Annotated in this window: 101 protein-coding genes, 5 tRNA genes and 2 pseudogenes (1 of these 108 running past the window's edge); 59 read left to right on the forward strand and 49 right to left on the reverse strand. The window is 65.8% G+C overall.

Annotation, left to right across the window (positions count from 1 at the left end):
* Positions 1-173, forward strand: a pseudogene (locus IB255_RS24895) (FAD-binding protein); the annotation flags it as partial.
* A gap of 215 nt (positions 174-388) precedes the next feature.
* Entirely contained in the window at positions 389-1,585 is a 1,197-nt protein-coding gene (gene fabV / locus IB255_RS24900) for an enoyl-ACP reductase FabV (RefSeq protein WP_081518689.1), read from the forward strand.
* 55 nt (positions 1,586-1,640) lie between these two features.
* Here fabV and IB255_RS24905 read toward each other — a convergent pair whose 3' ends face one another.
* Complete coding sequence (locus IB255_RS24905) at positions 1,641-2,588, reverse strand: alpha/beta fold hydrolase (protein WP_081518688.1); 948 nt, start codon at positions 2,586-2,588, stop codon at positions 1,641-1,643.
* A gap of 97 nt (positions 2,589-2,685) precedes the next feature.
* Here IB255_RS24905 and IB255_RS24910 point away from each other — a divergent pair, with 97 nt between their 5' ends.
* From IB255_RS24910 to IB255_RS24945, 8 genes are all read left to right on the forward strand, one after another.
* Entirely contained in the window at positions 2,686-3,513 is an 828-nt protein-coding gene (locus IB255_RS24910) for a substrate-binding periplasmic protein (protein WP_081518687.1), read from the forward strand.
* Positions 3,514-3,541: 28 nt separating this feature from the next.
* The gene (locus IB255_RS24915; RefSeq protein ID WP_081518686.1) at positions 3,542-3,886 is read left to right on the forward strand and encodes a DUF4398 domain-containing protein; all 345 of its coding nucleotides are present in this window, start codon (positions 3,542-3,544) and stop codon (positions 3,884-3,886) included.
* Positions 3,883-4,710: an OmpA family protein gene (locus tag IB255_RS24920; RefSeq protein ID WP_081518685.1), complete on the forward strand. Its 828-nt coding sequence runs from the start codon at positions 3,883-3,885 to the stop codon at positions 4,708-4,710. The genes IB255_RS24915 and IB255_RS24920 overlap by 4 nt, the downstream gene beginning before the upstream one ends.
* A gap of 152 nt (positions 4,711-4,862) precedes the next feature.
* Entirely contained in the window at positions 4,863-5,498 is a 636-nt protein-coding gene (locus tag IB255_RS24925) for a response regulator transcription factor (RefSeq protein ID WP_081518684.1), read from the forward strand.
* Between the two features lie 106 nt (positions 5,499-5,604).
* Positions 5,605-7,044, forward strand: a complete 1,440-nt coding sequence (locus IB255_RS24930) for a PLP-dependent aminotransferase family protein (protein WP_045212506.1) — start codon at positions 5,605-5,607, stop codon at positions 7,042-7,044.
* 289 nt (positions 7,045-7,333) lie between these two features.
* Positions 7,334-7,927: an RNA polymerase sigma factor gene (locus tag IB255_RS24935; RefSeq protein WP_081518683.1), complete on the forward strand. Its 594-nt coding sequence runs from the start codon at positions 7,334-7,336 to the stop codon at positions 7,925-7,927.
* On the forward strand, positions 7,924-8,643 hold the full coding sequence (locus tag IB255_RS24940) for a hypothetical protein (protein WP_081518682.1): 720 nt from the start codon (positions 7,924-7,926) through the stop codon (positions 8,641-8,643). The genes IB255_RS24935 and IB255_RS24940 overlap by 4 nt, the downstream gene beginning before the upstream one ends.
* A 126-nt stretch (positions 8,644-8,769) precedes the next feature.
* Positions 8,770-9,330, forward strand: a complete 561-nt coding sequence (locus tag IB255_RS24945; RefSeq protein WP_139791586.1) for a hypothetical protein — start codon at positions 8,770-8,772, stop codon at positions 9,328-9,330.
* A 24-nt stretch (positions 9,331-9,354) separates the two neighbouring features.
* Here the strand turns inward: IB255_RS24945 and IB255_RS24950 are convergent, their stop codons facing one another.
* The 8 genes from IB255_RS24950 to IB255_RS24985 all read right to left on the reverse strand — a co-directional run bounded on the left by IB255_RS24950 (position 9,355) and on the right by IB255_RS24985 (position 20,996).
* Positions 9,355-11,172: a long-chain-acyl-CoA synthetase gene (locus tag IB255_RS24950; protein WP_081518680.1), complete on the reverse strand. Its 1,818-nt coding sequence runs from the start codon at positions 11,170-11,172 to the stop codon at positions 9,355-9,357.
* 343 nt (positions 11,173-11,515) lie between these two features.
* Positions 11,516-12,337 (reverse strand): SDR family oxidoreductase, encoded by an 822-nt coding sequence (locus IB255_RS24955; RefSeq protein WP_081518679.1) that lies wholly within the window; start codon positions 12,335-12,337, stop codon positions 11,516-11,518.
* Positions 12,338-12,455: 118 nt separating this feature from the next.
* Positions 12,456-14,444, reverse strand: coding sequence for a geranyl-CoA carboxylase subunit apha (gene atuF / locus IB255_RS24960; RefSeq protein ID WP_081518678.1), 1,989 nt, complete (start codon positions 14,442-14,444; stop codon positions 12,456-12,458).
* A 16-nt stretch (positions 14,445-14,460) separates the two neighbouring features.
* Positions 14,461-15,255: an isohexenylglutaconyl-CoA hydratase gene (atuE, locus tag IB255_RS24965; protein WP_192211007.1), complete on the reverse strand. Its 795-nt coding sequence runs from the start codon at positions 15,253-15,255 to the stop codon at positions 14,461-14,463.
* 4 nt (positions 15,256-15,259) lie between these two features.
* Positions 15,260-16,420, reverse strand: coding sequence for a citronellyl-CoA dehydrogenase (gene atuD, locus IB255_RS24970; RefSeq protein ID WP_081518676.1), 1,161 nt, complete (start codon positions 16,418-16,420; stop codon positions 15,260-15,262).
* A 104-nt stretch (positions 16,421-16,524) separates the two neighbouring features.
* Positions 16,525-18,141: a geranyl-CoA carboxylase subunit beta gene (gene atuC, locus IB255_RS24975; RefSeq protein ID WP_081518675.1), complete on the reverse strand. Its 1,617-nt coding sequence runs from the start codon at positions 18,139-18,141 to the stop codon at positions 16,525-16,527.
* A gap of 3 nt (positions 18,142-18,144) precedes the next feature.
* Entirely contained in the window at positions 18,145-19,020 is an 876-nt protein-coding gene (locus IB255_RS24980; RefSeq protein ID WP_081518674.1) for an SDR family oxidoreductase, read from the reverse strand.
* 185 nt (positions 19,021-19,205) lie between these two features.
* Positions 19,206-20,996, reverse strand: coding sequence for an acyclic terpene utilization AtuA family protein (locus tag IB255_RS24985; protein WP_081518673.1), 1,791 nt, complete (start codon positions 20,994-20,996; stop codon positions 19,206-19,208).
* 219 nt (positions 20,997-21,215) lie between these two features.
* Here IB255_RS24985 and IB255_RS24990 point away from each other — a divergent pair, with 219 nt between their 5' ends.
* Positions 21,216-21,836, forward strand: coding sequence for a TetR/AcrR family transcriptional regulator (locus IB255_RS24990; protein WP_192211008.1), 621 nt, complete (start codon positions 21,216-21,218; stop codon positions 21,834-21,836).
* Between the two features lie 84 nt (positions 21,837-21,920).
* On the opposite strand, the gene IB255_RS24995 is transcribed toward IB255_RS24990, so the two are convergent.
* The 5 genes from IB255_RS24995 to eat all read right to left on the reverse strand — a co-directional run bounded on the left by IB255_RS24995 (position 21,921) and on the right by eat (position 26,585).
* The gene (locus IB255_RS24995; protein WP_081518672.1) at positions 21,921-22,685 is read right to left on the reverse strand and encodes a CPBP family intramembrane glutamic endopeptidase; all 765 of its coding nucleotides are present in this window, start codon (positions 22,683-22,685) and stop codon (positions 21,921-21,923) included.
* 100 nt (positions 22,686-22,785) lie between these two features.
* The gene (locus IB255_RS25000; protein ID WP_081518671.1) at positions 22,786-22,956 is read right to left on the reverse strand and encodes a DUF2897 family protein; all 171 of its coding nucleotides are present in this window, start codon (positions 22,954-22,956) and stop codon (positions 22,786-22,788) included.
* Positions 22,957-23,003: 47 nt separating this feature from the next.
* Entirely contained in the window at positions 23,004-23,780 is a 777-nt protein-coding gene (gene eutC, locus IB255_RS25005; RefSeq protein ID WP_192211009.1) for an ethanolamine ammonia-lyase subunit EutC, read from the reverse strand.
* Positions 23,781-23,792: 12 nt separating this feature from the next.
* Positions 23,793-25,166: an ethanolamine ammonia-lyase subunit EutB gene (locus tag IB255_RS25010; protein WP_081518669.1), complete on the reverse strand. Its 1,374-nt coding sequence runs from the start codon at positions 25,164-25,166 to the stop codon at positions 23,793-23,795.
* A 54-nt stretch (positions 25,167-25,220) separates the two neighbouring features.
* The gene (gene eat, locus IB255_RS25015) at positions 25,221-26,585 is read right to left on the reverse strand and encodes an ethanolamine permease (protein WP_081518668.1); all 1,365 of its coding nucleotides are present in this window, start codon (positions 26,583-26,585) and stop codon (positions 25,221-25,223) included.
* Positions 26,586-26,886: 301 nt separating this feature from the next.
* Between eat and IB255_RS25020 the strand changes: the two genes are divergently transcribed.
* From IB255_RS25020 to pyrF, 3 genes are all read left to right on the forward strand, one after another.
* Entirely contained in the window at positions 26,887-28,188 is a 1,302-nt protein-coding gene (locus IB255_RS25020) for a sensor histidine kinase (protein ID WP_192211010.1), read from the forward strand.
* Positions 28,189-28,190: 2 nt separating this feature from the next.
* Positions 28,191-29,114: a response regulator gene (locus tag IB255_RS25025; RefSeq protein ID WP_081518666.1), complete on the forward strand. Its 924-nt coding sequence runs from the start codon at positions 28,191-28,193 to the stop codon at positions 29,112-29,114.
* A 100-nt stretch (positions 29,115-29,214) separates the two neighbouring features.
* Positions 29,215-29,913, forward strand: a complete 699-nt coding sequence (gene pyrF / locus IB255_RS25030; protein WP_024764511.1) for an orotidine-5'-phosphate decarboxylase — start codon at positions 29,215-29,217, stop codon at positions 29,911-29,913.
* Between the two features lie 61 nt (positions 29,914-29,974).
* Here the strand turns inward: pyrF and IB255_RS25035 are convergent, their stop codons facing one another.
* Complete coding sequence (locus IB255_RS25035; protein ID WP_192211011.1) at positions 29,975-30,424, reverse strand: multidrug/biocide efflux PACE transporter; 450 nt, start codon at positions 30,422-30,424, stop codon at positions 29,975-29,977.
* A gap of 132 nt (positions 30,425-30,556) precedes the next feature.
* Between IB255_RS25035 and IB255_RS25040 the strand changes: the two genes are divergently transcribed.
* From IB255_RS25040 to IB255_RS25065, 6 genes are all read left to right on the forward strand, one after another.
* Entirely contained in the window at positions 30,557-31,417 is an 861-nt protein-coding gene (locus tag IB255_RS25040) for a LysR family transcriptional regulator (RefSeq protein WP_192211012.1), read from the forward strand.
* Positions 31,418-31,529: 112 nt separating this feature from the next.
* Positions 31,530-32,447: an AAA family ATPase gene (locus IB255_RS25045; RefSeq protein WP_081518664.1), complete on the forward strand. Its 918-nt coding sequence runs from the start codon at positions 31,530-31,532 to the stop codon at positions 32,445-32,447.
* 10 nt (positions 32,448-32,457) lie between these two features.
* Positions 32,458-33,411, forward strand: coding sequence for a DUF58 domain-containing protein (locus IB255_RS25050; protein WP_192211013.1), 954 nt, complete (start codon positions 32,458-32,460; stop codon positions 33,409-33,411).
* Positions 33,408-35,423 carry a DUF3488 and DUF4129 domain-containing transglutaminase family protein gene (locus IB255_RS25055; protein ID WP_192211014.1) on the forward strand — a complete coding sequence of 672 codons (2,016 nt, stop codon included), beginning with the start codon at positions 33,408-33,410 and terminating at the stop codon, positions 35,421-35,423. The genes IB255_RS25050 and IB255_RS25055 overlap by 4 nt, the downstream gene beginning before the upstream one ends.
* A gap of 68 nt (positions 35,424-35,491) precedes the next feature.
* Positions 35,492-36,262, forward strand: coding sequence for a CHAD domain-containing protein (locus tag IB255_RS25060; protein WP_081518661.1), 771 nt, complete (start codon positions 35,492-35,494; stop codon positions 36,260-36,262).
* Between the two features lie 112 nt (positions 36,263-36,374).
* Entirely contained in the window at positions 36,375-37,175 is an 801-nt protein-coding gene (locus IB255_RS25065; RefSeq protein ID WP_081518660.1) for an acyl-CoA thioesterase, read from the forward strand.
* 11 nt (positions 37,176-37,186) lie between these two features.
* Here the strand turns inward: IB255_RS25065 and IB255_RS25070 are convergent, their stop codons facing one another.
* From IB255_RS25070 to IB255_RS25090, 5 genes are all read right to left on the reverse strand, one after another.
* Positions 37,187-38,764, reverse strand: a complete 1,578-nt coding sequence (locus IB255_RS25070; RefSeq protein WP_412548136.1) for a diguanylate cyclase — start codon at positions 38,762-38,764, stop codon at positions 37,187-37,189.
* Positions 38,764-39,210, reverse strand: coding sequence for an oxidoreductase (locus tag IB255_RS25075; protein WP_225595016.1), 447 nt, complete (start codon positions 39,208-39,210; stop codon positions 38,764-38,766). The genes IB255_RS25070 and IB255_RS25075 overlap by 1 nt, the downstream gene beginning before the upstream one ends.
* Before the next feature lie 145 nt (positions 39,211-39,355).
* A complete protein-coding gene (locus IB255_RS25080; RefSeq protein ID WP_138214842.1) occupies positions 39,356-39,715 on the reverse strand; it encodes an Mpo1-like protein in 360 nt (119 codons plus the stop codon).
* Positions 39,716-39,830: 115 nt separating this feature from the next.
* Positions 39,831-41,309 (reverse strand): methyl-accepting chemotaxis protein, encoded by a 1,479-nt coding sequence (locus IB255_RS25085; protein WP_081518657.1) that lies wholly within the window; start codon positions 41,307-41,309, stop codon positions 39,831-39,833.
* Positions 41,310-41,446: 137 nt separating this feature from the next.
* Positions 41,447-42,247: a TatD family hydrolase gene (locus IB255_RS25090; protein ID WP_192211016.1), complete on the reverse strand. Its 801-nt coding sequence runs from the start codon at positions 42,245-42,247 to the stop codon at positions 41,447-41,449.
* Positions 42,248-42,471: 224 nt separating this feature from the next.
* Between IB255_RS25090 and IB255_RS25095 the strand changes: the two genes are divergently transcribed.
* Both IB255_RS25095 and IB255_RS25100 read left to right on the forward strand, forming a co-directional pair.
* Positions 42,472-43,896 carry a transglycosylase SLT domain-containing protein gene (locus IB255_RS25095; RefSeq protein ID WP_192211017.1) on the forward strand — a complete coding sequence of 475 codons (1,425 nt, stop codon included), beginning with the start codon at positions 42,472-42,474 and terminating at the stop codon, positions 43,894-43,896.
* A 142-nt stretch (positions 43,897-44,038) separates the two neighbouring features.
* Positions 44,039-44,473 carry a DoxX family protein gene (locus IB255_RS25100; RefSeq protein ID WP_017517576.1) on the forward strand — a complete coding sequence of 145 codons (435 nt, stop codon included), beginning with the start codon at positions 44,039-44,041 and terminating at the stop codon, positions 44,471-44,473.
* Between the two features lie 94 nt (positions 44,474-44,567).
* On the opposite strand, the gene IB255_RS25105 is transcribed toward IB255_RS25100, so the two are convergent.
* Entirely contained in the window at positions 44,568-45,596 is a 1,029-nt protein-coding gene (locus IB255_RS25105) for a YeiH family protein (protein ID WP_081518654.1), read from the reverse strand.
* A gap of 93 nt (positions 45,597-45,689) precedes the next feature.
* Between IB255_RS25105 and IB255_RS25110 the strand changes: the two genes are divergently transcribed.
* Positions 45,690-46,589: a LysR family transcriptional regulator gene (locus IB255_RS25110; RefSeq protein WP_081518653.1), complete on the forward strand. Its 900-nt coding sequence runs from the start codon at positions 45,690-45,692 to the stop codon at positions 46,587-46,589.
* Here the strand turns inward: IB255_RS25110 and thpR are convergent.
* Entirely contained in the window at positions 46,575-47,093 is a 519-nt protein-coding gene (gene thpR / locus IB255_RS25115; RefSeq protein WP_168190517.1) for an RNA 2',3'-cyclic phosphodiesterase, read from the reverse strand. The genes IB255_RS25110 and thpR overlap by 15 nt on opposite strands.
* A 182-nt stretch (positions 47,094-47,275) precedes the next feature.
* Here thpR and IB255_RS25120 point away from each other — a divergent pair, with 182 nt between their 5' ends.
* Positions 47,276-47,596, forward strand: a complete 321-nt coding sequence (locus tag IB255_RS25120; RefSeq protein ID WP_081518651.1) for a hypothetical protein — start codon at positions 47,276-47,278, stop codon at positions 47,594-47,596.
* Positions 47,597-47,685: 89 nt separating this feature from the next.
* On the opposite strand, the gene greB is transcribed toward IB255_RS25120, so the two are convergent.
* Genes greB through IB255_RS25135 form a run of 3 tightly spaced genes read right to left on the reverse strand, consistent with a single transcriptional unit; the run spans position 47,686 to position 51,423 of the window.
* Positions 47,686-48,183 carry a transcription elongation factor GreB gene (greB, locus tag IB255_RS25125; RefSeq protein ID WP_081518650.1) on the reverse strand — a complete coding sequence of 166 codons (498 nt, stop codon included), beginning with the start codon at positions 48,181-48,183 and terminating at the stop codon, positions 47,686-47,688.
* Positions 48,184-48,224: 41 nt separating this feature from the next.
* Positions 48,225-50,726: an ABC transporter permease gene (locus IB255_RS25130; RefSeq protein ID WP_192211018.1), complete on the reverse strand. Its 2,502-nt coding sequence runs from the start codon at positions 50,724-50,726 to the stop codon at positions 48,225-48,227.
* 13 nt (positions 50,727-50,739) lie between these two features.
* The gene (locus tag IB255_RS25135; protein WP_081518648.1) at positions 50,740-51,423 is read right to left on the reverse strand and encodes an ABC transporter ATP-binding protein; all 684 of its coding nucleotides are present in this window, start codon (positions 51,421-51,423) and stop codon (positions 50,740-50,742) included.
* A 10-nt stretch (positions 51,424-51,433) separates the two neighbouring features.
* Here IB255_RS25135 and IB255_RS25140 point away from each other — a divergent pair, with 10 nt between their 5' ends.
* The 3 genes from IB255_RS25140 to IB255_RS25150 all read left to right on the forward strand — a co-directional run bounded on the left by IB255_RS25140 (position 51,434) and on the right by IB255_RS25150 (position 53,462).
* The gene (locus tag IB255_RS25140) at positions 51,434-52,039 is read left to right on the forward strand and encodes an arylesterase (protein ID WP_081518647.1); all 606 of its coding nucleotides are present in this window, start codon (positions 51,434-51,436) and stop codon (positions 52,037-52,039) included.
* 87 nt (positions 52,040-52,126) lie between these two features.
* Entirely contained in the window at positions 52,127-52,405 is a 279-nt protein-coding gene (locus tag IB255_RS25145) for a hypothetical protein (RefSeq protein ID WP_081518646.1), read from the forward strand.
* Positions 52,406-52,478: 73 nt separating this feature from the next.
* Positions 52,479-53,462, forward strand: a complete 984-nt coding sequence (locus IB255_RS25150) for a L,D-transpeptidase family protein (RefSeq protein ID WP_045211466.1) — start codon at positions 52,479-52,481, stop codon at positions 53,460-53,462.
* Positions 53,463-53,608: 146 nt separating this feature from the next.
* Here the strand turns inward: IB255_RS25150 and oprI are convergent, their stop codons facing one another.
* Together oprI and IB255_RS25160 are read right to left on the reverse strand one after the other, a co-directional pair.
* Complete coding sequence (gene oprI, locus IB255_RS25155; RefSeq protein ID WP_017517003.1) at positions 53,609-53,860, reverse strand: outer membrane lipoprotei OprI; 252 nt, start codon at positions 53,858-53,860, stop codon at positions 53,609-53,611.
* Positions 53,861-54,273: 413 nt separating this feature from the next.
* Positions 54,274-54,363: transfer RNA gene (locus IB255_RS25160), tRNA-Ser, on the reverse strand.
* Positions 54,364-54,536: 173 nt separating this feature from the next.
* Here IB255_RS25160 and earP point away from each other — a divergent pair.
* Both earP and efp read left to right on the forward strand, forming a co-directional pair.
* Positions 54,537-55,664, forward strand: a complete 1,128-nt coding sequence (earP, locus tag IB255_RS25165) for an elongation factor P maturation arginine rhamnosyltransferase EarP (RefSeq protein ID WP_081518718.1) — start codon at positions 54,537-54,539, stop codon at positions 55,662-55,664.
* Positions 55,665-55,706: 42 nt separating this feature from the next.
* Positions 55,707-56,273 (forward strand): elongation factor P, encoded by a 567-nt coding sequence (efp, locus tag IB255_RS25170; RefSeq protein ID WP_045211459.1) that lies wholly within the window; start codon positions 55,707-55,709, stop codon positions 56,271-56,273.
* Between the two features lie 65 nt (positions 56,274-56,338).
* On the opposite strand, the gene IB255_RS25175 is transcribed toward efp, so the two are convergent.
* From IB255_RS25175 to IB255_RS25185, 3 genes are all read right to left on the reverse strand, one after another.
* On the reverse strand, positions 56,339-56,767 hold the full coding sequence (locus tag IB255_RS25175) for an organic hydroperoxide resistance protein (RefSeq protein WP_081518645.1): 429 nt from the start codon (positions 56,765-56,767) through the stop codon (positions 56,339-56,341).
* A gap of 172 nt (positions 56,768-56,939) precedes the next feature.
* Complete coding sequence (locus IB255_RS25180; RefSeq protein ID WP_081518644.1) at positions 56,940-57,389, reverse strand: MarR family winged helix-turn-helix transcriptional regulator; 450 nt, start codon at positions 57,387-57,389, stop codon at positions 56,940-56,942.
* Between the two features lie 63 nt (positions 57,390-57,452).
* Positions 57,453-58,409 (reverse strand): LysR family transcriptional regulator, encoded by a 957-nt coding sequence (locus IB255_RS25185; RefSeq protein ID WP_081518643.1) that lies wholly within the window; start codon positions 58,407-58,409, stop codon positions 57,453-57,455.
* Positions 58,410-58,514: 105 nt separating this feature from the next.
* Here IB255_RS25185 and IB255_RS25190 point away from each other — a divergent pair, with 105 nt between their 5' ends.
* Positions 58,515-59,261, forward strand: coding sequence for a sulfite exporter TauE/SafE family protein (locus IB255_RS25190; protein ID WP_081518642.1), 747 nt, complete (start codon positions 58,515-58,517; stop codon positions 59,259-59,261).
* Positions 59,262-59,267: 6 nt separating this feature from the next.
* Here IB255_RS25190 and IB255_RS25195 read toward each other — a convergent pair whose 3' ends face one another.
* Positions 59,268-60,119 carry a LysR family transcriptional regulator gene (locus IB255_RS25195; protein WP_081518641.1) on the reverse strand — a complete coding sequence of 284 codons (852 nt, stop codon included), beginning with the start codon at positions 60,117-60,119 and terminating at the stop codon, positions 59,268-59,270.
* Between the two features lie 94 nt (positions 60,120-60,213).
* On the opposite strand from IB255_RS25195, the gene IB255_RS25200 reads away from it, so the two are divergent.
* From IB255_RS25200 to IB255_RS25210, 3 genes are all read left to right on the forward strand, one after another.
* Positions 60,214-60,447 (forward strand): DUF1127 domain-containing protein, encoded by a 234-nt coding sequence (locus IB255_RS25200; RefSeq protein WP_401089064.1) that lies wholly within the window; start codon positions 60,214-60,216, stop codon positions 60,445-60,447.
* 87 nt (positions 60,448-60,534) lie between these two features.
* Positions 60,535-61,005 carry a DUF3291 domain-containing protein gene (locus IB255_RS25205; RefSeq protein ID WP_081518716.1) on the forward strand — a complete coding sequence of 157 codons (471 nt, stop codon included), beginning with the start codon at positions 60,535-60,537 and terminating at the stop codon, positions 61,003-61,005.
* 60 nt (positions 61,006-61,065) lie between these two features.
* Positions 61,066-62,286 carry a winged helix-turn-helix domain-containing protein gene (locus IB255_RS25210; RefSeq protein WP_081518640.1) on the forward strand — a complete coding sequence of 407 codons (1,221 nt, stop codon included), beginning with the start codon at positions 61,066-61,068 and terminating at the stop codon, positions 62,284-62,286.
* Positions 62,287-62,320: 34 nt separating this feature from the next.
* Here the strand turns inward: IB255_RS25210 and IB255_RS25215 are convergent, their stop codons facing one another.
* Together IB255_RS25215 and IB255_RS25220 are read right to left on the reverse strand one after the other, a co-directional pair.
* Positions 62,321-63,082, reverse strand: coding sequence for a M48 family metalloprotease (locus IB255_RS25215; protein WP_081518639.1), 762 nt, complete (start codon positions 63,080-63,082; stop codon positions 62,321-62,323).
* A 130-nt stretch (positions 63,083-63,212) separates the two neighbouring features.
* Entirely contained in the window at positions 63,213-64,559 is a 1,347-nt protein-coding gene (locus IB255_RS25220; RefSeq protein ID WP_081518638.1) for a class II 3-deoxy-7-phosphoheptulonate synthase, read from the reverse strand.
* Between the two features lie 418 nt (positions 64,560-64,977).
* On the opposite strand from IB255_RS25220, the gene IB255_RS25225 reads away from it, so the two are divergent.
* Positions 64,978-65,739, forward strand: a complete 762-nt coding sequence (locus IB255_RS25225) for a spermidine synthase (RefSeq protein ID WP_081518637.1) — start codon at positions 64,978-64,980, stop codon at positions 65,737-65,739.
* A 13-nt stretch (positions 65,740-65,752) separates the two neighbouring features.
* Here the strand turns inward: IB255_RS25225 and IB255_RS25230 are convergent, their stop codons facing one another.
* The 3 genes from IB255_RS25230 to IB255_RS25240 all read right to left on the reverse strand — a co-directional run bounded on the left by IB255_RS25230 (position 65,753) and on the right by IB255_RS25240 (position 70,196).
* Complete coding sequence (locus IB255_RS25230) at positions 65,753-67,420, reverse strand: ShlB/FhaC/HecB family hemolysin secretion/activation protein (protein WP_081518636.1); 1,668 nt, start codon at positions 67,418-67,420, stop codon at positions 65,753-65,755.
* 84 nt (positions 67,421-67,504) lie between these two features.
* Complete coding sequence (locus tag IB255_RS25235; protein ID WP_081518635.1) at positions 67,505-69,145, reverse strand: collagen-like triple helix repeat-containing protein; 1,641 nt, start codon at positions 69,143-69,145, stop codon at positions 67,505-67,507.
* 259 nt (positions 69,146-69,404) lie between these two features.
* Positions 69,405-70,196, reverse strand: a complete 792-nt coding sequence (locus IB255_RS25240) for a crotonase/enoyl-CoA hydratase family protein (RefSeq protein WP_081518634.1) — start codon at positions 70,194-70,196, stop codon at positions 69,405-69,407.
* Positions 70,197-70,498: 302 nt separating this feature from the next.
* Between IB255_RS25240 and IB255_RS25245 the strand changes: the two are divergent.
* Positions 70,499-72,231 (forward strand): annotated as a pseudogene (locus IB255_RS25245) (DEAD/DEAH box helicase).
* A gap of 91 nt (positions 72,232-72,322) precedes the next feature.
* Here IB255_RS25245 and IB255_RS25250 read toward each other — a convergent pair.
* Positions 72,323-73,093: a DODA-type extradiol aromatic ring-opening family dioxygenase gene (locus IB255_RS25250; protein WP_192211019.1), complete on the reverse strand. Its 771-nt coding sequence runs from the start codon at positions 73,091-73,093 to the stop codon at positions 72,323-72,325.
* A gap of 253 nt (positions 73,094-73,346) precedes the next feature.
* Between IB255_RS25250 and IB255_RS25255 the strand changes: the two genes are divergently transcribed.
* Positions 73,347-73,541, forward strand: a complete 195-nt coding sequence (locus tag IB255_RS25255) for a hypothetical protein (protein ID WP_081518631.1) — start codon at positions 73,347-73,349, stop codon at positions 73,539-73,541.
* An 11-nt stretch (positions 73,542-73,552) separates the two neighbouring features.
* Positions 73,553-74,209, forward strand: coding sequence for a thiopurine S-methyltransferase (locus tag IB255_RS25260; RefSeq protein WP_192211020.1), 657 nt, complete (start codon positions 73,553-73,555; stop codon positions 74,207-74,209).
* A 54-nt stretch (positions 74,210-74,263) separates the two neighbouring features.
* Here IB255_RS25260 and htpX read toward each other — a convergent pair whose 3' ends face one another.
* From htpX to IB255_RS25275, 3 genes are all read right to left on the reverse strand, one after another.
* Positions 74,264-75,139, reverse strand: coding sequence for a protease HtpX (htpX, locus tag IB255_RS25265; RefSeq protein ID WP_081518629.1), 876 nt, complete (start codon positions 75,137-75,139; stop codon positions 74,264-74,266).
* 172 nt (positions 75,140-75,311) lie between these two features.
* Positions 75,312-75,752: a hypothetical protein gene (locus tag IB255_RS25270; RefSeq protein ID WP_081518628.1), complete on the reverse strand. Its 441-nt coding sequence runs from the start codon at positions 75,750-75,752 to the stop codon at positions 75,312-75,314.
* Positions 75,753-75,780: 28 nt separating this feature from the next.
* Positions 75,781-76,992, reverse strand: coding sequence for a pyridoxal phosphate-dependent aminotransferase (locus IB255_RS25275; protein WP_081518627.1), 1,212 nt, complete (start codon positions 76,990-76,992; stop codon positions 75,781-75,783).
* A gap of 291 nt (positions 76,993-77,283) precedes the next feature.
* Here IB255_RS25275 and msrB point away from each other — a divergent pair, with 291 nt between their 5' ends.
* The 3 genes from msrB (at position 77,284) to IB255_RS25290 (ending at position 78,792) form a co-directional block, all read left to right on the forward strand.
* Complete coding sequence (gene msrB, locus IB255_RS25280) at positions 77,284-77,679, forward strand: peptide-methionine (R)-S-oxide reductase MsrB (RefSeq protein WP_081518626.1); 396 nt, start codon at positions 77,284-77,286, stop codon at positions 77,677-77,679.
* A gap of 160 nt (positions 77,680-77,839) precedes the next feature.
* The gene (locus IB255_RS25285; protein ID WP_081518625.1) at positions 77,840-78,322 is read left to right on the forward strand and encodes a glutathione peroxidase; all 483 of its coding nucleotides are present in this window, start codon (positions 77,840-77,842) and stop codon (positions 78,320-78,322) included.
* Positions 78,322-78,792 (forward strand): MarR family winged helix-turn-helix transcriptional regulator, encoded by a 471-nt coding sequence (locus tag IB255_RS25290; RefSeq protein WP_081518624.1) that lies wholly within the window; start codon positions 78,322-78,324, stop codon positions 78,790-78,792. Before IB255_RS25285 ends, IB255_RS25290 begins: the two co-directional genes overlap by 1 nt.
* A 1-nt stretch (position 78,793) precedes the next feature.
* Here the strand turns inward: IB255_RS25290 and IB255_RS25295 are convergent, their stop codons facing one another.
* A complete protein-coding gene (locus tag IB255_RS25295) occupies positions 78,794-81,175 on the reverse strand; it encodes an ATP-binding protein (protein ID WP_412548135.1) in 2,382 nt (793 codons plus the stop codon).
* A 94-nt stretch (positions 81,176-81,269) separates the two neighbouring features.
* Between IB255_RS25295 and IB255_RS25300 the strand changes: the two genes are divergently transcribed.
* Positions 81,270-82,166, forward strand: coding sequence for an ATP-binding protein (locus IB255_RS25300; RefSeq protein ID WP_081518622.1), 897 nt, complete (start codon positions 81,270-81,272; stop codon positions 82,164-82,166).
* Positions 82,163-82,645 carry a GAF domain-containing protein gene (locus IB255_RS25305; RefSeq protein WP_192211022.1) on the forward strand — a complete coding sequence of 161 codons (483 nt, stop codon included), beginning with the start codon at positions 82,163-82,165 and terminating at the stop codon, positions 82,643-82,645. Before IB255_RS25300 ends, IB255_RS25305 begins: the two co-directional genes overlap by 4 nt.
* A 59-nt stretch (positions 82,646-82,704) precedes the next feature.
* Here the strand turns inward: IB255_RS25305 and IB255_RS25310 are convergent, their stop codons facing one another.
* On the reverse strand, positions 82,705-83,367 hold the full coding sequence (locus tag IB255_RS25310) for a glutathione S-transferase family protein (protein WP_151187689.1): 663 nt from the start codon (positions 83,365-83,367) through the stop codon (positions 82,705-82,707).
* A gap of 48 nt (positions 83,368-83,415) precedes the next feature.
* Entirely contained in the window at positions 83,416-84,186 is a 771-nt protein-coding gene (locus IB255_RS25315) for a hypothetical protein (protein WP_192211023.1), read from the reverse strand.
* A gap of 215 nt (positions 84,187-84,401) precedes the next feature.
* On the opposite strand from IB255_RS25315, the gene IB255_RS25320 reads away from it, so the two are divergent.
* From IB255_RS25320 to IB255_RS25365, 10 genes are all read left to right on the forward strand, one after another.
* Positions 84,402-84,477: transfer RNA gene (locus IB255_RS25320), tRNA-Glu, on the forward strand.
* A 2-nt stretch (positions 84,478-84,479) separates the two neighbouring features.
* Positions 84,480-84,555: transfer RNA gene (locus IB255_RS25325), tRNA-Gly, on the forward strand.
* Between the two features lie 84 nt (positions 84,556-84,639).
* Positions 84,640-84,715 (forward strand) — tRNA-Gly (locus tag IB255_RS25330).
* Between the two features lie 74 nt (positions 84,716-84,789).
* Positions 84,790-84,865 (forward strand) — tRNA-Gly (locus IB255_RS25335).
* Between the two features lie 354 nt (positions 84,866-85,219).
* Positions 85,220-85,909, forward strand: coding sequence for an HAD-IB family phosphatase (locus tag IB255_RS25340; RefSeq protein ID WP_192211024.1), 690 nt, complete (start codon positions 85,220-85,222; stop codon positions 85,907-85,909).
* Between the two features lie 34 nt (positions 85,910-85,943).
* Positions 85,944-86,984 carry a TerC/Alx family metal homeostasis membrane protein gene (locus IB255_RS25345; RefSeq protein ID WP_081518617.1) on the forward strand — a complete coding sequence of 347 codons (1,041 nt, stop codon included), beginning with the start codon at positions 85,944-85,946 and terminating at the stop codon, positions 86,982-86,984.
* 299 nt (positions 86,985-87,283) lie between these two features.
* On the forward strand, positions 87,284-89,059 hold the full coding sequence (locus IB255_RS25350; RefSeq protein WP_081518616.1) for a type I secretion system permease/ATPase: 1,776 nt from the start codon (positions 87,284-87,286) through the stop codon (positions 89,057-89,059).
* Positions 89,040-90,353 (forward strand): HlyD family type I secretion periplasmic adaptor subunit, encoded by a 1,314-nt coding sequence (locus tag IB255_RS25355; protein WP_081518615.1) that lies wholly within the window; start codon positions 89,040-89,042, stop codon positions 90,351-90,353. The genes IB255_RS25350 and IB255_RS25355 overlap by 20 nt, the downstream gene beginning before the upstream one ends.
* 2 nt (positions 90,354-90,355) lie before the next feature.
* Positions 90,356-91,735 carry a TolC family protein gene (locus IB255_RS25360; RefSeq protein ID WP_081518614.1) on the forward strand — a complete coding sequence of 460 codons (1,380 nt, stop codon included), beginning with the start codon at positions 90,356-90,358 and terminating at the stop codon, positions 91,733-91,735.
* Between the two features lie 638 nt (positions 91,736-92,373).
* Complete coding sequence (locus IB255_RS25365) at positions 92,374-93,132, forward strand: LuxR C-terminal-related transcriptional regulator (RefSeq protein WP_081518613.1); 759 nt, start codon at positions 92,374-92,376, stop codon at positions 93,130-93,132.
* A 102-nt stretch (positions 93,133-93,234) separates the two neighbouring features.
* On the opposite strand, the gene IB255_RS25370 is transcribed toward IB255_RS25365, so the two are convergent.
* The 4 genes from IB255_RS25370 to IB255_RS25385 form a co-directional block, all read right to left on the reverse strand.
* On the reverse strand, positions 93,235-99,594 hold the full coding sequence (locus tag IB255_RS25370; protein WP_225595018.1) for a DUF5801 repeats-in-toxin domain-containing protein: 6,360 nt from the start codon (positions 99,592-99,594) through the stop codon (positions 93,235-93,237).
* Between the two features lie 296 nt (positions 99,595-99,890).
* Positions 99,891-100,301: a PA2817 family protein gene (locus IB255_RS25375; RefSeq protein ID WP_045208986.1), complete on the reverse strand. Its 411-nt coding sequence runs from the start codon at positions 100,299-100,301 to the stop codon at positions 99,891-99,893.
* A gap of 72 nt (positions 100,302-100,373) precedes the next feature.
* Entirely contained in the window at positions 100,374-100,787 is a 414-nt protein-coding gene (locus IB255_RS25380; protein ID WP_081518612.1) for a PA2816 family glutamine-rich protein, read from the reverse strand.
* Positions 100,788-100,903: 116 nt separating this feature from the next.
* Complete coding sequence (locus IB255_RS25385) at positions 100,904-103,339, reverse strand: acyl-CoA dehydrogenase (protein ID WP_081518611.1); 2,436 nt, start codon at positions 103,337-103,339, stop codon at positions 100,904-100,906.
* A gap of 246 nt (positions 103,340-103,585) precedes the next feature.
* On the opposite strand from IB255_RS25385, the gene IB255_RS25390 reads away from it, so the two are divergent.
* The 4 genes from IB255_RS25390 to IB255_RS25405 all read left to right on the forward strand — a co-directional run bounded on the left by IB255_RS25390 (position 103,586) and on the right by IB255_RS25405 (position 106,838).
* Complete coding sequence (locus IB255_RS25390; RefSeq protein ID WP_081518610.1) at positions 103,586-104,245, forward strand: transglutaminase-like domain-containing protein; 660 nt, start codon at positions 103,586-103,588, stop codon at positions 104,243-104,245.
* Between the two features lie 159 nt (positions 104,246-104,404).
* Positions 104,405-105,022: a glutathione S-transferase gene (locus IB255_RS25395; protein WP_081518609.1), complete on the forward strand. Its 618-nt coding sequence runs from the start codon at positions 104,405-104,407 to the stop codon at positions 105,020-105,022.
* Positions 105,023-105,129: 107 nt separating this feature from the next.
* Complete coding sequence (locus tag IB255_RS25400) at positions 105,130-106,062, forward strand: ABC transporter ATP-binding protein (protein ID WP_045208997.1); 933 nt, start codon at positions 105,130-105,132, stop codon at positions 106,060-106,062.
* Complete coding sequence (locus IB255_RS25405; protein ID WP_081518608.1) at positions 106,059-106,838, forward strand: ABC transporter permease; 780 nt, start codon at positions 106,059-106,061, stop codon at positions 106,836-106,838. Before IB255_RS25400 ends, IB255_RS25405 begins: the two co-directional genes overlap by 4 nt.
* A gap of 122 nt (positions 106,839-106,960) precedes the next feature.
* Here IB255_RS25405 and IB255_RS25410 read toward each other — a convergent pair whose 3' ends face one another.
* Positions 106,961-108,277 carry a heavy metal sensor histidine kinase gene (locus IB255_RS25410; RefSeq protein WP_081518607.1) on the reverse strand — a complete coding sequence of 439 codons (1,317 nt, stop codon included), beginning with the start codon at positions 108,275-108,277 and terminating at the stop codon, positions 106,961-106,963.
* Positions 108,274-108,954 carry a heavy metal response regulator transcription factor gene (locus IB255_RS25415; RefSeq protein ID WP_081518606.1) on the reverse strand — a complete coding sequence of 227 codons (681 nt, stop codon included), beginning with the start codon at positions 108,952-108,954 and terminating at the stop codon, positions 108,274-108,276. The genes IB255_RS25410 and IB255_RS25415 overlap by 4 nt, the downstream gene beginning before the upstream one ends.
* A gap of 126 nt (positions 108,955-109,080) precedes the next feature.
* Between IB255_RS25415 and IB255_RS30960 the strand changes: the two genes are divergently transcribed.
* The 3 genes from IB255_RS30960 to IB255_RS25425 form a co-directional block, all read left to right on the forward strand.
* Positions 109,081-109,212, forward strand: coding sequence for a co-regulatory protein PtrA N-terminal domain-containing protein (locus IB255_RS30960; protein WP_263866059.1), 132 nt, complete (start codon positions 109,081-109,083; stop codon positions 109,210-109,212).
* Positions 109,213-109,383: 171 nt separating this feature from the next.
* Complete coding sequence (locus tag IB255_RS25420) at positions 109,384-109,935, forward strand: plastocyanin/azurin family copper-binding protein (RefSeq protein ID WP_081518605.1); 552 nt, start codon at positions 109,384-109,386, stop codon at positions 109,933-109,935.
* Positions 109,936-109,949: 14 nt separating this feature from the next.
* On the forward strand, positions 109,950-110,750 hold the start of the coding sequence (locus tag IB255_RS25425) for a copper resistance system multicopper oxidase (RefSeq protein WP_081518604.1). 873 nt of this gene lie beyond the right edge of the window; the window shows 801 of its 1,674 coding nt (coding positions 1-801); the start codon lies at positions 109,950-109,952; its stop codon lies off the right edge, out of view.

Raw genomic sequence — 110,750 nt, forward strand, 5'->3', positions numbered from 1 at the left:
TGTACGTGGCCGTCGGTATCTCCGGCGCCATCCAGCACCTGGCGGGCATGAAGGACTCGAAAGTGATCGTTGCGATCAACAAGGACGAAGAGGCGCCGATCTTCCAGGTTGCCGACTACGGCCTGGTCGCCGACCTGTTCGAAGCCGTACCGGAGCTGGAAAAGGCCATCTGAGCCCGATCCGCTTGTTGAAGGAACCCGCCCTCCGTGGCGGGTTCTTTCATTTCAGGTCCCTGATTTTTCTCGGGAAATGAGCGTTCTGCTGCGCCGATGACCCATTGGTCACGAATCTTTGCCGAGAAGTCCACCGGCGAAGGTGTCTCATCTACAATGCGCGACGTCTCCAGTTCCTGAATGTGTTCAATCGACACCTGGCTACCGAGGTTTTCATGATCATCAAACCGCGCGTGCGTGGCTTCATCTGCGTCACTACCCACCCGACCGGCTGTGAAGCCAACGTCAAGGAACAGATCGAGTACGTCGAGGCGCACGGCCCCATCGCCAACGGTCCGAAGAAGGTCCTGGTCATCGGTTCCTCCACCGGCTACGGCCTGGCCGCGCGCATCAGCGCCGCCTTTGGCGCCGGCGCCGACACCCTGGGCGTGTTCTTCGAGCGTCCCGGCAGCGAGACCAAGGCGGGCACTGCCGGCTGGTACAACTCCGCTGCCTTCGAGAAGTTCGCCAAGGCCAAGGGCCAGTATGCGCGCAGCATCAACGGCGACGCCTTCTCCGATGAAGTGAAGAAAGTCACCATCGACACCATCAAGCAGGACCTGGGCAAGGTCGACCTGGTCGTCTACAGCCTGGCCGCTCCGCGCCGTACCCACCCGAAGACCGGCGAGGTCTTCAACTCCGTGCTCAAGCCGGTGGGCAAGGCGGTCAACTTCCGTGGTCTGGACACCGACAAGGAAGTGATCAAGGAAAGCGTGATGGAGCCGGCGACGCCTGAGGAAATCGCCAACACCGTCGCGGTCATGGGCGGTGAAGACTGGCAGATGTGGATCGACGCCCTGCAGGAAGCCGGTGTGCTGGCCGATGGCGCCAAGACCACCGCCTTCACCTACCTGGGCGAAGAAATCACCCACGACCTGTACTGGAACGGCTCCATCGGCGCCGCCAAGAAGGACCTGGACCAGAAGGTCCTGGGGATTCGCGAGAAACTCGCCGCCACCGGTGGTGACGCTCGTGTTTCCGTGCTGAAGGCCGTGGTCACCCAGGCCAGCTCGGCCATCCCGATGATGCCGCTGTACCTGTCGCTGCTGTTCAAGGTGATGAAGGAGAAGGGCACCCACGAAGGTTGCATCGAGCAGGTCGACGGCCTGTTCCGTGAAAGCCTGTACGGAGCCCAGCCGCACCTGGACGCCGATGGTCGTCTGCGCGCCGACTACAAGGAACTGCAGCCGGATGTGCAGGACACCGTGAAGGACCTGTGGAACAAGGTGACCAACGAGAACCTGTACCAGCTGACCGACTTCACCGGCTACAAGTCCGAGTTCCTGCGACTCTTCGGCTTCGAGATCGCTGGCGTGGACTACGAGCAGGACGTCAATCCGGACGTGCAGATTCCGAATCTGATCCAGCTCTGAGTTTGCCCCAGTAGAAACGGCGCCTTCGGGCGCCGTTTCTGTTTTCCAGCCTGCTTCAGTTCGATGCGGTCACGGGCGTGTGATTGCGCTGGAGGAAGTCCAGGTAGAGGCGGGCGGTTTCCTCCGGGCGCTCGGTCATCGGCACGTGGCCGCAATCGCGCAGGATGGCCACGCTGGGTTTCTTCAGCAGCGGCTTCATCACATCGATGCTGGAAACGTCCAGCACGCGGTCGCGGTCGCCCCACAGCAGCAGGGTCGGCGCAGTGATCTTCGGCAACTCGGGTTCCAGCGGGATATAGCGCTCACGTAGCTGCTGGAAGACCATGCCGTTGAACGCGCTGCGCTCCAGCGAGCGTTCCGCCAGATAGTCCTGCAGCCGCGACGGCAGCGGCGGCTTCTGCACGAAGACGAAGTCGAGCAGGGCGGGGAAGTCGTCCACCGAGCGCAGCACCAGCGGGTTTTCGCCGTTCTTGAGGCGCTCGAACAGCTCGCTCGGGTGCGGTGCGATGACGCCGGCATTGTCGAACAGGCCGACCGACAGCACTTCCTGCGGATGCCGCGCGGCCAGCAGTGCGGCGATATGCCCGCCCATGGAGTTGCCGACCACGTGGAAGCGGCCGATGCCCTGTTCGCGCATGAAATCCGCCAGGCGCTCGGCCTGGGTGCCGACGTCGTAGCTGATGTTCGCAGGTTTGCTGCTGTCGCCGAAGCCCGGCAGGTCGACCGCGATGACGTGATAGTCCTTGGTGAGGAAGCGAGCGAAACGCGGCCAGTTGCTCTTGTCGGCGCCGAAGCCGTGGATCAGCAGGATGGTCTGGGCCTTATCCGGGCCGCCCTCGTAGTAGGTGATGTCGAGGTCGTCGACCTGCAGGCTGTTGGTGGACAGCCGGGCGCGGGCGCTTTCGACGTACTGCGCGGTCGCCAGCAGGGTGGAGGGGAAGGCGTAGAGCACGCCAGCGGTGACGGCTATCGCCAGGAGAAGGGCCAGAAGGGCTTTCTTCATGAGAAGTCCTTATTACCAAATCGGGTCGGTGTGCTTTACGCTAGCATTTTGCGGCTCTAAGCATGACCGTTCTTTCTTCTGGCGAGCGAGACTACCGATGCCTGATTGCTCCACGCTGATCCGTGCGGCGCTGTTGCTGGTGACTTTCTCCATTCCCCTGGCCGGTTCCGCGGCTGGCAAGTGCGAACGCCTGGTGGCCACCGGCAATCCGGAATACCCGCCTTACCTGTGGCGCGACCCGGCGCAGCCGGAGCGCCTGATCGGCGCCAACGCCGACCTGCTGGAGCAGATCGGCAAGGCGGTCGGGGTGAATATCCGGGTGATCTACACCGGTTCCTGGGCGCGTGCTCAGGAAGAAGCGCGGCTGGGTCGGGTCGACCTGATTGCCGGTGCCTTCCTCACGCCGCCGCGCCTGGAGACCATGGACTACATCCATCCGGCCTTCCTCACCACCGACAACGTGGTGTGGATGCGCAAGGACGCCACCACGCCCTATACCGGTCGTGATGACCTGCGCGGCCTGAAGGGCGGCACCCTGGTGAACAACAGCTTCGGCCCGGACTTCGACAGCTTCGCCAAGCAGGAGCTGACCCTGGAAGAGGTGCCCAGCCTGACCCAGGCCTTCCAGAAACTGCTGCTCAAGCGCTCGGATTATGTGATCTACGAGCACTACCCCGGCCTGGCAGTCGCCGATACCCTCGGCATGGCCGACGACCTGCAGCCGCTGGAACCGCCGATCTCCAGCGAAGGTCTGTACCTGACCGTAGCGCACAACTCGGCCTGCAATGAGCCGTGGCTGCGCGGACAACTGGCAAAAAAAATGACAGAATTGACGGCCGCCGGAGTCCCGCAGCGCCTGCTGCAGGACAACCTGGCCCGCTGGAAGGCCCAGCAGCTTCAGCCTGCCAGCACTCCCACCGAGTAGGACAATAGATTTCGTGATCAATCGACGGATGATGGTCGCCGGCCTGGCTTTGTTTGCATTGGCCGGCTGTGCGACGAACGACCCGGCACCCAACGAACAGATGCGCCTCACCGAGCAGGCGCTGGAACAGGCCAAGGCCGTGGGTGCGACCGATGCCGTGGCCGAGCTCAAGCTCGCCGAGGACAAGTACCAGGCCGCCAAGGGCGCCCTGGCAGTCGGCTCGAACAAGAAGGCCCGGCAGCTCGCCGAACAGGCCGAGCTCGACGCCCGCCTGGCCGAGGCCAAGGAGCTGACGCGCAAGAGCGCCGAGCAACTGGCCGAGCAGAGCAAGAGCATCAACCGCCTGCGCAAACAGTTGGGAGAAGTGCAATGACTTCCGCACAACTGTTGCGCCGTAGCTCCTCGTGGCTGGGGGCTCTTTCCGCCGTCGCGCTGCTGGCCGGCTGCGCCAACAGCCAGCTCAGCGAGAAGTCCCTGGAGCAGGCCCGCCTGCAGTTCCAGGCCGTGAAGGAAGACTCCTCGGTGTTGCGCAGTGCGCCCAAGGATGTGATCCGCGCCGGCGAGTCGCTGGCCCGTGCCGAGCGTCTGTCCAACTACTGGGGCAGCAGTGACGACGTACTGCAGTACTCCTACCTCAGCCAGCGCTACAGCGAGATCGCTCGCGAGCACAGCAACCTGGCGCTGAACCAGGAGCGCCTGGGCAAGCAGCAGATGGAGCGCGAGCGCCTGCAGCTGGCGATGCGCGAAGCACGCCTGCTCAACGTGCAGGAACAGAGCAAGTGGCTGGAGCAGCAGATGGTCAGCCTCGCCACCAACGAAACCGAGCGAGGCCTGGTGCTGACCCTCGGCGACGTGCTGTTCGACAGCGGCGAAGCGGACCTCAAGCCCGCCGCCAATCGCACCGTGCTCAAGCTGGTGCAGTTCCTCCAGCTCAACCCGCGCCGGGTGATCCGCATCGAGGGCTACACCGACGGCGAAGGCGACCGAGAGCAGAATCTGCAGCTGTCCAAGGATCGCGCGCAGGCCGTGGCTGACGCGCTGACCGACCTGGGTGTGGACGAGAAACGCGTGCAGGTGCAGGGCTATGGCGAGGCCTATCCGATCTCGGACAACGCCTCGTCGCTGGGGCGCGCGCAGAATCGCCGGGTGGAGATCGTCTTCTCCGATGAGAAGGGCCAGCTCGGCGCCGAACGCTGATCCCTTCGCAATATCCCGTCACAGGAAAACCCCGGAAGCCTCGGCTCCGGGGTTTTTTGTCAGGGGGATCTCGAAATCTTTCGAGTGGCAGCTTGGCGAAAATAGCCAAGTGCGACTAATCCCCTCAGGGGAGCTGTAGACGAGAGAACGAGATGTCATCGGAAAAGAAGCTTTTCAATGTAATCGTGGCGGACCCGCAACCGATGATCGGTTGGGGTCTGGAACGCTATCTGCTGGAGCGCGAACTGGCGCAGGTGAAAGCCTTCGTCAGCGACACCGACAGCCTGCTGGATGTGCTCACTGCCCATCCCGAGGTCGACCTGGCCATTGTCGAGCTGGCGCTGCCCGGCGCCCGCGGGCGTGACGGCGTGCACCTGATCGAATGGCTGCAGCGCCACCATCCGGAAGTACCTGTACTGGTCTACTCAGTCATGGGCGCGCCACTGTTGGCGACCGCAGCGGTCAAGTGCGGCGCCGTGGGCTATGTCTGCAAGCGCAACCCGCTGAGCCTGCTGGACGACGCCATCGCCCGCATCCGCAAGGGCGAGACCTACATCGATCCGATGCTGCGACCGCCGCGCCATACCGGCAAGCCGCTGAGCCCGACCGAGATCGATATCATCCGCCGCCTGGCCCATGGCGCCACGGTGGGGGAAATCGCCGAGCGGACCAACCGCAGTGTCTCCACCATCAGCACCCACAAGCGCAACGCCATGCAGAAGCTCGGCCTGACCACCGACGCGCAACTGGTGGTGGCGGGGCTGCTGGACTGGCTCGGGGAGATCTGAGCGGGCAGGGCGGCGTAACTGTATCGGACGGAATGCCTGAGACTGTTCTGGAACAGTTTGCACTTTTTGGCTACTGTTTCGGTTCAATGACCGAGGGATGGCCGTCATGTCCAATCTGCTGCTGTACCAGCGCATCGCCCAGCAACTGGCGGAAGACATCCGTCGTGGTGTCTACCAGCCGGGCGAGCGCGTGCCGTCCGTGCGCAAGCTGAGCACCCAGCTCAACGTCAGCCATGCCACGGTGCTCCAGGCCTACGCCACCCTCGAAGACCAGGGGCTGATCCGCGCGCGCCCGCAGTCCGGTTTCTACGTACACCGCACGCCGGCGCTGACAGCTTCGACCCCGGACATCGCCCGAGTCGAGCGGCCCGGCCTGGTCACGCGCAGCAGCATCATCAACCAGGTGCTCGCCGAAGCGCGCCGCGAAGGCGTGTTTCCGCTGGGGGCTGCCGTGCCGCATGTGGATTACCTCCCGGTTCGCGCGCTGCACCAGCAATTGGCCAAGGTCACGCGATTCTCCAGCCCGCGCGCCTTCAGCTACATGTTCAGCCCCGGCTACGAACCGCTGCGTCGCCAGGTGGCGATCCGCATGCGTGATGCCGGCGTGGTGGTCGATCCGACCCAGGTGACCATCACCCATGGCTGCGTGGACGCCATCCATATGGCCTTGCGCGTGATGACCCGTCCGGGCGACCTGATCGCCACCGAGTCGCCGAGTTACTACGGCTTGCTGCAGTTGGCCGACATCCTCGGCCTCAAGGTCATCGAGATCCCCAGCGACCCGCTGACCGGCATCAGCCTGGAGGCCCTGCAACTGGCCGCCAACCAGTGGCCCATCAAGGCGCTGGTGCTGACCGCGCGCCTGAGCAACCCGCTGGGCGGCACCATTCCTGAGGACCGCCAGAAAGCGCTGCTCAAGCTCACCGCCGAGCACAACATCGGGGTGATCGAGGACGATATCTACGGCGAACTGATGTTCGACCAGGGCCAGACCAAGGCGCTCAAGGCCCACGACCGTGACGGCCGTGTGGTGTATTGCTCGAGTTTCTCCAAGACCATTTCCCCCGGCGTGCGCATCGGCTGGATCATCACCGAGCGCTACCAGGAGGAAATCCGCCGCCTGCAGACCTTCACCACGCATTCGGCGTGCACCGTCACCCAGATGGGCGTGGCGGCGTACCTGGAGAATGGCGGCTACGACCGGCACCTGCGCTACATCCGCCAGGAGTACCGCAAGAACATGACCGCCTACCAGCTGGCAGTGCAGCAGTACTTCCCCGAAGGCACGCAGATGACCCGGCCCAAGGGCGGCTTCATCCTCTGGGTCAGCCTGCCGGCCAAGGTGAACACCAAGGAGCTGCACGTACGCGCGCTGGAGCAGGGCATCAGCATCGCGCCGGGGCTGATCTTCAGTAATACCGAGCAGTTCAACAACTGCCTGCGCCTGACCTGTGGCATCCCCTGGGACCGCGAGGCGGAGCGGGCGATCATGACCCTTGGCATGCTGGCCTGCCAGCTCTGCCAGGAGGAGCTGATCGCCGCGTAAGTGTCCGGCTTGCGCAGTGGCGGGTTCTGTCCGGGACAGGTCCGCAGCGCGCCGGATACCATCGCGGTCGGAGCCCTCTCCTGGGTCAATGCTTGTCGACGGTTAACCCGACTACCGGCGCCGTCTCGTCCAAGGAAGATGATCCTTCGACGAGGCCGCCACCGTGCCGCTTGCCACGCCAATCCTTCTGCCTGATAGCCACGGCGCTATCCCGGCGCCCGCGCCATCGGCACTACTCGGCCGCTGGCGAGAAGCCAGTCGAAACCTGCCCCGTTACGGATCGAGAGAGTTGAAGATATCCCCCAAGGACGACAGCGACGCGGCATTGCTGCGACGCTACCGACAAGGCGATGCCGAGGCCTTCGCTGAGCTCTATGCTCGCCATCGCCTCGGCCTGTTCCGCTTCCTCTGTGGCCTGTGTGGCGACCACGCCCAGGCCGAGGAAGTGTTCCAGGAAACCTGGATGAGCCTGATCCGCAGCGACAGCCAGCCGATGGGGGCGGCCAGCTTCAAGACCTGGCTGTACCAGATCGGCCGCAACCGCCTGATCGACCACTGGCGCAAACTGGGCCGACACCAGAGCCGTCAGGAGAGCTTCGACGAGCAGTTGCATGGCGAGGCCCTGGTTGGCGAAAGCGTCGACCCAGAGCGCGAGCTGAGCCTGAGTCGCGACCAGCAGCGCCTGCAGGGCGCGCTGGAGTCACTGCCGGAAGAGCAGCGCGAAGTGTTCCTGCTGCGCACCCACGGCGACCTGGAGCTGAACGAAATTGCCGAACTGACGAAGACTCCGGCCGAAACGGTGAAGAGCCGGCTTCGCTATGCCATGCAAAAACTGCGTCGGTTGTTGTCCGACCCGTCGGTGACCGAGGAGGTGAATCCATGAATCGCGATCCGCACGAGCAGGACATGCTCGAGCACTACCGCCGGCACAGCGATGAGCAGCCGTCGGCGCAGCTGGACGCACGCATCCTGGCCGCCGCCCGTGCTGCCGTGCAGGAGAAGAAGCCCGGCCTCGCCCAGCGCCTGCACCACTGGCTGCTGGGTTCTGGCAGCCGGCAGCGTTGGGGTGTCGCCGTGGCGGGCCTGGCGACGCTGGGCGTCGGCCTGAGCCTGACCCTGCGCACCTACGAAGAGGCGCCGGATCGCTTCGATGCACCAGTGGCTCCGGCGATGATGCGCGCGCCGGCTCCGGCTCCGGCCATGGCGCCGCCAGCGGCTCCGGCTGCCGCGCCCTATGCGGCGGAGCCAAGCATGGCCGCACCGCAGAGGGATAGCGCGGCTGCCGGCGTCTCTATGGAAGAGCTCGCCAAGCCTGCGCCGATGAGCAAGAAAATGGCCATGGAGAGTGCGAAGGCCAAGGCTCAGGCAGAGACTCGCGAGCTTTCTGATGCCCAGGCGCAGCCAGACAGGCAGGCACAGGGAAAGGTGCAGGCGTTCGCGGCGGAGGCCGACGAGCCGCGCACCAGCCTGTTGCATCTGCGCGACTTGCAGAACAAGGGGCAGAAGGAGGACGCTGAACGGGTGCGCGAGAGCTTGCGGCAGCGCTTCCCGGACCTGGATATCGATCAGGCCCTGAGGGATTTGCCTGACAACCCTTGATCAATGACAGGCCGGGTTCAGTGCGCGCCTGTCAGACTGATCGCCGTAATGGTTTGTCATGGCAAGGCTCTTGCTCTGCCTCGCATCTCGCGCCAGCATTGCGCGGTTTTTCTGACGGTTCGCTCCATGACGAAGTCCCGAATTCTCATTGTCGCCAGTTTGTCCCTGCTGCTCGCCGCCTGTGGTGATGAGCACAAGGACAAGGCTGCCGCTCCGGCTCCAGCGCCCGCTGCAGTGCCGGCGCCAGCGGCCAGCGCGCCCGCGCCCGAGCCGGCCGCCGAACAATCGCGCGAATCGGAAGCCAAGCCCGCTGCGGCCAAGGCCGTGGCCTCGCCAAAGGCGCCGGCGGTCGAAGCGGCCATCAAGCCCGAGGCCAAGGCGCCGTCGAAGACCCCGGCACAGGTGAAGAAGGCGGTCGATCCCGTGGTCAAGCAGCCGCTGCCGCCGGTGAAGCTCGACTTGCGTCTGCCCAAGGACATGCTCCACCAGCTCGACCCTGACAAGCCGCTGGCCGAGCTGGAAGACAAGCCGCTGCTGCCGCAGATGTTCGGTGAAAAGACCGGGCAAAGCCCGTTCCAGGTGGGCGGTCGGTTGATCTCGCGCGAGCCGAATGAGCGCGAAACCAACGACGACAGCTGGCACTCGGATATCCGCGGCGCCGAGCTGCAGTTCCAGTTCCGCAACTGACCTCTTGGTCCTGCGAAGATTCGCTCAGAAGCGATGCACACCGCCGCGAATCGCCTCGAACAGTTCCCCGTCCAGCGCCCGGTAGTCCGCCTCGCCGGGCAGTCGCACGAACAGCGCCTCGGTCACGGCTGAAGGGTCGTAGGCGTTGCGCTTGAGGTCGGTCTTCTTGTACTTGAAGGTCCCGGTGGTCTCTACCTGGACCAGCAGGCGCAGGAACAACGGCACCGCATAAGCCGGCAACTCACGGTCCAGGTGCGCCGCCAGCTGCGCAGCGTCCAGGCTGGCGCCGTCGGCCAGGCGCAGCGCGGCCATGCCGCAGCGGCCGTTGGTGCCGGGAATCTCCACGCCGTAGACCACCGCATCCTCCACGCCGGGGAAGGCGCCCAGGGCGTTTTCCACTTCGGTGGTGGAGACGTTCTCGCCCTTCCAGCGGAAGGTGTCGCCCAGGCGGTCGACGAACTGCGTGTGCTTGAAGCCGATGTCGCGCATCAGGTCGCCGGTGTTGAACCAGGTATCGCCTTCCTTGAACACGTTGCGGTAGATCACCGCCTCGCTCTTGGCCGGGTCGGTGTAGCCGTCGAATGGCCACTTGTCGCTGATCTCGCTGATCAGCAGGCCGGCTTCGCCCTTGTCGACCTTTTCCATGAAGCCCCTGGTGCCGCGCACTGGCTGGTCGTTCTCCAGGTCATAGCGCACGATCGCGTAGGTTGCCGGCGAGAAACCTACCGTATTGTCGAAGTTGAAAACGTTGGTGAAGCCGATGTTGCCTTCGCTGGAGGCGTAGAACTCGGTGATGCGCTCGATGCCGAAGCGTTCCTTGAACTCGTTCCAGATCGACGGACGCAGGCCGTTGCCGATCATGCAGGTCAGGGTGTTGCCGCGCTCTTCTTCGCATTGCGGCTGGTTGAGCAGATACCGGCAGAGCTCGCCGATGTAGCCGAAGCAGGTCGCCTGGTAGGCCTGCACGTCCTTCCAGAACGCGCTGGCGGAGAACTTGCGGCGCAGGGCGATGGCCGCGCCACCGGCGAGCACGGCGCTCCAGCAGACGGTCACGGCGTTGTTGTGGTAGCAGGGCAGGGTCAGGTAGAGCACGTCGCTGTTGGTCAGCCCGAGCCCTGAGTGGCCGAAGCCGCCGTAGGCCTTGATCCACTTGCCGTGGCTCATGATCGAGGCCTTCGGCAGGCCGGTGGTGCCGGAGGTGTAGATGTAGAAGCAGGCGTCCTTCAGACGTACCCGCGCTGTCTCGGCGAGGTTGTTCGAATCCTGTTCCTGCGCCAGGCGCATCAGGCTCTGCCAGCCGGCCGGGGCCTGTGCCGAGTCTTCACCGTCGGCGATCCAGTAGCAGCGCCCGCCGCTGTTTTCCAGGGCCGGGCGGACGTCCTCGAAAGCCTCGCGCAGCTCCTCGCCGACCACGAAGTGGCTGGGCTTGACCAGGTTCAGGCTATGGCTGAGCACCTGGCCGCGCTGGGTGGTGTTGACCAGCGCGCCGATGGCGCCGAGCTTGGCCAGGGCGGCAAGCACCACCATGAGTTCGGCGCGGTTCTCCAGCATCACCGCAACCACGCTGGCGTGGCCTACGCCTTCGGCCTGGAAGGCCCGTGCCAGGCGGTTGGCCCAGCCGTTGAAGAGCGCGTAGGACAGGCGTCGCCGTTCGTCGATCAACGCCGGGCTGTCCGGGTAGAGGCGCGCGGCGCGCTCCAGCGCCCAGCCCAGGGAGAGATTCTTCTCGCGGTTGCGGATGCCGGTGTAGTACAGCCCGCGCAGCATGCGTGGCACGCGACCGAGGGTGGCCGGCAGGTGGGCGAGGAAGCGGGTCGGGGTGATGATATCGGCGTGGCTCATTGACGCGTGCCCTTATTGTCATTGTTGTCCGTGGCGTGCAGACAGGTCTGCGCGACTCTAGGTCGCTCCCTGACGCTCGGCTATGGCCCTGATGCGCCTGGCGCAAGTCAGATCGGCAAACCGGCCGATGAGCATTCATCGCAGTCTAGGAGCGGATGGCCGGGCGGCCAGGGCGGGATTGTGTCGATTGGTTAATGCTGCGGGGCGGGGCATTGGCGGCCTTTCGGCGGATAACGCGTGCCGCGTTATGCGCCCTACGGGGAGCTGGTGCCTGGAAGGGACCTAGGGCGAATAACCGCTCGCGGTTATTCGCCGTTGGCCGTGGTGCGATGGGTGGCAGCGGTCAGTCGAGGAACAGGTCGGGTACCAGGCTGCCGCCGTTCGGGTCGAAGCGGTACTGCTCGAAGTCGTTCTGGCCCTGTTCGCGGAGGATGTCCTCGTCGATCAGCAGGCGGCCGCTGATGGCGCGTTCGCTGCTGGAGAGGATGGCGTAGGCGGCGTCGGCCATGATTGCCGGTGTGCGGGCGCGCTTGAAGGCGTCGCGGCTGCCCAGTTCGAACTCGATGGCGGCAGTGGCGATCATGGTCTTCGGCCACAGGGCGTTGACGCTGATGCCGTACTTCTTGAACTCCTCGTGCATCCCCAGGGTGAGCATGCTCATGCCGTATTTGGTGACGGTGTAGGGGCCGTGCTGGGCGAACCACTTGCCGGCCAGGTTGATCGGCGGCGACAGGCTGAGGATGTGGCCCTTGCTCTGCTTCAGGTAGGGCAGCGCGGCCTGGCTGCAGACCATCACGGCGCGGGTGTTGATCTGGTACATCAGGTCGAAGCGCTTGGGCTCCAGGCGCTCCACGCCGACCAGCTTGATGGCGCCGGCGTTGTTGACCACCGCGTCGATCCCGCCGAAGTGTTCGGCAGCCTTGGCCATGGCATCGCGCACGGCGTTTTCGTCGCGCACGTCCAGTTGCAGGGCCAGCGCCTTGCCACCGGCGGCCTCGACTTCCTCGGCGACGCTGAAGATGGTGCCTTCCAGTTTCGGGTGGGGCTCGGCGCTCTTGGCGGCGATGACGATGTTGGCGCCGTCGCGGGCGGCGCGCAGCGCGATCTCGCGGCCGATGCCACGGCTGGCGCCGGTGATGAAGAGAGTCTTGCCTTTGAGGGACATGGTTGGGGCTCCGTGTTCTTGTGGTCTTGTTCTGACGGAATGGTTTCGGTGTCATTTCTGTAGGAGCGGGCCATGTCCGCGATCGCGCGCATGGCGTGCTCCTACAGGGAGTGCGGGATCAGGCTTCCTCGGCCTCGACCTCCACCAGCAGCTGCCGGGATTTCACCTGCTCGCCCTTGCTCACCTGCACGCGGCGGATCACGCCGTCGACGCCGGCCTTGAGCGGGTGCTCCATCTTCATCGCTTCCAGCACCAGCAGCAGCTGGCCCTTGCTGACCCGCGTGCCCTCGGCCACCAGCACGTCGACGATGGCGCCATCCATCGGCGCCTTTACCGTGCCGGAGCCCGCGCCTGCTGCAGCACCGGCCGGTTCATGGGTGACGTCCTGCAGTTCCAGGTTGCCGTCCGCGCCATACAGCCACAGGCGCGCGCCTTCGCGATGGAAGGGCAGTCTGCGGCGGATGCCGTCGGCTTCGAGGACGGCGTCGCCGTTCTCTTCTCCGAGCAGGCGCAGGTTGATCTCGCTGTCACCGATGTGCGCCAGCAGCGTCGGCTGGGGGCCGTGCTCGCGGACTTGCAGTTCGACGACGAATTTCTCCTCGCCATGCTTGAGCGAGAAGCGCCACGGTGCGCTGCCGGCGCTGCGCCAGCCGGAAAGGCCGGGCTGGTGCGCGCGGTCGCTGGCCGAGGCCTGGTAGAGCAGGGCGGCGGCACAGGCCAGTTCCAGCGCCTGCGGCTGGCGCGGGGCCAGGCTCGGGTCGCCGGCGAACTGCTCACCGATGAACGCGGTGGTGGCCTTGCCGGCGGCGAATTCCGGGTGCTTGAGCAGGTTGGCGAGGAAGCGCTGGTTGCCGGTCACGCCCAGCAGCACGCAGTCCTCGACGGCGCGTATCAGCTTGCGCCGCGCCTCGTCGCGGGTGGCGCCATAGGCGATGACCTTGGCCAGCATCGGGTCGTAGAATGGCGTCACCGGCTGGCCCTCGCGCAGGCCGTGGTCGATGCGGATGCCGTCCAGCTGCGGCGGTGTCCAGCGCAATACCTGGCCGGTCTGCGGGAGGAAGCCGCCACCTGCGTCCTCGGCGTACAGGCGCACTTCGATGGCGTGGCCCTTGAGCTGGATCTGTTCCTGGGTGAGCGGCAGCGGGTGGCCTTCGGCGACGCGGATCTGCCAGGCCACCAGGTCCTGGCCGGTCACCAGCTCGGTGACCGGGTGCTCCACCTGCAGGCGGGTGTTCATTTCCAGGAAGTAGAAGGCGCCGCTGGCGTCCAGCAGGAACTCCACGGTGCCGGCGCCCACATAGTTCACCGAAGCGGCGGCCTTTACCGCGGCCTCGCCCATGGCCGCGCGCAGTTCCTCGCTGAGTACGGGGCAGGGCGCTTCCTCGATGACTTTCTGGTGGCGGCGCTGCACCGAGCAGTCGCGCTCGCCCAGATAAACGATGTGGCCGTGGCTGTCGCCGAACACCTGGATTTCCACGTGGCGCGGCTGCACCACGGCTTTTTCCAGGATCAGCTCGCCGCTGCCGAAGGCGTTCTGCGCTTCCGAGCGTGCGGTGCGCAACTGTTCGGCGAGGTCTTCGCTGCGGGTCACCAGGCGCATGCCGCGTCCGCCACCGCCGGCGCTGGCCTTGATCATCAGCGGGTAGCCGATGCGCTGCGCTTCGCGGGTGAGGGTGGCGTCGTCCTGCTCCGCGCCTTCGTAACCGGGGATGCAGGGCACGCCGGCTTCGAGCATGGCGATCTTCGACAGGCGCTTGCTGCCCATCAGGTGGATGGCTTCCACGCCAGGGCCGATGAAGACGATGCCGGCGGCCTCGCAGGCGCGGGCGAAGTCGGCGTTCTCCGAGAGGAAGCCGTAGCCGGGGTGGACGGCGCCTGCTCCCGTGCGTTTCGCCGCATCGAGGATGGCCTCGGGTTTCAGGTAGGACTGGCCCACCGGTGCCGGGCCGATGCACACCGCCTCGTCGGCCAGTTGTACATGGCGGGCATTGGCGTCGGCCTCGCTGTACACGGCCACGGTGCGGTAGCCCAGGTCGTGGGCGGTGCGGATCACCCGGCAGGCGATCTCGCCACGGTTGGCGATGAGGATCTTGTCGAAACTGGGCATGACGGTTTCCTCGGGGCTACTGCGCCCAGTTCGGTTTGCGTTTCTGCACGAAGGCCAGGGTGCCTTCGGCGCCTTCCGCGCCGGTCACTGCGGCGGCGAACTGACGGGCAGCGTCGTCCAGCAGCGGGCCGAGGGCTTCGCTCTCGGTGGCCAGCAGCAGCGCTTTGGTGGCGGCGTTGGCACCGGGGGCGCAGCGGCGGATCTGCTCGAGCGTCTGGACAAGCTGTTCGCCGAGGTTTTCGGCGCTGTCCGCGCAGGCATGCACCAGGCCCAGGCGCAGCGCCTCGCGGCCGTCGAAACGGGCGGCGGTGAGCGCCAGGCGGCGCGCCTGGGTCAGGCCGATGCGCTTCACCACGAAGGGCGCGATCTGCGCTGGCAGGATGCCGAGGCTGGTTTCCGGCAGGCCGAACTGCGCGTCCACCGCCGCCAGGGCGATGTCCGAGACGCAGGCAAGGCCGAAGCCGCCGCCGAGCACCGCGCCTTCCAGCACGGCGACCAGCACTTGGGGTTGCGCCTGTGCTTCTTCCAGCAGGCCACCGAAAGCACGGTTCAGCGCGGCATAGGCATCGGGACCGGCGGCGCGGGCGCCGGCCATGTCCTTGATGTCGCCACCGGCGCAGAAGTGCCCGCCGGCGCCGCGCAGGACGATGGCGCGCACGCCGCGGTCGTCGCGCACGGCGGCGAGCACCGCGCGCAGTTCACCGACCATCGCCAGGCTCATGGCGTTGCGGCTGTCCGGGCGGTTCAGGGTGACGTGCAGCACGCCGCCGTCACGCTCCAGCAGCAGGGTTTCGCAGTTCGGCAGGGTCATGGCATCAGCCCTTCTTCTTGCCCGGCAGGGTGCCCATCATCTTGCAGATGATGCCCAGCATGATTTCGTCGGCGCCGCCGCCGATGGAAACCAGGCGGGTGTCGCGGTAGGCGCGCGAGACCGGGTTCTCCCACATGAAGCCCTGGCCACCCCAGTACTGCAGGCAGGCGTCGGTGACTTCGCGGGCCAGGCGGCCGACCTTGAGCTTGGCCATGGAGGCCAGGCGGGTCACGTCCTTGCCGCGGATGTACTGCTCGGTGGCCTGGTAGGTGAGGGCGCGCAGGCACTCGATCTCGGTCATCAGCTCGGCCATGCGGAAGTGGATGACCTGGTTGTCGATCAGCGACTGGCCAAAGGTCTTGCGCTCCTTGCAGTACTCGATCGTGGCGTTGACGCAGTATTCCAGCCCCTTGATCCCGCTGGCGGCGCCGAACAGGCGTTCCTCCTGGAACTGCAGCATCTGCATCATGAAGCCCGCGCCCTCGGCGCCGATGCGGTTGCGCTGCGGGACGCGCACGTCGTCGAAGAACACCTGGGCGGTCTCCGAGCTGCGCATGCCGAGCTTGTCCAGGTGCGGGCTGACGCTGATGCCCTTGGACTTCATCGGCACCATGATCAGCGACTTGTTGACGTGGGGCTTGTCGTCGGAGGTGTTGGCCAGCAGGCAGATGAAGTCGGCCGACGGCGAGTTGGTGATCCACATCTTGCTGCCGTTGATGACGTAGTCGTCGCCATCCTTGCGCGCGGTGGTCTTCAGGCCTGCCACATCGGAACCGGCTCCGACTTCCGAGACGCCGATGCAGCCGACCATCTCGCCGGCGATCGCCGGGCGCAGGAACTCCTCGCGCAGCTCGTCGGAGCCGAAGCGCGCCAGGGCCGGGGTGCACATGTCGGTCTGCACGCCCAGGGCCATCGGCACGCCGCCGCAATGGATGGTGCCGAACTCCTCGGCGGCGACCACCGAGTAGCTGTAGTCCAGGCCCATGCCGCCGAATTTCTCCGGCTTGGAGATACCCAGCAGGCCCAGGTCGCCGGCCTTCTTGAAGACTTCATGGATCGGGAAGCGTCCGGCCTTTTCCCACTCGTCGACGTAGGGGTTGATCTCGCGCTCGACGAAGTTGCGGACGGTGCGGCGGAGTTCTTCGTGTTCCTGGGTGAAGATCATTTCTTGTTCTCCGTGGGATCTTTCAAGTCAGGTAGGGCGAATAAAGCGGAACGCTTTATCCGCCGGCTTGGCGGATGACGCCGGCGGCGTCATGCGCCCTACGGTCAAAATCGTGCGACGCCGAAACGGTTGTTCTTCAGCGGCCGTACTGCCGCCTCCGCGCAGATGTCCAGCAGGTAGCCGAGCAGCGCGCGGGTGTCGCGCGGGTCGATCAGCCCGTCGTCCCACAGGCTCGCCGTGCCGTAGAGCGCGGTGGACTGGGCGTCGAGCTTCTGTGCGGTCATCTGTTCGAGCATGTCGAGCATCTTCGGGTCGGGCTCCTTGCCCTCCTTGGCGTGCTTCTCCTCGGTGACGATGCGCAGCACCTTGCCGGCCTGGGCGCCGCCCATCACGGCGGTGCGGCTGTTGGGCCAGGCGAAGATGAAGCGCGGGTCCAGCCCGCGGCCGCACATGGCGTAGTTGCCTGCCCCGTACGAGCCGCCGACGACCAGGGTGAGCTTGGGCACCGTGGCGTTGGCCACCGCCTGGATCATCTTCGAGCCGTGCTTGATCACGCCCAGGCGTTCGGACTCGGTGCCGACCATGAAGCCGGTGGTGTTGTGCAGGAACAGGATCGGCGTGTTGCTCTGCTCGCACAGCTGGATGAACTGCGCCGCCTTGGCCGCGCCCTGCGGGGTGATCGGGCCGTTGTTGCCGATCAGTCCGCAGGCGTGGCCTTCGATGTGCAGGTGGCCGCAGACGGTCTGGCTGTCGAACTCGTTCTTGAAGTCGAGGAAGCGCGAGCCGTCGGCGATGCGCGCAATGATCTCGCGCACGTCATAGGGCTTCTTGGCGTCCGCCGGCACCACGCCGAGCAGTTCCTCGGCGGGGTGCAGCGGGGCATCCCATTCCTGCTGCGGGCGCGCCGGCAGCTGCGCATTCCACGGCAGCGCAGCGAGGATTTCGCGGGCCAGGCGTACGCCGTCGGCGTCGTTCTCTGCCAGGTACTCGGCGGTGCCGGCGACCTGGGCGTGCAGTTCGGCGCCGCCGAGGTCTTCGTCGGTGGCGATTTCACCGGTGGCGGCCTTGAGCAGCGGCGGGCCGGCGAGGAACATCTTGGCCTTGCCGCGCACCACTACCACGTAGTCCGACAGCCCCGGCTGGTAGGCGCCGCCGGCGGTGGACGAGCCGTGCACCACGGTGACCTGCGGAATACCCGCAGCCGACATGCGCGCCTGGTTGGCAAAGCCGCGCGCGCCCTCGACGAAGATGTCCGCCGCGTAGTTCAGGTTGGCGCCGCCGCTCTCGGTCAGTGCCACCACCGGCAGCTTGTTCTCGAAGGCGATCTGCTGCAGGCGCAGGGTCTTCTTCAGCCCGGTGGGGGAGATGGTGCCGCCCTTGATCGCGCTGTTGCTGGCAGTCACCAGACAGCGCACCCCGGCGATGTAGCCGATGCCGGAGATGATGCCGCCGCCGGCCTGGGTGCCGTCCTTGTCGTCATGCAGCTTGTAGCCGGCCAGCGAGGAAATCTCGAGGAACGGCGCGCCGGCGTCCAGCAGCAGGTTCAGGCGTTCGCGCGGCAGCAGCTGGCCACGCTTGTCGAACTTGGGCTTGGCCTCGGCGGCCTTGTCCAGCACCTTCTGCTCGACCTCGCGGAAGCTCGCCACGGCGGCCAGCATGGCCTCGCGGTTGCGGGCGAATTCTTCGCCCTGGGGATCGACTTCGGATTGGATGACGGGCATCGCTTACTCCTGATCCTTGAGGACGTCCGGCAGGTAGGCACGGTGGAAGCCGTTGTAGGAACGGCTCTGCCCCGGCTTGCCCTTCACCAGCGGGAAGGCGCGGCTGCCCTGGCTGGCGGCGCCGTCGATACGGATGGTGTTGCCGCTGATGAAGGCGGCGCCGGGGGAGAGCAGGAAGACGATGGCGGCGGAGACTTCCGACTCGGTGCCGATGCGCTTGAGCGGTACGTGCTCGCGCAGGGTCGGGATCACGGCCTTGAACGCGCCTTCGTAGGTGTCCATGCCGCTGGAAGCGACCCAGCCGGGCGCCACGGCGTTGACCCGCACCCCGGCGTGGCCCCACTCGATGGCGGCGGTCTTGGTGAAGTTCTCCATGCCGGCGCGGGCGGCGCCGGAATGGCCCATGCCGGGCATGCCGCCCCACATGTCGGCGAGCATGTTGACGATGCTGCCGCCAGTCTTGCTCAGGCTCTGGTTGAACACTTCGCGGGCCATCAGGAAGCCGCCCACCAGGTTGGTGCGCACCACCGCCTCGAAGCCTTTCAGGTTGATCGAGGCCAGCGGCGCGGGGTACTGGCCGCCGGCGTTGTTGACCAGGTGATGGATCGGCCCGCGCTCGGCGATGACCTGCGCCACCAGCGCCTTCACCGCTTCTTCGTCGCGGATGTCGCAGCTGTGCCAGCTGGCGCTGCCGCCGTCCTCGATGATTTCGCCGGCGGTCTTCTCCAGTTTTTCCGCCTTGCGCCCGACCAGCACCACGTGGGCGCCGAGGGCCGCCAGCTCGTGGGCGGTGCAGCGGCCGATGCCGCTGCCGCCGCCGGTGACGATGATGGTCTGGCCGTCGAACAGGCCGGCTTTGAAGATCGAGTCGTAGCTCATTGTTGTTTTCGTCCTGCTCAATCGTTCGTCGTGCGTTTTGAGGAATTCCGGTGCCAGCGATTTCCCCTCACCCCAGCCCTCTCCCCTAGGAGAGGGGGCTGTCCGTGCCGGCTAGCGCCACGGTTTCATCCTGCACCGATCAGTCCCCTCTCCCTTTGGGAGAGGGTTAGGGTGAGGGTTTGCTCTTACATCACTTCATCGGCGATGTGTTGCGGCACCGCCACCGGGAATTCCAGCAACTGCTGGGCGAAGGCCTTGCCCTGCGGGTCGATGCGCAGGCTGGCGACGCCGCCGCCGCCCAGGGCGTTTTCCAGCAGAAAGTTCAGGCTATGGCTGCCCGGCAGGTGCCAGCGGCTGACGCGACCCAGCTGCGGGTCGAGCACGTGCTGCATCCATTCGGCCACGGCGCCTTCGCTCAGCGCCTCGGCGATCCACGGCAGGTATTCGGCCTTGCGGGCCATGACGCCGATGTTGCTGTGGTTGCCCTTGTCGCCGGAGCGCGCCACGGCCAGCTTCACCAGCGGCACGCTGGCCTGGGCCGGGCCCTTGGCGGCCGGTACCGGAATGTCGTCGGCCAGCGCGGTCGGGTCGAAGGTGTCGAGGGCGGGCAGGGCGGCACCGTGGCGCTCACCGTCGATGTCCACGGCCAGCTCGCAGCTGTCCTTGTCGATCAGGAAGGAGAACAGGCGGATCACCGGGTACACGGTCGGGCGGCCGCCGACGATGCCGGTCAGGCCCGGCGCCATGCCGGTGGCGGCCTGGGCGATCTCGCGGGAGAACAGCACCAGGGCTTCCTTGCGGCTGTGGCGCACGGCGAGCTTCACCACGATCTCGCGGTTGTCGCTGCGGCGCCCGTGCGGGCCGTAGGTGGCCTCGCTGCCGAGCAACTCCACGCTGACCTCACGGTACGGACCCCAGCCGCGTTCCATGAGGATTTCCTCGGTCTTGGCGATGATCGCCTGGCTGACCCGTTCGGCCTTCTTCACCGCGTCGATGCCAGCGATCAGGCAACTGGCGGTGCAGCGGAAACCGTCCGGATAGGTGGCGCTGACCTTGTATTGCCCGGTCGGCGGCAGGCCGCGTGCGCCGATGACGGCCACGCGGTTGTCGCCCACCTGGGCGAGTTCGACCTGGGTGAAATCGCAGACCACATCAGGCAGCAGGTAGGCGCGCGGGTCGCCGATCTCGTAGAGCATCTGCTCGCCCACCGACAGCGGCGTCACCAGCCCGCCGGTGCCCTGCGGCTTGGTCACCACGAAGTCGCCGCTGGCCTGCACTTCGACGAGCGGGAAGCCGATGTGCTCGTAGTCCGGCACGCTTTCCCAGTCGGTGAAGTTGCCACCGGTGCACTGCGCGCCGCACTCGATGATGTGCCCGGCCAGCGCGGCCTGGGCCAGTTTGTCGTAGTCGCTCCAGGCCCAGCCGAATTCGTGCACCAGGGCGGCGCTGACCACCGCGCTGTCCACCACGCGGCCGGTGATGACGATATCGGCGCCGGCCTTCAGCGCTTCGACGATGCCGGGGGCGCCGAGGTAGGCGTTGACCGAGACGCACATCGGCGGCATCGGCGCGCCCGAGAACATCTCGCGGATGCCGGCCTTGGCCAGCTCGCCCAGGCGCGGCTGCAGGTTGTCGCCGTGCACCACGGCGATCTTCAGCGCCACGCCAGCCTTCTCGCAGGCGGTGGCGAGGGCGCTGGCGCAGGCCGAGGGATTCACCCCGCCAGCGTTGCTGATCACGCGCACCTGCTTCGCCGCGATGTCACCCAGCAGGGGTGTCATCACTTCGACGAAGTCGGTGGCGTAGCCTGCCTCGGGATTCTTCAGGCGGGCGCCGGCCATGATCGACATGGTGATTTCGGCGAGGTAGTCGAATACCAGGTAATCCATTTCCGCGCCGCGCACCAATTGTGCAGCGGCGGTGGAGGTGTCGCCCCAGAAGGCGGAGGCGCAGCCGATACGTACGGTTCTAGTCATTGTTCTGCCCGTGACGCTGAGTGATGGATCGACATTACCAAGCAAGCGCTTGGTTGAAAAGCCCCGAAAGTACGACAACCCCAACCAATGGATGGCCAAGCGCTTGCTTGGTTGGGCTTCGGGGGCTTACATTTCGTCAGACAACACAAGCACTTGCAGGGCGTTTCGATGAATCGCCCTGAGCAGATCGGCCGATGGGCCTCATGGGGAGAGAACAGCGTGGATGACCGCAAAGCCCGCGAAGTCATGCTGGAGCTGGTCAAGACCGGGCAGATCACCGACCCGGAGAGCGCCCGCGGCAAGCTGTTGCACACCGCCGCGCACCTGTTCCGCAGCAAGGGCTACGAACGCACCACGGTGCGCGACCTGGCCGGCGCCGTGGGCATCCAGTCCGGCAGCATCTTCCATCACTTCAAGAGCAAGGACGAAATCCTCCGCTCGGTGATGGAGGAAACCATCCTCTACAACACCGCCCTGATGCGTGCCGCGCTGGCCGATGCGACGACCTTGCGCGAGCGCCTGCTGGCGCTGATCCGCTGCGAGCTGCAGTCGATCACCGGCGGCACCGGCGAGGCGATGGCGGTGCTGGTCTATGAATGGCGCTCGCTATCGGAAGAGGGCCAGGCCTACATCCTCAGCCTGCGCGACATCTACGAGCAGATGTGGCTGGAGGTGCTGGAAGAGGCCCGCGCGGCTGGCTTCAGCCAGGGCGACCCGTTCATCCTGCGGCGCTTCCTGACCGGGGCGCTGTCCTGGTCCATCACCTGGTTCCGCCCCGAAGGCAGCCTGACCCTCGACGAGCTGGCCGAGCAGGCGTTGTTGCTGGTGATTCGGGATTAGCTACAAGCGGCAGGCTACAGGCTGCAGGCAAGAGCGCATTGACGCCGCCTGTGGCCTAAAGCCTGAAGCCTGCCGCTGCCCCTCTCAGATAATCCGCAACGGATAGCTGAACAGCAGCAGATGCAGGCAGTTCACCGCCGCATGCAGCAGCACCGGCACCGCCAGGCGGCCGCTGAAGTGGAAGGCCAGGCCGTAGCCCAGGCCGGCGACGCCGGCGACCACCGCGAACAGCGGGTTGATCGGCCAGTGCACCATGCCGAACAGCACGCTGGCGACTGCCACCCCGGCGAAGGCGCCGAAGCGGCGCACCAGCTCAGTCTGCAGCAGGCCGCGGAAGAAGGCTTCCTCGGTCAGCGAGATCACGCAGACGTTGACCAGCATCCACAGCCAGAAGCCGGGCGGCCATTTCGGATTCCACACCACCAGGCCACCGGCGACGGCCACCAGCGGCACGGCGAACAGCGTGGTGACGATGACGATGGCGGCGAAGTCCGGCGAGCGCTTTTCCGTCGGCACCGGGTCGCGGCGCAGCCACCAGGCGAGCAGGGTGGCGCCCACCAGCGCCTTGTCCCAGGACAGGTGCAGGGCGTAGACGGGAGCGTCCGGGCTGAGCTGGCGCACTGGCCAGAGGGTCCAGGAGGTAGTGCCCGGCAGCAGGTGCGCGGCCAGGGCGATACTGAGCACGAGGCACACCAGCCACCAGAGCAGGCGCGGCAGGCGATGCTCGCCGTAGAGGGTCCAGGCGACGTAAACGGCGCCGATCAGCAACCCCACCGGCTGGACGAAACCCAGCGCGAATCCGCAGAGCAACAACACGATTGGCAGCAGCGGCAGGAGTTTCCTGAGCATTCTTTCCTCCAACAAGGAGGCGCAGTCTAGGCAAATTCGACTGCCGCTGGCCATGGCTATGGCCAGTTTTTGACTGAAGCGTCAGTCAGTTAGGCGATTTTCATCGCTTGTCGTCGGCTTCCTTGGCATCCATCTCGGCGTTGCGCTCGTGGATGCGCTTGAGCTGTTCCTCGGTGAGCGGGAGCTTCTTCGCGGTGTCGCGCAGCATCATCAGCGCGCCGACGATGGAGCCCAGGGCTAGGGCGATGATCAACCAGGCATACCAGGGCATGGTCCCGTCTCCGACAGTGGCAGTAGAGCGTCACGATACGCTGTGATTCAGACCTTGTCAGGCGCGGGCCGGTTCCGATCGATTGCTTCGGGCAGGTCGCTGTCGTCCTTGAGCCGCACGCCAGTCACCCGCAGGCGCAGCGCCTGTTGCAGCAGGTGGGCGATCTTGTGCGCCGCCAGCTCATAGGGCAGACCCTGTGGGCGCACGTTGGAGATGCAGTTGCGCTCGCTGTCCATGCGTCCCATGCGCGGCTGCCAGGTGAGGTAGAGGCCGAGGCTGTCCGGCGAGCTGAGACCGGGGCGTTCGCCGATCAGCACCAGCGCGAGCCTCGCTCCCAGCGCCTCGCCAATGCCGTCGCCGATGGCCACGCGACCCTGTTCGGCGAGCACCACCGGGGTGTGCTGCCAATCGGTGGCGAAGCGCTCGCGCAGCGCGCTCAGCAGCGGCAGTGCGTGCTGCTGGACAGCGAAGGAGGAGAGGCCGTCGGCAATCACGATGACCAGCTCCGCCGCGAGCTTCTCGCCCTTGAGCTGCCACTGACTGTCCGGGTGCAGCGCGCGGCCCAGGTCCGGGCGCAGCAGGTAGGTCTGGCGGTCCGGCGCCTCGCTGCGTGCGCGCAGGACGCGGAAGCCCTCGTGGGCCAGCGCCTGCTGCAGTGCCTCGAAGTCCAGCGGGTGGTGCACCGCATCGCGGGCCTGGGCGTGGGCCAGGCCGAACTTCAGCACCTCGCGGGTCGGCAGGCTGGAGCCGACGCGGCCCAGCGCGATGCGCGCGCAAGTGTGCGCACGCAGTTCATCCCACGGGTCGTTCTGGATCAGGTCCATATTCCCAGCTCCTCAGAAGGCCCGCAGCAGATCGTGGCCACGGCCGATCGGCCGTAACTGCCCCGAGGCTTCGGTGATCGCCATCTTCGCCAGCCAGGCGTCGAACTCCGGCGCGCGCTTCAGGCCCAGGGTGCTGCGCAGGTAGAGGGCGTCGTGGAAGGAGGTGCTCTGGTAATTGAGCATGATGTCGTCGGCGCCGGGGATGCCCATGATGAAGGTGATACCCGCCGCGCCCAGCAGGGTCAGCAGGTTGTCCATGTCGTCCTGGTCGGCCTCGGCGTGGTTGGTGTAGCAGACGTCGCAGCCCATGGGCACGCCCAGCAGCTTGGCGCAGAAGTGATCCTCCAGCCCGGCGCGAATGATCTGCTTGCCGTCGTAGAGATACTCCGGGCCGATGAAGCCGACCACGGTGTTGGTCAGCAGCGGGCGGAACTCGCGGGCCACGGCGTAGGCGCGGGCTTCGCAGGTCTGCTGGTCGACACCGTGGTGGCCGCCCGCGGAGAGGGCGCTGCCCTGGCCCGTCTCGAAGTACATGACGTTGTCGCCCAGCGTGCCGCGGCCCAGCGACAGCGCCGCGGCGTGGGCCTCGCGCAGCAGGGCGAGGTCGATGCCGAAGCTCTCGTTGGTCTTCTGCGTACCGGCGATGGACTGGAACACCAGGTCGATCGGCGCGCCGGCCTCGATGGCCTGGATCTGCGAGGTGACGTGGGTGAGCACGCAGCTCTGCATGGGAATCTCGAAGCGCTGGCGCAGCTCGTCCAGCATCCGCCACAGCTGCATCAGCGTGGCTGGCGAATCGCTCGCCGGGTTGATGCCCACCACTGCATCGCCGGAGCCGTAGAGCAGGCCATCGAGCATGCTGGCGGCGATGCCGCGCAGATCGTCCGTGGGGTGGTTGGGTTGCAGGCGCACCGAGAGATGCCCGGGCAGGCCGATGGTGTTGCGGAAACGGGTGACCACGCGGCACTTCTTCGCCGCCAGGATCAGGTCCTGGTTGCGCATCAGCTTGCTCACCGCGGCGGCCATCTCCGGGGTGATGCCCCTGGCGGCGGCAGACAGCGTCGCGCTGTCGGTGCTGTCCAGCAGCAGCCAGTCGCGGAAGTCGCCGACGCTGAGATGGCTGATCGGCGCGAAGGCGCTGGCGTCATGGCTGTCGATGATCAGCCGGGTGACTTCATCCTCTTCATAGGGAATCAGTGCCTCGTGGAGGAAACGCTTGAGCGGCACGTCGGCGAGGGCGATCTTCGCCGCCATGCGCTCTTCGTAGCTGTCGGCGGCCAGACCCGCCAGGGCATCGCCGGAGCGCGCCGGGCTGGCCTTGGCGAGCAGTGTCTTGAGGTCGGGGAAGCGGTAGGTGAGGCTACCGACGGTGGTCTGGTAGGTCATGCGGACGTCCCGGTTATCCCGCGCCCCGCTGCGAGGGCAGGGCGCGGATGGCGATCAGGCTCCTGTCAGCATAGCGTCCGCCGGCGCGCTGGCGCGATGGCTGGCGGTGAGCTGGAAGTAGAGAAAGCCGGCCGCCATGAAGGCCAGGAAGATCCCGGCGATCTGCAGGTTGAACCAGACCATCGCCGCCAGGCACAGCACGGCGAGCGCCAGGGCGATGCCCGGCACCACCGGGAAACCCGGCGCGCGGAAGCTACGTTCCAGGTCCGGCTCGCTGCGGCGCAGCTTGAACAGGCTGAGCATGCTCATGATGTACATGACGATGGCGCCGAACACGCTCATGGTGATCATCGCGGCGGTCAGGCTCATGCCCTGCAGGGCGATCAGGCCGTCGCTGTAGATCGCCGCGATGCCCACCAGGCCGCCGGCGATGATCGCCCGGTGCGGCGTCTGGAAGCGCGACAGCCTGGCCAGGCCGCGCGGCAGGTAGCCCGCGCGGGCCAGGGCGAAGAACTGCCGCGAATAGCCCAGGATGATGCCGTGGAAGCTGGCGACCAGGCCGAACAGGCCGATCCACACCAGCATGTGCAGCCAGCCGGAGTTCTCGCCGACCACCATCTTCATGGCTTGCGGCAGCGGGTCGTTGATCCCCGACAGTGCCTTCCAGTCGCCCGCGCCGCCGGCGAACAGCATCACGCCGATGGCCAGTACCACCAGGGTCAGGATGCCGCTGACGTAGGCCTTGGGAATGGTGCGTTTCGGGTCCTTGGCTTCCTCGGCGGCCATGGCCGCGCCCTCGATGGCGAGGAAGAACCAGATGGCGAAGGGGATCGCCGCGAAGATTCCGCCGATGGCCGCGCCGCCGAAGCTGTCGGAGCCCGCCCAGCCATTGAGCACGAAGTTGCTGAAGCTGAAGCCCGGCGCCACCACGCCCATGAACACCAGCAGCTCGGCTACCGCGAGGACGGTGACGATCAGCTCGAAGGTGGCGGCGATGCTGACGCCGAGGATGTTCAGGGTCATGAAGATCAGGTACGCGCCGACCGCCGCGTGCTTCGGATCGAGGGACGGGAACTGCACGTTGAGGTAGGCGCCGATGGCCATGGCGATGGCCGGCGGGGCAAAGACGAACTCGATCAGCGTGGCGAGCCCGGCCACCAGCCCGCCTTTCTCGCCGAAGGCGCGGCGGCTGTAGGCGAAGGGCCCGCCGGCATGGGGGATGGCGGTGGTCAGCTCGGTGAAACTGAAGATGAAGCAGGTGTACATGGTCGCCACCAGCAGGGTGGTGACCAGGAAGCCGAGGGTGCCGGCCACGCCCCAGCCGTAGCTCCAGCCGAAATACTCACCGGAAATCACCAGGCCCACGGCGATGCCCCACAGGTGCAGGGTGCCGAGGGTGGGTTTGAGTTGCGTGCTCATGCGAGGTCTCCAGGACAGAGGATGAAAGACACGACCGGTGCAGTCGTGCAGTGGCCGTGCCATTCCCCGGAACCCGGTCGCAAAGTGCCTGATCGCGTCGTTTCGTGAACATTCGCCACCGGTTCGCCTGCTTCGAAGCGGTGCGACGGTGTTTCGCGCGTCCCGTTCGAGTGCGCCGCGGCGGCGCTTGTTGCAGCGCGATGACCGCGCCGTGAAGCTTCCCGAGCACGCGACGGCTGTCACAGGATGGCAATCTGCCGCTGGTCTACTGGCGCCCATTCCAGCGACCGGAGATTCGCCGATGACCACCCGCGCCCTGCACGAGCTGTTGCGCCAGGTAGCGCCCTTGGCCCCGGAACTGAGCATCAGCGACGTGGCTGAACGCTTCCTCGACGCCGAGCACCGTTCCTTCCTCTCGCTGCCGGTGGTGGATGCCACCGGAATGCCGCTGGGGCTGGTCAGCCGCAACGGCCTGCAGGACATCTTCATGCAGCGCTTCGGCCGCGACCTCTGGGGGCGCCGTCCGGCCAGCGACGTGATGAACGCGCAGCCGCTGAAGGTGCGCGCCGACCTGAGCCTCGAAGAGGCCTCGCAGCAGGTCACCGCGCAACTGAGCTACCCGATCACCGAGGACTTCGTGCTGATCGACGAGCAGGGCCGCTACCTCGGCCTCGGCACGGTGCTTGACCTGCTCAAGGCCATGGAGCAGCGCGTCGCCCAGCGCAATCGTGTGCTCAACAAGACCCTGCAGGACCTGCGCGAATCCCAGGCGCAACTGGTGCAGTCGGAGAAGATGGCCTCCCTCGGGCAGATGGTCGCCGGCGTCGCCCATGAGCTGAACACCCCGCTGGGCTACGTGAAGAACAACGTCGCGCTGCTGCGCGAGCTGCTGATCCCGCTGCTCAGCCTGACCGAGGCGCAAACCCTGCTCAACGAGTGCCTGGACGATACGGCCTGCGCTCCCGAGCAACTGGCCCGCGCCCGTGCCGCCTTCGAGCAGGCCCGTGACGACGCGGCGCTGGAACAGTTGGTGGGTGATCTCGACCAGCTGTTCGGCGACACCGATTTCGGCCTTGCGCAGATCGGCGAGCTGGTCGGCGGCCTGAAGGATTTCGCTCGCCTGGACCGCGCCCGCAGCGAGGAAGTCGACCTCAACGACTGCGTGCGCAGCGCGCTGCTGATCGCGCGCAACAGCATCAAGGAAAAGGCCGAGGTCGCCACCCAGCTGGGCGCGCTGCCCAAGGTCGCCTGCGCCGCCAGCCAGATCAACCAGGTGTTGCTCAACCTGCTGACCAACGCCGCCCAGGCCATGGAGAAATTCGGCCTGATCCAGGTGAAATCCTGGGCGGACGAAACCCAGGTGCACCTCTCCGTGCAGGACAACGGCAAGGGCATGAACGAGGAGGTGCGCGCGCGCATCTTCGATCCCTTCTTCACCACCAAGCCGGTGGGGCAGGGCACGGGCCTGGGCCTGTCGATCAGCTACAAGATCGTCCAGGACCACGGCGGCCGTATCCGCGTGGCGTCCGAACCCGGACGCGGCACGCGATTCCTCATCAGCCTGCCGATCCAGCAGGCCAGCGAACTGAAACGGAGCGCCTGAACATGAGCCAGCAGCCTGTCCGCATCCTCTTCGTCGACGACGAGGAACGCATCCTGCGCAGCCTCGCGATGCAGTTTCGCCGTCACTACGACGTGCGGGTGGAGACCGATCCGCACAAAGCCCTGCAGCGCCTGCGCGAGGAGCGCATCGACATTCTCGTCAGCGACCAGCGGATGCCGCAGATGACCGGCGCCGAGCTGCTGGCCCAGGCCCAGGAGATCGCCCCGGATACCCTGCGCATCCTGCTGACCGGTTACTCCGACCTCGACGCGGCGGTGGATGCACTCAACAGCGGCGGCATCTTCCGCTACCTGACCAAGCCCTGGGACCCGCAGGAAATGGCCTTCACCCTGCGCCAGGCGGCCGAGATCGCCTTGCGCCAGGCGCCGGCCGAGCCCATCGATACCAAGGCCATCAGCCGTGTGGTCGCGCCGCTCAACGTGCTGCTGCTGGACGAGGACCCCGAGACCCTGGCCAGCGTCGGCGAGTTCTGCAGCGCCGGCACCCACCAGCTGCACCGCGCGCGCAACCTGGCCGAGGCCATCGTGCGGCTGAACAGCGAGCCCATCGACATCCTCGTCAGCGACCTGAAGCTCGCCGGCGAAGACACCGCGCCGCTGCTCAAGTCCCTGGCCCAGGCCCATCCGCGCCTGCTGAGCATCGTCGTCACGCCGTTCCGCGACACCCAGGACCTGCTGGCGCTGATCAACCAGGCGCAGATCTTCCGCTACCTGCCCAAGCCTATCCGCCGCGGGCTGTTCGAGAAGGGCCTGAAGGCCGCCGCCGAGCAGGCGCTGCTGTGGCGCGCGCAGCCCGAGCAGAAGGTCGCACGCATTGCCGAGGTGCCGCGCGAGGAGCGCGAGCGGGAGAAGGTCGGCAGCCTGCTGGGCATGCTCGGCCGCCTGCGCGAGCGGCTGAGTGCCTGATCGCCGTCGGCGACGCAGCATTCCTGCCGGGCGGGCTACGGAAGTCGGCGCGTTTCTGCGACAATGCGCGCCGATTTTTTCGATACCCGCGAGAGAGCCCATGTCCGCCTGCCAGACCCCGATCATCGTCGCCCTGGATTTCCCCACCCGCGAAGCCGCGCTGGCGCTGGCCGACCAGCTGGACCCGAAGCTGTGCCGGGTGAAGGTGGGCAAGGAACTGTTCACCAGCTGCGCCGCCGGTATCGTCGAGACCCTGAACAGCCGCGGTTTCGAAGTCTTCCTCGACCTGAAATTCCACGATATCCCCAACACCACCGCGATGGCCGTGCGCGCCGCCGCCGAGATGGGCGTATGGATGGTCAACGTGCACTGCTCCGGCGGCCTGCGCATGATGAGCGCCTGCCGCGAGACCCTGGACGCCTTCAATGGCCCGTCGCCGCTGCTGATCGGTGTGACCGTGCTGACCAGCATGGAGCGCGAGGACCTGGCCGGCATCGGCCTGGACGTCGAGCCCCAGGAGCAGGTGCTGCGTCTGGCTGCGTTGGCGCAGAAGGCCGGCATGGACGGCCTGGTGTGCTCCGCTCAGGAAGCACCCGCGCTGAAGGCCGCGCACCCGGCGCTGCAACTGGTCACCCCCGGCATCCGCCCGGCCGGCAGCGCCCAGGACGACCAGCGTCGCATCCTCACCCCGCGCCAGGCGCTGGACAACGGCTCCGACTACCTGGTGATCGGCCGCCCCATCAGCCAGGCCGCCGACCCGGCCAAGGCCCTGGCCGAGATCGCTGCCAGCCTGGCCTGAAGCTTTCTTCGGACATGAAAAAGCCCGCAGTGATGCGGGCTTTTCTGTTTCGGCTTTTCGTTCAGCCGTGGGCCTGGGCGGTTGACTGCTCCCGGCCGACCCAGCGCTCGCGCAGTACGTCGTACACCCAGTTGAACACCAGCGCGTAGGGCAGGAAGAACAGCACCAGGCCGATGTCGAGGATGAACGCCTGCAGCAGGCTCACCGACAGCCACCAGGCAGCCAGGGGCACCAGCAGGATGATCAGGCCCAGTTCGAACAGCGAGGCATGCAGAATGCGCACCGACAGGGTACGGCTGAAGCCCATGCGGTTCTGCGCGCGGTCGAAGGCGGCGTTGAACAGCATGTTCCACACGGTGGCGATGGCCGAGAACATCAGGGTCATGGCGCCCATGTGGCCCAGCGGTTTGTCCATCAGCCAGGCCAGGGTCGGCGCGCAGATGACGACCGCCAGCAATTCGAAAAGGCCGGCGTGGAACATCCGCTCTTTCAGGGTTTTAGTGGGAGTCATGGGGTATCTCCAGGCATCAAGCTCTCAATTCACGAGAAGGCCGACTCCGTCGGTCCGGCGCCATTATCATCGGTCGACCGGCTGGATCTAAGTTGGATACCATCGGCTTAACCGATGGAAGAGGCTGCCACCATGCAATATTCCCCCGAATCCCTGCAGGCCTTCGCCGAGGCCGCCTGCCTGGGCTCGTTCAGCGCCGCCGCGCGCAAGCTGGGCAAGAGCCAGTCCACCGTCAGCGAGGCCATCGCCCGCCTGGAGATCGACCTCGGCCTGACCCTGTTCGACCGCAGCAGTCGCCAGCCGCAGCTGACCGAGGCCGGCCACGCGCTGCTCGGGCGGGTGGAGGAGGTGCTGATGGCCAACGACCGCCTCGGGCAGCTCGCCCATCAGCTCGTCGGAGGACTGGAGTCGCGGGTGACCCTGGCGATGTCGGACACCTACCAGTCGGCCGAATTCGAAGCCCGGCTGGGGGAGATCGATGCGCGTTATCCGGACCTGGAGTTCGAATGGCTGATCGCCGAGGACAGCGACGTGCTCGACCTGGTCGTCCAGGGCCGCGCCAGCCTTGGTTTGCTGGCGGCACAGAAGGATTACCCACCGGACGTCAGCTCGGCGACGCTGAGCGAACAGGCCGAGTTCGGCCTCTTCGTCAGCCGCGACCATCCGCTGGCCGGCCGCGCCCAGGTAGAGCGCGAGGACCTGCTGGCGTACCGGGCGCTGCGCCTGAACACCTACCTGGATGACGCCGCACCGATGCTCGGCGGCCGCTGCTGGAGCGCGCCAAACTACCTGCTGTTGCTGGACATGGCGGTATTGGGCTTTGGCTGGATCGAATTGCCCAGCTGGATGGTAGGACGCTTCGCCAGCGGGCGTATGAAGGAGTTGAAGGTCGCCGGCTGGCCGCGCCGGGTGGCGGTGGACGTGATCTGGTCGCGGCAGCGTCGGCTGGGCCCCGCCGCGAGTTGGCTGGCGGAGCGCCTGCTGGGGCGCTAGGCGCTCTGGATCACAGCTCTGCATCACAGATTGCGGACTAAATGTGTCGAAACCTTTGATGCTCCGTTCCGGACCAGTAGGATCGGAGTTTTCCGGAGAAGAGAGGGTCAGGATGCACGCCAAGCTGGAGAATTGTCTGAAGGCAGTCGATCAGGTACTGCTCGGCAAGGAAGTGCAAGTGAGGTTGGCACTGACCTGCCTGCTGGCCCGCGGTCACCTGCTCATCGAAGACCTGCCCGGCATGGGCAAGACCACCCTGAGCCATGCGCTGGCGCGGGTGCTGGGGCTGAGCTTCCAGCGCATCCAGTTCACCTCCGACCTGTTGCCCGGCGACGTGCTGGGCACCTCGGTGTTCGACAAGGACACCGGGCAGTTCGTCTTCCACGCCGGGCCGATCTTCTCCGAGCTGGTGCTGGCCGACGAGATCAACCGTGCCACGCCCAAGAGCCAGAGCGCGCTGCTCGAGGCCATGGAGGAGGGCCAGGTGACCATCGAGGGCGCGACCCGTCCGCTGCCCGAACCCTTCTTCGTCATCGCCACGCAGAACCCGGTGACCCAGGGCGGTACCTTCGCGCTGCCCGAGTCCCAGCTTGACCGTTTCCTCATGCGCCTGTCCCTGGGCTACCCCGGCCGCGCCGCCGAGAAGGCGCTGCTGCTGGGCGAGGCGCGCCGCGACCTGCTGCCGCGCCTGGAGCCGATGCTCGACCCACAGGAACTGCAGGCGCTGCAGGGTGAAGTGCTGGAGGTGCGTGCCAGCGATGCCCTGGTGGATTACGTGCTGCGCCTGGTGGAAGCCACGCGTACCCAGCCGGCCTTCGCCCTCGGCCTGTCGCCGCGCGGCAGCCTCGCGTTGCTGGCGGCCGCTCGTGCCTGGGCACTGCTGGCCGGGCGCGACTACGTGATTCCCGAGGATGTGCAGGCCGTGCTGCCTTCGGTGGCCGGGCACCGCCTGCGTGACCAGGCCGACCCGGCCGGCCATGGCGGCGGCGCGCTGGTGCAGTGGTTGCTGCGCGAAGTTCCGGCTCTCTGAGGGGCATGCCATGCTCGTCAGGGTCAGGCCGCTGTGGCAGAGCTGGATAGCCCGGCGCATACCGCCATCGCCATCGCTGCAGCTCAACCAGCGGCGTATCTTCATTATCCCGACCCGGCAGGGGATGGCGTTCGGCGTCGCGCTGCTGCTGATGCTGCTCACCGCCATCAACTACCAGAACAGCCTGGCCTACGGCCTGACCTTCCTGCTGCTGTCGCTGTTCATCGTCGCCATCCTGCACACCTATCGGAACCTGGGCGGCCTGCGCCTGACGGCGCTCGGCGCGCAGCCGGTATTCGTCGGCGAACAGGCAGCTTTTCGCGTGCGCCTGGAAGGCGAAGGGCGCGCCCGACAGGCCATCGGCCTGGGCTGGGAAACCGAGCGCATGCAGTTTGCCGATGTCACGGCAGAGCATGCCGAAGAAGTGCTGCTGACGACGACGGCGCAGCGACGCGGCTGGCTGCGCCCCGGTCGCCTGCGCGTGGAAAGCCGTTTCCCGCTGGGGCTGCTGGTGGCCTGGAGCTGGGTGGACCTGGACCAGTCGGTGCTGGTCTACCCGCATCCGCAGCCCGGCGACCTGCCGCTCGAAGGCGGGCCAGCAGAGAATGACGAAGAGGGTGTGCGTCCCAGCGGCCGCGGAGTCGACGATTACCAGGGGCTGCGGCCCTACCAGCCGGGCGACTCGCGCCGGCGTCTGCACTGGAAGGCCTATTCGCGCGGCCAGGGCCTGCTGGTGAAGGACTTCTCGGCGCTGGCGGGGCGCAACGTCTGGCTGGAGTTCAACAGCCTGGGCGGCGACACCGAGGGGCGCCTTTCACGCCTGTGTTTCTGGGTTCTGCAGCTGTCGCTGCGCCAGCAACCCTTCGGTCTGCGCTTGCCGGATGCGCAACTGGCGGTCGGCCTGGACGATACCCATCGCGATGCCTGCCTTCGCGCCCTGGCGCTGCACGGGACGAAGCGATGAGCAGCGCTGCCGCCGCTTCCACCCAACCGATTCCACGGGTCGCGCTCACCTGGCTGCTGGTAGCCCAGGCGGTGGTGATCATCCCGCACCTGGAGCACCTGCCACTGTGGATCGTCGCGCTTTGGCTGGGCTGTGCGGCCTGGCGCATCCAGGTGTTCCGCATGCGCACCAACTACCCCAGCGGCGTCGCCAAGCTGGCGCTGGTGGCGGCGGCCGGGGTAGGAGTGTGGTTCTCCCGTGGCTCGGTGATCGGGCTGGATGCTGGCGTGGTGCTGCTGATCGCCGCCTTCGTGGTCAAGCTGGTGGAGCTCAAGACCCGCCGCGACGCCTGGGTGCTGATCCTGCTGGGATTCTTCGCCGTGACCACCAGCTACCTGTTCCAGGACGACATCATCGCTGCCGCATTCAGCCTGCTGCCGGTGCTGGCCCTGTTGGCGGCGGCCATCGGCCTGCAGCAGAGCAGCTTCGCCGCGCGCCCGATGCCGACCCTGCGTCTGGCCGGCGGCCTGCTGTTGCAGGCGCTGCCGCTGATGCTGCTGATGTTCCTGCTGTTCCCGCGGATGGGGCCGCTGTGGTCGCTGCCGATGCCGGGCGACAAGGCCATGACCGGGCTGAGCGACAGCATGGCGCCAGGGGACATGGTCGAGTTGAGCCAGTCACCCGCGTTGGCTTTCCGGGTGAGTTTTGACGGTCAGCCGCCGCCGCGTTCGCAGCTGTACTGGCGGGCGCTGACCCTGGAGCGCTTCGACGGTGTGCGCTGGAGTACCGCGTTCCAGCGTGGCGATCGTCCGCCGCAATGGCAGCAGCGGGGCCAGCCGTTGCAGTACCAGGTGATCATGGAGCCCAACGGCCGGCCCTGGCTGTTCGGCCTCGACGTGGCGCAGACCAGCCTGGGCGATGCGCGAATGATGAGCGACTTCCACCTGGAACGACGCCTGCCGGTGCGCCAGGGGCTGATGTACCGTGCCACCTCCTGGCCGGACGCACAGTTGGAGCCGGATGACGCCGCCCGCGCGCAACGGATCAACCTTGCCTTGCCACAGGGCGGCAACCCACGGGCCCGCGCCTGGGCGCAGCAACTGCGCGAACGCTACCCGCAGCCGGCAGCGCTGGTGCAGGCGATGCTCCAGCATCTGCGCGAGCAGCCGTTCCGCTACACACTCCGGCCGCCGGATGCCGGCCCGGAACGCATCGACGGCTTTCTCTTCGACACCCGCGCCGGCTTCTGCGAGCACTACGCCGGCGCCATGACCTTCGTCCTGCGCGCTGCCGGTATTCCGGCTCGCGTGGTCACCGGCTACCAGGGCGGCGAGGCGAGTACCTCGGGCAACTACCTGGCGATCCGCCAGTTCGACGCCCATGCCTGGGTCGAGTACTGGCAGGCGGGGCGGGGCTGGACGCGGGTCGACCCGACGGGCGCCGTGGCGCCCGAACGCATCGAGCAGGGGCTGGAGGCGGCGCTGAGCCAGGAAGGCAGCTTCCTGGAGTCCGATCCGTTTTCGCCCCTGCGCTACCGCCATTTCGCGCTGCTCAACCAGCTGCGCATGGCGTGGGACGACGCCAACTACGGCTGGCAGCGCTGGGTGCTGGGCTATCAGGCCGAGCAGCAGGGCGACATGCTGAAAAACTGGTTCGGCGGGCTCGACCGGCAATGGGGCGGCGCCCTGCTGGTTGGCGGCGGCGCTCTGTTGCTGGGCTTGCTGGCACTGGTGTTGTTCAAGCCCTGGCGACGCAGCGCCGATGTCCAGTTGCGCAGCTTCCAGCGCTTCGAGCGGATGCTCGCGCCGCTGGGCGTACGCCGGGAGCCGGGGGAGGGCGGCAGGGACTTCTGCCGGCGTGCCATTAAAGTGTTGCCGGCCCATGCACAGGCGATCCGCAGCTACCTGGATGCCTTCGAAAAGCAGCGTTACGGCGGCGCGGCTGCGTCGCCAGCCGAGCTGCGCGGGCACCTGGCACGCCTGCGCCGCGAGCTGCCCTGGCGCCTGCGGCTATCGCGCGGAAAAGGAACGTGACATTGCGCCCCTTGTTGCTGCGTCGGCAGGGGCTAACCTGATATTTCATTCTCTGAGTGGAGCCTGCCGTGACCTCCTTCTGCGATTACCTGGTAAGCCATCTGATCGAGCAGGAGGTTGCGCTGTTCTCCGCGTCTTCCCGCCTGAAGGCCGCGTCCGACCCGGAAGCGCTGCATGACCTGCGCATCGCCGTGCGCCGGTTGCGCAGCCTGCTGCACCCGGTGCGCGGCATGCCCGGTATCGACGAACTGGAACAGGCGCTGGGCGACATGGGCCGGCTCAGCGGCCCGCTGCGCGACCTCGAAGTGCTGCTGCCGGTGCTGGAGGCCGAAGGCTACGAACGCGCCGCCGCGCTGCGCCGGCCGGCGTTGATCTCCGGCTACGCCACGCTGCTTGCCAGCCCGCAGTGGGAGCGCCTGATGATGCGCCTGGACGGCTGGCCGCAGCTGTGGCGCACGTCCGAGCGCCACGGCGTGCTCAAGGGCCTGCACCGCAAGGTGGAAAAGCGCCTGGCCCGGGAGTGGCAGAAGCTGCGCGACGCCCTGAAAGACCCGGCCCACGACCGTCATCGCCTGCGCCTGCTGATCAAGCGGGTGCGCTATTCGCTGGAGGCCTATCCCGAGGAGTCCGCCGTGCCGCAACGCCTGCTGGCGCCGTTGAAGGACGCGCAATCGGCCCTGGGCGACTGGCATGACTATGAACAGTGGCTGATCCGCAGCGAGCGCGAGCTGGACCTTATGCCGCTGCAACCGCACTGGAATGCCCGCCACGACCTCGCCGAGCGCCTCGCTGACGAGAGCCTGGAGGCCCTTGAGAAGGCCTTGCATAGAGGCCATTGATGACCGGGCATTTCCTGCAAGGGACAAGGCTTTGGATGGTTTGCCGGGGCTGCCGCTGGCCCTAAGATCGCAGCCAGTTGCCATTCTCCAGAAGCCTCAGGGAAGTCCGATCATGTCCTTCAGCGAAATGCTCCGGGCGGTGCGTACTGCGCCGTTGTCCATCGTCATTCCCGCCGCCTGGGCCCAGGGCCGCGCCAGTTTTGGCGGCCTGGTGGCGGCGCTGGCCTACGAGGCCATGGCGTCGGTGGCCGAGGCGGGGCGGCCGGTGCGCTCGCTGGCGATCACCTTCGTCGGCCCCATCGAGGTGGAAGTGCCGGTGAGTTTCGAGGCCGAAGTCCTGCGCGAGGGCAAGTCGGTCAGTCAGGTGTTCTGCCGCGCCGTGCAGAACGGCCAGGTGGTCCTGCTGGCCCAGGGCAGCTTCGGCGTGGCGCGCGAATCCAGCGTGCAGATGGAGGGCCTGCCGCCGCCGGCGTTCAAGGCTATCGAGGACTGCCAGGAGCTGCCCTACATCCGCAAGATCATGCCGGCCTTCACCCAGAATATCGCCATGCGCTGGGCCGTCGGACACATGCCGTTCTCGGCCAGTCGCGAGCGCGAGATGGGTGGCTGGATGCGTTTTCGTGGTGATGACGTGGGCGACGAACCGATGGAGATCAGCCACCTGCTGGCGCTGATCGATGCCTGGCCGCCGGCCAACCTGCCGCACCTGAAATCGCCGGCGCCCTCCAGTTCGCTGACCTGGACCGTGGAGTTCGTCCAGCCGCTGCCGTCGATGCCGGCCAATGGCTGGTGCCAGTACCTGGCAACCATCGAACATGCCCGCGATGGCTACGGCCACATCGCCGCGCAGACCTGGTCGGCGGACGGCCAGCTCCTGGCAATCGGCCGGCAGACGGTGACCATCTTCGGCTAGAAGCCTTCCAGCTAGAGACCGGGCGCGGTCTCCGTACGATTGCGCCCGCCGGCCTTGGCTCGGTACAGGGCGCGGTCGGCGCGGGCCAGCAGGTCTTCCAGGCGCAGTTCACCTTCGCGTCGCTCGGCCACGCCGATGCTCAGGGTCAGGCGCACGCGGTTGCCGTCCGCGCTGGTGAAGGACAGCGCCTGCACGCTGTTGCGTACCCGTTCGGCGACTTGCAGCGCCTGCTGCAGGTCGGTTTCCGGGAGGATCGCGGCGAACTCCTCGCCACCCAGGCGGCCGAGCAGGTCGACTTCGCGCAACCCTTGCGTCAGCTCCTTGGCTACGGCCTGCAGCACCGCATCACCGAAGGCGTGGCCGTGGCTGTCGTTGATCGGCTTGAAGAAGTCGATGTCCAGCATCAGCGCCGCGCACTGGCGGTCATAGCGCTGCGCGCTCTTGAGCAGGGCGACGCCGCGTTTGACGAAGGCGTGGCGGTTCTGCAGGCCGGTCAGCGGGTCGGTGGTGGCCAGCAGGCGCAGCTCCTGTTCCATGGCCTTGCGCTGGTTGATGTCGAAGCTCCACACCAGCGAGGCGGGGCGGCCCTCTACTTCCATCTTGCGCGCCCAGACGATCGCCCAGTAAGCGGGGTTGCCCGCCAGCCGGGTTTCCCAGCTGTCCAACTGGCCATTGTCGGCCAGCGACTGGCGGAAGCGCGCTTCCTCGTCCGGGTCATCGAACAGGCGGTGCAGGGTGAAGGGCTCGTGCGGGCGGATGCCGGTGCGCTGCAACAGGCGCGGGCTGACGTAATGGGCACGGGAGTCTTCGTCACTGAGCAGCGCCACGTCGCTGGGGCTGGTGTCGAGGATGTAGCGCAGCAGTGCCTTGCGTTCGCTCAGCTCCTGGGTGCGCTGTTCGACGCGTTGCTCGAGCGACTGGTTGAGGTCGTGCAGGCGCTGGGTGAGCTGCAGCTTGCGCCGCGAGTTGGCGATCACTCGCAGAGCCAGCAGCACGCTGCACAGGCCGAGGCCGAAGAGCACCCAGGCCAGCAGGTTGAAGGCGCGCTGCAGATCAAGGCGTTCGGCGTCCATGTAGTTGGTCAGGGCGATGTTGGTGACCACCACCAGTTCATGGGTGGGTTCGAGCAGCGGGGGCAGTTCGCGCAGCATCTCGCCGGCCAGCACCTTCGCCGCCGCCGGCTGGCCCCAGGGGGCACGCTGGAGCCAGGCGTCGCTCAGCTGCTGGATCGTCTCCAGCGTCGCCTGCACTTCCGGACGCGGCTCCACCAGGTAGCGGTAGACAGGCGTGGTGCGCAGGGGCGGCAGGAGGCTGGCGAGCACCTCGATGCGGGTTGCCAGGGCATCGCTGTCGCTCTTGCCAGCGAGCACCTGGCGGGCAGTGTTCAGCGAGCGTTCCAGCTCGGCGCGCAACTGGTAGGCCTGCCACAGCTCGCTGTGGGCGTCGGGATGGGCCAGCTGGCGGACGTGCTGGTGCACCATCAGCAGCGCCGCACCGGCGCCGGCGGTCAGCGCAGCGATCAGGCCGCTGAGGATGATGACGGTCAGGCGGCGATAGCGCCGCCTGGGAGGCTGCGGGGGCACGGCGATCACTCCAGGGTAATGCGGCTTACCTGCCAGACGGTGCGGTTGAAGTAGACCTGGGTCCGCAACTCCGGGTGATCGAGCATCGGGTAGATGACGAACAGCGGGCCGCGCTCGGCGATGCCGATGGCCTGGCCATCGCGGCGGTAGGCGAGGATGGGGTCGAAGGCGTCGAGGTCGCTTAGCGGAATCAGCGCGGAATAGTCGTTCAGCGCCTCGACCCGCAGGCGCTGGGAATCGGTACGGTCGAAACCGGCGAGCAGGGTGCTCAGGCGCACGCCCTGCCAGCCATAGACCTGGGATTCATCAGGGAGCATGGAGCGCCGCTCGGTCTGCGGCAGCGCTTCGAGGTCGCGCAGGCTGTAATGGCGCAGGAGCTGCGGCTGGTCCTTCACTGCGATGGTCAGCACGGTGCGCTCGGCCGCCGGATCCGGGGCTGAGTGCGCGGGCATGACAATAAACAGGCAGAGCAGAATGCCAATAAAATGACGAAAAGCCGACATCTCAACAGCTCGTGACGAAATCTCGACGATTATATCGGCGAACCTGCCAGGGACTTGAATGGCCGAAATGCCGCGCCCTGCCGTGATGGCCGGCTCAGCTGTTGCGATTTCGCCAGGCGCGCCACCATTTGCCGCTCAGGACGAAGCGCGGGAAGGTGACGAATTGCTCGACCAGCAGCCGACCGACGGCGTCCTTGCGGTCGCTGAAGGGCTCGGGCGCCTGCTCCTCGAGCTTGTGACCTCGGCCTTGGATGGCCAGGGAGGCGACCATGCCGATCACGCCCAGCAGGATCGCCGACAGGCTCAGGCTGAACAGCCCGCTGAGCAGCGTCAGGGCGCCGAGGATGAACAGCGGCACGGCGATGATGTGCAGCGCCAGATTGGTCGGGTTGCGGTGGTTGGCGGCGTAGCCCTGCCACTGCCAGGCGAGGAGGTTGGGGTGACGTTTGCCCATGGTGCTGCTCCCGAGACTGAAAAGCCCGCCTGAGTGCAGGTGGGCGGAATGTCAGCAGTCTAGGTGTTGCCCCGGAGCCCGCGCCAATGGGCGCAGGCTATGTGGGCGATAGGGATTACAGGCGCAGCTGGCGGATGGCACGGCTGAGCTCGCCGGCGAGGTCCGCCAGCTGGTGGCTGGTGCCGGCCGAATCGACGGTCTGCTGCACGGTGTGTTCGGTGACGTCGCGGATGCCCACGACCGAACGGGTCATTTCCTCGGCCACCTGGCTCTGTTGCTCGGCGGCCACGGCGATCTGCGTGTTGCTCTCGCGCATCAGCGCCACGGCCGAGGCGATGGCCGCCAGCGCTTCGCCGGCCTCACGGGCCTCCTCGACGCAGCCGTCGGCCTTGATCGAGCTTTCCTGCATGAACTCCACGGCGTCGCGGGTGCCGGACTGCAGCGCGTTGATCATCTGGGTGATCTCGTCGGTGGAGTCCTGTACGCGCTTGGCGAGGTTGCGCACCTCATCGGCGACCACGGCGAAGCCACGGCCCATCTCGCCGGCGCGGGCGGCCTCGATGGCGGCGTTGAGGGCGAGCAGGTTGGTCTGTTCGGCGATGCCGTGGATGACGCTGACCACGCTGCTGATCTTGTGGCTGTCCTGGGCCAGTTGCTGGATCATCTCGGCGGTCTGCTGCACGCCCTGGGACAAACCGGCAATGGACTGGCCGACCCGGCCGACAACCTGCTGGCCGTTGCCGGCGAGGCGGTCGGCTTCCTGCGACTGGTCGCGGGTGTCGGCGGCGTGCTGGGCGATATGGTGGACGGTGGTGGACATCTCGTTGATGGCGGTGGCGGCCTGGTCGGTCTCGCTCTGCTGGCCGAGCATGCCCTGGCGCACCTGGCCCATGCTGCTGGCGAGGCTGCGCGCGCCTTCGTCGAGGCGTCCGGCGGCCTGGGCGACGGTGCCGACCACGCGCTGGTAGCCGGCCTGCATGGCGTTGAAGGCGGTTGCCATCTGGCCGACTTCGTCGCGGCTTTCCAGCGGCACACGGGCGGCCAGGTCGCCGCTCTTCTCCACGTGGAGCATCACGTCGCGCAGGGTCAGCAGGTGGGTGAGGATGAAGCGGATCAGCAACTGCGAGGCGGCCAGCAGGGCCAGCATCAGCACCAGCACGGCGCCGGCGAAGGGCAGGGCGCGGTCCTCGAAGACGCTCCAGAAATCGGCGCCGGGGGCGAGTACGGCGACGCGCTGGCCGTTGCCGATGTCCTGCACGTAGGCGCCTGCCAGGGCGCCATTGCGGGTCTGTGCACCCTTCAGGTCAACCCAGCCGCTGGTGCGGGCGAGGGCGGAACCGTCGACACCGCTGATCTGCGGCGCGCTGCCGCTGGCAAAGGTGACGAGGTTCGGCGAGGTTGGCAGTGCCGAGCCTGCCGGCCAGTTCTTCAGTAACTGGGCCTGGGCTTCGGCACCCTGGCGTGCCTGCTGGTTGCGCCCGTCGAGTTCCTGGTGCATGGCGAACACGACCAGCAGCAAGGTGGTGACGAAGGCGACCGCGTTGACGGCCCAGAATTTGTACTTGAGGGAAATATCGCGGATCCAGGCGGCCATAAATCTCTTCTTGTCGGTCAAATAATGGCAAGGCGCCATTATTGTCGTGAAAAGGGGGAAGGTTGGCCATTGATACCGATCAAGCCACCTTCTGCCCCCGACTTATCGGCCGACGAGCCGCGATCTTGAGAGTTGGTTCAAATTTTCGGCAGGTTGAAAAACGCTCGCGCGCAGGCCGTGGTGTGGGCCGCGACTGCTTCGGTGCTTTCGCCGCGATGTTCGGCGACGCAAGCCAGAACTTCTGGCAGATAAGCTGGCTGGTTGCGGCCATTCCTGGGTTTCGGCCGCAAGGTTCGCGGCAATAGATAAGGTGCGTCGCTTTCCAGCATCAGCCGGCCCTCGGGAATTTCCCGCACCAGTTCCTGCAGGTGGGTGCCCCGGCGTTCGTCGCAGATCCAGCCGGTGATTCCGATGTGCAGGTCGAGGTCGAGGTACGAATAAAGCGTGCGGCGCTCGCCGGTGAAGCAATGCACCACGGCGGCCGGCAGCTTGTCGCGGAAGTCCTTGAGGATCGCCAGCAGGCGCTCGCCCGCATCGCGCTCGTGGATGAACACCGGCAACTGCAGTTCCACGGCGAGGCCCAGTTGTTCTTCGAAAGCCTTCTCCTGCTGCGGGCGCGGCGAAAAGTCGCGGTTGAAGTCCAGGCCGCATTCGCCGACCGCCTTCACCCGGTCCTCGGCCAGCAGGCCGCGAAGAACCTTGGCGCTGCCGCTGTCCCAGTGGCTGGCTTCGTGCGGATGGACGCCGGCAGTGCAGTAAAGACGCTGGTCTTCGTCCAGTTGCCGGCACAGCTGCAGGGCCTGTTCACTGTCGTCCAGGCTGGTCCCGGTCAGCACCATCTGCACGACGCCGGCCTCGATGGCGCGAGCGAGGACCGCTTCACGTTCCGGGACGAAGCTGGGGTGGGTGAGGTTGACGCCGATGTCGATCAGTTGCATTTTTGTTCCCTTTGTTCGGAAGCGGAGCATAGCAAAAGCCGCTTTTTTGACGAAAATTCTTCAAAAACAACAGGTTGAGGAATATTCCGAAGATCTATCGGAAGTTTCGGGTTGGTGTTTATCCCCTCCTGTGAGAGTCTTGCGCGCCCTTGGCGGCCGGGAACTACCGGTCGAAACCGCACTCTAATCGGCCCACCGCCGAGTGCGAGCCCCCGGAGAGCTGGATGACCCGACTGTTGCTGCTACTGCTGTGCCTCGTGGCCCTGACGCCACTGCCGGCGGCCGCGCGCCTGACGGCCCAGCCGGAAAACTGGGAGCAGGAAAGCAGCGACGCCCGCGACCTGGCCACCATTCGTTCCGGCGGCACCCTGCGGGTTCTGGTCAACCAGAGCCGCAACAGCTCCGGCGAAATCAAGGGCGAGCCGATTGGTATCGAGTACCGCCGCCTGCGTGCCTTCGAGCAGTACCTCAACGACAGCGCCCCGGGGCGCAAGCCGCTCACCATCAAGTTCATTCCCAAGGCCAAGGATCAATTGCTCGGCGCGCTGCAACGCGGCGAAGGCGATCTGGTTGCGCCCGGGGAGGTCCTGTTGGCCCGCGACGGCCAGAACGTCAGCCCCAGCCTGCCGTGGAAGGCCGACGTGCCGTTGGTGCTGGTGACCAAGCAGGGCAACCGCAAGTTCGTGCGCCTGGAGCAGCTCGCCGGCCGCACCATCACCCTGCCGGCCGGCAGCGCCGCTGGCGAGGCCGTGCGCAAGGTCAACGAGCGTCTGGCGCAGAAGCGCATGGCACCGCTGGTGCTGGAGTGGACCGATTCCTCCCTGGCCGTGGAAGATGTGCTGGAGATGGTCCAGGCCGGCATCTTCAACTACACCGTGGTCGAGCAACCCATCGCCGAGCGCTGGAGCAAGGTCTTCACCAAGCTGCGCGTGGACCGTCATCTGGTGCTGGACAACAGCGAGCCGATGGCCTGGTACGTGCGCCGCGACGCGCCGATGCTGCGTGCCAGCGTCAACCGCTTCCTCAAGGACTACCGCGCGCCGGCGGACCAGGACGTGGCCTTCCAGCGCCTTTATCGCCGCGCGTACCAGGTGCGCAATCCGCTGGTCGTGCCTGACCGCAAGCGCCTGGAAGCCGTGCGCCCGACCCTGCAACGCTACGCCGAGCAGAACAAGGTCGACTGGCTGGCGCTGGCCGCCGTGGCCTTCAAGGAATCCAATCTCAATGCCAGCGCGCGCGGCGCTGGCGGCGCTACCGGGCTGATGCAGATCACCCCGGCGGCGGCCCGCGCCGTGGGCGTGGATACCGTGCACCAGAAGGACAGCAATGTGCAGGCCGCCAGCCGTTACATGGCGATGCTGCGCAAGCGCTTCTTCTCCAGCCCGCGCATCAATGAACGTGACCGCATGGCCTTCGTTCTTGCTGCCTACAACGCCGGTCCCGAGCGGGTGCAAAGCCTGCGCGCGGAGGCCAAGCGCCAGGGCCTTAACCCCAACCAGTGGTTCTTCCAGGTCGAGCGCGTGGCGGCCGAGCAACTGGGCATGGGCGTGGTGAACTACGTCAGCAGCGTCAACAAGTACTATCTTGCATATCAGCGCGAACGTGATGGCCTCGAGCCACGTGAAAGCGTGGCGGCAATCAAGAAGTAATCGGTTTATTCGATAGTTATTAGCGCTATTTTGCGCTTTTGATATCGGAAAAACTGGATATAGTGATCGCCAAGCAACCACGGTTGTCACCCACTTCCTACGCAACCCTTCGCTCCCACTCGAGCTTCCATAAGGACGCACCATGAACTCGCTGATCAAATCCATCCTGACCACCAACGCCGGCGCCGGCATCGCTGTACTGCGTATCACCACCGGCCTGACCTTCATGGCACACGGCTCGCAGAAACTCTTCGGCGCCTTCGGTGGCCCGGGTCTGCAAGGCATGGCGGGCTGGCTGGAATCCCTCGGCGTGACCCCTGGCTACCTGATGGCCGCTCTGGCCGGCAGCGCCGAATTCTTCGGCGGCCTGGCCCTGGTCCTTGGCCTGCTGGTCCGCCTGGCGAGCATCCCGCTGATCGTCGCCATGCTGGTTGCCGTGTTCAGCGTGCACCTGGCCAACGGCTTCTTCATCACCGCCAACGGCTTCGAATACGCCTTCACCCTGATCATGATCAGCGTCGCGCTGCTGATCAGCGGCGCCGGCCCGTTCTCCCTGGACCGCAAGCTGTCCAGCTGATCGCCAAGGCAGTAGCAGAAAGCCGGTAACGAAAAAGGGCGGACACCCAAGGTGTCCGCCCTTTTTGTTTGTCTCTGAATCGGTGGAACGCGATTCAGTGGAAGAGATACTGCACGCCGCCATTGATCAGGCCGCCGCCCACCAGCAGGAAGACGAACAGTCCAGCACCCAGCAGCAGCGGCTTGGGGCCTTCCTTGCGCAGGTCGCCCAGGCGGGTGGCCAGGCCCAGGGCGGCCATCGCCATGCCGAGCATCACATCGTCCAACTGCTGCAGCGGCGCCAACCAGCTTTCCGGCACCCAGCCCAGCGAGCGCAGGCCGGTCACCAGCAGGAAGAACACGGCGAAGCCCGGAATGTGCAGCTTGCGGCGCGCACCCGGCTCGGCAGCTTCGGCGCAACCCACACGGCCGAGGATCAGCAGGGCCGGGGCCAGCAGCAGGACGCGCAGCATCTTGCTGATCAGCGCAGCGTCGGCAGCGGCGGGGTCCATGGCGCGGCCAGCGGCAACTACCTGGGCGACTTCGTGGATGGTCGAGCCGGTGAACACGCCGAAGGCCTGCTCACTGCCGAACAGGTTGGGCAGCGCAGCGTAGATCAATGGGTGCAGCAGCATTGCCAGGGTGCCGAACAGGACAACGGTAGCCACCGCGACGGCCGTGTGTTCGGCGCGCGCCTTGAGCACCGGGCTGCTCGCCATCACCGCTGCGGCGCCGCAGATGGCGCTGCCGGCGCCGATCAGCAGGGCGCTTTCACGCGGCAGCTTGAGCCAGCGCTCGCCGATCCACCAGGCGACGGTCAGGGTGCTGGCGACCATCAGCACGTCGATGATCAGCGCGGCTGGGCCTAGGGCAGCGATGTCCTGGAAGGTCAGGCGCAGGCCGTAGAGCACCACACCCAGGCGCAGCAGTTGCTGGCGCGACAGGTCGATGCCAGGGCGGATGCTGCCGAAGCGGGCGAGGCCGAGGTTGCCGGCCAGCAGGCCGATGAGGATCGCCAGGGTCAGGCTGCCGAGTCCCAGGTGCTGCAGCGCGGGGATTTCCATGAGCTGGCGGGAGCCGAAGGCGATGCCCAGGCAGAGCAGGGCGCCAGGGACGTAGTAGGGCAGGCGGCGAAGGGCGTTCATTACAGGCTCCTTGTGTAAGGTGAAGCCATGGTGCCGCTGCGTTGCTTAGTGTAAAAACGGATTGTTCTTATTAGGTTGACCGGTTTTATCGATATGGGCCCGCGCATTACTCTTCGCCAACTGGCGACCTTCACCGCCATCGCCGAGCTGGGCAACGTGACCCAGGCGGCAGCGCGCATTGCGCTGTCGCAGTCCGCCGCCAGCCAGGCGTTGCAGGAGCTCGAGCGCGCGCTCGGTACGCGCCTGTTCGACCGCAGCGGCAAGCGCCTGGCGCTGAACGACAACGGCCGCGCCTTTTACCCCAAGGCCAGTGCTTTGCTGGCGCAGAGCGCGGAGCTGGAGAGCCTGTTCGAATCGGCTCCGGTACAGCTGAGCCTCGGTGCCAGCCGCAGCATTGGCGGCTACCTGCTGCCGCAGGTAATGGCCGGTTTTCTCGGCGAGCTGCCCGCAAGCCGTCTGGAGTTGCAGGTCGCCAACAGCGGCGGGGTGATCGAGGCGCTGGCCGAGTTCAGGTTGGACGTGGCCTTCATCGAGGCGCCGATCCAGCATCCGCAGATCCAGCTCACGCCCTGGATGGCCGATGAACTCTTGCTGGTAGTGGCGCCGGAACATCCCCTGGCGCTGGCCGAGCGCATCAGCCTGAAGGATCTGGCGGCGGCGCGCTGGGTGCTGCGCGAAGCCGGTTCCGGTACCCGCGTGACATTCGAGCAGCAGGTATTGCCACGCCTGGGCAGCGTCAACGCGCCTCTGGAGGTGAGTAACGCCGAGGCGATCAAGCATCTGGTGGGCAGCGGTTTCGGCATCGGCTGTCTGTCGCAACGCGTCGTGCAGGCGGAGCTTGCGCGCGGCGAACTGGTGCGTCTGGATAACCCGCTGGGGCCGCTGCGGCGGACCTTCTTCCGTGCGCTGCATATCGACAAGTACCCCACGGCGGGCCTGCGTCGTTTCCTCGATTACGCCCAGGACTGGGCGGCGCGCTCAGACGCTGTCTAGCGGCCACTCGCCGATGGCGCGGTAGCGCACCCCGGTGGGGCTGTTCTCCGAGCTGAACAGCGTCACCGCCTGGGCTGGCAGCAGGAAGGCGGCTTGGGCCGTCGGCGTATGGTGGGCATGGCGAGCGAGCGTGATATGCGGATGGAACGGGCGATGCTCGACTTCGAATCCACCGGCATGCAGCTCTTCGCGCAGGGCGTGCACCAGTTCGTGCAGGGCGGCCGGCGCGTTGCTGGGCGCCAGGTGCAGGATGCCGTTGTTCCAGCGCGCAATGTGGTCCAGTTCAAGGTTGAAGCCCTGGCGTGGCAGGCGTTCGCCGATGGCGCGCAATTCGGCCTTGCGCCCGCGCGGCACGGAGCCGAGAAAGGCCAGGGTCAGGTGCAGGTTGGCCTGGGATACGGGCTGGCCGTCGTGGTGCAGGCTGTCGCGCCAGGTGCAGATGCGCGCCGCCAGTTCAGCCGGGCAGGGCAGGGCGAAGAACAGCCGCATGGGGGGTGTGGTCATCGACTGAAGTCTCCTTGACAGCTTTGCCGGGGCTTCTCTAGGATGCCGCACAGCGCCGATTTAAGTAGCAACTTGCGGGGCGCGGATGCAAGCGACAGCTGACATCGAAATACCGCTAAAGCGCTGGTTCGGTGTGCCTCTCGCCGCGTCCAGCAGGACCCCTGAGGCGGAGACGTGACACCATGACCTGTCCCAACCCGCATGTGCGCCTGGCCCCGATCACCACTGGCCTGGTGCGCCGCAATCCGAAGATTCTCCTGGGCGGCAATCACCAGCCCACCCTTGTCCGTTACCTCGATGGCTGGCCCAAGCGCTGGAACGGCTCGCGCACCTTCCTGATCCAGTTCGCCGAAACCTTTGCCGATCTCGCGCGCTTTCCGTCCGACAGTTTCGACTTCGCCGTCGTCCAGTCGCCGGTGGCCGAGCAGTTGGAGTCAGCCGTTCACGAACTCACCCGTGTCGCCCGGCAAGGGCTGATTACCCGGCGTCCGCCGTCGTTCTGAACGCCTGAGCCCCCTGCAGGAGCGCCCCTGCATTTCTAGTAAGCGGCCCGCTCCTGCAGGGAGTTTGATCCGCGATCCTTGGCGCGGCCTCAGGGATAGTCGATTTCCACCACGAACCACATCTTCTCGCCGGACGGGCTGCGCACCATCACCTCGGCGTCCAGCTCCTTGCCCACCAGGGCGCGGGCCAGTGGCGAGTCGATGCTGATGTGGTTGTTGCGCAGGTCCAGCTCATCCGGGCCGACGATACGGTAGCGGGCCTGTTCGCCGTCCTCGTCTTCCAGGGTGACCCAGGCGCCGAAGTAGACCTTGTTCGGATCCGCCGGGCGCTCGCTGACCACCTTGCAGTTCTCCAGGCGCTTGCGCAGGAAGCGCACGCGGCTGTCGATCTCGCGCAGCATCTTCTTGCCGTAGGTGTACTCGGCGTTCTCCGAGCGGTCGCCTTGCGCGGCGGCCTCGCTGACCGACTGGGTCACCTGTGGCCGACGCACGTTCCACAGTTCATGCAGTTCTGCGCGCAGGCGCGCTTCGCCTTCGGGAGTGATCAGCGGGGTACCGGCAGGGCGGGGCGGACGATAGCGGCTCATGGCATCCAGTGCGGCGAGAGTGATCGGGGCAGTCTACCCGATCAGCTCTCGCGCAGCAGGCGCAATGGGCTCACGTTGAGCGCGCGTCGAGTGCCGAGCAGGCCGGCGCCGCCCACCAGCAGCGCACCCAGCACCGGCAGCCCCAGCAGCCAGGGATGCGGGCTCCACGGCAGGTCGAACACCAGCCGGTAGAGCAGGTAGCTGATCAGCTCGCAGCCCAGCGCCGCCAGCAGGCCGCTGACCGCGCCGAGCAGGGCGAACTCGCTGCGCCGCGTGCGCATCAGCAGGCCGCGCTCGGCGCCCAGCGCGCGCAGCAGTGCGCCCTGGCGCAGGCGCTCGTCGAGGGTCGCCTGCAGGCCGGCGAACAACACCACGAAGCCGGCGGCGAGGACGAACACCAGCACGTACTCCACCGCCAGCGTCACCTGGTCGAGGATGCTGCGCAGCTGCGCCAGCAGCGCGTCCACTGGCAGCAGGGTGACGGTGGGGTAGGCGCGGGCGAGTTCGATCAGTTGGCGCTCCTGGCTCACCGGCAGGTAGAAGCTGGTCAGGTAGGTCACCGGCAGGTCGGTCAGGGTGCCGGGCTCGAAGACCATGAAGAAATTGGGCTGGAAGTTGTCCCATTTCACCGAGCGCAGGCTGCGGATCTGCGCTTCGCGAGTCTGCCCGGCGACGGTGAAGCTCAGGTGATCGCCGACTTTCAGGCCGAGGTTGCCGGCGAGCTTCTCTTCCACCGAGACGCCCGGCAGTTCGCTGTTCTTGCCGGCCTGCCACCAATCACCGGCGACTATCTGATTGCCCGCAGGCAGGCGTTCCGACCAGGTCAGGCCGAGGTCCCGGTGCAGGGCGCGCTCGCTGCGCACGTCTTCCTTCAATGTCTGGACGGGCTTGCCGTTCACCGCCACCAGCCGGCCAGGCACCATCGGATAGAGGTCTTCGGCGTTGGGCGACAGTGCCTTCACCCGTTGCTCGAAACCGTCTTTCTCGGCCGGCAGGATGTTCAGCGCGAAGTGGTTCGGCGCATTGGGCGGCAACTGGGAATGCCAGGTGTCCAGCAATTCACCGCGCAGCAGGGCGATCAGCGCCATGGCCAGCAGGATCAGGCCGAAGGCGAGGCTCTGTCCGGCGGCGGCCAGCGGGTAACGCAGCAGTTGGCCCAGGCCCAGGCGCCACGGCAGGCTGGCACCCTGGAGGGCGCGGCGCAGGCCACGCAGGGCCAGCAGCAGGATGAAACCGAGGATCACCGCGGCGATGGCGCCGCCGCCGAGGAGAGCGAGGGTGAGTTTCAGGTCCAGGCTCAGGCGCCACATGATCAGGCCGAGGGCGAGCAGCGCACAGCCATAGGCGGCCCAGGTGCGCATCGGCACCGGCAGCAGGTCGCTGCGCAGCACGCGCAGCGGCGGTACGCGGCCCAGCGCGGCGAGCGGTGGCAAGGCAAAGCCGGCCAGCGCGACCAGCCCGGTCGCCATGCCGGCGAGCGCGGGGACTATGCCGGCTTCGGGAATTTCCGGCGGCAGCAGGTTGCCCAGCAGGTGCATCAGGCCCAGCTGCGCGAGCCAGCCGAGGAAGGCGCCGCAGACGCTGGCAACCAGTCCCAGCGCGAACAGTTGGCTGCCATACAGCAGAAGGGCTTCGCGGCGCGACAGACCCAGGCAGCGCAGCAGTGCGCTGGCGTCGAAGCGGCGGGTGGCGAAGCGGTTGGCCGACAGCGCCACGGCCACGCCAGCGAGCAGCACAGCGGCAAGGCTTGCGAGGTTCAGGTAGCGTTCGGCGCGGCCCAGGGCGTCGCCGATCTGACGGTTGCCGTGGTGCGCGTCCTGCAGTTCCTGGTTGGCGGCCAGGTTGCCTTGGGTAGCTTGCCGGTAAGTTTGCAGCGCATCGTGCGCGCCGCCCCAGAGGTCGCGATAGCGCACCCGGCTGCCGGGCTGCACCACGCCGGTGGCGTCCAGGTCGTGCAGGCTCATCATTACGCGCGGGGTGAGGCTGTAGAAGTCGCCAGCGCGATCCGGTTCGTAGGTCAGCACACGAGCGATGCGCAGGGACTTGCGGCCGATGTCGACGCTGTCGCCGATCTTCAGATCGAGGCTGGCGAGCAGGCGCGATTCGACCCAGATGTCGCCCGGCGCCGGGCGGCCGCCTTCGACTTCCGGCTGCAAGGGGGCTGGCGCGCTCTTCAGTTCGCCACGCAGGGGATAACTGTCGCCGACGGCCTTCACGCTGCTCAGTTGAATGCCGTTGTCGGTGGCCACCACGCTGGAAAACTCCACGCTCTGCGCGTGCTGCAGGCCGAGCTTGAGGCCGCGGTCGATCTGTTCCGGCTGCGCCGGCTGGGTGCCGGTGAGTACCAGGTCCGCGCCGAGGAATTCGGCGGCGCGCACCAGCATGGCGCCGTTCAGACGCGCGCTGAAATAACCGATGGCGGAGCTCGCCGCCACCGCCACCAGCAGGGCGAAGAACAGCACGCGCAGTTCGCCGCTGCGCCCCTCGCGCCACAGCTGGCGGAGGGACAGGCGGAACAGGTTGGGCAGCGACAGTGGCTTCATCGGCTCTCGTCCGTCAGGGTTCGACGTGGTCGATCAGGTGGCCGCTTTCCAGGCGGATATGGCGCTGGCAGCGGTGGGCGAGGCGTTCGTCGTGGGTCACCAGGACAAGGGTGGTGCCGCGCTCGCGGTTCAGTTCGAAGAGCAGGTCGCTGATGCGCTCGCCGGTGTGGCTGTCGAGGTTGCCGGTCGGTTCGTCGGCGAACAGCACGTCCGGTTCGGCGGCGAAGGCGCGGGCGATGGCGACCCGCTGTTGTTCGCCACCGGAGAGCTGGCGCGGGTAGTGGGTCAGGCGCTGGCCGAGGCCGACGCGTTCCAGCAATTCGCGGGCGCGCTGCTCGGCGTCCTTCCGGCCGTCCAGTTCCAGCGGCAGCATGACGTTCTCCAGCGCATTGAGGCTGTCGAGCAACTGGAAGGACTGGAAGACGAAGCCGACGTGGGCGGCGCGTACTCGCGCGCGCTGGTCTTCATCGAGGCTGCCCAGGGTGTGGCCGAGCAGGACGATCTCGCCGCCGCTGGGCAGGTCCAGGCCGGCGAGCAGGCCGAGGAGGGTGGATTTGCCCGAGCCGGAGCTGCCGACGATGGCGAGGCTGTCACCGCGGGCGAGGTCGAGGGAGAGGTCGTGGAGGATGGTCAGCTTGCCTTCCGCGCTGGAAACAACCTTGCTAAGGTTCCGCGCAGTGAGAATGCTTTCGCTCATGGAGAATCCGATGCGTGCATGGCTAATGGGCGGCTGCCTGGCGTTGCTTCTGATCACGCAGCAGGCCGCGGCGCAGACGCTGTTGGTCGTCGGCGATAGTATCAGCGCCGGTTTGGGGCTGGATACCAGCCTGGGGTGGGTCAACCTGCTGGACAAGCGTCTTCAGGAGCAGGGTTTTGACTACAAGGTGGTGAACGCGTCGATCTCCGGCGACACCACTGCAGGAGGCCTCGCGCGGCTGCCGGCGCTGCTTTCGGAGCAGAAGCCGAAGCTGGTGGTGATCGAGCTGGGCGGCAACGACGGCCTGCGCGGAATGGCGCCAGCGCAATTGCAACAGAATCTTAGCGGCATGGTTGAGCAGTCGCAGAAGTCGGGCGCCAAGGTGATCCTGCTCGGCATGCGCCTGCCGCCCAATTACGGACAGCGCTACACCGACGCGTTCGCCAAGGTCTTCGACAGCGTGGCCAGCGAACAGAAGATTCCACTGGTGCCGTTCTTCCTTGAAGGGGTAGGGGGCGTGCAGGACATGATGCAGGCTGACGGCATCCATCCGGCGGTGGCGGCTCAGCCTAAACTGCTCGACAACGTGTGGCCGACGCTCAAGCCCCTGCTGTAATGAATGGCGGCACGGATAAACCACGGAATCGAGGCTTCCCCGCGCCCGGCCTTTCGGCTATGTTTGCGCACCCTTCTGGAACCCCCTATGTCGCGCCCCGCCTGGACCCTCTTCGCCTACCAGCTGATCGAACCCGATGAACAGCTGGACCTGTTCGCCTGCCGCGAGGTCCGGGTGCATCTGGTCGCGCGCCAGCTGGAGCTGGGAACCCCGGCTGACCGCACGTTGTGTGGCAGCCTGCTGCCAGCGCAGCCGATGTGGCGCGGTGCCGAGAAACCGCTGCTGCGCGATCGGCGCATCTGCGCGGCCTGCCTGAAACAACTCGAAGAGGAAAAGCGCGGCGCGCGCAGTTCCTGGCTCATCTGATATCTCCCGTTGACGGGGCTTGCGGTGGTAAACTGATCACCCTTTGCTCATTGCCCACGTCAAGGATCCTCGGATGTTGTCGCGCGTCATTGCCGCCTGCTCGCTGTCCCTCGCCGCGCTGCTCTCGGCCGGCCCCGTTTCCGCCATTGAATTGCCGCTGCCGGCGCCGGGCGACGATATCGTCGGCCAGGTCCAGGTCATCAAGGCCAAGTACGAAGACACCTTCGCCGACCTGGGCGAGAAGTACGGCCTCGGCTACTCCGAGATGATCGCTGCCAACCCGGGCGTCGATGCCTGGCTGCCGGGCGTGGGCACCGAGGTCATCATTCCGACCCGTTTCGTCCTGCCGGCAGGTCCGCGCGAAGGCGTGGTGATCAACCTCGCCGAATACCGCCTGTACTACTTCCCCAAGGACAAGAACGTCGTCTACACCTACGCCCTGGGGATCGGTCGTGAGGGCTGGGGTTCGCCGGTGGGCAGCACCAGCGTGATCGCCAAGACCAAGGATCCGGCCTGGTACCCGCCGGCCTCGATTCGCGCCGAGCACGCCGCCGACGGCGATCCGCTGCCGACCGTAGTGCCGCCGGGTCCGGACAACCCGCTGGGTCCGTACAAGATGAGCCTGGGCTTCCATGGCTACCTGATCCACGGTTCGAACAAGAAGTTCGGCATCGGCACCCGTACCAGCCACGGTTGCTTCCGCATGTACAACTGGGACGTGACCCAGCTCTTCTCGATGATTCCGGTGGGCACCAAGGTGCGCATCATCAACGAGCCGTACAAGTTCGGTCGCAGCGAAGGCAAGATCTACCTCGAAGCCCACGCGCCCATCGATGACAACGGCGACCCGTCCGTGGTCGACAAGCACACTGCGGTGATCAACGCCCTGCTCAAGCGCGAAGACATCGCCAGCCAGATGCAGATGGACTGGAACGTGGTGCGTGAGGTGGTTGCCGCCGAAGACGGCCTGCCGGTAGCCATTGCCCAGCCGCAGCAAGTGCAGCAGGGTGGTTCGGTTGCCGCTACTGTTGACCAGGACGCGGTGCCGCTGCAGTAACTCGCAGCGCGCACTAAGAAGCCCGCCGACCGTTACCGGTCGAGCGGGCTTTTTGTTGCCTGCCTGTTTGTCGAGGGGACAAAACAGGCAGGCATAAAAAAACCGACCCCGAGGGGTCGGTTTTTTCGAACAGATCCGAAGATCTATTACTTGCGGCTGGCTTTGTCCAGCATACGCAGGGCGCGCTCGTTAGCCTCGTCAGCGGTCTGCTGGGCTTTCTGAGCGGCGGCCAGAGCTTCGTCAGCCTTGCGATAGGCTTCATCGGCACGGGCTTGAGCGCGAGCAGCGGCGTCTTCAGTAGCGGTCAGACGTGCTTCGGTTTCTTTCGAGTGGCTGCTGCAACCGGTGGCCAGAACAGCAGCCAGAGCCAGAGCAGAGAATTTCAGAACGTTGTTCATCGTGTTCCCCTTAAGGTGGACATTTCCATTAAAAGCAATCTCCCATGACTGGGAAATTAGCCGGACTACATAGTACCCATTACTTGTAGTAAGTAAACTGACCAAGCGCAAGTACGGCACTTTTTTTTCATGTTACGGGTGCTGTTAGCAGTTGTGCGAGGCCGATTTGGGCAAAAACTGTCCAATCTGGCAAAGGAGTGTTGCCAACAGGTGTCAGGCGGGGTCTGAGGCGGGTTTCCGGCCTGTGGAACCAAGCTGTCAGATGACTGTCGACAATGGTCGAACAACTGTTTAATCGCCGTTGTGCATTTGTCCAACTGACAACTTGCAACTAGGCCGCAACAGGTGAAGAAAGTGTGAAGGGGAAAACGAAAAAGCCCGGCTAATTGCTTAGCCGGGCTTTTTCTTGAATCTGGCGGTGAGGGAGGGATTCGAACCCTCGATACGATTTCTCGTATACACACTTTCCAGGCGTGCTCCTTCAACCGCTCGGACACCTCACCAGATTTCTCGACAGCGCTGTGTCTGTCGAGGCGCGCACTTTACTCAAAGGTTTCCTCCTTGGCAAATCTTTTTTGAAAATTTTTTCCAAGGGATTCATCGGCTTAAGAAGCATGGCCGGGATCGCGGGTACACTGGAGCCTTCTGAGACACGCTCTGGTACGTAGGAATGCGCATGGCCAGCTGGGACATCTTCTGCAGCGTAGTCGACAACTATGGCGATATTGGCGTCACCTGGCGGCTGGCCCGCCAGCTGGCCGGGGAGCATCGGCAACAGGTGCGGCTATGGGTCGATGACCTGGCGGCCTTCGCGCGCATCTGCCCGGCGGCCAACGGTTCGGTCGCGGTGCAGCAGCAATCGGGCGTGGAAGTGCGGCTGTGGCCCAAGCCCTGGCAGGACACTCCTGCGGCGGACGTGGTGATCGAAGCCTTCGCCTGCGAAATGCCGGCTGCCTATATAGAGGCGATGCGCGAGCGGAAGACGCCTTCGCTGTGGCTGAACCTGGAATACCTCAGCGCCGAATCCTGGGTGGAGTCCTGCCACGGTTTACCATCGATGCAGGCCAGCGGGCTGCCGAAGTACTTCTATTTCCCCGGCTTCACTGCCGCTACCGGCGGGCTGCTGCGCGAGGGCGATCTGATTGCCCGGCGTGATGCCTTCCAGGGCGATCCGTCGGCCAGCCTTGGTTTTCTGGAAAGCCTTGGGGTGCGCCCGCAGGCCCATGAGCGGCGTATTTCCCTGTTCGCTTATGAGAATGCCGCGCTGGGCGGCTGGCTGGATGCATTGGCTGGAAGCAGCACTGCCACCTTGCTGCTGGTGCCAGAGGGCAGGGTGCTTGCCGATGTCGAGCGCTGGGCGGGGCAGGCACTGGGAGTCGGGGAGCAGTACCAGAAGCAGGCCCTGCGTGTGCAGGTGCTGCCTTTCGTGCGCCAGGAAGACTACGACCCGCTCTTGTGGAGTTGCGATTTCAACGCGGTACGCGGCGAGGATTCGTTCGTGCGGGCGCAATGGGCGGGAAGGCCCTTCGTCTGGCACATCTACCAGCAGGATGAGGACATCCACCTGGAGAAGCTGGAAGCTTTCCTGGCGCTGTTCTGCGAAGGAATGGACGACTCGCTGCGGGCGGAGTTGCAGTCGTTCTGGATGGCCTGGAATGGCCTGGGTGACGTCGGCGATGCCTGGCAAAAGCTGGAAATCCGGCTGCCGGAGTGGGCTGCGTGGATTGGCAATTGGCAGCGGCGCCTGAGCGAACAAACCGATCTTGCCGCGGGGCTGGTGCGTTTTTATACAAATTGGCTATGATATGGCCCCTGATTTTTGTCTCCAATCCAATCGGATAATCGTATGAAAACCGCACAAGAGTTCCGCGCTGGCCAGGTTGCCAACATCAATGGCGCCCCCTGGGTCATCCAGAAGGCCGAGTTCAACAAGTCCGGCCGTAACTCCGCGGTCGTCAAGATGAAGCTGAAGAACCTGCTGACCGGTGCTGGCACCGAGACCGTGTTCAAGGCCGACGACAAGCTGGAGCCGATCATCCTCGATCGCAAGGAAGTAACCTACTCCTACTTCGCGGACCCGCTGTATGTCTTCATGGACACCGAGTTCAACCAGTACGAGATCGAGAAAGGCGACCTGGAAGGCGTGCTGACCTTCATCGAAGACGGCATGACCGACGTCTGCGAAGCCGTCTTCTACAACGAGAAAGTCATCTCCGTTGAACTGCCGACCACCATCGTCCGCGAAATCGTCTACACCGAGCCGGCTGTCCGTGGCGACACCTCCGGTAAAGTGATGAAGACCGCTCGCCTGAAGAACGGTGCTGAAGTCCAGGTTTCCGCCTTCTGCGAAATCGGCGACTCGATCGAAATCGATACCCGCACTGGCGAGTACAAGTCCCGCGTCAAGGCCTGAGCCTGATCCGAGACAGAAAAAAGCCCGGCTGATGCCGGGCTTTTTCGTTTCTGCCGTTCGTGGAATCACACGCTGACGTTCAGGCGCACGTCGATGTTGCCGCGGGTGGCGTTGGAGTAGGGGCAGACCTGGTGGGCCTTGGCGACCAGCTCTTCGGCCTCGGCCTGGTCCAGGCCCGGCAGGTTGATGTTCAGTTCCACTTCCAGGCCGAAACCGCCGGGGATCTGGCCGATGCCGACCTTGCCGGTGATCGAGGCGTCTGCCGGGATCTGCTTCTTGCTCTGGCTGGCGACGAACTTGATGGCGCCGATGAAGCAGGCCGAGTAGCCGGCAGCGAACAGCTGTTCCGGGTTGGTGGCTTCGCCGCCCGCGCCGCCCAGTTCACGCGGAGTGGACAGTTTCACGTCGAGGATGCCATCCGAGGAGATGGCGCGGCCATCACGTCCTCCGGTGGCGGTAGCGGTGGCGGTGTAGAGGGCTTTGATGGTTTGCATGATGGTCTCCGATTGGCTGTCAGGTAGGTCGGGTTGAGAGTGTCTTGCTGCTTGATATCTTGTGCGCTAAGCAGTTCGTGAGATGAAAGTTAGTTCGATTTAATTTAGTGCGCAAGATAATTGTTGGAAGATTTCTGACTAAAGAACCTGCAGCTTTGGCATAAGCCCCGGATTACGGGACTTGCAAGTGTCCGCGCAGGTCCACGAGCTCCTCCTGGAGGCGCTTCAGACTGTCCAACGTTAGACCGCTGCTGGCCAGGATGCAGGCCGGAATGCTCTCCGCCTGTCGGCGCAGCTCACGGCCCTTGTCGGTCAGGCGCAGCTGTACCACGCGTTCGTCCGCCTGACTGCGGGTACGGGTGATCAGGCCCTCGGCCTCGAGGCGCTTGAGCAGGGGCGTGAGGGAGCCAGGGTCGGTGAGCATGCGCGAGCTGATCTCGCCCACGGTGATGCCGTCTTCTTCCCACAGCACCAGCATGGCGATGTACTGCGGGTAGGTGAGGCCCAGCTCCTGCAGCAGAGGCTTGTAGACCTTGGTCATCTGCAGGGAGGTGGAGTAGAGGGCGAAGCACAGCTGGTTATCCAGCTTGAGGGCTTCGCAGGTCGGGTCTTGCTGGGTCATGGCGTGCTCCTGGCCGGGGCGCTCGAAGCGAAGAGGTGATTGCGCATTAATTTAGCGCGATGGTTAATTCTTGAACAGCGCTTCTGCAAGTGCCGCATCCCAGGGCGGGGGGAAGCCGAAACGCTCCAGCAGGAAGCCCAGCAGGCGCTCACTGCGTGGGTGGGTGCCGCGCTCCAGGCGCAATGCGTGGATAACGCCGGGCTCTGGTTCGGGAAGGCCGTTCTCGCAGAACAGCGGCAGCAACTGGCCGCTGATCAGGTACTCGCTGCACAGCCAGGTGGGCAGGTGAGCGAGGCCGATGCCTTGCAGTGCACCTTCCACCAGCGTCTCGGCATTGTTCGCGGTCATGCGCAGCCGGCGCGGGCGAAGGTGCTGCAGCTTGCCGTCGATGAGGAAGCGCCAGGCCAGCGGCGGCGCCAGGCCTTCCCAGTCGAGGCCGATGTGCTCCGGCAACTCCAGTGGCGAGGCAGGTGTGCCGTGCTGCTGCAGGTAGGCGGGGCTCGCGCAGACGATCCGCCGCATGGGCGCGAGACGGGTGGCGACCAGGCGGCTATCGGGCAGGGTGCCAATGCGCAGCACCAAGTCGACCTGGCCGAGGTTTTCCCCGCGGGTGTCGGTGAAGCTGTCGATCAGCCGCAGCTGCACGTCCAGGCCGGGGTTGGCGGTGAGGAAGTCCGCCAGCGCTGGTGCCAGGTGACGGCGACCGAAGGGGACGGGGGCGTCAATGCGGATCAGTCCTTCCGGCGCGGTGCTCAGGGACACCGCTTCCGCTCGCGCCTGGCGCAACTCGATGACTATCCGTCGCGCCCGCTCGGCGAACGCCAGGCCTGCCGGTGTGGCGCGCACGTTGTGCGTGCTGCGCACCAGCAGGGTCGATCCCAATCCCTGCTCCAGCGCGTCCATGCGTCGTGCCACGGCGGAAGGGGTGAGCTGGCGCAGGCGGGCGGCGGCGGAGAAGCTGCCGTTGTCGAGCACGTCCAGGTAGAGGTCGAGCTGGTCTTCGAGGCTGGAAGGATTCATGGCGTGTGGCGGCTTTGCAGGATGGGCAAAGCCATTGTGCTGCGCTTTGCGTTTCCCATCCAGCCGGGGTTTTCTAGCATGGACGCCTTGTTGTGGAGGTGCGTCATGTGGGACCTGGTCTTGGACTTTCTGCTCGGCGTCGTGCTGGGCAGCCTGGGTGGGCTGTTCGGTATTGGCGGCGGGCTGCTGGCGATTCCGGCACTGGGCGTGCTGTTCGGGCTGGATCAGCAATTGGCGCAGGGCACCGCGCTGGTGATGGTGGTGCCGAATGTGCTGCTGGCGATCTGGCGTTACCACCAGCGCAACCGTATCGATTTCGCCCAGGCCGGCGTCCTGGCGCTGACCGGGCTGGTCTGCGCGTTCTTCGCTTCCAGCATCGCGGTGAACCTGGATGCCCGCAGCATGCGCACCGCCTTCGTGGTCTTCCTGGTGCTGTTGGCCCTGTATCTGCTGGTGCGCCTGTTCCAGCGCGTGCCCCAGGGCAGCAGCACGCCGCGCTACGGCCTGCCGTGGATGGGCGTGCTGGGACTGGGTGCCGGTTCTCTTGGTGGGCTGTTCGGGGTGGGCGGCGGTGTGCTGGCGACGCCGGTTCTGACGTCCGTCTTCGGCCTGACCCAGGTGATCGCCCAGGGGCTTGCGCTGGCTCTGGCGGCGCCCAGCACGGGCGTGGCGCTGGCGACCTATGCTGCGCATGGCCACGTGGACTGGCGCATGGGCAGCGCGCTGGCGCTGGGTGGGCTGGTCAGCATTTCCTGGGGCGTGCGCCTGGCCCATGCGCTGCCCGAGCGTCAGCTGCGTCTGGCCTTCAGCGCTTTCCTGATCGTATGCGCAGTGCTGCTGGCGCTGCGTTGAGCCGCATTACGAACGGAAGCCTTCGACGATGTACTCGGCCAGCTTGTCGGTCACCGGGGTCATCTTCTGCCCGCGTAGCAGCACGATGCTGGCGTTGGGGAGCATTGGCAGGCCCTCGTCCTCGCCGATGATGCGCAGATTGCCAGTGAGCAAGCTCTGCAGTTGCGCTGTGACCGCCAGCCCCGCACTGGCCACGGCGAACAGCGCCGACAGGCTCGGGCTGCTGTAGGCGATGCGGTAGTCCACTTCCATCGCCTCCAGCGCATTGCAGGCCCAGGCGCGGCAGAAGCAGGCGGTGTTGAACATCGCCAGCGGCAGTGGGCGCTGTTCCTGCGGGCAGAAGCTCTCGGCGGCCATCCAGACGAAGGACTCCTGGCGCAGCAACTGGCCGATCTCGGTACCCGGCTCGCGGGTGACGATGGAAAGGTCCAGGTCGTTGCGCATCAGCAACTGCGCGGACGAGTCACAGTGCACTTCCACCTGCACCAGCGGATAGGCCTCGGCGAAGCGCGAAAGGATGCTGGGCAGGAAGCGCATCACATAGTCATCCGGCGTGCCGATCTTCACCGAGCCGACCATGTGCGGCTGGCGGAAGGTGTTGAACACCTCACCCTGCAACCGCAGGATGCGCCGCGCGTAGCCCAGCAGGATCTGCCCCTCGGGCGTCAGGCGCACCTGGCGGCCGTCGCGCTCGAACAGGCTGCGCTCCAGCACGTCCTCCTCCAGGCGTTTCATCTGCATGCTCACTGCCGACTGGGTGCGGTTGACCATCTCGGCCGCGCGGGTGAACCCGCCGTGGTCGGCGATGGCGACGAAGGTGCGCAGCAGTTCGCTGTCGATGCTGGGGAAGCTGCTCATTCATCAATCTCCGAGATGGGTTGCATAAGAATGATTCGTTGGATTGATCTTAGCGTGAGCCTGAAACTGCATCCAACCCCACAGGGAGGGAAGCATGATGAAAGGTCAACTCGGTTTCGTAGCAGCGTCCTACCATGTCCACAAAGTCTCCCCCGTTCCGCTTTGGAAACGCGCCATGCAACGTGTCCTGCACTGGCACGAACTGGCCCGCCAGCGTCGTGAGCTGGCGACCATGAGCGATGAGGCGCTCAAGGATATCGGCCTGAGCCGTGCCGACATCCAGCAGGAAGTCGAGCGCCCGTTCTGGATGGATTATGTCCGTCGTTGAAATTGCCGGGCGGCACGGACCCTCGTCGTGCCGCTCGCTCCCAAAAGCCTGATCAGCCTCATGACCCGCTGGATGACAAGCAAGCCCATGTCCACCCGTTACCACCTTGCCCAGGTCAACATCGCCAGGGCCCGCGCACCGCTGGATCACCCCCTGATGAAGGGCTTCGTCGACCAGCTCGATCACATCAATGCCCTCGCCGAGCGCAGCCCCGGTTTCGTCTGGCGCCTGCAGACTGAGGAGGGCGATGCCACCTCGATTCGCGTCTTCGACGACCCGCTGATCATCGTCAACCTGTCGCTGTGGGAGTCGGTCGAGGCGCTCAAGGATTACGTCTACGCCGGCGAGCATCTGCAGGTGCTGCGCAGCAAGCGCGACTGGATGGAGCGCCTGCCTTCGCCGAGCCTCGCGCTGTGGTGGCTGCCCGAAGGCGAGCTGCCGGATGTGGCGATGGCCCGCGACCGCCTGGAGCGTCTGCGGCTGGAGGGCCCCTCGGCGGAGGTCTTCACCTTCGCACGTCCCTTCCCGGTACCCACGTCGCTCGGGGAACCCGCCTGATGCAGCCAGGCGCTGCGATTGGCGTTAGGCTCTAGGGCTCGCCCAGCTCCGGAGTCCACGATGCCGACCGTCGAATCCCTGTCCCTCAAGCAGGCCCGCCGCCTGGCCCTGGCCGCCCAGGGCTTCACCCTGCGCAAGCCCGGCGGCGAGGTGCAGCGCCGACATGTGCGCAGCCTGCTGGAACGACTGGGCGTGCTGCAGATCGACTCGGTGAACGCGTTGGTGCGCTCGCACTACCTGCCGCTGTTTTCACGGCTGGGCAACTATTCGCCGACGCTGCTGGAAGAGGCCGCCTGGAGCGGCGGGCGGCATCGTCGGCTGTTCGAATACTGGGGGCATGAAGCTTCATTGCTGCCGCTGGAGCTCTATCCGCTGATGCGCTGGCGCATGCGCCGCGCGGCCGAGGGACGTGGCATCTACCAGCAACTGGCGCGCTTTGGGCGCGAGCAGCAACCGGTGATCCAGCGGGTGCTCGGCGCTGTGCGCGAGCAAGGGGCGCTGGGTGCCGGCAGCCTGACCACCCGCGAAGAACGCGCCGGCCCCTGGTGGGACTGGAGTGACGAGAAACATGCGCTGGAGTGGCTGTTCGCTGCGGGCGAGGTGACGGTCGCCGGGCGTCGCGGTTTCGAGCGGCTGTACGACTTGCCGGAGCGCGTCCTGCCCGCCGATCTGCTGCAGCGGCCCGACGTGGACGAAGACGAGGCGCAGCGCCAGTTGCTGCTGCATTCGGCACAGGCGTTGGGTGTGGCTACCGAGAAGGACCTGCGCGATTACTTCCGCCTCGACCCTGCCGACAGCAAGGCGCGGCTGGCCGAGTTGCTGGAGGCCGGTCAGCTGTTGCCGGTGCAGGTCCAGGGTTGGCAGGCGCCGGCCTACTGCCTGGCTGACCCGGTGATCCCGCGCAAGGTGCGCGCCAGTGCCTTGCTCTCGCCGTTCGATTCGCTGGTCTGGGAACGCGCCCGTACCGAGCGGCTGTTCGACTTCCGCTACCGCCTGGAGATCTACACGCCGCAGCACAAGCGGGTTTACGGCTACTACGTGTTGCCGTTCCTGTTCGACGAGCGCCTGGCCGCGCGGGTCGATCTGCGCTCCGATCGCGCTGCCGCCAGGCTGGTGGTGCATGCCGTCCACGAAGAGGAAAAGGGGCTGGGCGAAGAGGGGCACGCCGCGCTGGCGCAGCAACTGGGCGAGATGGCGAACTGGCTCGGGCTGGAGCGGGTGGCGGTGAACTGCCGGCGTTCGTCCGGCGAGCGCCTGCAAGGGCTGCTGGCGAGGGCCTGAAAACAAACGGGCCTCCGCAGAGGCCCGTCCGGGATCACTTGCCGCTGGCGATGCGCTGGCGGATGTGGTCCGCGCGCTGCTGCGAGCCGGGGTGCGAGTCGAACATGCTGCTCTCCTGGCCGCCGCTCAGCTTGGCCAGCTTGTCGAAGGCGGTGGCCAGGCCTTCCAGCTGGATGCCGCGCTTCTTCAGCAGGTCGAAGGAGTAGTCGTCGGCGGCCGACTCCTGGGACTGGGAGAACTGTGCGTTGACCAGCGCTTCGCCGATCTCGCCCAGCTGCGACTGCGACAGTGCGGCCACGGTGGCATTGCCCGAGGCGGCCGCGGCGTTGCGTGCGGCGGCGGCTGCGTAGGCGGTCTGGGTGGCCTTCTTGATATGGCCCAGGGCGACGTGGCCGATCTCGTGGCCGAGCACGCCTTCCACTTCGTTGTCGTTCATCAGGTCCATCAGGCCGGAGTAAACGCGCACGCAGCCGTTGGCCATGGCGAAGGCGTTAACGTCGTCGGTGAGGTAGACCTTGTAGTTGACCGCGGTGCCGTCGAGCGGGTTGCCCAGGGCGGCGGCGATCTTGTCCAGACGCTTGGTGTAGGAGCTGGAGGCCGGCGCGATCTGCGCTTCAGCGTCCTGCTTGGCGCAGGCTTCGTCGGCGACCTGCTTGATCTCGGCGTCGCTCAGGGTGGCGGCCTTCATGGCCATCATGCCGGACTGCACGAGGCTGTCGGTGTTCATGTTCTGGCAGCCGGAGAGGGCGGCGCTGGCGCCGATCAGCAGGGCGAGCAGGGAGCGGTGCAGTTGCATCGGAATCTTCCTTGGTTGACGGTTTCCATGGCGCGGCGGCTGCCGCGCGGGGCGCCACTCTAGGTAGGCGCCCCCGGCCGCGTCAATTGCGGGCAGTGGTTTTAGGACTGCACTGAGACCCGTGTCGGATTCAGCGGCGAACCTGTTTCAGGGTTTCCGCAATGAGGAAGGCCAGCTCCAGCGACTGGTCCGCGTTCAGGCGCGGATCACAGTGGGTGTGGTAGCGGTCGCTCAGGCCATCCTCGGTGATCGGCCGCGCGCCACCGATGCACTCGGTGACGTTCTGCCCGGTCATCTCGATGTGGATGCCGCCGGCATAGCTGCCCTCGGCCTGGTGCACTTCGAAGAATTGTCGGACCTCGGTGAGGATGCGCGCGAAGTCGCGGGTCTTGTAGCCGCTGGAGGCCTTGATGGTGTTTCCGTGCATGGGGTCGGAACTCCACAGCACCTGCTTGCCCTCGCGCTGCACGGTCTGGATCAGCCGCGGCAGGCCGTCGCCGACCTTGTCCGCGCCCATGCGCACGATGAGGTTGAGGCGGCCGGGGTCGTTGTCCGGATTGAGGATGTCGATCAGGCGGATCAGTTCCTCGCTGTCCATGCTCGGGCCGACCTTCACGCCGATGGGGTTGCCGACGCCGCGCAGCATCTCCACGTGGGCGCCGTCGAGCTGGCGGGTGCGGTCGCCGATCCACAGCATGTGCGCCGAGCAGTCGTACCAGCCGCCGGTGAGGCTGTCGCGGCGGATGAAGGCTTCTTCGTAGTTCAGCAGCAGCGCTTCGTGGGCGGTGAAGAAACTGGTCTCGCGCAGCTGGGGGGCTGTATCCAGGCCGCAAGCGCGCATGAAGGCGAGGGTCTCGTCGATGCGGTCGGCCAGTTGCTGGTAGCGCTCGGACAGCGCCGAGTTGGCGATGAAGTCCAGGTTCCACTGGTGCACCTGGTGCAGGTCGGCGAACCCGCCGCCGGCGAAGGCGCGCAACAGGTTCAGCGAGGCAGTGGACTGGTGGTAGGCCTGCAGCAGGCGCTCTGGATCCGGTACGCGGCTCTTCTCGTCGAAGCCGATGCCGTTGACGATGTCGCCGCGGTAGGCGGGCAGGGTCACGCCGCCGATGGTTTCATCGCCGGAGGAGCGCGGCTTGGCGAACTGCCCGGCCATGCGCCCGACCTTCACCACCGGGCAGCCGGCAGCGAAGGTCATCACCACGGCCATCTGCAGCAGCACCTTGAAGGTGTCGCGGATTTTCGCCGCGGAGAACTCGGCGAAGCTTTCGGCACAGTCACCGCCTTGCAGCAGGAAGGCGCGGCCGGCGGTGACCTCGGCGAACTGCCGGCGCAGCTCGCGCGCCTCGCCAGCGAACACCAGTGGCGGGAAGCTGGCCAGGGTGCGCTCGACTTCGCTCACGCGGTTGGCGTCGGGGTAGGCGGGCTGTTGCTGGATCGGCTTGCTTCTCCAGCTATCGGGGCTCCAGGGCAGGCTCATCGGCGGTGTCTTCGCGGCTGTGGACAGTATCCGCCCATGGTATCAGCTCGGCTTTTGCCCCGCGCGTGGTCGCTGGCGTGTGAAGAGGGGGGGACATCCTTGTCCAGGGGAGCACGGGTCTTCGGGACTCGCTGGCGCGATCAGCCGTCTGCACGGTGCGCGCGAGCGTGCCGTGTCTGGAGTCCGGGCGGGGAAAGGTGGTGTGCGAAGGGAGCGTTGATGGTGTTGCGCTGGCGCATGACCGGTTGTGCCTCTTGGGCTGTTATTCTTGCGGCCTTGCTGACGTGTCGGTCGTGGTTGGCCGTCTTGATTCGAAGGATTATTGCGTGCGCGAGCCCCTGTATTTCAATGGCAATCCGTGCCGTTCGCCGTTCCCGGCGGATCGCATTGTCACGACCGTTTCTGCCCGGAGCCGGTCATGAGCGAGGAGCTGCTGAGCGAAGAATTGCTGATCGTCGAGGAGCGCGATGACTTCGGCGTGATCCGCGTCGTGGAGAGCGGCGCCTTCCGCTACCTGGAGTTCGGCGACGAGGTCGAGCAGAGCTGCGTGCTGATGGGCGACCCGAGCTGGCTGGAGTACGACTACTCGCGCGCCATGCTGGTCGGCGCGCTGTGCCATCCGCGCCCGCGCCGCGCACTGTTCCTCGGCTTCGGCGCGGGCAGCCTGACCCAGGCCTGTCTGAAGTACCTGCCGCTGGAAGAGGTGGAAGCCATCGAGCTGCGCCCGTCCATCCCGCGCCTGGCTCGCGAGCACCTCGGGCTGATGGACGACCAGCGCTTGAACCTGCGCATCGGCGACGCCGTGCAGGAGCTGGCCGAGTGCGAGCCGGCGGACCTGATCTTCCTCGATCTCTACACAGATACCGGGCCGGCGCCGGCGCACATTGGCTGGGACTTTCTCGGTGCCTGCCGCGAGCGCCTGAAGCCGGGCGGCTGGCTGGTGATCAACCAGTGGAGCACCGACGATGGTCGGCCGCTGGGCGCCGCGCTGCTGCGTGGACGCTTCAACCGGCATTACTGGGAGTGCCCGGTGCCCGAGGGCAATGTAATCGTCTTCGTTCCTGCCGAACTCGACCAGGAGCTGAACCTACGCGGCCTGAAGAAGCGCGTCGGCCAGCTCGAACCCAAACTGGGCTATTCGCTGCGCACCTACATCGAGTCACTGCGCCCGGCGCAGTGACTCTCCGCATCCCTCAGGGGATCTGGTAGCTGAAGGCGAAGTTCAGCCGCGGGCTGCGCTCGTTGTTGTCCAGTGCGCGGTCGCCGAACGGCTTGGCGACTTCCATCGACACCAGGTAGTGCTTGCGGTTGGAGAAACGCACGCCCAGTGCTGCCGAGCCGAGCTTGCCTTCGTTCAGGCCGTCCTGGTTGTAGCGGGTGCGTGCGGTGTCGACGACGAAGTAGGGCTGGATCTGGTTGAGCACCACGCTCTGCCGCAGGAAGGAATAGTTCACCTCGTAGGAGGCGCCCCAGCCCTTGTCGCCGCTGGCCTGGTCGTCCGGATAGCCGCGGCCGAAGTTGCCGCCGCCATAGGTGACCTGCTCGGAGTCGGGCAGTACGTCGTCGCTCCATTGGAAGGCAGCACTCACCACGCCCTGCCAGTTGGAGCCGAACTGGTCCTGCTGCGCGCCAAAGCCGAGCAGGCGGGTGAAGTTCTTCTTGATCGGCTCCGGCGCTTCCGCGCCCATGCCGTTCAGCCCCTGGTAAACCGCCACGCTGCCGGCGCGTACACGCTTCTCGGCGAACTGCTGGACGACGGTTTCGATACCCACCACGCGCAGCTTGCTCTTCTGTTCGATGCGGAAGGGGATGGCCGGGTAGACCAGGTCGTAGGTGCTGGTGTCGTTGACTGTGTAGCCACGCAGGTTGAGGTCCCAGGTCAGGTCGCGGCGCAGCACCAGCGGGATGCCCAGGCCGGCGCTGACCCGCTCGTTCTGCCGCTTGCGTTCGAACTCCAGGCCGCTGGCCAGGCGCAGGTTCTCGCCGGGGCGCGAGTTGTACTTGCTGTAGCCGGCCAGCAGCTGCACGCCGTTGTCGCCCAGCAGTTGGCTGTAGTTCCAGGCGCGGTAGTACTCGTGGTCGTCGCCCGGCGGGTAGAGGTAGCTGAACTGCAACTGCTCGCCCCAGCCAAGCATCGACATCACTTCGGCGTTGAACAGCCCGCGTTGCTCGCCGCGCCGCGAGTCGAGGTTCATCCCGGTATCGAAGCGCTTTTGCTTGCCAGCCAGTTCCAGCACCGCGCCACCGTCGCTGGTGGTGGGTGGGTTGAGCGCCATGGCCATCTGCATGCCGGGCACCCGGCTCATCAGCACGCTGAAGCGCTCGAAGCTCTCGCGGGTCAGGGGTTTTTCCGCCTTGAGCTTCTCGATCCAGCGGTCCACGCGCTGCTGGTGGACGCCCAGGTCGCCCGCGGCGCGGACCTGGCTGATATGGCCCTCGACCAGCACGATGCGCGCGACGCCGCTGCGGAAGTCCTGGTTGGGCACGTAGGCGAAGGAGATGAAGTAGCCATCGTCCTGATAGCGCTGGGTGATGGCCTTGGCCGCCGCCACCAGTTCGCTGACCTGGATGGTGCGTTGGGTCAGGGGCTCCAGCAGGGGTTTCCAAGTGGTGACGGGATAGTGCTTGCCGCCGGCCAGCTCGATGCGCTTGATGCGGATGCGCTGCTGGAGGATCTGCGCGGGCTGGGTGGCCGAAGGTTCCGGCGCGGTGACCTTGGGGGCCTTGGGGCGGATGTCGCCACCAGGGAGGTTGGGGCGGGGCAGGGTCTGTTCGATATCGGAGCCGGGAAGCTGGATGGGGCGCTCGGCCCAGGCGAAAGGTGCAGCCAACAACAGGGGCAGGACAGCAAGTTTGCGCATCTGGCTCCTCCATGAGACCGACTTCGATAAAGGACCAGGAGCCGTGGGCGGCTCCTGGTAACCACAGTATGGGTGTAATTCGGATTATTGCTTGGGCGTACCGATCGCCAATCCACCACCCAGTCCGCCGGTCACACCACCCAGCGCGCCACCCACGGCGCCCAGCGTATTGCCCAGCAGGCCTCCCTGACCGCTGGTACCGCCAGTCGTACCGGCGCCTGCGCCGACTGCCACGCCCGAACCCTGGGTGTTGCTGCCGATGCCCACGCCTGCCCCGGCGACCAGGCCGCCACCGCCGGTGAGACTGCTGGTCACGCCGCCGACGGTGCCGGCCACGCCGTTGACCAGGCCGCCTACCGGGTTGCTGCCGCCGGTGGCGCCGCCCAGAGAGCCGGTGAGGCCGCCTACTGCGCCGGTCACACCGCTGACCAGGCCACCCACCGGATTACTGCCGCCGGTGGCGCCGCCCAGGGATCCGGTGAGGCCGCCTACTGCGCCGGTCACACCGCTGACCAGGCCGCCTACCGGGTTGCTGCCGCCGGTGGCACCACCCAGAGAACCGGTGATACCGCCCACTGCACCGGTCACGCCGCTGACCACGCCGCCCACCGGATTACTGCCGCCGGTGGCGCCAGCCAGTGCGCCGGTGACGTTGCCGAGCAGACCACCGCCCGGATTGCTGCCATTGACCAAGCCGCCGGCCGCGCTGACTGCCTGACCCGCATCGCTGACGATTCCGCCGACCGGTGCCAGCGCCGGATTCGCACTGGCTACCTGGTTGCCTGTCTGGGTCACAACACCGCCGACGGTGGTCAACAGGTTGTTCACCGGCGTTCCCAGTCCGGTGGCGGCGCCGACGCCGCGAGTGGTTCCTTCGACCTTGCCGACCAGTCCGGCGGTGGTGCCGCTGAGCTGGGTGGTCAGTTGGCTCAGCGGGCCGGTGGTGACTGCGCCGCTGAGAGAGTCGCCGAGCATGGTGATCTTGCCGCCGACGCCGTCCACCAGGCCGCCGACCTGGCCGGTCAGGCCATTGAGCGGGGTGTTGGCCAGCACCGGGGCATCACCGATGGCCGCCACGGTGTCGCCCAGGCTGCTGACTGCGCCACCGGTGTGGCTGACCAGGCCGGTGGCGCCGGCGACGGTGGTGCCAATGGCGTTGGGGTTGTTGCCCAGTTGGCCGAGACCGTTGGTGACGCCGGTGCCGACGCTGTCCACACCGGCGCCGACTTCCTGGACCAGGGTGCCGGCATTCTGCGTGACGCCATTGCCCAGCACCGGCAGGTCGACTGTCTTCACCACGGCGCCGACGGTGCTCACGGTGTCGCCGACATTGGAGACCGCTTCGCCGGTATTGGTCAGGATATTGCCGGTGGTACTGGCTGGCGGAGTGGTGGTGCCGCCGCCTGTGCCGTCGCCGCCGCCCGTTCCTCCGGTACCGCCCGTTCCTCCGGTACCGCCGGTGCCACCGGTTCCGTCGGTGCCGCCCGTCCCGCCAGTGCCGCCGGTCCCGCCAGTTCCATCGGTCCCGCCGGTGCCGCCGGTTCCATCAGTCCCACCGGTACCGCCAGTACCGCCGCTGCCATCGCCGCCGGAGCCGGAGCCATCGTCGGTGCTGCTGCTATCGGAAGCGCGGTGGTGACTGCTGCCGCCGTGGCTGCTGCAACCTTGCAGCGAGAGGGCAGCGACGAGAAGGGAAAGTGCGAAAACACGAATCGGACCTGACATAGCGAATTCCTCCATGAGAACGTCAGTCAGCTGGCTGCCCGGTTCGGTATCCCGGCGAGTCGCTGCGCTGCTCTGGAGTCAGTTCTAGAGGTTTGTTTTCAGGCGCGAAATTGGAACTTGTATATAGCCGTTTTGTGTTTGGCAGGTCTTTGAATTTAAAGGAAAAACTAAAGGATTATGGCGACTTGCCAGGCGTTTTTAATACCTTGGATATAGCGCTTTTCGCACGATGGTTCCGTTTGGCGTTTTCCCTGTGCGTTCATTTGCCCTGGAAGCGGCCTTCGCGGCGCTCGAGCATGGCGTTCAAACCTTCCTGCGCATCCTCGGTCGACAGCAGTTCGCTGGCCATCGCCGGCAACAGTCGCGCCGCCGCTTCCTCACCTTCATCGAGGCTGCGGCGCGCGGAAGCCAGGGTGGCGCGAATGCCCAGCGGCGCCTGGGCGGCAACCCGCTGGGCGAGCCAGAGCGCACGCGGCATCAGTTCTTCCGGCGCGGTGACTTCCTGCACCAGGCCGATGCGATACGCCTCGTGGGCATCGAAGGGATCACCGGTGAGCAGCCAGCGCATCGCATTGCCCCAGCCGGCCACCTGGTGCATGCGCAGGGTGGCGCCGCCGAAGGGGAAGATGCCGCGCTGCACTTCGAGCTGGGCGAAGCGCGCATTGCTGGCGCACAGGTTGATGTCGGCGGCGAGCATCAGTTCGATGCCCAGGGTGAAGCAGTAGCCCTGCGCGGCCACCAGCAGCGGCTTGGTCAGGCGCCGGCCGCCGAAGGTGCCCCATGGATCGGCGGAGCCTTCGGGCATGGTCCAGCCGGTGCGGAAGGTCTCGCCGATGTTGGCCAGGTCCAGGCCGGCGGTGAAGTGATCACCGTGGGCAAACACCAGGGCGCAGCGCAGCTCGTCGTCGCGCTCGTACTCGCCGAAGGCCAGCACCAGCTGGGTGAGCATCTCCAGGTCGAAGGCGTTACGCTTGTCGACCCGGTTCAGGCCGAGGAGCAGGACGTGGTCATGACGTTCGACGGTGATGCGCGGTTCGCTGCTGGCGGTCATTGGCGGGCTCCGGTCGGGTGGCTTGCACGGTATAGCCGGCAGGGACGGGGTTGTCCACGGAATGACCGTTCGCCGGGCATGTTCCGAAAAGAAACACATTGGTCAGGTTTTTCCGGTATGATACGCGCCGGCCAAACGCTGGCCTCGTTTCGGATCCCGCATTCTCCCGCAGTTTCACACTCGGGCTATGTGTCCGCAGTGCGGACTTCCTTGACGCATTCTTCCAATCTTCATTTCGCAAATCCCCGCTTCCAGCTGCCTGGGTGACTTCACTGTCGTACAGGGCATGCGCAGCTCGGCTATTGGGTCTTTGCGGATGTACTTAGAGGCAAAACCCATGACCCAGGAAACCGCCGGCTTCGCCGCGCTCGGTCTTCACCCCAATGTTCTCGCTGCCATTGCCGCTGTCGGTTATGAAGAGCCGTCGCCGATCCAGGCCCAGTCGATCCCGGTGATCCTCGAAGGCCACGACATGATCGGCCAGGCCCAGACCGGTACCGGCAAGACCGCTGCCTTTGCGCTGCCAATGCTGTCGCAGATCGAGCCGAGCCGTCGCGTTCCGCAGGTGCTGGTACTGGTACCGACCCGCGAGCTGGCCCTGCAGGTTGCTACTGCTTTCGAAACCTATTCCAAGCAGATGCCGGGCGTCGGCGTGATTGCCGTCTACGGCGGCGCGCCCATGGGTCCGCAGCTGAAGGCCCTGCGCCAGGGCGCCCAGGTCGTGGTCGCCACTCCGGGTCGTCTGTGCGACCACCTGCGTCGCGACGAAAACCTGCTGTCCACCGTCAAGAGCCTGGTGCTCGACGAAGCGGACGAGATGCTCAAGCTCGGCTTCATGGACGACCTCGAAGTGATCTTCGAAGCCATGCCGTCCAGCCGCCAGAGCGTGCTGTTCTCCGCGACCCTGCCGGCCTCGATCCGCAGCATCGCCGAACGCCACCTGAAAGAACCCAAGCACGTCCGCATCGCTGCCAAGACCCAGACTGTCGCCCGCATCGAGCAGGCGCACCTGATGGTTCACGCCGACCAGAAGCCGGCCTCGATCCTGCGTCTGCTGGAAGTCGAGCAGTTCGACGCGCTGATCGGTTTTGTCCGCACCAAGCAGGCCACCCTGGACATCGCCGAGCTGCTCGAGCGCCAGGGCTACCGTGCCGCCGCGCTGAACGGCGACATGCCGCAGGCCCAGCGTGAGCGCGTGATCGAGTCCCTGAAGGATGGCTCGCTGGACATCGTCATCGCCACCGACGTCGCCGCCCGCGGCCTCGACGTAGCGCGTATCACCCACGTACTGAACGTGGACATGCCCTACGATCCGGAATCCTACGTACACCGTATCGGCCGTACCGGCCGCGCCGGTCGTGAAGGCCGCGCCCTGCTGCTGGTGACTCCGCGTGAGCGCCGCATGCTGCAGGTGATCGAGCGCGTGACCGGACAGAAGGTTGGCGAAGTTCGCCTGCCGGACGCTGAAACCGTCCTCGAAGCCCGTCTGAACCGCCTGGCCACCGGCCTGCAACCGTTGCTGGCCAACGCCGTTGCCAGCCGTGGCGCCGTGCGTGACGAGCTGTGCCGTCGCCTGGGTACCGACATGGACACCCTGGCCGCCGTACTGCTGGCCAAGCTGACCGAAGGCAAGGCGCTGGACCTGGAATCGGTCCGCCGCGAACAGCCGCTGACCCCGGCCGCCCCGCGTGAGCGCAGCGACCGTTACGAGCGCAGCGAGCGTGGCGATCGCCCCGAGCGCGGCGACCGTCCGGAGCGCAGTGGCGCACCCCGTACCATGGCTCCGCCGTCGGAAGGCAAGGCCCGTTGCCGTACCGCCCTGGGCGCCCGTGATGGCGTGCAGGCGAAGAACCTGCTGGGCGCCATCCTCAACGAGGGCGGCCTGTCCCGCGAGGCCATCGGCCGCATCCAGATCCGCGAGACCTTCAGCCTGATCGAGCTGCCGGAAGAGAACCTCGACCGTCTGCTGACCAAGCTCAAGGACACCCGCGTCGCTGGCAAGGCCCTGCGTCTGCGTCGTTATCGCGAAGACTGATTCGTCAGTCCCCGCGCATGAAAAAGCCCCGCCATTGGCGGGGCTTTTTCGTTTCCGGTCCTGGATGGCTTTCCCGGCAGGGGTGGCAGCTTCAGCCGAAGCGATAGATATCCATTCCCAGCGCGCCGAGGGTGAAGCCGGCGTGCTCCACCGTCATCGCCGAGCCGCCGGCGCCACGGGCGAAGTACAGCGGCAACAGGTGCTCGTCGCGCGGGTGGTTGCGCGCTGCGTGCGGTGCCTGCTGGCGGTAGTCGAACAGGGCGGCTTCGTCATCGGCTTCCAGGTGCTGCACCATCCAGTCGCGGAAGGCCTTGGCCCAGGGCGTGATGACTTCCGGGCCGGCGTGCCAGTCCAGTTCTCCCAGATTGTGGGTGATGCTGCCCGAACCGATCAGCAGGATGCCTTCCTCGCGCAGCGCACGCAGGGCTGCGCCGATGCGGTGCTGCATGGTTGCGCCGAGACGGCTGGGCAGGGAAAGCTGGACGACGGGGATATCGGCGGCCGGGTACATCAGGCTCAGCGGCACCCAGGCGCCGTGGTCCAGCGGGCGCTCGGCATCGAGGGTGGCCGGCAGGCCGTCCTCGGCCAGCAACTCGACGATGCGCTGGGCCAACTCCGGCGAGCCGGCGGCCGGGTACTGCACGGCATAGAGCTCGGGCGGGAAGCCGTAGAAGTCGTGCCAGGTATCCGGCCTGGCGGATGCGGTCACGCGCAGGTCGGGGGTTTCCCAGTGAGCGGAGACCACCAGGATGGCTTTCGGGCGTGGCAACTCGCGGGCCAGACGCTTCAGAGGCGCATCGCTGGCGCCGGGGTCCAGGGCCAGCATGGGGGAGCCGTGGGAGATGAACAGGGCAGGGAGCATGGCGAACCTCGCTACTTGAATGGCTCTATGTTCACGCGGGTAAAGATCGAAATCCAGTATAGGTTTTTGACAGTAATGATCGGTATGTCCGATTGTTCTGCTCGTGCTCATTCCCTTGAAATGCATCGCTGTGGAAGTGCCAACTCGGTTGCAGAGTCAGGGGGGGAATCGCCACAGAGCGCTTTGGCAGGATGTCAGTCGGACGATGCGTTAGAGTTTGCGGAAATTTCCGAAGCGAATGGCGAATTCGGCTATGCAGCAAGTTGAGCAAGTCCTGGAGCTCGAGATCGGCGACTGCCTCCGCCTGGAGGACGGCACCGAGATCTGTGTGCAGCGGGTCCGTGGTGGCCAGGTGCGGCTGAAGATCCTCGAAGCCGGGGAGAGACAGCGCGAGCGGCGCGGCGCCTGGTGGCGCTGGCTGCTGCCGCGCTCGATGCGCAGTGTTTGAACAGGTGACCTATGCAGCATGAATTCTGGCAGTCGCGCTGGGCGCGCAATGAAATCGGCTTCCACCAGCAATCGGTGAACCCCGGTCTGCAACGGCACTGGCCGAACCTGGAGTTGCCCGAGGAGTCGCAGGTACTGGTGCCGCTGTGTGGCAAGAGCCTGGACATGCTCTGGCTGGCGCAATGGGGTTACCGCGTGCTGGGTGTCGAGTTGGCTGAGCGGGCTGCCGTCGACTTCTTCGCCGAGTTGGGCGTCACGCCGCAGATCACCGGGGAAGGCGCGCTACGCCGTTACAGCTACGAGCGACTGGAGATTCTCCAGGGTGACTTCTTCGACGTCACGGCCGAGCAGGTGGCCGGCTGCAGCGCCCTTTACGACCGCGCGGCGTTGATCGCTCTGCCGCCGGATCTGCGTGCCGATTATGCGGCGCACCTGCAGCGCATCCTGCCGCAACAGGCGCGCGGGCTGGTGGTCAGCCTGGAGTACCCCCAGACCGAGATGGATGGTCCGCCGTTCGCCGTGCTGGCAGATGAAGTGCGCGGGCTCTTCGATGAGGGCTGGGAAGTGGAGGAGGTGGAACGCCTGGACGTGCTGGCGGAAAACCCGAAGTTCCTCAAGCGCGGCGTCAGCCACCTGGACGAAGTGGTGTTCGCGCTGCGTCGTGGCTGAATCGACGACATGAAAAAGGCGACCCTAGGGTCGCCTTTTTTATCGCTCCGAAACTCAGCGGCCAGCGGCGCGCAGGGCTTCGATGCGGTCTTCCAGCGGCGGGTGGCTCATGAACAGGCCGGCGAGGCCGTGCTTGAGGTTGCCGTTGATGCCGAAGGCCTGCAGCGTGTCGGGCATCTGCACCGGCACACCCTGTTCGGCGCGCAGGCGTTGCAGGGCGGCGATCATCGCGCCGGTGCTGGCCAGGCGGGCGCCGGCCTCGTCCGCGCGGTATTCGCGTTTGCGCGAGAACCACATGACGATGATGCTGGCGAGGATGCCCAGGACCAGCTCGGCGAAGATGGTCGCGACGAAGTAGCCGATGCCCGGGCCGTCTTCGTTCTTCAGGATCGCCTTGTCGACGAAGTTGCCGAAGATGCGTGCGAAGAACATCACGAAGGTGTTCACCACGCCCTGGATCAACGCCAGGGTGACCATGTCGCCGTTGGCCACGTGGCCGATCTCGTGGGCCAGCACGGCTTTCACTTCTTCGGGGGAGAAGCGCTCGAGCAGGCCCTGGCTGACTGCGACCAGTGCGTCGTTACGGTTCCAGCCGGTGGCGAAGGCGTTGGCCTCGTAGGCGGGGAAGATGCCGACTTCCGGCATCTTGATGCCGGCCTCGCGGGACAGTTCTTCCACGGTCTGCAGCAGCCACTGTTCGTGGCGGGTGCGCGGCTGGCTGATGATCTCGGTGCCGGTGCTCATCTTCGCCATCCACTTGGAGATGAACAGCGAAACCAGGGAGCCGGCGAAGCCGAAGACGGCGCAGAAAATCAGAAGGCTACCGTAATTCTGGCCGGTGAAACGGTCCACGCCGAGCAGTTTCAGGGTGATGCTGGCGATCACCAGAACAGCCAGGTTGGTGGCCAGGAACAACAGGATGCGCATCATGGCGTAAAGCTTCTCCTCACGGTGACATTGGCGAAAACCGCAGTGGGGCGCGGCTTTCCGGATCGCCGGGCACAGGCAGGCACGGGATCGCTGAATAGTATGCGGGGTATATACGGTTGGCCCCCAGGCGATTCAACTCGGGGACTATTTCAACTTGTGTCGCCTGCCCGTATTACGGGCGCCCCGGGTCGCTCTCGAAGAGTAGTCGGGTCAGCCGCGCGATGCGTTCTCCGTGCCGGGCGGCCAGTGCCTCGCGCAACTGGTTGGCCAGCGTGGCCTGGTCGCGGCGCACGCTGGGCGGCAGTTCCTCGCCGTCGCGCACGGCGTGGGGGACGATGCGGGTCAGGCGCATGAAGGCCTTTTCGCTGAGCACTGCCTGGTCCAGAGCCTCGTAACGGATGGTGGCTTCGAAGCGCAGATAGCCTTCATCGGCCAGCCACAGCAGCGCACCCAGGCAACTCTGGTGGCGGGTGCTGGGCAGGCCGAACTCGTCGGGCTCTTCCCGGCCGATCAGGTCCTCGACATAGAGGGCGATCTTGCGCGGGAAGGCCTGGTAGAGGGTCAGCAGGCCGGAAGCGGCATCCTTGTAGAAGTCGTCGATCTGCAGGTCCATTTATGCGCTGGGCTTCACTGGCGATGAGTTATTGGCGATAGGTTTTCAGGAAGTTGCCGATGCGTCCGATGGCCTGTTCCAGGTCATCGACACGCGGCAGGGTAACCACCCTGAAGTGATCCGGCCAGGGCCAGTTGAAAGCGGTGCCTTGAACGATGAGCAACTTCTCGGAAAGCAGCAGGTCGAGGACGAATTTCTCGTCGTTGTGGATCGGGCAGACCTTCGGGTCGATGCGCGGGAAGGCATAGAGCGCGCCCATGGGCTTCACGCAGCTGACGCCGGGAATGTCGTTGAGCAGTTCCCAGGCGCGGTTGCGCTGTTCCAGCAGGCGCCCACCCGGCAGCACCAGGTCGTTGATGCTCTGGTAGCCGCCCAGGGCGGTCTGGATGGCGTGCTGGCTCGGCACGTTGGCGCACAGGCGCATGTTGGCGAGGATGTCCAGGCCTTCGATGTAGCTCTGCGCCTTGTGTTTCGGGCCGGAAATGGCGATCCAGCCGGAGCGGAAGCCGGCCACGCGGTAGGACTTGGACAGGCCGTTGAAGGTCAGGCAGAGCACGTCCGGTGCCAGGGAGGCGGTGGAGATGTGCTGGGCCTCGTCGTAGAGGATCTTGTCGTAGATCTCGTCGGAGAAGATCACCAGGTTGTGCTGGCGCGCCAGTTCGACGATGTCCAGCAGCACTTCCCTGGAGTAGACCGCGCCGGTGGGGTTGTTCGGGTTGATCAGCACCAGGGCCTTGGTGTTGCTGGTGATCTTCGCCTTCATGTCGGCGACGTCGGGGAACCAGCCGGCCTGCTCGTCGCACAGGTAGTGCACCGGCTTGCCGCCGGAGAGGGCGACGGAGGCGGTCCACAGCGGGTAGTCGGGCGCCGGGATCAGCACCTCGTCACCGTTGTTGAGCAGCGCCTGCAGGGCCATGACGATCAGCTCGGACACACCGTTGCCCAGGTAGATGTCCTCGATGCCGACGCCTTCCACCTGCTTCTGCTGGTAGTACTGCATCACCGCCTTGCGCGCGCTGAACAGGCCCTTGGAGTCGCTGTAGCCCTGGGCGGTGGGCAGGTTGCGGATGACGTCCTGGAGGATTTCGTCCGGCGCCTCGAAACCGAACGGCGCCGGGTTGCCGATGTTCAGCTTGAGGATGCGGTGGCCTTCCTCTTCCAGGCGTTTGGCGTGCTTGAGCACGGGCCCGCGAATGTCGTAGCAGACGTTGGCGAGCTTGTTCGATTTGGTGACCTGCATGATCTGGGATTCCGAAATAGTCCGCGGCCGGCGACTTGGCAGGCTGTAACGCGGGTGACAGACTGGCGTCAAATGATCGGTTCGGAAGTGCTTTTCCCTGGTGTCGACCCTGAAAATCGACAGGAAAACAGTGGAATTCTCGAAAAATTAGAGTTTTTAAGGCTTTTATATCGCGAGAATGTCTCTGTGCGGCAGATTCTGAACCTGACGTTAACCACGCGCATCATACGTGCGGCCCGATTCCCGGAAAAGGAGGCATCGGGCATTTTTTCCATTAATGGAGGCAGATCGATGGAAAAGCTGGAAAAGCCCCTGGATTCCTGGCGTGACGAACTCACCGACGAGCAGTTCCATGTCTGCCGCCTGGGCGGCACCGAACGCGCCTTCACCGGTGAGTACCACGACACCAAGACGCCCGGTATCTACCACTGCGTGTGCTGCGGCACCGCGCTGTTCGACTCCGACGCCAAATATGATTCGGGCAGCGGCTGGCCGAGCTACTTCCAGCCGGTGAACGGCGAGGTGGTCAAGGAACTGGAAGACTTCAGCCACGGCATGCACCGCATCGAAGTGCGCTGCGGCAAGTGCGATGCGCACCTGGGCCATGTCTTCCCTGATGGACCGCGGCCGACCGGGCTGCGCTACTGCATCAACTCGGCATCCTTGAAGCTGGTGCCCAAGGAATGACCCCAAGGCCCGCCACCGAGCGGGCCTTTTCTTTTGGGCGTTCACCTGTAGGAATCATGATTCCTCGCTACTTCATCGGGTGATTCGTGATCAATTGAATTGCGCGCAATTTAATTGATCACTATTCTTGGAGTTCCCACTTCCTCCGGAGCCAGGCCCGATGAGCGATGCATTGCTGAACATTCCCGTGACCACCATCAAGGGCGAACAGAAGACCCTCGCCGACTTCGGCGGCAAGGCTCTGCTGGTGGTGAACACCGCCAGCCAGTGCGGCTTCACCCCGCAGTACAAGGGGCTGGAAAAGCTCTGGAAGCAGTACAAGGACAAGGGCCTGGTAGTGCTCGGCTTCCCCTGCAACCAGTTCGGCAAGCAGGAGCCGGGCAACGAAGGGGAGATCACCCAGTTCTGCGAGCTGAACTTCGGCGTGAGCTTTCCGCTGTTCAAGAAGATCGACGTCAACGGCGCCGAGGCCCACCCGCTCTATGTACAACTGAAGAAGCGCGCTCCCGGCCTGCTGGGTAGCCAGGGCATCAAGTGGAACTTCACCAAGTTCCTGATCGGCCAGGACGGCCAGTTGGTCAAGCGTTTCGCCCCGACCACCAAGCCCGAGCAACTGTCCGCCGAGATCGAAGCGCTGCTGTGATGAAAGAGGCTGTATCCCTGCCGGCCGAACTGCAGCTGGACAACCAGCTGTGCTTCCGCCTGTACGCCGTGTCCCGCGCGGTGATCCGTGGCTACCGGCCGATGCTCGAGGCGCTCGGCCTGACCTATCCGCAGTACCTGGCCATGCTGGTGCTCTGGGAGTGGCAGGCCGAACCCCCGCAGCAGCCGTCGGTAAAGGCGCTCGGCGAGCGCCTGACGCTCGACTCCGGCACCCTCACGCCGCTGCTGAAGCGCCTTGAGCAGCTGGGCCTGGTGCTGCGCCGCCGTGCGCAGCATGACGAGCGCGAAGTGCACCTGGGGCTGACCGCGGAAGGGGTGGCATTACGCGAGAAGGTGCTGCCGCTGCGAGAGGAGTTGCTCTGCCGCAGCGGCATCGACCTGAGCGTCACCGACGGCCTGCGCGAGCAGCTGGACAGCCTGCTGCTGCAGTTGTCGAAGCTGGACGCCTGACTCAGCCGCGCGGCTGTGGCCCGGCCCAGCGTTCGAGAATGGCCGCCAGCTCGTCGCGGTGGAAGGGCTTGGCCAGGTAGTCGTCCATGCCGGCAGCGCGGCAGCGTTCGCGCTCCTCCGGCAGGGCGTTGGCGGTCAGGGCAACTACCGGCAAGTCCGGCCAGCGGCCACTCTCGCGGATTTCGCGGGTGGCCTGGTAGCCGTCCATCACCGGCATGTTGCAATCCATCAGCACCAGGTCGAACTCGGCACCCTCGAGCTGCTTCAGCGCCTCCTCGCCGTTGATCGCGATGCCCACCTGGCAGCCCAGCTTCTGCAGCAGGCCGCGTGCGACCAACTGGTTGACGGGGTTGTCTTCCACCAGCAGCACGCGGGCGGAGAACTGCTCCTGTGAGGTGGCGCCAGTCGCCTTGGATGAGGGTGGCGGCTGGTGCTCGAAGGCCTGTTTCAGCGCCTGGTAGAGCACCGCGCGGGACATTGGTCGCGCCAACTGCCGCAGCGGGGCGAGGCGCTGTGCCAGTTCGGGTTCGAGGAAGTTGCCGTAGGCCGTGACCAACAGCACCGGCTTGGTGACGTTCTGGCGCAGCACGACGAGGCAGTCCGGACAGTCCGAGAGCAGTGCGTCCAGCTCCACGCCGGCGAGGCTTTCGTCGATGTCCAGGCGCTGGTAGTCCACGCCCCATTCTGCCAGCCAGTTCTGCAGCAGCGCGGCGAGCCCGCTGCTGGCGGCACATTGCACGATGAGCTTGCCGCTAAGCTTCGCCAGCGGTTGCGCCGGCTCCAAAGTCTGCAGGGGCAGGGTGACGATGAATTCGCTGCCCAGGCCCGGCTCGGAAGTGACGCTAAGCTCGCCCTTCATTGCCTCGCAGAGCTTGCGCGTCAGCGCCAGGCCCAGCCCGGTGCCGCCGTACTGGCGAGCGATGCCGGCGTCAGCCTGGGTGAAGGGCTGGAAGATCTTCTGCAAGGCCTCGGGCGCCACGCCGATGCCGGTGTCGCGCACGCTGATGCGGACGCCTTGCTGCAGGGATTCGGCTCCCAGCGGCTCGACGCGCACGTCGACGCGGCCGAAGCGGGTGAACTTGAGGGCGTTGGACAGCAGGTTGCTGACCACCTGGCGCACCCGCGTCGGGTCGCCGGAGTGCTGTGCCGGCAGTTGCGGGCTGATCAGGCAGGTGAGCTCCACGGCAGGGCCGGCGTTCTGCGACAGCAGGCTGGCGGTGTCTTCCACCAGGGTGCCGAGGTCGAAGGGAATCTGTTCCAGCTGCAGTTGGCCGGCCTCGAACTTGGAGAGGTCGAGCACGTCGTTGAGCAGTTCCACCAGTACCTTGCCCGAGTCATGGGCGATGGACAGCTGCTGGTGCTGTTCGGCGGTCAGCGGGCCATCCAGCGCCAGGCCGAGCATGCCCAGCAGGCCGTTGAGCGGGGTGCGGATCTCGTGGCTCATGTTGGCCAGGAAGTTGCCGCGCGCCTGGGCCATGGCCAGGGCGGTCTGCCGCGCCTGTTCCAGTTCCTGGTTGGACAGCGTCAGGCGTGCGTTGGCCGCCTTCAGTTCAGCGGTACGCGCGGCGACGATGCTTTCCAGTTCTTCCAGGTACTGGGTCAGGCGGTCTTCGGCTTCGCGGCGCTGTTCCATCTCCACCGAGATGCGATTGAGCTGGCGGTTGGTGACCTCCACCAGCACGCCGATCTCGTCGCGCTCGTGCCCGCGCGGGCAAGGCAGACGCAGGCGCGAGGGTGAGCGCGGGTCGTGGCGGGAGAGGGCGTCGATCAGGCTCACCAGCGGCTTGGTCAGCAGCGCATAGAAGAGCACCAGCAGGATCAGCGAGAGCATCAGGCTGCGCACGAAGCCGGAGAGGAAGGTCATCCCGGCGCGGCGCAGGAAGTCGTTGCCGAAGACGAAGGTGTCGATCTCCAGGCGCAGCACGCCGAGGGATTCTGCCGGTGCGTGCTCGACGAACAGCGGTTCCTCGTAGGAGCGCTGCTCGCCGAAGAGGAAGTCGCTGAGGCCGCGCAGGTGGCTTTGGGCTGGCGGCCGGTCGGCGCTGGCCAGGGGCACGTTGGCGTTGTCGATGATCTCGGCGCGGATCACCGCGGGCGAACGCAGCAGGCCCACGACCAGTTCCTGGGCCAGCTCGGCGTCGATGTTGTAGGCAATGCGCGCGGCGGGGTTGTGGCTGACGTCCAGCAGGGCGCGCACTTCGCGGTTGATGGAGGCGTCCTGGCTGGCATAATCGACGCCTACCTGGATGAGGCTGAGCAAGGTGCCCAGGATGAACGCCACCAGCACCGTCAGGCTGGCCTGTTTGAACGAGAGGCGATGTGTGAGCGCAATATCCATGGTTGCGGAGCGTCGCCTCGCAGAAGCTTTCCTGCGGCGTAGCATAGCCCATCGGAACCGTCTGTCGGGATAGCCCGAAGGCGAAGAAATTCCCGAGCATGCGCCCGGAGATTTTCCCCTGTAGAGCCTGGAGACTCACGTGGATTCCCGTCTGAACGATTTTCTCGCCCGCGCCGAAACGCTGATGGCGCGCCTGGAACCGTTGCTGCCCGCGGTCCGCGAAACAGTGGATTGGCAGCACAGCCTGGCGGCGCGCTGGCACCGTGACGGCCGCAGCGGCTACCTGCAGCCGCTGAAGGTCAGTCTCGACCTGCGCCTGGCCGACCTGCTGGGTGTCGACCGGCAGCGCGAGCAACTGGCGCGCAACACGCGGCAATTCGTGGCCGGCCAGCCGGCCAACCACGCGTTGCTGTGGGGCGCCCGCGGCACCGGCAAATCCTCACTGGTGCGCGCGCTGCTGGCGGAACTGGCCGGCGAGGGGCTGCGCCTGATCGAGATCGAGCGTGACCACCTGGCCGACCTGCCGCGCGTGGTCGAGCTGATCCAGGGGCTGCCGCAGCGCTTCGTGCTGTTCTGCGACGACCTGTCGTTCGATGCGGGCGAGGGCGATTTCCGTGTCCTCAAGAGCGTACTCGACGGCTCGCTGGAGCAGGCCCCGGACAACGTGCTGCTCTACGCCACTTCGAACAGGCGCCATCTGGTTTCGGAAAAACAGAGCGACAACGAGAACTGGAAGATGGTCGACGGCGAGTTGCACCCCAACGAAGCCGTCGAAGACAAGATCGCCCTGTCCGACCGCTTCGGCCTGTGGTTGTCCTTCTATCCCTTCACCCAGGAGCACTTCCTCAGTGTGGTGCGCCACTGGATCGAGGTGCTCGCGCAGAAGTCCGGGCTCGCCGCCTGGGCCTGGGACGAGGAACTGGAGAAGGAAGCCATCCGCTGGGCGCTCGGACGCGGCAACCGTAATGGCCGCTGTGCCTATCAATTCGCCCGCTACTGGGTGGGCCGACAATTGCTGGAAGGAGACACCCCATGATCGATCTGCAACAGGCCGGCGCCGGCCTTGGCGGCTACGCGCTGCTGGCCGCCCAGGCGGAGTCGCTGTTCGCCGATGAGCGCGACTTCATTGCCAACGCCTCGCAGTTTTCCGCGTTCCTGTTCAATGAGTTGCCGGACCTGAACTGGGCCGGCTTCTACCTGAACCGCAACGAAGAGCTGGTGCTTGGCCCGTTCCAGGGCAAGGTCGCCTGCGTGCGCATTCCGTTCAGCAAGGGCGTGTGCGGCGCTGCGGCACGTACCCGTGAAACCCAGCGTGTGGAAGACGTGCATGCCTTCCCCGGCCACATCGCCTGCGACAGCGCCTCCAACAGCGAGCTCGTGGTGCCGCTGGTGAAGGACGGTCGCCTGATCGGCGTGCTGGACCTGGACAGCCCGTCGGTCGGCCGTTTCAGTGCGGAAGATCAGGCCGGTATCGAACGCGTGGTGGAGATTTTCCTGCGCCTTTCCGACTGCTGATGGTTCGCCGATAACAAAAAGCCCCGCCTAGGCGGGGCTTTTTCATGGCCGGCGCCGCTTCAGCGCTTGGCCATGATCTTGGCGATGATCTGCAGCTCGCCCTGGACGATCTCGGCCAGGGCAGGGCGGGCCAGGGTGCGCTCGAAGTGCGCGGCCAGCTTCGGCCAGCGCTGGGCGTCCAGCTCTTCCTCGCCGTGACGCAGGTTCACCAGCTGGCAGGCGATGGCGATGTCGGCGAGGCTGAAGCGGTCATCGACGAACCACTGCTGTTCGCCCAGGCACTTCTCCAGGTAATCGAAGTGCTCCGGGAGCTTCTCCTGCATGGCGCCTTTTACCGCCACTTCATCGCAGACCTTGCCCATCAGTGGCTTGAGCAGACGGTTGCGGAACACGGTGAAGGTAGTCAGCGGGGCCAGCTCGTAGTCGGCGTATTTTTCCAGCCAGTTGATCCGCGCGCGGGATGCGGCGCTTGTGCCGCACAGCGGGGTGCGCTGCGGGTCGCGGTCTTCCAGGTAGTGGCAGATGACGCTGGAGTCGGCGAGGGTGAAGTCACCGTCGCGGATCGCCGGCACGCGGCGCAGCGGGTTCAGTTCGCGGTACCAGTCCGGCTGGTTGAACGGGTTGACGTTCTCCAGCTGGTAGTCGAAGCCTTTTTCGGCGGCGAACAGGCGGACTTTGCGGACGAAGGGGGACAGCGGAGCGCCGAAGACGACGAGGCTCATGCAAGGCTCCTGGGGCGAAGGTGGCCGGGGTTCTGATTCGACGATGGATCAGTCGTAAAGGTTCTTCTTCTTCCAGATATCGTCTTCGTCCAGCGCCTTGAGGCCGTCGCCCAGCTCGCTCGGTTCATCCGGGGCGGGCTGGGAGGTTTCCAGCACCAGGGCGTTGGCGTGGGCCAGCTGGGCTTCCATCTGCTTGAGCTGCGCCTGGTAGCGGCCGATCTCCGGCTGCTTCTGCAGGTACTGCGTGCCGCGCTCGAAGGCCAGGCGTGCCTGGCGCGGTTGGCCCTGCTGCAGCGCCTGCTGGCCGAGGTTACCGAAGAACTCTATATGGAGGAGGGTGAGCAGGTGGCGGATTTCCTTCACCCACTTCTGTGCCTCGGCGCGCGGCAGCATGTTGTCCTGGGCGCAACGGGTGAGCTGGGCATGCAGTGCTTCGAAGAGGAAGCGCACGTCCTTGGCCTTGGCCTCGGTGAGGATCGGCTGCGGCGCGTTCTTCACCGGGATGGCTTCGCCCTTGGCGACCAGGCCGCGCAGCTCGTCCATGCGCTGTTTCAGCGCGGCGTTCTGTTTATCCACGGCCAGCAGGCGTTCGCTGAGGTTCAGCTCGAAGCCGCTGAGCAGCAGCTTCAATGCCGGCGACATGAACTGGCCGGGCAGGGACTCGGAAACATCGGCGCAGCGCCGGCAGCGGTCGGACAGATCAGCCTTCAGGCGCGCCTGCTCCAGCTTGCGGTTTTCCACCAGGTGATTGATGTAGCCGATGGCGACCAGCAGGGCGATACCGACGAGAACCAGGACCGTAATGACGATTGGCGACACCGTGGAGTGCTCCGGATGTTTTTCCGCGAGTGTAATGTCTTAGTGATACTGCTGATAGCGGCAGCTCAGTTTTTACTCAGAAGTCTTTGATTTAAAAAATATTTCTCTGGAGGGTTGACGACCTAACAAAGCGTCCCTAGAATGCGCGCCACTTCGACGCGAAACGCAGAACTGCCAGAACGGCGAAGTCGGAAAGATGTTAAGTTCCGGGCCGCGTCCCCTTCGTCTAGTGGCCTAGGACACCGCCCTTTCACGGCGGTAACAGGGGTTCGAGTCCCCTAGGGGACGCCATTGCGGGAATAGCTCAGTTGGTAGAGCACGACCTTGCCAAGGTCGGGGTCGCGAGTTCGAGTCTCGTTTCCCGCTCCAGATTCTCGATCATCGCCACGGCGGTGACCGAAAGATGAAATGGCGTTACCCTTCGGCGAAAGCTGAAGGTTGCAACAAGTTGCTGCGGGAATAGCTCAGTTGGTAGAGCACGACCTTGCCAAGGTCGGGGTCGCGAGTTCGAGTCTCGTTTCCCGCTCCAAAATCGAAACGCCGTCCATCAGGACGGCGTTTTCGTTAACCTCCGGCGAAAGCTGAAGGTTACAGCAGGTTGATGCGGGAATAGCTCAGTTGGTAGAGCACGACCTTGCCAAGGTCGGGGTCGCGAGTTCGAGTCTCGTTTCCCGCTCCAGAATCGAAACGCCGCCCATCAGGGCGGCGTTTTCGTTTGTGCGCTGAAAAAGCGTCCCGCCGCCATGATCGGGACGCTCCAGCTCGTACTCCCCGGCGTCCGTCCGGCACGCTCCCTTCGCGATACTCGCCGTTGAGCCTCGAACCGGCTGCGCCTTATCCGCGCGAAACCCATCGCGCGCCTGTATTAAAGAAGATTCCGACGCACCCCTGAGGGAAATCCCGTTTGTCGGCCCGGATGGGCGCCCGAGAATGCCTGCGCTCGATCGCCCCGCGATGGAGCGGGCCCCGTTCGTGCCGCCTGGCGGCGATATGAGCGGGAATTCCTGGTCGCCCTGGTGAGGTTGCTGAGCGAATGGTGGAGTTGCTGAATCGCCTGGAATCAGGCCGCCGCGAGTGTCCGCCGAGCGCGGGCAGTGTCCTGTCGGTTTTCGATTTCGACGGCACGCTGACCCGCCATGACAGCTTTCTGCCGTTCCTCTGGTTCGCTTTCGGCACGCTCGGATGCCTGCGGCGCCTGCCCGCCCTGTTGCTGCCAAGCCTGGCATTCCTTGTTCGGCGAGTCAGTCGCGATGAACTCAAGGCCCGCCTGATTGCGGTGTTCCTGCGGGGCATCGAGGCGAAATGGCTGTCGGATCGCGCGCAAGCGTACTGCCGCTTCATCTGGGGCTATCTGCTGCGTCCGGAAGGGTTGCGCGGTGTGGCCACCGAGCTTGAGTCAGGGGCGCAAGTGACCCTTTGCTCGGCGTCACCGGCACTGGTGCTGCGGCCCTTCGCCGAGCGCCTGGGCGTCCGGCTGATCGGCACTGAGCTGGAGGTCGTCGATGGCCGCCTCACCGGCCGCATCGTTGGCGGCAACTGCCGGGCCGAGAACAAGGTGCTGCGCCTGCAGGCGAAGTACGGCCCCCTCACGGATTACCGGCTACGCGCCTGGGGCGATACCCAGGGTGACCACGCCCTGCTGCGAGCCGCCCAGGACCCGCATTGGCGGGCCTTCCATCCCCGCTGGCGACGTACATCCGGCCCGACGAGCCCGGCCGCCTGATCCGATCGACATTCCTTTTTCGAGAGCTGCAATCTTGGAACAGACACATATAGGTTTTCCCCCACTGACAATGGCGGTTTTCATCGGGCTGGCCCTGGTTGCCCTCCTGCTGGACATGGCGACCCACCGGGACAACAAGCCCATCTCCCTGGCGGGAGCCGTGGGCTGGTCGATCTTCTGGGTCGCGATTTCCCTGGGCTTCGCCGGCTTCCTCTATATCCAGCACGGGGCCCAGGTGGCCAGCCTGTTCCTCACCGGTTACGCGCTGGAGAAGGTGCTGAGCGTCGACAACCTGTTCGTGTTCATCGCCATCTTCGCCTGGTTCAAGATGCCGGACGGTCTGCGCCACCGGGTGCTGTACTGGGGCATCATCGGCGCCATCGTGTTCCGCGCCATCTTCGTGGCCATCGGCACCGGTCTGCTGGCCTTCGGCCCCTGGGTGGAAATCCTGTTCGCCGTCATCGTCGCCTGGACCGGCGTGATGATGCTCAAGGGCGGCAACGATGAGGACGAGGAGGAGGACTATTCCCAGCACCTGGCCTACCGCTTCGCCAGCAAGTTGTTCCCGGTCTGGCCGAAGCTGCTGGGTGGCCGCTTCTTCGTGGGGCGCAAGCAGCTCGAAAGCGAAGTGCTAAAGCCGGAGAACAAGGGCATCAGCCTGGCCGCCAAGGGCGCGCTGTTCGCCACGCCGATGTTCCTCTGCCTGGTGGTAGTCGAGGTGTCGGACGTGCTGTTCGCCTTCGATTCGGTACCGGCGGTGATCGCCGTCAGCCGCGAGCCGCTGATCGTCTACTCGGCCATGCTGTTCGCCATCCTCGGCCTGCGCACGCTGTACTTCGTGCTGGAAGCGCTCAAGCGCTACCTGGTGCACCTGGAGAAGGCCGTGGTGGTTCTGCTGTTCTTCATCGCTGCCAAGCTGGGCCTGAACGCCACTGACCATCTGTTCCACCACGGCATCAGCATCGATGCCAATACCAGCCTGATCGTGGTGCTGGTGGTCCTGGCGCTGGGCATACTCGCCAGCCTGCTGTTCCCGGGCAAGGAGGACGCTCAGGCCGAGGCCTCCGAGCGCTGATCCGGACAAAATACCGCTACGTAGAAAGCCCGCCTCACCGCGGGCTTTTTTTGTTTGCTCAAGCCGGTGATCGGATTTTTCAGGGTTTCGGCGGAACCAGTCTCATTTGGTGCCAGGGGCCGCCGTAGAGCGGTTCGAATGAGCTGCCACGTATCGCTCGAACGCGCTGGGTGCGCAGATTTTTCACGAGTTTTTCACGGACTTCGCTCCGTGCCGCAGGTGGCATGGCCATTGGCCGCACAGCGGCAATTGGCCTGATCTAAGCTCCACTCAGGTTGGCCTCTCGAGCAGAGGTTTCCATGCGAAGTACTCCTGAAGAAAGCCTTCGAAGCGCGCTGCAGGCCTGCCGCGAGAGTTTCCTGTTCGTGGGATTCTTCAGCCTGTTCATCAACGCGCTGATGCTCGTGCCGACCTTCTACATGCTGCAGGTCTACGGACGGGTGATCACCAGTGGCAGCCTGACCACGCTGACCATGCTGACGCTGATCATGACCCTGCTGGTGATCACCCTCGGCTCCCTGGAATGGGTCCGTTCGCGCATTCTGGTGCGGGTCAGCACCAGGCTCGATGTGCTGCTCAGCCGCCAGGTCTACAAGGCCAGCTTCAAGCGTGCGCTGCATAGCGGCGGGATGGACACCTCAGCGCAGCCACTCAACGACCTGACCGGCCTGCGCCAGTTCCTCGCCGGCAGTGGTCTGTTCGCCTTCTTCGATGCCCCCTGGCTGCCCATCTACATCGCCGTGATGTTTCTCTTCCACCCCTGGCTGGGCTGGGTGGCGGTGGGCAGCGCGGTGTTGCTGCTGGTGCTCGCCATCATCAATGAGAAGCTCACCGCGCCAGCCCTGGCGCAGGCCAACAAGGAGCACATCGCGGCGACGCTGCACACCACCAAGAACCTGCGCAATGCCGAAGTCATCGAGTCCATGGGCATGCTGGAAACCCTGATGGACCGCTGGGGCGCGCGGCAGCGCGGCGTGCTGTTGCTGCAGTCCCTGGCCAGCGACAAGGGCGCGATCATCAGCACCATTTCCCGCACCTTCCGCCTGCTGGTGCAGTCGCTGGTGCTGGGGCTGGGCGCCTACCTGGCCGTGGATCACCAGGTGGGACCGGGCATGGTGTTCGCCGGTGCCGTTCTGCTCGGCCGGGCGCTGGCGCCGCTGGACCTGATCATCGGCAGCTGGAAGGGCTTCATCTCGGCCCGCTCGCAGTACAACCGGCTCAACGACATCCTCGAAAAACTGCAGGCGCAACCCGAGCGCATGCCGCTGCCGGCACCGCAAGGACATATCCAGGTGGAGAATCTGGTCGTCGCGGCGCCCGGCTCGATGACGCCGATCATCAAGAACATCAGCTTCAGCGTGCCCGCCGGTTGCGTGGTGGGCATCATCGGCCCGAGTGCGGCGGGGAAGTCGACCCTGGTGCGGGCGCTGATGGGCGTCTGGCCGCCGCTGCATGGCGTCGTCCGCCTGGACGGCGCGGACATCAGTACCTGGAACAAGCACGACCTCGGCCCGCACATCGGCTACCTGCCCCAGGACATCGAGCTGTTCGAGGGTACCGTGGGCGAGAACATCGCCCGCTTCACCGAGCTGGATTCGGAGAAGGTCATCCAGGCGGCGAAGATCGCCGGCGTCCACGAGATGATCCTGCTGCTGCCCGATGGCTACGACACCGTCATCGGCAGCGAAGGGCTGATGCTCTCGGGCGGACAGCGCCAGCGCATCGGCCTGGCCCGCGCGCTGTATGGCAGCCCGCGGCTGATCGTGCTCGACGAACCCAACTCCAACCTCGACGACGTCGGTGATCGCGCCCTGGCGGCCGCCATCCACCAGCTCAAACTGAGCGGCGCGACCGTGTTCGTCATCACCCATCGCACCAACCTCGTTTCCCAGCTGGACCGGTTGATGCTGATGAACGACGGCACCGTCACGCTCTACGGCCCCCGCGACCAGGTGCTGGCTGAACTCACCGCCAGGCAGCAGCCACAGGTGCAGCAACGGCCCATGCCGGCGGGCGCGAGCATCGCTCCGGTGGATACCCACAAGGATGACGCCGATGCCCAGTCACCCCATTGAGAGCTTTGCCGACCTGCCTGTGTCGGACCTCAAGGTCCGCCGCGTGGGGCTGGCCATCGTCGCGGTGACATTCGGGCTGTTCGGCACCTGGGCAGCATTCGCACCGCTGGACGGCGCGGTCTACGCGCCGGGGGTGGTGACCGTGCAGGCTTACCGCAAGACGGTGCAGCACCCTGAAGGCGGCATCGTCAAGGAGGTGCTGGTGCACGACGGTGACATCGTCAAACGCGATGCCCCGCTGATCGTGCTCGACGACGCGCAGCTGCGTTTCGAGTTCGACATGACGCGCAGCCAGCTGATCGCCGCCGAGGCCATGGAGGCGCGGCTGAAGGCCGAACGCGATGCGCAGACCGCAATCGATTTCGACGGTGTTGGCGATCTGGCCAGCCCCCGCGGTGTAGAGGCGCGGCAGAGCGAGACGCAGGTATTCAACGCTCGCCAGGGCTCGCGGCAGGGCCAGATTTCCGTGCTGCGCGAGCGCATCGGCCAACTGAACCAGCAGATCGACGGGCTGCAATCGATGATCGGCGCCAAGGTCCAGCTGGCGAATTCCTACAGCGGCGAGATCGGCGAGCTGTCCGATCTGCTCAAGCAGGGTTACGTCGACAAGCAGCGCCTGCTCGAGCAGCAGCGCAAGCTGGAGATGATCCGTGCGGAAGTCGCCGATCACCGCTCCACCATCAACCGCACGCGCCTGCAGATCAACGAAACGCAGCTGCAGATCCTGCAGATCGACAAGGACTTCAGCGCCGAGGTCGCCAAGCAACTGGCCGAGGTGCAGACGCGCATCTACGACTTGCAGGAGAAGAGCTCGTCCCTGCAGGACCGCCTGGGCCGCATCGTCATTCGCGCGCCCGACGCGGGCATGGTGATCGGCATGACGGTGCACACCGTGGGCGGCGTGGTGCGGCCGGCGACGCCGCTGCTGGACATCGTGCCCTCGGTGTCCGAGCTGGTGATCGAGGCCCAGGTGCCGCCGGTGGACATCGACCGCGTGGCCATCGGCAAGCGCGCGGACATTCGCTTCAGCGCCTTCAACAGCGCGACCACTCCGGTCATCGAGGGCGAGGTGATCAACGTCTCGGCGGATCGTCTGGTCAGTGAAAGGACCAACGCCGCCTACTACCTGACGCGGGTGCGGGTCACCGAGAAAGGTGCCCGTGCGCTGGGCGAACGCAAGTTGCTGCCGGGCATGCCGGCGGACGTGCTGATCATCACCGGGCAACGCACCCTGTTGCAGTACCTGATGCAGCCGGCGCGCAACGCCCTTTCCCAATCGATGATCGAGGAATGACCATGGCTGCATCTTCCTTTGTGCTGGCGGGGGCGTTGATGCTGGCGGCGGGAGCCGCTCTGGCGCAGACCTCTACGGTGGCGCCCGCTGGAGTCAGTGTCGCCGATGACGCCACCGACCTGCTGCACCTGTACCACGAGGCGCGGCTGGAGGACCCGCAGATACTGGCTTCCTACGCCCATGCGCAGGCGGGCAAGGAGTACCAGCGCGAGGCCATGGGCGTGCTGCTGCCGCAGCTGTCGGTCAACGCCGGGACCAACCAGATCCACCAGCGCAATGACCTGATCGACGAGAGCTACGACAGCGAGAACTACAGCCTGGTGCTGCGCCAGTACCTCTACAACAAGGCGGCCTGGGAGAACTACCAGAAGTTCAAGAGCATGGCCCTGCAGTCCGAATCCGAGGCGCTGGATGCCCAGGCCGAGGCCACAGTGGAACTGGCGCGGCGCTACTTCACTGCACTGGCCGCCGAGGACGAGCTGGAGCTGGTGATTGCCGAGCGCCGCACCACCCAGGAAAGCCTTGACCGGGTCAATGCGCTGTACGCCAAGCAACTGGCCCTGGTGACCGACCAGCTCGACCTGCAGGCGCGGGTGGACCTGCTCGCGGCGCAGGAACTGGAGGCGCGCAACCAGGCGATCATCAGTCGCGAAGCACTCACCGAGATCGTCGGCCGGCCGGTGAAGGAGCGGCTCAGCCGGGTCCGTGATGACGTGCGCCTGCAGGCCTCGGAGCAGAGTCTGGAGAACTGGGTGCGCGACGGCATTGCCCTCAACCCGGCGCTCAAGGCACGGGAGAGTGGCGTCGCGGCAGCGGAGGCGGCACTGCGCAGCGGCAAGGGCGGGCACTACCCGACCCTGAGCCTGAACCTCAGCGCGCAGCAGACCAACGAGGGCTACAACAACTCCCTGGCGCCGCGCACCGACAGCTATGTCGCCGGCGTCGGCCTGCAGGTGCCGATCTACAGCGGCGGCTCCACTTCGGCGCGGGTGCGCGGGCTGTACCAGGACCAGCTGGTGGCCGAGGAGCAACTGGAGGAAATCCGCCGGCGGGTGGTCAAGGAGATCACCAGCGCCTACCTCACGGCCAATTCCAACGGCGAGAAGATCCAGGCCAATCGCCTGGCCCTGGTCTCGGCGCACAAGTCGCGGGAGTCGGCGGAGAAGGCGCTCGGCTACGGCATGGTCAATGCGGTGGATGTACTGGCCGCGGTGCGCAACGAATTCCGCGCCCGGCGCGACCTGCTCAAGACCCAGTACGAGTTCCTCAGCAATGTCTTCACCCTCAACCGCTGGGCGGGCAAGCCGCCGATCGAGAGTGTGCAGAGTGTGAATAGCTGGCTCAGTGCCGGCGGCAGCAGCCAGGATTTCCCGCGTCCCTGATCTCCTCTTGGAGGGTGCGCGAGCGCCCTCGCAACTCCGGCGTCCGCCCGTGCGCGGCCAGCAGAATCCCCGCTGCCGGTCGTCGTCTTTGCGTGTGTGTGGCTCCCGCAAAAGTGCCGGATTGACGAGATTTTGACGAGATTGTGCTTATCGTGATTTCTCCCAAGCCACTCGTCGTTTAATTGACGAGCCGGGCCGTGATCGGCAGCTGCTTGGCGAGTGTCGCGGGCGTTTCCAAGCTTTTGATTTTCCGGGTGTGGAGCGTGTCGCCAGGGACGAGCGGCACGACCGTTCGCCGCGAAATCGAACCGCTGGTCGACGGGTGGCAAGACGGGTAGCGAAGCGGCCTGACCTAGACTCAGGTGACCGGACGAGGGAGCACAGCATCATGTGCAGCTGGTTGGTAGATATTCGTATTCATGCTGCCGCGAAGGCATTTCCCGGCCCGGGAAAGCCGCCTTTGGCCGGGTGCGCGGAGGTAATGCCCGCGCCAAAGAAGTCCCTGTCCGCCAGCTCCGGGGCTGGCACCGCGAGAACCTTTCGCCGCTTGCGTCTTGCTTCTAATCGCTGTGGCCCGGTGAGAACAACACCGATGGGCTGGAGCGCGCGAATCCTTATGCAGAGGGGGTCAGCCAGCCATGTCTGACCACAGAAAGCCGATACGGGTGATGCTGATCGATTGCCGCCCGCTTGTTCTGATCGGTCTTCACGACCTGATCAATGCCAGGAAGCCACGCATGGAGGTCAGCGGCCAGGCCACGACCTACACCTATGCCCTGGACCTGGCCGACCAGCAACGCCCCGACGTGATCTTCTTCAGCTTCTTTCCCGATGCCCTGAACCCGCTGGAGGTGGTCGGCGAACTGACCCGCAGCGCGCAGATGAAAGTGCTGGTGCTCAAGGGGCTGTACGAGGCAGTCCCGGTCGCCCAGGCGATAGAGGCGGGGGCGCGGGGCATCGTGCTGGCGGAAGACCCGACCGAGTCGATCATCCAGGCGATCGTCAATGTCCACCATCGCGATATCGGCCTGGACCGCGCCTGGGCGGGTGGGCTTTCCGGCTACGCCGCCAGTGGGCATGTACCGCTCAAGTGCAACCACGAGCAGGCCAAGCAGGCGCGGCTGACGCTGCGCGAGCGCGAGCTGATCAGCGCCATCGTCGAGGACCCGTCAGCCAAGTACATGAGCATCGCCGAGCGCCTGGGCATCAGCGAACACACGGTGCATAACCACCTGAGCAACATCTACCAGAAGCTCAATCTGATCAACCGCATGGACCTGCTGATGTACGCGTTGAAGCACGGACTGGCGGGCAGCGAGGAGCCGCCGGAGTCCGCCTGGGTGGAGCTGGACCGGACGCAGCCGCCGGGCAATGGCTCTTCGCTCAGAGGCACTTGAAGCGACACCTGCCGGCACGAATGCCTGCTCTGTTCTCCCTGTCCTGAAAAAACGATGCGGGGGTGGTTTCCACACCACCCCCGCACCTTTCCCGCGTGCGAACTACGTGGCGCTGCCGTGCACGATATCGGTGTTGAGGATATCGACCCCGACCAGGGTGATGGTCGTCAGCTGCCCGCCGGTCTCGTGGATCGTCACGATACTGTTGGCGCCACTGTTGTCGATGCTCTGCACGGTCGACGTGGCGTCGCCATTGAGGACCAGCTTGTCACGCTGGCCCGTGGTGTCGAAGCCGGTGACCTGGTACTTGTTCTCGGTGCGCGCGAGGTCGATGTTGAAGGCCTCTTTCGTGCCGGTCACGCCTGTCAGCATGTAGTCGAAGGTTCCACCGGCGGTCTTGTTGGCGAACAGGTTGGCGCTGAAGGAGCTGGTCGCCGCGTCGCCGTCCTTGTCGGTCACCGTGGCGTTGAACGACAGCTTGACGTCACTGGCCAGGTTCTCGACCTGCTTGATGAACTGGATGGTCGGGACCTTGATCATGCCCTCGGCCATGGTCAGCTGGATGGCGTCGATCAGCTTGCCGGCGACGGTCTGCACGGTGAAGGATTTCTGCCCGCCGGACTCGTTCTGCAGGTTCGCCGCCAGCACCTTGATCGGTGCGCCGGAGGTCGTGCCGTCGTCGTAGTAGGCGACGTAGTACAGCGACTCCGACGTCGGGTCGTAGCCGCCCACCGAGTTGTCGATGAAGACCTTCACCGAGGTCAGCAGCGTCTGCGGGTTGGCGACGAAGCTGTCGTCACCGGCGGTAATGCCGGCACCACTGCCCTGCAGGACGTTGTTCTTCACACCGATGCCGGAGGTACTGACGTTGAGGGCCTTCTGGTCGTCGATGTAGGACGGCAGCGGATTGGTCTGCAACTGCGCCTCGGTGGGGTCGGTCAAGCCCAGGCCGATACCGGTGAGGATGCTGTTCGAGCCGGTCTGTGGTGCCAGCGCCTTGGCCGCGAAGAACACCACGGCGTCGGTGCCGATGGTCAGGGTCTGCACCGGGTCCGGGCCGCCGGCGCCGAGCTGGCCATTGGCGGTGCTCAATACCAGTGTCGAACTGAAGCCCTGCACCAGGTCCAGGGTGTAGGTACCGTCGGCCAGGGCCGTCAGCGTGTAGTCGACGCTGGTGTTGGCGGTGCTGGCGTTGTTGTCGAAGTCACCGGTGAGGGTGCCGGCGAAGTGGAAGGCGCCATTGGCATCCGGCGACGGTGACGTTTCGGTGAGTGTGCCGGTCCCGGTGGTGGTGGTGCCGTTGGGTCGAACCAGGGTGAACTGCCCGTTCGCCAGGACGATATCCAGGCCTGCCGCGCTGCTGCCGTCGGCACCGAAGGCATGGTCCCAGTAGCCGGTCTGGGCGATGGTGCTGCCGGTGCCGACGATGTTGCCGAAGGCCAGGGCTGGCCCGTCGTCGCGGAAGATCAGGTTCTGCCCGATGTTCAGGGTGGCCTGGGCGCTGTCGCCGTCCTTGTCGGTGATGGTCGCGGTGAGTTTCACCAGGCTGTCCGAGGTGAGCGTCCTGGTGTCATCCGGATCGCTGGCATTGGCGTGGACCACGGCGCGCATCTGGTCGAGGGTGACGTCGCCGTTGGTAGCTGCGCTGACGGTGAAGACCAGCACATTGCTGACGGCGGTGCGGCCCTCCACCACGCCGTTGTTGACCGACAGGTTGACTGCCTGCCCGGTGGCGGTGTCGACCAGCCCTGACGCTCCGGCGACCACGCTCAGGGCGTAAGTGAGGGTGCCGGCTCCGTCGGCGCCGAAGCCCGAACTGAAGTTGGCGGCAAAGTTCGCCGTGGCGTTGGTGGCCAGCACGGTTTCGTCCACCGTCAGGGTCGGCTCGCTGCCAGTGGTGCTGATGGTCGGCCCGTCGTCCTTGAAGATCAGGTTCTGGCCGATGTTGATCGTGGTCTGGGCGCTGTCGCCGTCGCCGTCAGTCTTGGTCGCGGTCAGGGTCACCAGGTTGTCCGAGGTAAGAGTCCGCGAGTCATCCGGGTCGCTGGTGTTGGCGTGGACGATGGCGCGTTGCTGGTCGAGGGTGACATCACCGTTGGCATTGACGCTGACGGTGAACACCAGGTCATTGCTGATGGCGCAGCGGCCTTCCACCACGGTGCCATTGAGCGAGAGCACCACCGACTGCCCGGTAGCGGTATCGGTGAGCCCGGAAGCTCCCGAGACGCAACCCAGGGTGTAGGTCAGGGTGCCGGCCCCGTCGGCGCCGAACGACGAGAGGAAGTTGGCGGAGAAGGCCTGCAGGGCGTTGGTGGTCAGGTCCGAGTCATCCACTGTCAGTACCGGTTCGGTGCCGGTGGGGCTGATGCTCGGGCCGGCATCCTTGAACACCAGGTTCTGGCCGATGTTGAGGGTGGCCTGGACGCTGTCGCCATCCTTGTCGGTCTTGGTTGCGGTGAGTTTCACCAGGTCGTCCGAGGTGAGGGTTCTGGAGTCGTCCGGATTGCTGGTGTCGGCGTGGACGATGGCGCGCTGCTGGTCGAGGGTGACGTCACCATTGGCGGCAACGCTCACCTTGAACACCAGCAGGTTGGTGGTGACCGTGCGGCCCTCCACCACGGCGCCGTTCATGGACAGGTTCACTGCCTCACCGGTGGCCGTGTCGGTCAGCCCGGAGCCTCCAGCGATCACGCTCAGCGCATAGGCCAGGGTGCCGGCTCCATCGGCGCCGAAGCCCGAGCTGAAGTTGCCGGCGAAGCTCTGGGTCGCGTCGACGGTCAGGTCGGACTCGTCCACCGTCAGGGTCGGCTCGGTGCCGGTGGTGCTGATGTTCGGGCCGTCGTCCTTGAACACCAGGTTCTGCCCGATGTTCAGCGTGGCCTGGACACTGTCACCGTCGCCGTCGGTCTTGGTCGCGGTGAGTTTCACCAGGTCGTCGGAGGTCAGGGTCCTGGAGTCATCCGGGTCGCTGGTGTTGGCGTGGACGATGGCCCGTTGCTGGTCGAGGGTGACGTCGCCATTGGCGGCCACGCTGAGGGTGAACACCAGCTGGTTGGTGGTAGCGGTGCGGCCTTCGACCACGGCGCCGTTCATCGACAGATTCACCGCTTCGCCGGTAGCCGTGTCGGTCAGCCCCGAAGCACCGGCGATCACGCTCAGTGCATAGGTCAGGGTACCGGCCCCGTCGGCTCCGAAGCCCGAGGTGAAGTTGGCGGCGAAGTTCTGCGTGGAGTTGGTCGCCAGCACCGATTCGTCCACCGTCATCACCGGCTCGACGCCGGTGGTGCTGATGTTCGGTCCGTCGTCCTTGAACACCAGGTTCTGCCCGATGTTCAGCGTGGCCTGGGTGCTGTCGCCGTCGCCGTCGGTCTTGGTCGCGGTCAGTTTCACCAGGTTGTCGGAGGTCAGGGTCCTGGAATCATCCGGATCGCTGGTGTTGGCGTGGACGATGGCGCGCTGCTGGTCGAGGGTAACGTCTCCATTGGCGGCGACGCTGACGGTAAACACCAGGTCGTTGCTGATGGCCGTGCGGCCTTCCACCACGGCGCCATTCATGGCCAGGTTCACGGCTTGTCCGGTGGCCGTATCGGTCAGCCCGGAGGCACCGGCAATCACGCTCAGCGCATAAGTCAGCGTGCCCGCGCCGTCGGCGCCGAAGCCCGAGGTGAAGTTGCCGGCGAAGTTAGCCGTGGCGTTGGTGGCCAGCACGGTTTCGTCCACCGTCATCACTGGCTCGACGCCGGTGGTGCTGATGTTCGGTCCGTCGTCCTTGAACACCAGGTTCTGCCCGATGTTCAGCGTGGCCTGGGCGCTGTCGCCGTCGCCGTCGGTCTTGGTCGCGGTAAGTTTCACCAGGTCGTCCGAGGTGAGGCTTCTGGAGTCGTCCGGGTTGCTGGTGTCGGCGTGGACGATGGCGCGCTGCTGGTCGAGGGTAACATCACCATTGGCGGCGACGCTGACGGTGAACACCAACTGGTTGGTGGTGGCGGTGCGTCCTTCGACCACGGCGCCATTCATCGACAGGTTCACCGCTTCGCCGGTAGCCGTGTCGGTCAGCCCCGACGCCCCTGCGATCACGCTCAGCGCGTAGGTGAGGGTACCGGCCCCGTCGGCACCGAAGGCCGAGGTGAAGTTGGCGGCGAAGTTCTGCGTGGAGTCGGTCGCCAGCACCGACTCGTCCACCGTCATCACCGGCTCGACGCCAGTGGTGCTGATGTTCGGGCCGTCGTCCTTGAACACCAGGTTCTGGCCGATGTTCAGCGTGGCCTGGGCGCTATCGCCGTCACCGTCGGTCTTGGTCGCGGTCAGTTTCACCAGGTCGTCGGAGGTCAGGGTCTTCGAGTCATCCGGATTGCTGGTGTTGGCGTGCACGATGGCGCGCTGCTGGTCCAGCGTCACGGTGCCGTTGGCGGCCACGCTGACGGTGAACACCAGGTCGTTGCTGATGGCCGTGCGGCCTTCCACCACGGCGCCGTTCATGGCCAGGTTCACGGCTTGTCCGGTGGCCGTGTCGACCAGCCCGGAGGCGCCGGCGATCACACTCAGCGCATAGGTCAGGGTGCCCGCGCCGTCGGCGCCGAAGGCCGAGGTGAAGTTCGCGGCGAAGCTCTGCGAGGCATCGGTGGTGAGGACGGACTCGTCCACCGTCAGCGTGGGTTCGGTGCCGGTGGTGCTGATGCTCGGGCCGTCGTCCTCGAAGATCATCTTCGAGCCGATTTCCGCCGTGGCGGTGGACACCTGCAGCAGCTTGAAGCCGCCGATGTCGAAGGCGGCGTGGTCATTTCCCTTGGCGCCGACCGCAGAGCCGTTCTCGACCAGCACGCGGTTGTGATCGGCTGTGGTGGTGTACTCGATCTTGTAGCCGGCCAGCACACCGGTGATGGTCGCCACGCCACCGGTGATGGTGATGGTGATGCCCGGATCGTTCACCGAGCCGTTGGAGTTCTCCAGCACCGCACCGGTGGTGCTGTTGAGAACGCGGACGTTGGTGATGGCGACCGTCGCGTCGCCGGCATAGCCGTCGATGAAGGCGTTACCCGCTTCGACCGCGGTGCTGAAGGCGCTGAGTTTGACGATGGCGCTCTTGCCGCTCTGCAGCTGCACGACGTCGAAGCTGGCGGTCTTGGCATTGAACATCTGGGTGAAGTCGATGTTGACTTCAACGTCCGCTTCGTTCTGGTCCAGGTTGGGGATGGTCACGTTCTGCCGGGCGCCGGTGACGAAGGTGAACCTTATGCCTTCCTGCTCGGTGATCATCTGGTTGTTGGTGCCGAAGGTGGTCGGGCCGCCGGCCTGGCTGGTGTTGATGGTGTCGCCGGTGGTGATGTTGGCGCCGGTGGACTGGTTGGCCGGGTCCCTGCCGGTGGCGATGATGGTCGGGTCGGTGATGCGGATCACCCCGTTGTCATTGACCGTCGTGGGCGTTTCCGTGGTGAACATCAGGAACAGGTTCTGCCCGGACGGCGCGTCGGCCAGGCTGAAGGTCAGGTCCTGGCTGGTGCCGATGAAGACCTTGTTCAGCAGGTCGAGAGCGTCGTCAGGATTGCTGGTGACCGGGTGTTTGAGCGGCTGGTACTCCACGGTCCAGATCTTGCCACCGCTGACCGGCGAGCCGGTTTCCTCGATGTAGGCGGCGAACACGATGGCGCCCGCGGGACCGCCGGCACGCCCGACCAGCACGTTGTTGTTGGTGACGTCGGTGTAGAGAAGGATGTCCTGCCCGGCGAGGGTATCCAGGCCGCTGTCCAGGCCGTTGAGCGGCGCGCCGTTGCTGCCGGTGAAGAGAATGTCGGTGATGGCTCCGCCGGGGGCGACGCTGATGGTGAAGGCGTTGCTGCCGGTGTTGCCGGCCGCGCCGGTATAGCCGCTCAGGGCGGCGCCCGAGGCAGTGCCGGCGCCCAGGGCCGTCAGGCGGGCGGTGAACGCGGCAGGCAGGGACGCGAGGAGGATATCGTTGTCATTGGCGTCGCCCGCCGGGCTCGGGGTGGCCGTGGCGTTCTGCAGGCCGGCGGTTTCGTCCAGCGAGACGGTCACGCCGGTTGCCGACACGACGGGGCCGGCGTCGGTAAAGGTGGCGGTCGCCGTGGCGCCGTCACTGGAAGCGGAGAGCAGGAATCTTGCCCCTGCCGAGTCGTCCGGGTCGACATACCAGGAAGTGGTGATGCTGCCGTTGACCTGGCCGTCCAGGTCGCCGGCGCCGCCGTCGGTCACGTACCAGGGATCGTGTCCGGCACCGGCACTGGTGTTGAGTACGTCATCCGGGGTACCCCAAGCGCCGTCGGCGCCGGGGCTGGTGGCGTGGTCCACCTCGATCTTCACGGTGCTGCCGGCGGTGAAGCCGCTGGCGGTGATGATGGCGGTGCTGCCGGGGGCATAGTCGTTCTGGTCGGTGGTAACGGAAGGGCTGTTGGTGTCATCTGCGGTGGGGCGCGTTGGCGACGCAATCTTCTTATGGAGGGTCATGATGTTCTCCCGGGCATTTCCATGCGTGGCGGCCAGACCTCGACTGCTGGCCTTTTACTGCTACATGCCACGACTATGGGGACGCCCCGGGGAATGCGCATCGGCCGATACTCCCAGGCGGGCTGGGAGTTTCGGACTAGGCGGGCAGGGCAGCGCAGGTGCTGCGCGGGTTGCAGGGCAGCGCTTGCCGACGAGAGGTAGAAGCGTCGGATTGATGCGGGAGACAGCGGCGAACAGCTGGTGATCGCCCATGAAAAAGCCCGCATCATGCGGGCTTCTCTGGTTCTGTTCGGTGCTTAGTGCTTGGGCGTGTCTTCCGGCAGCGCGAGCAGCTGCTTCTCGCGGTTCCAGTCGAAGGGTTCGCCGTTTTCTTCGGCTTCGAAGCGACGCTCGTCGAGCTGCTGGTACATCTGCAGTTCCTCGTCGGGCATGTAGTGCAGGCAGTCGCCACCGAAGAACCACAGCAGGTCACGCGGGATCAGGTGGGCGATCTGCGGGTAGCGGTGGAAGATCTGGCTGATCAGGTCCTGGCCCAGGTACTGGGCGCCTTCCGGATCGCGCGGCAGTTCCACCAGCAGTTCGTCGAAGCGCTCGAGGAACAGGCCGTGGTTGTCCTCGGGAACCTGCTCGGCTTCGCCCAGGGCGCCAAGGATCATGCGCAGGTGGTTGAGCAGGGCGATGTGGTGGTCGAGATAGGCGCTGGCCATGGGATTCCTCTGGAGCTGTGTGCAAACGGCCGGGGAGTATATCGGGTTTCGCCGCCGCTGCCGCCGGGGCGATCAGCGGAGCGGGCGCATCTGGATCTGCCGGCGCTGGTTGTCGATCTGCTGGCGCTGCTGGTCGAGCATGCGCTGTTGCTGGCGCAGCTGGTCCTGCTGCAATTCGTTCTTCTGCCGCTGGATCATCTGGTCGCTCTGCCGGCGCTGTTCGTTCCAGCGCTGCTGGTTGTCCTGCTGGCGCTGCAAATCCTGCTGCTGGCGCTGCAGGCGTTGGTCCTCGTAGTTCAGGCGCTGGCTGTCGAGCTGGTTCTGCCGCAGTTGCTGCTGGCGGCGCAGGCTGTCCTGCTGTTGCTGGATCGGGTCGATGACCGGGCTGGGCGCGGGCGCCGGACGCGGGCGGCTGGGGTAGAGCCAAGGGTCAGCGTAAGCGCTGCCGGCCAGCAGTATGAGCAGCAGGAAGATGGATCGACGCATGTGCGGTTCTCCATGGGTTGATGCCTTCAGTGTGCACCCGATAGCACGGGCCGGCATTGCTGTGCGTCGGAGAAAAAAGAGGCGCCCGAAGGCGCCCCGTGCGTGAAAGTCGCAACTCAGTCGGCCTTGCCGGCCAGTTCTTCTTTAGAGAAATCATCCACGTCGATCACGGCGCGACGGGCGCGTTCGGCGGCGTGCAGGGTCTCCGCTTCCGCGGCTTCCAGCACCCCGGCGTCGCGTGCGGCATCGATCGGCGACTGCCCCGGTTTGGGACTGACGCCGTGCTCCTTGAGCGCCTTGTGCAGCTTCTTCTGCAGGGGCGCCGCGGCAGCGAGCTGGTCGTAGGCGAAGGTGAGCTTGGCTACCGGATCATCTTCGCCAGTGGGCAGGTGCGCGCCGGCGAGGATCGCCTGTAGCGCCGGGTCGCTCAGCGGGCGGCCGAGGATGTGGGCGATCTCGGCATCCAGCGCGTCGCTCGGGCCACGGTGGCGACGGCCCAGCGGCAGCACCAGCACGCGCAGCAGGCAGGCGAAGGCGCGGTTGGGGAAGTTGTCGATCAGGTCGGCCAGCGCGGCTTCGGCCTTCTCCAGGTTTTCCTCCATGGCCCAGTGCAGCAGCGGGTGCAGGTAGTCCGGGTTGTCCAGGTCGTGGTAGCGCTTGAGCGCGGCAGAGCCCAGGTAGAGGTGGCTCAGCGCATCGCCCAGCCGCGCGGACAGGCGCTCGCGGCGCTTCAGCTCGCCGCCGAGCATCATCATGCTGAAGTCTGCGAGCAGGGCGAAGGACGCGGCCAGACGGTTCAGCGCGCGGTAGTACGGGCGGCTGATACGGTCGCCCGGTACCTGGTCGAAGCTGCCGAAGCCCAGGCCCAGCAGCAGGCTGCTGGCGGCGTTGCTGACGGCGAAGCCGATGTGGTTGAGCAGCAGTTCGTCGAACTCGCGCTCGGCCTGGTCCTGGTCCTCGCGGCGGGCCAGTTCCATTTCCTTGAGCACGTACGGATGGCACCGGATAGCGCCCTGGCCGAAGATCATCAGGTTGCGCGAGAGGATGTTGGCGCCCTCGACGGTGATGAAGATCGGCGCGGCTTGCCAGGAACGGCCCAGGTAGTTGTTCGGACCCATGATGATGCCCTTGCCGCCGTGGATGTCCATGGCGTGGGCGATGCACTCGCGACCGCGTTCGGTGAGGTGGTACTTGAGGATGGCGGAGAGCACCGAGGGTTTCTCGCCCAGGTCCACCGCGTTGGCGGTGAGGATGCGTGCGCTGTCCATCATCCAGGCGTTGCCGCCGATGCGGGCGAGGGCTTCCTGGATGCCTTCGAAGGCCGACAGTGGCACGTTGAACTGCTCGCGCACCTGGGCATAGCGGCCGCTGACGTAGCTGCCGGCCTTGGCGGCGCTGGTGCCCACCGCCGGCAGGGAGATCGAGCGGCCCACCGACAGGCAGTTCATCAGCATCATCCAGCCTTTGCCGATCATTTCCTGGCCGCCGATGATGTACTCCAGCGGCACGAACACGTCCTTGCCGGAGTTGGGGCCGTTCATGAAAGCGGCGCCCAGCGGTACGTGGCGGCGGCCGATCTGCACGCCGTCGGTGTCGGTGGGGATCAGCGCCAGGGTGATGCCCAGGTCTTCTTCCTCGCCCAGCAGGTGGTCCGGGTCATGGCACTTGAAGGCCAGGCCGAGGAGGGTGGCCACCGGGCCAAGGGTGATGTAGCGCTTCTCCCAGGTCAGGCGCAGGCCGATAACTTCCTCGCCTTCCCACTGGCCCTTGCAGACCACGCCGACGTCGGTCATGCCGCCGGCATCGGAGCCGGCCTGCGGGCTGGTCAGGGCGAAGCAGGGAATCTCGTCGCCAGTCGCCAGGCGCGGCAGGTAGCGCTGGCGCTGGGCGTCGGTGCCATAGTGCAGCAGCAGTTCGGCCGGGCCGAGGGAGTTGGGCACCATCACGGTGGAGGCGAGGTCGCCGCTGCGGGTGGCGAGTTTCATCACCACCTGGGAATGGGCGAAGGCGGAGAAACCCTTGCCGCCGTATTCCTTGGGAATGATCAGGCCGAAGAAGCCCTGGCTCTTGATGTAGGCCCAGGCTTCGGGCGGCAGGTCCATGGCCTTGCCGACCTCGTAGTCGTCGATCATCGCGCAGAGCTGCTCGGTGGGGCCGTCGACGAAGGCCTGTTCCTCTTCGGTCAATTGCGCCCTGGGATAGCCCAGCAGGGTGTGCCAGTCCGGGCGGCCGCTGAACAGCTGGCCATCCCACCAGACGGTGCCGGCCTCGATGGCCTCGCGTTCGGTCTCGGACATCGGCGGCAGGGTCTTCTTGAACCAGGCGAACAGCCGCGAGGTGAACAGGCTGCGGCGCAGGTCGGTGGCCAGAATGGTCACCGCGACCACGGCCCAGAGCAGCCACAACAGCACCATCCAGCCATGGGCGTGGCTGAACAGGCTCATCAGTGCGAGGTACACGGCGACGATGCCGAGTGCCTTCAGGGGCGCAGCGCGGCGGTGCGCGAGCCAGGCGACGCCGAGGATCAGGACGAGTAACCAGACGAGCAGCATGCGGATTCCTCCATGACAGCCAACCCGGCGACCGCAGGCCGTAGTGGGCTTGGTGACGAGAGTGCGCGAGCACAGCGGCAGGTATTCCCGGTGGGAGCCCCTCCACCATGCACCGGAAGCTTAGCTGGGCGAATCGGACCGATGGCCGCATGGCCGGACAGCTTGGCCGGATCGCCTTGTCGGTCAGGAGCCTGCGCTGGTTAGACTGGGGCCGACATCAAGGATGAAAAGCCCGGAGACAGCGCCATGCAGCAATACCTCAAGCCCAGCCGCTTCGTTGATAGTGACCACCCCGGGGTAATCGAGTTCGCTCTAAATCACCGGGGCGACGGCGGTACTCCGCTGGAGCAGGCGGTGGCCCTGTATTACGCGGTGCGCGACCAGATTCGCTACAACCCCTACGTGTTCAGCCGCGACCCGCAGACGCTCAAGGCCAGCCATGCGCTTGGGGCCGGGCAGTCCTACTGCGTGCCCAAGGCTACGTTGCTGGCGGCCTGTGCCCGGCATTGCGGCATCCCCGCGCGCATCGGCCTGGCTGACGTGAAGAACCACCTGGCCACGCCGCGCCTGCTGGAACTGCTGCGCAGCGAAGTGTTCGCCATGCACGGCTACACCGAACTGTTCCTCGAGGGCCGCTGGGTCAAGGCCACGCCGGCCTTCGACATCGGCCTGTGCGAAGCCTTCGGCGTGCTGCCGCTGGAGTTCGACGGGCGCAACGACAGCGTCTTCCACCCGTTCAACCGCGAAGGTGAACGGCACATGGAGTACCTGCGCGATCACGGCCAGTTCCCCGATGTGCCCGAGGAGTTCTTCTTCGGCTATCTCAAGCAGTGCTACCCGCACCTGTTCACCGGTGAGGATGCGCCGCTGGCCGGCGACATGCGCAGCGAGGCGGCAAGGCAGTAAAGCAATCGCCCATGAACGTAATCGCCATGAACGTAATCGATAGTAACCATCAGTACGTGTGTCTTTTTTCCTCGCGCCTTAGCCGGTAGGGTGCCGTCATCCGAAATCGCGTCCGTCGGGCGCGCGACCATCGAATGACGACAACAAGAGAGGCGCAGCATGCTCAAGATCTGGGGCCGGAAGAATTCCTCCAACGTGCGCAAGGCGCTCTGGTGCGCGGAAGAGGCCGGGCTGGCCTATGAACGGATCGACGCTGGCGGCGTTTTCGGCCTGGTCAACGACGAGCCCTACCGCTCGCTGAACCCCAACGGCGTGGTGCCGACCCTGGACGACGACGGCTTCGTGCTCTGGGAGTCCAACACCATCGTCCGCTACCTCGCCGCGCACTACGCCCCGGACCTGTACCCGCAGGACCTGCAACAACGCGCCAGCGCCGAAAAGTGGATGGACTGGACCACCTCATCCTTCGCCGCGCCGTTCCGCACCGTGTTCTGGGGTACCCTGCGCACCCCGCCGGAGCAGCGCGACGCCGTTGCCATCCAGGCCGCCATCGAGACCTGCGTGGGCCTGCTGGCGGTCCCCGAGGCGACGCTGGCGAAACAGCCGTACCTCACCGGCGAACAATTCGGCATGGGTGACATTCCGCTGGGCAGCTTCATCTATGCTTGGTTCGAAATGCCCATCGAGCGCCCGGCACAACCGCATCTCGAAGCCTGGTACGCGCGCCTGAAGGCCCGCCCGGCCTACCGTGCGGCAGTGATGACCGACCTGACCTGAATGCCTGCGCGTGCCCCGGAGGTTGCAATCCTCGCGGCGTACCCTTATCAAACAGGCCTTTTTTCCAAAGACATGCGTCTTTCCACCGACTTGCAACGGGAAAACCCATGAGTTCCGCGCTGTCCATCCGTCAACTGACGAAGACCTACGGCAACGGCTTCCAGGCCCTCAAGGGCATCGATCTGGACGTCGCCGAGGGCGATTTCTTTGCCTTGCTGGGCCCCAACGGCGCCGGCAAATCCACCACCATCGGCATCCTCTCCACCCTGGTGAACAAGACCAGCGGCACGGTCAACGTGTTCGGCCATGACCTGGACAAGGACCCGTACGGCCTCAAGCGCTGCCTCGGCGTGGTGCCCCAGGAATTCAACTTCAACCAGTTCGAGAAGGTGTTCGACATCGTCGTCACCCAGGCCGGCTACTACGGCATCCCGATGAGCGTGGCCAAGGGCCGCGCCGAGAAGTACCTGACCCAGCTGGGCCTGTGGGACAAGCGCAACTCCGCCTCCCGCGAGCTCTCCGGCGGCATGAAGCGCCGCCTGATGATCGCCCGCGCGCTGGTGCATGAGCCGCGCCTGCTGATCCTCGACGAACCCACCGCGGGCGTGGATATCGAGCTGCGCCGCTCGATGTGGAACTTCCTCACCGAGCTCAACCAGGAAGGCATCAGCATCATCCTCACCACGCACTACCTGGAGGAGGCCGAGCAGCTGTGCCGCAACATCGCGATCATCGACCACGGCACCATCGTGGAGAACACCAGCATGCGCAAGCTGCTGAACAAGCTGCATGTGGAGACCTTCTACCTCGACCTGCAAGGCACCCTGAGCGAGGCGCCGAAGCTGGATGGCTACCCGGTGCGGCTGGTGGATGACCACACGCTGGAGGTGCAGGTGGACAAGTCGCTGGGCATCAACGGGCTGTTCGTCCAGCTCAATGCCCAGGGCCTGCAGGTGCTGAGCCTGCGCAACAAGAGCAACCGCCTGGAGGAACTGTTCGTGTCGCTGGTGGAGAAGAATCTGTCGAAGGTGGCGGTATGAGTCACGAACTGCGCGCCAACTGGGTCGCCCTCAACACCATCGTCTACCGCGAAGTCCGCCGCTTCCTGCGCATCTGGCCGCAGACCCTGCTGCCGCCGGCGATCACCATGGTTCTGTACTTCGTCATCTTCGGCAACCTGATCGGCCGGCAGATCGGCGACATGGGTGGCTTCACCTACATGCAGTACATCGTGCCGGGGCTGATCATGATGTCGGTGATCACCAACTCCTACGGCAACGTGGTGTCGAGCTTCTTCGGCAGCAAGTTCCAGCGCAACATCGAGGAGCTGCTGGTCTCGCCGGTGTCGCCGCACACCATCCTCCTCGGCTTCGTCTGCGGCGGCGTCCTGCGCGGGCTGGCGGTGGGTGTGATCGTCACCATCCTGTCGCTGTTCTTCACCGACCTGCAGATCCACCACCTGGGCATTACCGTGCTGGTCGTGGTGCTGACCGCCGGAATCTTCTCCATGGGCGGCTTCGTCAACGCCGTGTTCGCGCGCAACTTCGACGACATCTCCATCGTCCCGACCTTCGTGCTGACGCCGCTGACCTACCTGGGCGGGGTGTTCTACTCGATCACGCTGCTGCCGCCGTTCTGGCAGACCGTGTCGCTGGCCAACCCGATCCTGCACATGGTCAACGCCTTCCGCTACGGCATTCTCGGCGTGTCCGACATCCGCATCGGCACGGCGGTGGTCTTCATGCTGGTGGCGACCGTGCTGCTCTACATCTTCTGCGTGCGCCTGCTGGTGAGTGGGCGCGGCATGCGGCAGTGAGCAGCGTGTTGCGCTGATGAAAAAGGCCCCGGTTGGGGCCTTTTGCTTTTCTGTTTTTCGTAGGGCGGACCTGCCAACGCCGGAATTTATGTTCGCGAGCAAGCTTGCTTCTACGAAAAGCGTTATTGCGGGAATTCGATGACGAAGCGTGTCCACCCCTGCGCCGACTCGCAGCGAATCTCCCCGCCATGGGCGCGGACGATGGAGCGGCAGATCGCCAGCCCCAACCCGGCATGTTCGCCCTGGCCTTCGCGGCGGGCCGGGTCGGCGCGGTAGAAACGGTCGAACAGGCGTGGCAGACGCTCGGCGGGAATCTCCCGTCCCGGGTTCTCCACGCTCAGGCGGCCCGGCTCCAGGCGCACGCGAATCTGCCCGCCATCCGGGGTGAAGCGCAGGGCGTTGTCCAGCAGGTTGGCCAGCACCCGGCGCAGCAGTGCCCGGTCGCCCTGTACCGACAGCTCGCCGTCGCGCTCCAGGCGGATGGACTTCTCCTCGGCCAGCGGCCCGTAGAACTCCAGCAGTTCGTCTACCTCACCGGCCAGCGCCAGTGGCTGGCTGCTGGGGGCAAGCAGGCCGTGGTCGGCCTTGGCCAGGAACAGCATGTCGTTGACCATCGCGGTGAGCCGTTCCAGCTCCTCCAGGTTGCCATGCAGCGCCTCGCGATAGTCCTCCAGGCTGCGCGTGCGCGACAGCACCACCTGGGTCTGGGTCAGTAGCCCGGTCAGCGGCGTGCGCAGCTCGTGGGCGATGTCGGCGGAGAACGCCGACAGACGCTGGAAGGCCTCTTCCAGGCGCGCCAGCATGGCGTTCAGCTCGCCGGCCAGACCGCGCAGTTCCTGCGGCATCTGCCCGGCGTCCAGGCGGGTGGTCAGCGAGTGCGCGCTGACCTGCGCCGCCACCTCGCTCATGCGTCGCAACGGGCGCAGGCTGGCGCGGGCGGCCCAGGCGCCGAGCAGGGCGGTCGCCAAGGCGGAGAGGCCCATGGTCATCCAGATCAGCCGTTGCATGCGCTGCAGGAAGTGCTGGTGGTGGGTGATGTCGAGGATCAGCGTCAGCTGCGCGCCGTCGCGCTGCTCGGCGTCCAGCGGGGCCTGCAGTTCGCGGAAGGACTGCTCCTCGCCGGTGGCCATGTTCATCGCCGGGCGTTGCTCGAACCAGGTGGCGCCGTCCGCGCCCTGCAGGCGCAGGCCGAGGTCGGGGTGGCGACGCAGTTCGCGGCGCAGTTCGGCGGTGTGCGGTGCCAGCTGCTGCGGGCCGCCAACATCGCCCAGTACGTCGCGGAAGATCGCCAGCTTGCCGGCCATCAACTGGTGGTCGAGTTCGATGAAGTGCGCTTCGCTGGCGCGGCTGAAGATGATCCCGGCCAGCAGCGACACGGCAGCGGTACAGGCGGCGAACAGCAGGCTCAGGCGCAGACCGAGGGACAGGCGCGCACTCATGCTTCGCGCTCTTCCAGCACGTAGCCCATGCCGCGCACGGTGTGGATCAGGCGCTGCGGGAAGTCGTCGTCGACCTTGGCGCGCAGACGGCGGATGGCGACTTCGATGACGTTGGTGTCGCTGTCGAAATTCATGTCCCACACCTGGGAGGCGATCAGCGACTTGGGCAGTACCTCGCCGCTGCGGCGCAGCAGCAACTCCAGCAGGGCAAACTCCTTGGCGGTCAGGTCGATGCGCTTGCCGGCGCGCTGCACGCGGCGGCGCAGCAGGTCCAGTTCGAGGTCGGCCAGTTGTAGGGTGGTTTCCTGGATCTGCTGGCCGCCACGGCGCAGCAGCGTGCGCACGCGGGCCAGCAGTTCGACGAAGGCGAAGGGTTTCACCAGGTAGTCGTCGGCGCCCAGTTCCAGGCCGCGCACGCGGTCTTCCACGGCATCGCGGGCGGTGAGGAACAGCACGGGCACGGCGCTGCCGGTCTGGCGCAGCGCCTGGAGGATCTGCCAGCCGTCGCGGCCGGGCAGCATCACATCGAGGATCAGCAGGTCATGCTCGCCAGCCAGGGCCAGTTGCAGGCCTTCGTCGCCGTCGGCGGTCAGGTCGACGGCGAAGCCGGCCTCGCTCAGGCCCTGCTGCAGGTACTGGCCGATGCGCGGTTCGTCTTCGACGATGAGAAGTTTCATCCGGGTATCCCTTGTGGCGCTCGGGGCGCAGCTGTCATCAGGGTAATGGGGCGGTCAGCGAACTGACAGTGTCGGCGTTGCAGACTGGCGCTGTGTTCATTTTCCAGCGCCATCGAGGAGCCCGCCATGCACCTGATCATCTCCACGCTGTTTGCCGTGCTGTTCTTCCCCGCCACGCCAGCCTGGGCTGACGGGGGAGGGGATATCACCTTCCAGCGTATGCAGGAGCAGGCCGCGACGGTGCGCCAGGCCTGCTGAATCCGATTCATCGTGCTGCCCCTTGCCCGCCCTCTGGCGGGCTTTTTTTCGCCCTCTTTATACCTCGCGCCAGGCAGGCGAGCGCCAAGCTGACAGAGTTGTAATCTTCCCGACAGCTAGTCCTCAGCCGCAGACAGCGAGCATGGCCACAGACCCTGAAGGAGAGTCGCCATGTCCCTGCGTCATCTGCTCCAAGCTTCCATCCTCGGCCTCGCCGCCGCCATCAGCCTGCCGGTCCTGGCCGATGCCGGGCACGCCTACGACTTCGGCCAGCCGGCCAAGGCCACCCAGGCCACCCGCACCGTGCAGATCAAGCTGGGCGAGATGTTCTTCGAGCCCGAAAGCATCGACGTGAAGCCGGGCGAGACTGTGCGCTTCGTCATCCACAACACCGGCAGCCTGCTGCACGAATTCAACCTGGGCAGCGCGGCCATGCACGCCGGCCACCAGAAGGAAATGCAGCAGATGATGGATTCCGGGATGCTCACCCCCACCGGCATGCAGCACGACATGAGCCGGATGGACCACAGCAAGATGGGCCATGGCGATAAGCCGATGGGCCAGATGATGAAGCACGACGACCCCAACAGCGTGCTGGTGGAGCCGGGCAAGACCGCCGAGCTGACCTGGACCTTCAGCAAGGCCACCAGCCTGGAGTTCGCCTGCAACATTCCGGGGCACTACCAGGCCGGCATGGTCGGCAAACTGACCGTCAGGCCCTGAGTGGGAGCGCCGTGATGATCCGCGCAAGGGAGTGGGCTCTGGGGGCGTTGCTGCTGGCACCGTTGGTGGTGCAGGCGGGCGTGTATGACCTGACGATTGGCGAGGGCGAGCTGAAGCTGTCCGACGGCGCCCGCAAGGCGCTCACGGTGAATGGCCGCACGCCTGCGCCGGAGCTGCGCTTCAAGGAGGGCGAGGACGTCGAGCTGCGCGTCACCAACACCCTCGACCGCGACACCTCGCTGCACTGGCACGGGCTGATCCTGCCCTACACCCAGGATGGCGTGCCGGGCATCAGCTTCCCCGGCATCAAGCCTGGCGAGACCTTCACCTACCGCTTCACGGTGAGGCAGTCCGGCACCTACTGGTACCACGCCCACAGCGACTTCCAGGAGATCGAGGGACTCTACGGCCCGCTGGTGATCGAGCCGAAGGCGCGCGAGCCATACCGCTACGACCGCGAGTTCACCCTGCTGCTGGCCGACTGGCACGACACCCGCCCGGAAACCGTGTTCGCCAACCTGAAGAAACAGAGCGACTACTACAACCGCAACCAGCGCACCCTCGGCGACTTCATCGCCGACTCCAGCGCCAAGGGCTTCATGGCGACCCTGCGCGACCGCCTGGACTGGGGCGGCATGCGCATGACGCCGACGGACATCGCCGACATCGCCGGCTTCCGCTTCCTGGTCAACGGCCAGGACAGCGAGCAGAACTGGACCGGCCTGTTCAAGCCCGGCGAACGGGTGCGGCTGCGCATCATCAACGGCTCGGGCATGAGCTACTTCGACCTGCGCATTCCCGGCCTGAAGATGACC

The sequence above is a fragment of the Pseudomonas sp. PDM22 genome (assembly GCF_014851965.1).
GTDB lineage: Bacteria > Pseudomonadota > Gammaproteobacteria > Pseudomonadales > Pseudomonadaceae > Pseudomonas.

Excerpts from the sequence above, each read along its gene's own strand:
- IB255_RS25090 (WP_192211016.1), bottom strand. The coding sequence starts at position 42,247 with ATGCAACTGATCGACATCGGCGTCAACCTCACCCACCCCAGCTTCGTC.
- IB255_RS25040 (WP_192211012.1), top strand. The coding sequence starts at position 30,557 with ATGCAATATTCCCCCGAATCCCTGCAGGCCTTCGCCGAGGCCGCCTGC.
- IB255_RS25035 (WP_192211011.1), bottom strand. The coding sequence starts at position 30,424 with ATGACTCCCACTAAAACCCTGAAAGAGCGGATGTTCCACGCCGGCCTT.
- atuC (WP_081518675.1), bottom strand. The coding sequence starts at position 18,141 with ATGCCCGTCATCCAATCCGAAGTCGATCCCCAGGGCGAAGAATTCGCC.
- IB255_RS25410 (WP_081518607.1), bottom strand. The coding sequence starts at position 108,277 with ATGAGTGCGCGCCTGTCCCTCGGTCTGCGCCTGAGCCTGCTGTTCGCC.
- IB255_RS25000 (WP_081518671.1), bottom strand. The coding sequence starts at position 22,956 with ATGCCCTGGTATGCCTGGTTGATCATCGCCCTAGCCCTGGGCTCCATC.
- IB255_RS25140 (WP_081518647.1), top strand. The coding sequence starts at position 51,434 with ATGCGTGCATGGCTAATGGGCGGCTGCCTGGCGTTGCTTCTGATCACG.
- IB255_RS25190 (WP_081518642.1), top strand. The coding sequence starts at position 58,515 with ATGTGGGACCTGGTCTTGGACTTTCTGCTCGGCGTCGTGCTGGGCAGC.
- IB255_RS30960 (WP_263866059.1), top strand. The coding sequence starts at position 109,081 with ATGCACCTGATCATCTCCACGCTGTTTGCCGTGCTGTTCTTCCCCGCC.
- IB255_RS25395 (WP_081518609.1), top strand. The coding sequence starts at position 104,405 with ATGCTCAAGATCTGGGGCCGGAAGAATTCCTCCAACGTGCGCAAGGCG.
- htpX (WP_081518629.1), bottom strand. The coding sequence starts at position 75,139 with ATGATGCGCATCCTGTTGTTCCTGGCCACCAACCTGGCTGTTCTGGTG.
- IB255_RS25110 (WP_081518653.1), top strand. The coding sequence starts at position 45,690 with ATGGGCCCGCGCATTACTCTTCGCCAACTGGCGACCTTCACCGCCATC.
- IB255_RS24915 (WP_081518686.1), top strand. The coding sequence starts at position 3,542 with ATGATGGTCGCCGGCCTGGCTTTGTTTGCATTGGCCGGCTGTGCGACG.
- IB255_RS24945 (WP_139791586.1), top strand. The coding sequence starts at position 8,770 with ATGACGAAGTCCCGAATTCTCATTGTCGCCAGTTTGTCCCTGCTGCTC.
- IB255_RS25075 (WP_225595016.1), bottom strand. The coding sequence starts at position 39,210 with ATGCCCGCGCACTCAGCCCCGGATCCGGCGGCCGAGCGCACCGTGCTG.
- IB255_RS25365 (WP_081518613.1), top strand. The coding sequence starts at position 92,374 with ATGTCTGACCACAGAAAGCCGATACGGGTGATGCTGATCGATTGCCGC.
- IB255_RS25145 (WP_081518646.1), top strand. The coding sequence starts at position 52,127 with ATGTCGCGCCCCGCCTGGACCCTCTTCGCCTACCAGCTGATCGAACCC.
- IB255_RS25180 (WP_081518644.1), bottom strand. The coding sequence starts at position 57,389 with ATGACCCAGCAAGACCCGACCTGCGAAGCCCTCAAGCTGGATAACCAG.
- IB255_RS25055 (WP_192211014.1), top strand. The coding sequence starts at position 33,408 with ATGAGCAGCGCTGCCGCCGCTTCCACCCAACCGATTCCACGGGTCGCG.
- IB255_RS25025 (WP_081518666.1), top strand. The coding sequence starts at position 28,191 with ATGAGCCAGCAGCCTGTCCGCATCCTCTTCGTCGACGACGAGGAACGC.
- IB255_RS25255 (WP_081518631.1), top strand. The coding sequence starts at position 73,347 with ATGCAGCAAGTTGAGCAAGTCCTGGAGCTCGAGATCGGCGACTGCCTC.
- IB255_RS25175 (WP_081518645.1), bottom strand. The coding sequence starts at position 56,767 with ATGCAAACCATCAAAGCCCTCTACACCGCCACCGCTACCGCCACCGGA.
- IB255_RS25205 (WP_081518716.1), top strand. The coding sequence starts at position 60,535 with ATGTCCACCCGTTACCACCTTGCCCAGGTCAACATCGCCAGGGCCCGC.
- IB255_RS25135 (WP_081518648.1), bottom strand. The coding sequence starts at position 51,423 with ATGAGCGAAAGCATTCTCACTGCGCGGAACCTTAGCAAGGTTGTTTCC.
- IB255_RS25230 (WP_081518636.1), bottom strand. The coding sequence starts at position 67,420 with ATGCGCAAACTTGCTGTCCTGCCCCTGTTGTTGGCTGCACCTTTCGCC.
- IB255_RS25355 (WP_081518615.1), top strand. The coding sequence starts at position 89,040 with ATGCCCAGTCACCCCATTGAGAGCTTTGCCGACCTGCCTGTGTCGGAC.
- IB255_RS25200 (WP_401089064.1), top strand. The coding sequence starts at position 60,214 with ATGATGAAAGGTCAACTCGGTTTCGTAGCAGCGTCCTACCATGTCCAC.
- IB255_RS25120 (WP_081518651.1), top strand. The coding sequence starts at position 47,276 with ATGACCTGTCCCAACCCGCATGTGCGCCTGGCCCCGATCACCACTGGC.
- IB255_RS25240 (WP_081518634.1), bottom strand. The coding sequence starts at position 70,196 with ATGACCGCCAGCAGCGAACCGCGCATCACCGTCGAACGTCATGACCAC.
- IB255_RS25260 (WP_192211020.1), top strand. The coding sequence starts at position 73,553 with ATGCAGCATGAATTCTGGCAGTCGCGCTGGGCGCGCAATGAAATCGGC.
- IB255_RS25405 (WP_081518608.1), top strand. The coding sequence starts at position 106,059 with ATGAGTCACGAACTGCGCGCCAACTGGGTCGCCCTCAACACCATCGTC.
- IB255_RS25400 (WP_045208997.1), top strand. The coding sequence starts at position 105,130 with ATGAGTTCCGCGCTGTCCATCCGTCAACTGACGAAGACCTACGGCAAC.
- IB255_RS24920 (WP_081518685.1), top strand. The coding sequence starts at position 3,883 with ATGACTTCCGCACAACTGTTGCGCCGTAGCTCCTCGTGGCTGGGGGCT.
- IB255_RS25370 (WP_225595018.1), bottom strand. The coding sequence starts at position 99,594 with ATGACCCTCCATAAGAAGATTGCGTCGCCAACGCGCCCCACCGCAGAT.
- IB255_RS25250 (WP_192211019.1), bottom strand. The coding sequence starts at position 73,093 with ATGCTCCCTGCCCTGTTCATCTCCCACGGCTCCCCCATGCTGGCCCTG.
- IB255_RS25390 (WP_081518610.1), top strand. The coding sequence starts at position 103,586 with ATGCAGCAATACCTCAAGCCCAGCCGCTTCGTTGATAGTGACCACCCC.
- IB255_RS24955 (WP_081518679.1), bottom strand. The coding sequence starts at position 12,337 with ATGTCCCTCAAAGGCAAGACTCTCTTCATCACCGGCGCCAGCCGTGGC.
- IB255_RS24925 (WP_081518684.1), top strand. The coding sequence starts at position 4,863 with ATGTCATCGGAAAAGAAGCTTTTCAATGTAATCGTGGCGGACCCGCAA.
- IB255_RS25095 (WP_192211017.1), top strand. The coding sequence starts at position 42,472 with ATGACCCGACTGTTGCTGCTACTGCTGTGCCTCGTGGCCCTGACGCCA.
- IB255_RS25210 (WP_081518640.1), top strand. The coding sequence starts at position 61,066 with ATGCCGACCGTCGAATCCCTGTCCCTCAAGCAGGCCCGCCGCCTGGCC.
- IB255_RS25100 (WP_017517576.1), top strand. The coding sequence starts at position 44,039 with ATGAACTCGCTGATCAAATCCATCCTGACCACCAACGCCGGCGCCGGC.
- IB255_RS25310 (WP_151187689.1), bottom strand. The coding sequence starts at position 83,367 with ATGAGCCTCGTCGTCTTCGGCGCTCCGCTGTCCCCCTTCGTCCGCAAA.
- IB255_RS25225 (WP_081518637.1), top strand. The coding sequence starts at position 64,978 with ATGAGCGAGGAGCTGCTGAGCGAAGAATTGCTGATCGTCGAGGAGCGC.
- IB255_RS24930 (WP_045212506.1), top strand. The coding sequence starts at position 5,605 with ATGTCCAATCTGCTGCTGTACCAGCGCATCGCCCAGCAACTGGCGGAA.
- IB255_RS24995 (WP_081518672.1), bottom strand. The coding sequence starts at position 22,685 with ATGCTCAGGAAACTCCTGCCGCTGCTGCCAATCGTGTTGTTGCTCTGC.
- IB255_RS25290 (WP_081518624.1), top strand. The coding sequence starts at position 78,322 with ATGAAAGAGGCTGTATCCCTGCCGGCCGAACTGCAGCTGGACAACCAG.
- IB255_RS25105 (WP_081518654.1), bottom strand. The coding sequence starts at position 45,596 with ATGAACGCCCTTCGCCGCCTGCCCTACTACGTCCCTGGCGCCCTGCTC.
- IB255_RS24980 (WP_081518674.1), bottom strand. The coding sequence starts at position 19,020 with ATGAGCTACGACTCGATCTTCAAAGCCGGCCTGTTCGACGGCCAGACC.
- IB255_RS25285 (WP_081518625.1), top strand. The coding sequence starts at position 77,840 with ATGAGCGATGCATTGCTGAACATTCCCGTGACCACCATCAAGGGCGAA.
- IB255_RS25415 (WP_081518606.1), bottom strand. The coding sequence starts at position 108,954 with ATGAAACTTCTCATCGTCGAAGACGAACCGCGCATCGGCCAGTACCTG.
- atuF (WP_081518678.1), bottom strand. The coding sequence starts at position 14,444 with ATGCCCAGTTTCGACAAGATCCTCATCGCCAACCGTGGCGAGATCGCC.
- IB255_RS25350 (WP_081518616.1), top strand. The coding sequence starts at position 87,284 with ATGCGAAGTACTCCTGAAGAAAGCCTTCGAAGCGCGCTGCAGGCCTGC.
- IB255_RS25085 (WP_081518657.1), bottom strand. The coding sequence starts at position 41,309 with ATGGCCGCCTGGATCCGCGATATTTCCCTCAAGTACAAATTCTGGGCC.
- IB255_RS25215 (WP_081518639.1), bottom strand. The coding sequence starts at position 63,082 with ATGCAACTGCACCGCTCCCTGCTCGCCCTGCTGATCGGCGCCAGCGCC.
- IB255_RS25275 (WP_081518627.1), bottom strand. The coding sequence starts at position 76,992 with ATGCAGGTCACCAAATCGAACAAGCTCGCCAACGTCTGCTACGACATT.
- IB255_RS25220 (WP_081518638.1), bottom strand. The coding sequence starts at position 64,559 with ATGAGCCTGCCCTGGAGCCCCGATAGCTGGAGAAGCAAGCCGATCCAG.
- greB (WP_081518650.1), bottom strand. The coding sequence starts at position 48,183 with ATGAGCCGCTATCGTCCGCCCCGCCCTGCCGGTACCCCGCTGATCACT.
- IB255_RS24905 (WP_081518688.1), bottom strand. The coding sequence starts at position 2,588 with ATGAAGAAAGCCCTTCTGGCCCTTCTCCTGGCGATAGCCGTCACCGCT.
- oprI (WP_017517003.1), bottom strand. The coding sequence starts at position 53,860 with ATGAACAACGTTCTGAAATTCTCTGCTCTGGCTCTGGCTGCTGTTCTG.
- IB255_RS25305 (WP_192211022.1), top strand. The coding sequence starts at position 82,163 with ATGATCGATCTGCAACAGGCCGGCGCCGGCCTTGGCGGCTACGCGCTG.
- IB255_RS25065 (WP_081518660.1), top strand. The coding sequence starts at position 36,375 with ATGTCCTTCAGCGAAATGCTCCGGGCGGTGCGTACTGCGCCGTTGTCC.
- IB255_RS25385 (WP_081518611.1), bottom strand. The coding sequence starts at position 103,339 with ATGCTGCTCGTCTGGTTACTCGTCCTGATCCTCGGCGTCGCCTGGCTC.
- IB255_RS24985 (WP_081518673.1), bottom strand. The coding sequence starts at position 20,996 with ATGACTAGAACCGTACGTATCGGCTGCGCCTCCGCCTTCTGGGGCGAC.
- IB255_RS25375 (WP_045208986.1), bottom strand. The coding sequence starts at position 100,301 with ATGGCCAGCGCCTATCTCGACCACCACATCGCCCTGCTCAACCACCTG.
- IB255_RS25080 (WP_138214842.1), bottom strand. The coding sequence starts at position 39,715 with ATGGGCAAACGTCACCCCAACCTCCTCGCCTGGCAGTGGCAGGGCTAC.
- thpR (WP_168190517.1), bottom strand. The coding sequence starts at position 47,093 with ATGACCACACCCCCCATGCGGCTGTTCTTCGCCCTGCCCTGCCCGGCT.
- IB255_RS25235 (WP_081518635.1), bottom strand. The coding sequence starts at position 69,145 with ATGTCAGGTCCGATTCGTGTTTTCGCACTTTCCCTTCTCGTCGCTGCC.
- IB255_RS24940 (WP_081518682.1), top strand. The coding sequence starts at position 7,924 with ATGAATCGCGATCCGCACGAGCAGGACATGCTCGAGCACTACCGCCGG.
- IB255_RS25020 (WP_192211010.1), top strand. The coding sequence starts at position 26,887 with ATGACCACCCGCGCCCTGCACGAGCTGTTGCGCCAGGTAGCGCCCTTG.
- IB255_RS24910 (WP_081518687.1), top strand. The coding sequence starts at position 2,686 with ATGCCTGATTGCTCCACGCTGATCCGTGCGGCGCTGTTGCTGGTGACT.
- atuE (WP_192211007.1), bottom strand. The coding sequence starts at position 15,255 with ATGACCCTGCCGAACTGCGAAACCCTGCTGCTGGAGCGTGACGGCGGC.
- IB255_RS25340 (WP_192211024.1), top strand. The coding sequence starts at position 85,220 with ATGGTGGAGTTGCTGAATCGCCTGGAATCAGGCCGCCGCGAGTGTCCG.
- earP (WP_081518718.1), top strand. The coding sequence starts at position 54,537 with ATGGCCAGCTGGGACATCTTCTGCAGCGTAGTCGACAACTATGGCGAT.
- IB255_RS24950 (WP_081518680.1), bottom strand. The coding sequence starts at position 11,172 with ATGAGCCACGCCGATATCATCACCCCGACCCGCTTCCTCGCCCACCTG.
- IB255_RS25270 (WP_081518628.1), bottom strand. The coding sequence starts at position 75,752 with ATGGACCTGCAGATCGACGACTTCTACAAGGATGCCGCTTCCGGCCTG.
- IB255_RS25420 (WP_081518605.1), top strand. The coding sequence starts at position 109,384 with ATGTCCCTGCGTCATCTGCTCCAAGCTTCCATCCTCGGCCTCGCCGCC.
- IB255_RS25380 (WP_081518612.1), bottom strand. The coding sequence starts at position 100,787 with ATGCGTCGATCCATCTTCCTGCTGCTCATACTGCTGGCCGGCAGCGCT.
- IB255_RS25295 (WP_412548135.1), bottom strand. The coding sequence starts at position 81,175 with ATGCTACGCCGCAGGAAAGCTTCTGCGAGGCGACGCTCCGCAACCATG.
- IB255_RS25195 (WP_081518641.1), bottom strand. The coding sequence starts at position 60,119 with ATGAGCAGCTTCCCCAGCATCGACAGCGAACTGCTGCGCACCTTCGTC.
- IB255_RS25045 (WP_081518664.1), top strand. The coding sequence starts at position 31,530 with ATGCACGCCAAGCTGGAGAATTGTCTGAAGGCAGTCGATCAGGTACTG.
- IB255_RS25050 (WP_192211013.1), top strand. The coding sequence starts at position 32,458 with ATGCTCGTCAGGGTCAGGCCGCTGTGGCAGAGCTGGATAGCCCGGCGC.
- msrB (WP_081518626.1), top strand. The coding sequence starts at position 77,284 with ATGGAAAAGCTGGAAAAGCCCCTGGATTCCTGGCGTGACGAACTCACC.
- pyrF (WP_024764511.1), top strand. The coding sequence starts at position 29,215 with ATGTCCGCCTGCCAGACCCCGATCATCGTCGCCCTGGATTTCCCCACC.
- efp (WP_045211459.1), top strand. The coding sequence starts at position 55,707 with ATGAAAACCGCACAAGAGTTCCGCGCTGGCCAGGTTGCCAACATCAAT.
- atuD (WP_081518676.1), bottom strand. The coding sequence starts at position 16,420 with ATGATCTTCACCCAGGAACACGAAGAACTCCGCCGCACCGTCCGCAAC.
- eutC (WP_192211009.1), bottom strand. The coding sequence starts at position 23,780 with ATGGACCTGATCCAGAACGACCCGTGGGATGAACTGCGTGCGCACACT.
- IB255_RS25150 (WP_045211466.1), top strand. The coding sequence starts at position 52,479 with ATGTTGTCGCGCGTCATTGCCGCCTGCTCGCTGTCCCTCGCCGCGCTG.
- IB255_RS25360 (WP_081518614.1), top strand. The coding sequence starts at position 90,356 with ATGGCTGCATCTTCCTTTGTGCTGGCGGGGGCGTTGATGCTGGCGGCG.
- eat (WP_081518668.1), bottom strand. The coding sequence starts at position 26,585 with ATGAGCACGCAACTCAAACCCACCCTCGGCACCCTGCACCTGTGGGGC.
- fabV (WP_081518689.1), top strand. The coding sequence starts at position 389 with ATGATCATCAAACCGCGCGTGCGTGGCTTCATCTGCGTCACTACCCAC.
- IB255_RS25010 (WP_081518669.1), bottom strand. The coding sequence starts at position 25,166 with ATGACCTACCAGACCACCGTCGGTAGCCTCACCTACCGCTTCCCCGAC.
- IB255_RS25185 (WP_081518643.1), bottom strand. The coding sequence starts at position 58,409 with ATGAATCCTTCCAGCCTCGAAGACCAGCTCGACCTCTACCTGGACGTG.
- IB255_RS25130 (WP_192211018.1), bottom strand. The coding sequence starts at position 50,726 with ATGAAGCCACTGTCGCTGCCCAACCTGTTCCGCCTGTCCCTCCGCCAG.